Raw genomic sequence first — 115,343 nt, 5'->3', positions numbered from 1 at the left:
TAGCTTTAGCATTTAGCAGTGTAAAATTGGATTAACTATATGGGATTGGATGTGACGTGAATGAGTGTAGTCATTTCAACATTAACTCTTGAAGGCGCATTATTAGAAGGAGAGAATCCTCTTCCAATGTTCAGAAACAGAGATCATCATACAAAAGTGGGGGATAATGGTACACTTACGCCAGAATTGAGACAGCAGCTGGGTGAACATACAGGTGGGAGATATTTACCTTATCGCATGCAGGATCGATATACACGTGAAAGAAAACCGATGGTTATGAAGTCGATTGTATTGGAAAATGACATCTTAAAAGCAGTCTTTTTACCTGAGTATGGAGGTAGACTCTATTCGCTTAAAGATAAACGTACGAATAAAGATATACTGTATACAAATCCTGTCTTTCAACCGGCTAATTTAGCGATTCTTAACGCTTGGTTCTCTGGAGGGATTGAATGGAATGTGGGACAGGTAGGTCACACCTTTACGACCGCATCTCCCGTACATGCTGCCAAATTGATGGATGATAATGGCAATGAATTTCTAAGAATTTATGAATATGAGCGTTGTAAGAACATTTTTTGGCATATTGATTTTCATCTTCCTCAAGGGGCTAAGGAACTCTCTGTCTATGTAAGAATCATTAATGATAGCAAAGCGTCGGTTCCTATGTATTATTGGACAAATATTGCAGCACCGGAAACCTTGCAATCAAGAGTATTCTCATCCACTAGTAAGGTTATCTATATTGATCACCAAGTAAAGGGGTTTGGATTGGGAGATTTGCCAGTGCTTCCTTCAGTTCCAAATGAAGACTCGTCATATCCAATGAGAATTCCTTTCTCTAACGAGTATTTTTTTCAGACAGAAGCAGATTATAAATCCCCGTGGGAAGCGATTGCCTATGAGGATGGTAGTTTATTCTACGAACGTTCGACTAGCCTCTTAAGATATCGTAAGTTATTTTGCTGGGGCAACCATGCAGGTGGTAGAAGATGGTGCGATTTCTTAGCGAAGCCAGGCGAAGGTAATTATGTTGAGATACAAGCAGGGCTTGCTCCAACACAGATGCATGGACTAGATATGCCTGCGAATTCAATATGGGATTTCACGCAAATATTCGGTGTTACTCAGGTGGATGCACATAAGGCAAATCAAAGGGATTGGTCTGAGGCTCGGGATTTTATTGAAACGCAAGTCAATGAACAATTGCAAGAAGATGAAGTGTATATTCTTCATGAGAAGTTGCAAACTTATGCTAATTTAACACCATCAGAACTATTGCACTCAGGCTCAGGCTGGGGAGCACTCGAGGATATTCGCAGAAAAGCTCATGCTGAAAGGTCGATTCCGGATGGATTTTTATTCTTGGAATCCAGTATTGCAGCACCGCAACTTCCATGGTTAGCCCTGTTACAAGAAGGTGGTTTGCCAGAGGGAGATGTGCAAGATATTCCGGCCTCTTGGATGGTCCAAGAAGAATGGATGGAATTGCTTCGTACCAGTCTAGAGCATGCAGATAATCAAACGTGGGATTCCTACTTGCATTACGGCACTATGCTCTATGAGCATGGATTGGAAGATCAAGGTGTAACTGCATGGCATCAATCGCTTGAATTGAAGCCATCTGCTTGGGTTTATCGTAATCTGGCGATTACCTCTGAACAGAGAGGAGAGGCAGCTCAGGCTCTGGTCTATTATGAACTGGCGTATTCTTTATACAATGGCTTTCCAGACAGAGCATTTGCAGATGAGTATATTAGCATGTTGATTAGAAATAAACAATTTGCTAAGGCTTGGAGTGTGTACGAATCACTTCCTGAAGAGTTCAGGCAAAGTGATCGTCTCCAAATTATTATTGGAGCTGCAGCTCAGGAGTTGGATCATAATGAATTCCTATTAAACTTATTCCAGAAAGAATTTGCTGTGATTCGTGAAGGTGAAGTTACGATTGTGGAGCTGTGGTATAAATATCAAGCTAAGAAGCTAGCAGAGAGCCGAAACACTGTATTATCTGAAGAATTAATGAAGGAAGCTATAACCTTAAATCCACCGCCTAATAACATTGATTTTAGAATAGTTGGAGCTTAAACCAAGAGAGAGTTTCGATGATTTTAATCGAAGCTCTCTTTTTTTTAGGATGCTGAAGGTGATTAAAATTTAGATAAAATTGTGCATGCTTTGTTCAATATCGTCGATGTTAGACCTGAGTTGCTTCGTTATATACTTACTTGTGAAAGCACTTTCATATTTGAGGGGGATGCTACACACGTGAAAAAAAGACAAAAGAAGCTCACAGGTTTGTTGCTTGCTATGTCGATGGTTCTAACGTTATTGGCTGGTTGTGGATCAAGCAATACAACGAACAATGCTGCCCCGCCTGAAGCAACTAAGGAGAACACCCCTACAGCTACAACTGAGGCTACCACCGAAGTTAAAGATTCTGGACTAGAAGGTAAGGTAGTATTCTGGTCGATGTGGAGCAGCACAGAACCACAAGCGAAGGTTATTGAGTCTGCAGTTGCTGAATTCAAGGCAGCTAATCCAGAAGTTGAAGTGGATCTGAAGTTTACCGGTCGTGATATCTTAAAATTGATCAAGCCTGCTTTGGATGGAGGAGAGCAAATTGATATTTGGGAAGCCGATCCAGGTAGCCCAGCTGGTATTCAAGGGATGAAAGATTACGTTATGAAGCTTGATGATTTGCTTGCGGAGCCATCCATCGGAATGGAAGGCAAGTCAGTAAAGGATTCAATGATTCCAAGCTTGTTAAGCTGGATACAATCGCTTTCCATTAAGTACGGTTTAGAAGAAGGTATTTATTCGATTCCGCAGCAGCCGTATGCAGTACTCTTTTTCTATAACAAGGAAGTGTATGAGAAAGCTGGGATAACAAAAGCGCCTGCCACTTGGGACGAATTCCTTGCAGATGCTGAAAAAATCAAAGCAGCAGGTTCAGCACCGCTTACCTTTGATGATGCATATCGGGACTTATTTATTGGATCCTATCTGGCAAATGCGATGGGGGCAGATTGGGTAAGCCAGCTTGTGCAGGATAAGACAGGTGAGATGTGGAATGATCCAATCATTCTTCAATTCGCTAAAGATATGGCTAATTTAAACGTTAAAGGTTTTTTCTCTAATAAAATTGCCGGAAGTAAATATCCTGCGGCTCAGCAAGATCTCGTGCTTGGTGGTTCTGCCGCTTATCTAAATGGAACATGGCTTCCGAATGAAGTGCTTGCCACCTCAGGACCAGATTTCAAATGGGGCACGTTTCAATTCCCAGATGTTCCAAATGGAAACGGTAAAGGTGGAAAACAAGGGTTGATCTTTGGATCTCAAGGGATGTTCATTAATAAATCGAGCAAGAATGCAGAGGCTGCTTTTGAGCTTATCAAACATATCGTTAGTAAGCAGATACAAGAAAAAATGGCGAAGGATGCACTTGCGATCCCAGCAACTATTGATTCTGAATGGCCTGCGATGCTTGCTGAAGCAGAAGCTGCTTTTCTAAATGCAAAAGAAAATATGCCTTGGGGTGGAGGTATTGGTGATGGAGGAGACTTTACGCTTGCTACCATTGTGCCTACCTTCATGGAACTTATCACTGGCAAACTGAAGCCAGAAGAATTCGGGCCGAAGCTAAGTGCGGAAGCTAAGAAATTCTACGCCGGTAAATAAAACATAACAATTCCAAAATTACCCTCCGTCACTTCGTTCCCTTTTCTCGAGTCTTTTTGTTCAATCTAGATTTAATGTAAATCTATATGTGGCGGTCAATAGCGGCAGCTGCATATAGATTTTTTAAAGTATAAGGAAGAATAAGTTGTGATTATGATGCGGGGGATACAAAGATGAGAATTAGTAAACCGATTATGATGCTATTCCTTCTGCCTGCTACCCTGGTTTATATGTCGATCTTTTTTTATCCAACCTTGCGGGCAGTGTTTATGAGCTTTTACGAGATATCTAATATAAACAGTAGTATCAGTGAATGGAAATTTATTGGTTTAGACAATTACTGGGGGTTATTTCATAATTCCTATTTTTTAAATTCTTCATTAAATGTGCTTAAGATTTGGATTATTGGTGGACTCATTGTTTTCGTTATGGCTTTTTTCTTCTCCGTGCTTATTTCCTCCGGCGTTCGTTTCAAAGGCTTCTGGAGAGCCTTGATTTACCTGCCTAATACTGTATCTGTTGTTGTCATGTCAGTAATATGGCTTCAGTATGTGTATAATCCAACCTTTGGATTGTTGACACATGTATTTCGCCTTCTTGGACTTGAACAATTAGCCAATATTCAATGGACGGATGACCAGCATATATTTTTATCCATGCTGATCGCTTTTTGTTTTGGATCAATTGGTTATTTCTTATTAATTCTTGGTGCGGCCATGGATCGGATTCCTAATGATTACTACGAAGCAGCATTATTGGAAGGAGCAAACACAGTATATCAGTTCTTCCATATTACTCTTCCGTTACTCCGTGATGTGTTTAAGACCACGCTGGTGTTATGGACGGTTACAGCCATTAACTTCTTTGTATGGTCTTCCATTTTCGGGAGAAATGATCCACATACGATGACTCCTGGCTATTATATGTACTTGAAGGTATTTGGTGGGGAGAGAATTTCTGATACGCAAGCTTTCAATGTTGGAGCAGGGGCTGCGATTGGTGTGTTGATTACTGTTGCAATTATTGGCTTTTCCTTCTTGATTGGTCTGTTGTTTAGGAAGGATCGTTTAGAATACTAGGAAGGAGGAGACAATATGCGTCTTCACTCAATCACTCGAATCATACGATATGTTCCATTAGTAGTCTGGCTTATCTTTACAATTATTATTTTTGGATACGCATTCCTTGCTTCACTCAGCACAACAAGAGAGATATTTACGAACAAACTACTGGCGAGCGGATTTCATTTCTCTAACTATACCCGATTATTCGAAGAAACGAAGATCGGCTTGTACTTTTTGAACAGTCTAGTTTATACGGTAACCTCTTGCGTAGGTATTATTGTTGTTGCAGCTCCGGCTGCTTATATATTGGGACGAATTCAGTTTAGGGGAAAAAGGTTAGTTGATTTAATGTTTATCTCGGCATTATCAGTTCCGGGGCTACTGATCTCGATCCCGTTGTTTTCGTTATTTTATTCATTGAATTTAACAGGCTCAACATTTACGTTAATCTTTGTATACATTTTTACGAATGTCCCTTTTGCTGTATTTTTGCTTACAGGGTTCTTTGCATCCATTCCGAAAGAATTGGAGGAATCAGCAGCGATCGATGGATGTGGGCCGATTAAAGCTTTTATCAAAATCATCTTACCTATGGCACAGGCTGGTATTTTGACGTTAACGATTTTTAATGTGATGGGGATCTGGAATGAATATTTTTATGCTCTGATCTTTGCTAATAATCCGGATCGACATCCAATAGCATTAGCTCTTCAATCCATCGTAGTAGGATATACGAATACTGGTAATTACTCGGGTATTTTTGCTGCATCACTTCTGGTGTTTCTGCCCACGTTTATACTTTATCTTCTTGTGTCCAGAAAGATCGTTGCTGGAATTACAATCGGTTCTGTAAAAGGTTGAGGTAATAACCACCTAATAATATAGGTGGTTATTTGCGCACCCATAAGTATTCCTTCGGAAACTTAACTTGCGACAAGGAAACCCATACAGTACACTTTCTTTAACTAGTACAAACCTAAGATAGCTTGGGAAAGAACTTTGAAAAAGGAAGTGTTAAATAGTGGATTTAGAGATGGTCATGCAGGAGCTGGAAGCGCTTGGCAAGGAACGAGCCAAGAAAATATATATGTCTAATGGAGCAAAGGAACCGCTATTTGGCGTGGCTACCGGAGCAATGAAACCAATCTTCAAGAAAACCAAAATAAATCAGCCATTGGCTGAGGAACTTTACGCGACAGGGAACTATGATGCCATGTATTTTGCCGGCATCATTGCTGATCCCAATGCAATGACGGAAGCGGATTATGACCGATGGATGGATGCGGCTTATTTTTATATGCTGTCCGACTTTGTAGTGGCAGTAACCTTGGCAGAAGCGGATATTGCACAACAAGTTGCCGATAAATGGATCGCGAGTGGTGAAGAGCTGAGAATGTCAGCGGGCTGGAGCTGTTACTGCTGGCTGCTTGGCAGTCGGCCGGATGTTGAGTTTTCCGAAAGCAAGCTTGCTGGTATGCTTGAGATGGTGGAAAATACGATTCATGATTCTCCAGAACGTACCCAATACGCAATGAATAATTTCATGTACACAGTGGCCGTATCTTATTCGCCACTTCATGATAAGGCCAGTGAAACCGCAAGAACTGTAGGGCCAATTGAAGTTGATAAGAATAAGGCAAAGAGTAAATTGATTCACGCGTACGCAAATATTCAAAAAGCAGTCGACAAAGATCGGCTTGGTTTTAAACGCAAGCATGTAAGATGTTGATCTAGCAGAAGCTTCTAGAGAAGAAAAAGGAAAAAGGATTCCCTGAAACTTCACTCTGCGTTACTATATAGAAATGACTCCAAGTGGGAGAGAGAAGGGGGAAAAGCATACATGGGCAACTTATTGGAAATTTTGCACAAGGAAGTCGTACCGGCAGAAGGCTGCACAGAGCCGATCGCAGTTGCGTATGCCGTCTCCTTGGCGGCAGAGCTTCTCGAGGAAGAAATAACGGGGATTCAGCTGCATCTCAGTGGTAATATTATTAAAAATGCAATGGGAGTGGGTATCCCTGGGACGGGCCAGACAGGTCTGCCTATCGCAGCAGCCCTTGGTGCGGTGGTCGGACGTTCGCACAAGGAGCTGGAAATCCTATCAGGTCTGACTCAGGATGAGCTAAAGCTGGCAAATGACCTGCTTGATCGAAAGCTGCTAAAAGTGGAGATAATGGACACTCCTGAGAAATTATATATTGAAGCACAGGTGAAGACAGAGAATCATACAGCGACTGCCATCCTTGCTAAAGAACACACTAATATAGAATATCTGGCTCTGGACGGGAAAAAAGTGACACCTAAGAAGTCTAAAGCAGATTGTGGCAAGCCTGGACTTTCTGATACTGAAGCCTATGAAGGCTCTGTAGATCGGATATTCGAGTTTATAACTACAGCTCCATTTTCAGACCTTAGCTTCCTCTTGGAAGGCGCTCGGATGAACAAAGCGATTTCCGAAGAGGGACTCCGAGGCGATTATGGGTTGCAAGTAGGGAAGAAGATGAATCAGCAATCTGCTGTGAATTTGTTCGGCAATGATGTAGCGAACAAAATTATAGCGGCCACTGCTGCGGCTTCAGATGCTCGTATGGATGGCAGCGCAATGCCTGTGATGACAACAGCGGGCAGCGGTAATCAAGGCATCGCCTGTACGCTTCCTGTTATATCTTTGGCGGAATTACTTGGCAAGGATGAAGAGACGCTAGCTCGGGCGCTTGCACTAAGTAATCTGGTCACTGTGCATATCAAGCATTATATTGGGCGGTTGTCGCCTTTATGTGGTTCAGGAATTGCAGGTGGAGTTGGAGCGAATAGTGGGATCATTTATCTCATGGACGGCACTCTTGAGCAGATCAAGCACGGGATACAGAATACGATCGCCTCTTTATCAGGTATGATTTGCGACGGTGCAAATTCAACCTGTGCGTTGAAGATATCCACCTCCACTAATACAGCGATTCAGGCAGCCACACTGGCTATGAACAATATTGCTCCTACGACCAAGGATGGAGTTATTTTCGAAGAGGTGGAAGACACTATCCGCAACATGGAGCGGCTGGTTCAGGAAGGTCTGGCGGATACTGACAAGACCATCTTAAATATCATGCTCTCCAAAGGCGGAGCGAATTAGCTTTCTTTAAGGTAATAATAGGTTAGAACATCATAATTTAAGACCGTCCGGTTCCCTACATGAATGGCAGGAGACTGGGCGGTCTTTTTATCTATTCAGTAAGGGTATTTGTTATTGCGAAGATTTGCATTAAATTTTAACATAACTTATTCTGAGATCATAAAGGCATAGACTGATGGTATAAAAAGGAGATATTATGACGGAGAAGATAGATATAGGATGGAACTTTGAGAACAGTTATGCTCATCTGCCGGAATCCATGTTTACAAGGATCAAACCAACTCCTGTGCGTAAGCCGGAGTTAGTTATTTTAAATGAACCATTGGCTACTACCGTAGGGCTGAATAGTACAGCACTACATAGTAAGGAGGGGGTTCAGAATCTTGCAGGCAATGAAGTCCCTGAAGGTACTGTGTCCCTTGCTCAAGCGTATGCTGGACATCAATTCGGACATTTTACCATGTTAGGTGACGGCCGAGCTGCACTGATTGGTGAGCAGATCACACCCCAAGGTGAACGCATAGACATTCAGCTTAAGGGCGCGGGAAGAACACCATATTCTCGTGGTGGCGATGGCCGAGCCGGACTTGGACCTATGCTTCGTGAATATATCATCAGCGAAGCCATGCATGGTTTGGGTATTCCTACCACTCGCAGCTTGGCAGTGGTAACTACTGGAGAAACGATTATTCGAGAAACAGAGCAGCCTGGTGCTATTCTGACCCGAGTTGCTGCAAGTCATCTACGGGTGGGCACCTTTCAATATGTTGCAGCGTGGGGTACTGTTGAGGATGTCCGTACTCTGGCAGATTACACATTACAAAGACATTATCCGGAAGCTGTTTCTCAAGAGAATCGTTATCTTTTCCTGCTTCGAGAAGTGATTGGACGTCAGGCTGAATTAATTGCCAAGTGGCAGCTGGTAGGATTTATTCACGGAGTAATGAACACCGACAACATGGCGCTTAGCGGAGAAACGATTGATTATGGTCCTTGCGCCTTCATGGATGTGTATCATCCAGAAACGGTATTCAGTTCCATTGACCAGCAGGGTCGTTATGCTTATGGCAATCAACCGGGTATTGCCTCTTGGAATCTCGCGAGATTCGCGGAGACTCTCCTGCCATTGCTGGCTGATGATCAGGAAGAGGCGATTCAGCTCGCTGAAGAGGAAATTGCAGATTTTAAAGAGCGGTCTTACCATCACTGGCTGTCAGGTATGAGGGCGAAGCTCGGAATCTTCAACGAAGAGGTAGAGGATGTAGCGCTAATTGAGGATCTGCTAGATTTGATGCAGAAATATCAGGCAGACTATACCAATACCTTCCGTGCCCTAACTTTAGAGAAGCTGGAAGAAACCGCTCTGTTTGGTGCAGTGGAATTTACGAAGTGGCAAGAGTTATGGCAGGCTAGACTTAGCAGACAGCAACAATCGAAAGAGGTTTCGCTGCAGCTAATGCGCAATAGTAATCCTGCGATCATTCCGCGGAACCACAGGGTAGAAGAAGCGCTCCAAGCGGCAGTACAACAGGAAGATTACAGTGTGATGGAGCAATTGCTTAAAGCTCTTTCCAATCCTTACGCTTATTCCCCTGAACAGGATGAATACTCGGCACTACCTGAGGAATCAGCACGTCCATATCGAACCTTCTGCGGCACTTGATTTGCTGATAATGATCTAAATAATGAGGTGAAGTAAGAATGTTTCATGCATATGATGTTCTGGCTAACCAGTTGCTAGCTAATGCGAATGATCCAAGTTGGTACGTGCCCTTTGAGGTAGCCGTAAAAGACTTAAGCGAAGAAGAAGCATTTTGGAAAGTAACGGAAGAAAGCAATAGTATTGCTGAGGTAGTGCAGCATCTGCTCTACTGGAATGAAACTTGGCAAACAAGGTATAAAGAAAAGAGTGTCCATGTGGTTCCTTCAGTGGATAACAATAATACCTTTGTCGTTGCAGAAGGAGTAACGTTTCAAGAGCTTCAACAACAACTCTTAGAAGTTCTTTTACGTTGGCAGGAACTGATTACAAAGGAACAATTGGATGCCGATGTTCAAGAATTCCAAGGCAGTCAGTGGTGGGAAGTAATAGGCAATGTGACAACACATAACGCGTATCACGTGGGGCAAATCGTTTTTATTCGAAAAATCCAAAAGAGTTGGAATCGCACTATGAAGTGAATTGAAGGACGTTAACGGATGTACATTCATCTGGCTAACGTCTTTTTTGCGAATATAAATGAAGTTAAGTTGCCGAAAATACTTACATATACTTATAATTACGTATTTAATACTTGCAAATACTTACTTAATAACTTATGATGACTTTAGGAGGTGCATACATGATGTTTCAAGAGGAGAGATTGTTAAAAATACTCGAATATTTGAAACAACACCAATCGATGAGTGTTCAAGAGATCTGTACGCAATTTGATGTATCCAGAGATACCGCACGTAGGGATATTGTTAGATTAGTACAAGAAGGTGTTGTGATCCGAACGCATGGAGGGGTATCGTTACCTGAGTTACAAAAAGAATTGTTATCTTATCAGGATCGATTGATCGATGAATCTGAGAGTAAGCAGAGGATAGGGAAGGCTGCGGCGCAGCTTATCCAAGATCATGAGACTGTGATTTTAGATGTATCAACCACCGTGCAGTTTGTAGCAGAACAGATCAGCGCGAAGGATATTACGGTTGTCACACACTCGATTGATAACGTAGGGATCTTGTCACAGCGGGAGGATCTGCAAATTTATGTTCTTGGTGGTTACTTGAATGTGAAAAACCGCTTGTTATATGGCCCTTCTATTATCGATAAACTTAGTGAAATCCGTGCTGATAAAGCCTTTATTGGAGCATCCGCGATCCGTGCTGATGGACTCTATTATCCATATGAAGAAGATGTGCGGGTGAAGAGAGAAATGGCCCGAAGATCAGATCAAGTCATCTTAGTGGCTGATCACACCAAATTTATTGGCAAATCATTTTTCCGTCTAGACTTTGAGTTCGTTGACATTCTAATTACCGATCGGGAACTCCCCAGTGAGATCAGAGAAATTCTAGATCAGAAGAACATCACAGTAATTGAATGTCCAGAAGAAACTGAAGAGGCTCGAGAGCAAGACTGATAACAAAACAGAGGAGGATATTTATGTCTTATATTCTGCAAAATGTACAAGTGGCGCTTCAGAATCGTATTGTCCCAGCGGCTAATGTGTGGATTTCTGAAGGGAAAATCATAAAGATAGATACAGAGGATCTTTCGATTCCAGAGGGACAATATGAACGGATCGATGGTGGTGGCCATTTATTAGTACCCGGGATGATAGATGTTCATATTCATGGCGCCAATGGCTTCGATATGATGGACGGTACGGAAAAGAGTATTCAAGAGGTCTCAAGTGCTTGTGCTTCATCTGGCTGTACCTCATTTTTGGCTACCTCTGTGAGTTCTACGCTAGAAGATCTTTTAGAAATGATTCGTAGTGTCAAGCGTGTGATCGGACATGAAGTGGGCGCAAAGATCGCAGGTATTCATTTAGAAGGACCTTACTTGAACCCGAAGCGAAAAGGAATGCAGAACGAAAAGTATCTACGCCACCCCAACTTAGAGGAAATGAACTTGATTTTTGAAGAAGCGGGTTCACTCATTAAGATGGTTACAATTGCTCCGGAGTTACCGGGAGGGATGGAGCTCATTTCCTTTTTGAAAGAAAAGGGTGTAGTTATAGCCATCGCTCATTCGGATGCCACATATGAAGAAGCTAAACAAGCCTTTGCGTCGGGGGCAAGTCATGTTACGCATTGTTTTAATGGCATGCGGCCTATCCATCATCGAGATCCAGGGGTAATTGTGGCTGCTTTTGAAGAGAAGCATGTAAGTCTTCAAGCGATTGTGGACAACGTCCATCTGCACCCTGCAATTATTCGATTAATGCATACCTTGAAAGGACCAGAAGGAATGGTCTTGATTACAGATGCACTGCAAGCTATGGGATTAGGTGATGGGGATTATATGTTCGGAGGCCATCATGTTACAGTATCCGAGGGGGTAGCGAGACTGAAGGATGGAACGCTAGCTTCAAGCACAGTGACTATGAATGAAGCTTTACGTTATACTGTCGAAACTGGAATTCCATTGATAGACGCCGTAAAGATGGCTTCAACTACGCCGGCCAATATTCTTGGACTTCAACAAAAGGGGACAATAACATCCGGCTTTGATGCTGATCTGGTCCTCTTGGATGATGAATTTAAAGTGTGCTGGACAATGGTGAATGGTCAAATTTCATAAATCATGATGAATACAGGTTACTTCTGCTCAATGCAGTTGTAACCTGTATTCATGTGCGGTTATGCCAAACACGCTTTTAAAATGCCGGTTCAAATGAGTTAAATCCACAAATCCACAATCTACTACAGCGGCATAGATATCCTTAGTTTTCTCAATGGACTGCTTGGCATGCTCTACCTTGCAATTTAAGAAAAATTGATAAGGTGATATTCCTGTATGTGTCTTAAACTCTCGGATAAATTGATATTTGGAAAGTCCAAACTCTTTACAGAGATCATCTAGTTTCAGTACATGTTCTAAACTGCAGTACATCATTTCCTTTGCTTTTTTGACAAATTTATTATTTATCCTGTGTTCTGTAACTAGTTCAGTATTAGATACTAGATGAACCAGGCTTAACAACAGCTCATTGCACAAGGACTCCTCTTTGCCATTCTGGATGGCATGACTTAGCGCTAATATGCACTGTACCAATTTGTCATCGTATAGGATGGGAGAGGCGAAGCGAAGTTCCTTTTTTCCTAGGATCTCTTGTATCAAGGTTGGCTTGATATATAGCATGACATAATCAATACCTGCTTTATCATATGAATTGCCGTCATGCGTTTGCTCGGGATTAAATAGCATTACGCCATTTTTATGAGAGGATTGCAAGCTACCATCAAGGTTATATTGCTGAATGCCACGTAAGGTGACACCGATTGCGTATTCCTCATGGCAATGTTTTTTATAAGTGAAATCACTCATGCTAGCTGACAATGTTAGGATATCTGCTGACTTTTTATAGTTGAATTTCTCCACGCTCTTAACCTCCACGACTTATAGGATTCCCGATATCATAATGGCAGAGTATACTAAAAATAGTGCCATCAAAGTATTTAGAACTTTTTGGTGATTTTGCAGAAATGCTCTGAAGATTGCCCCAAATACAACCCATGTCGTAAAAGCAAAAAATCCGATCACAGTTATAATTATAACAAACATAAATAAGGTGAGAGAAGAAGTATAGAATGGCATTACATAGCTGGGAATGACTGTTAAAGTAAATAAGAGCACTTTAGGATTCACAAGTTGCATAAGTAAACCCGACCGAAAATTGGCATTTGGATTAGGCTTGTCTTCCATTGCACCCATTTTAAAGATTTTATAAGCAAGATAGAGCATATATATACTTCCGACGACTTGCATAATGATCAGGATATTTGGGATGACCTCCACCAGAACACGATTCATCAAGGTAGAAAGGATAAGCAATAGACCAAAAGCCATCGTAGCCCCGTATACATACCGCATGGTTTTCTTAGCCCCTGAATGTTGCACGGAAGAAAGAATAACAATATTGGCAGGACCGGGTGAACATGTAACTACAATGCAATAGAGAAGAAAGGAAATTATATTCATGATGACCTCCAGTAAAAGTTGTCTTATGAATATAAACCTCATAACTTGATTGTTTATAGTACATTATTGCAGAGGAGATCAACATAATGAATGAGACAAAGCATTTAACTATTAGTACACTCACCGAGGGCGATTATGTATCTACATGCCGGGTATTTGAAGAATCAATATCGGATGCCTTTAACAAAGAAGGATTAGGTCACTTACTAGAGGATTTACAAAGTGAAACCGATCATAAAAAGCAAAAGGCGCTATCTTCACTGGAACAGGAAAACTCGGATATTTATTTCTTTACCGCTAAAATCAATGGGAAGGTTGTGGGTACGATTTCCTATGGTCCCTGTGGTGAGACTATTCAAATCTGTGCAGAACATCAGTTGGATCATTTGGGGGAATTGGGGAGTTTATACGTGTTGCCAAGCTATCAGGGGCAAGGGATTGGTTCGGCATTAATTAAGAAAATGATGAAATTTCTAAACGAACAAGGGATCGAGCAATTTTGTTTGGACAGTGGCTATAAACGCGCACAAATTAAGTGGCAGCGTAAATTTGGGGAGCCTTATAAGGTAGTAAAAGATTATTGGGGACCCGATTCCGATCATATGGTTTGGTTGTGTAATGTAAGAAGTGATTAAATGGAAATTGTACATCATATGAAACGATAGCGTCGTAATATTATATATATAATGTCGCATTTTCCTACTAATAAAGGGTTTTGTTATGTGATATTTTATTAGTAGATGTCAGAATAACATATATACGGGAGGCACAAGCAAATGACGATTAGAATTGGTAAAATTAGCTATTGGCATGTACATGCTTGGGACTATACGAAGCAAGCTCAAGAACATGAGGATACTGTATTGGCTGCAGTTTGGGATGAAGATGCAGAGCGTGGGAAAAAAGCTGCCGAAAGCTTAAATGTTCCTTTTTTCGAATCACTGGATGACCTGCTTGCGCAAGAGGATATAGATGCCGTCATAGTGGATGCGCCGACCAATGTGCACAGAGATGTAATTGTTGCTGCGGCTAAAGCGGGCAAACATATTTTTACGGAAAAAGTAATTGCCCCCACACATAAAGAAGTTGAAGAGATCATAAGCGCAGTGGAAGAGAACGAGGTGAAGCTGACCGTATCCTTGCCACGTCTAAATGATGGATACGCATTAACGATTCAAGAAGTTCTAAGTCAAGAACTGCTCGGAGAGATTACTTACGTTAGAGTTCGCTTATCTCATAATGGGGCTACAGAAAACTGGCTTCCCGATCATTTCTATAGCTTGGAACAATGTGGTGGCGGAGCTTTGATTGATCTAGGCTGTCATCCTATGTATTTGACGAAGCTTTTCTTAGGTCAAGATGTGACCGGTGTAAATGCTAATTTTGGTTATGTAACGGGCAAGGAAGTAGAAGATAATGCAGTGGTAACATTATTTACGGATTCAGGAGCAATTGGTGTGGTCGAGGCTGGTTTCGTGAATAGTCATTCGCCGTTTACCATCGAGGTACATGGAACCGAAGGAACTCTTCTTTACGGAACACCAGAGGATAAGCTTCTTCTTAGAAGTAACAAATCCGCTGACAAAGAGGAAGGATGGAAAGAAGTAGCGCTACATGCTAATCGTGAAAGCGCATTCCATCAGTGGGTTAATCATATCCAAAAGGATACTTTCGCCACCGAGAATGTTCAAATTGCTGTGGAGCTTACGAGATTAATGGAGGCGGCGAATCGTTCTGCTAAAGAAGCTCGTATGATTCGGTTAGCAGATCTAGACGCTTAACCGGTCTCCACCTGTTAGGAGGATTTAACATTGAGTAACTTTCCCTATGAGATGATGTTTGAGAAGCATGATATGCTCGAAAGATTGGATATTTCAATCCAATGGGGACATTACGAGATAACAGTTCTTAGATTTCATTTGACCTCTTTTCCGCCGGGAAGAGTCATAGATTTCCATAATCATTCTGAATTCGAATTTCATTTTATTCCAAGAGGAAAGGGAGAAGTGACTCTTGGCGATTTAAAATACCCCTTGTCTGAGGGAATGTTTTATTTAACCGGACCGGGTGTCATGCACCGCCAAGAGGCGGATCCAGATGATTCTATGGAAGAACTGTGTCTACATGTGGACATCAAAGAGAAGATCAGAGAGGAGGTTGATCCTTGGGAGGTTGCGGAGGCTGAGACCTGTGTTCAGAAGCTAAAGCAGCTACCACTAGTTCCAGCGCAAGATTATCACAGCGCTATGAAATGTTTTCTTGAAGCCTATGAAGCTTGTGAAGGTAAACTAACGGGATATTACACTTCCATTAAACATCTCGTAATCAGCATTTTATTAAAGGCAGTAAGAGCGTATGATGCAGGTGGAATTCGAACAGAAGCACCTGTTAGAGATATGTCAACTTATCGGTACCAATATGCCATTCAATATATGGAAGCTAATTATTCAGGAGCTGTTACCTTGGAGAATGTTGCTGAAAAGCTGAATATTAGTTCAAGGCAGCTGCAGCGAGTGTTTAAACAAGTTAACGCCGATCAATCTTTCAGTAGGGCGCTTGAGGATATAAGGTTGAAAGCGGTCTGCCGTAAGCTTGAAGAAAGCAATTGTCCGATCGAACAAATCGCTCAAACGGAAGGATTTACGAATGCTACATATTTGCATATTGTCTTCCGCAAGCGGTTAGGCATGACTCCAGCAACTTATCGAAATACAAAACAAACTAATTAGAAGTGAGGGTGAAAGATATGAGTAAAGTGTTTCGCGTAGGAATTATTGGATGTGGTGGAATTGCGAATGGCAAGCATCTTCCAAGTTTGAGCAAGCAAAGTAAAGTGGAAATCGTAGCTTTTTGTGACATTATTAAAGAACGTGCTGATGAAGCAGCGGAGAAATACGGTACTAGCGAAGCTGCTGTATATACGGATTACACAGAACTATTAAAAGATCATTCGATTGATATTATTCATGTGCTTACGCCGAATGATGCTCATGCAGAAATTTCAATTGCAGCCCTTGAAGCAGGAAAACATGTTATGTGCGAAAAACCAATGGCCAAGACGGCAGCAGATGCCAAACGAATGGTGGAAGCAGCGAAACGTACAGGCAAGAAACTAACCATTGGATATGACAACCGCTACAGAGAAGACAGCTTATATTTGAAAAAAGCATGTGAGTCCGGGGAGCTTGGTCATATCTATTTTGCAAAAGCACATGCCATCAGACGGAGAGCGGTACCGACATGGGGAGTATTCCTCGATGAAGAGAAGCAAGGTGGAGGACCTCTGATCGATATCGGAACCCATGCGCTGGATCTAACGCTGTGGATGATGGATAACTATAAACCAAAAGTCGTGCTGGGCACCAAATATCACGAACTGTCTCAAAAAGAAGAGGCCGCCAACGCTTGGGGACCTTGGGACCCTAAAAAGTTCACCGTGGAGGACTCAGCCTTTGGGATGGTCGTAATGGAGAATGGCGCTACAATTATGCTGGAAGCGAGCTGGGCACTCAATTCTCTGGATGTGCATGAAGCGAAATGCAGCTTGAGCGGGACTGAAGCAGGTGCAGATATGAAGGATGGACTTAGAATTAACGGAGAGAAATTCAGCAAGCTGTACACTAATAAAATTGAGCTTGGGGCAGGCGGCGTGGCTTACTATGAAGGTAAAGCAGAAAGTGCACCTGACATCGAATTAAGAAAGTGGATCGAGGCTATTGAACAGGATAAAGACCCGGTTGTAACACCTGAACAGGCATATGTTGTTTCGCAAATATTAGAAGCGATTTATGAATCTGCACAAACGGGTAAGGCTGTGTATTTGGATTAGATTTTTGACAAGCATAGAGATATAGAGTAATATCCACTTGTGATTTAATTACAGGGATCTGAGACAAGACTCTCTCTTTACTGGGAGAGTTTTTTTGTTTTTTTTGCATGTTTGAATACTGGGTTATAGGGGTGAAGAGCATGAACACTGTAGAACGCAATCAAGTACTTATTGTGGAAGATGACGATAATATTAGAAGGTTTATAGCTATCAATTTAACGAATAGTGGGTTTGTGGTTAGTGAGGCTGCTTGTGGAGAAGCAGCATTGCAGAGCTTTGAGGCGAACCGGCCAGACGTTATTGTTCTGGACATCATGTTGCCGGATTTAAATGGGTTTGAGATCTGCCGGAAGCTAAGAGAGCAGGACCCTGGGGTCATTATCATTTTTTTAACAGCAAGAGGACAAGATCTGGATAAAATCAATGGCCTTGAAATGGGTGCCGACGATTACATTGTGAAACCTTTTAATCCATTAGAACTGGTGGCACGGATCAAAGCGATATTGCGTCGTACAGAAACAGCTTTAAAACCGCAAAAAACTATCCTTCAAGCTGGACCGATTCGTCTGGATTTGAACTCGAACAAGATGTTTAAGCACGATGACATTATTGAATTAACCCCGAAGGAATTCCAGTTGATGAAGACCTTTTTAGAGCATCCGGATACAGCACTATCTAGGAATGAATTAATGAACCTGGTCTGGGGTGAGGATTTTATTGGTGATCCAAAGACAGTAGATGTTCACGTGCGTAAGCTAAGAGAGAAGATTGAAGAGGACGCCTCTAACCCGCATTGGATTGAGACTGTATGGGGGCTCGGATACCGCTTTAGAAAGGATGGTTGAAGAATGGGTATTCAGAAAAGATTAGTAGGAAGCTATTTTGTAGTGATTTGTCTTACTGTGCTCATTCTTGAGATTATTCTTAATTTATCTGTACGTTATTATTATTTTCATAATATAGAGCAAACCCTGATGAATCAAGCAGAACTGTCGGCTTCTTTTTATCAGCAATATTTTAGCGACGAGGATTTAGAGGCACAATCGGATAGGCTGTTAAAGGGCTTTGCCAGCCATTCCGATGCACAGGTACAGATTATTAATGCTGAAGGTCGGCTGCTGCAGGATTCTAATGGAATCCAAGGCGATTTTACGATGACAGATAACATGGATGTGCAAGCAGCCATACAAGGGCAGCCTGACAGTTGGAAGGGTGAGGACCCTGTAACGGAGGAAGCTATTTTTACGGTGTCGTATCCTTTACAAGCCAAAGGTAACATCGTCGGGGAAGTGAGGTTTATTACCTCCTTAACGGAAACGATACATACAGTAAATCAAATTGCGGTTTTGCTGATCGGGGTAGGTTTGCTCGTGATTGGTATCGTCACCTTGCTTGGATTATTACTATCTTGGACCATAACCAGATCCATTAAAGATCTGAAACAGGCAGCAGACCAAATGTCTGAAGGAGATTTTAGCATAAGAGTACAAAAGCGCTATCAAGACGAGCTTGGTTCCTTGGCAGATACATTGAATATGATGGCCAGTCGAATCTCGAAAAGTGAACAGCTTAAGAATGATTTTATCGCATCCGTATCCCATGAACTGCGTACGCCATTGACCTCGATCAAAGGCTGGGTAATCACCTTGAAGGGGGGTGGGGAGAGTAACCAGGCTCTGTTTCATGATGGGCTAGATATCATTGAATCTGAAAGTGACAGGTTAACTCATATGGTGGATGAATTATTGGATTTCTCCAAATTGGATAACGGAAGAATCGCAATTCACCTCACAACTGTGGAGCTAACAGAGCTGTTGCAGCATATTGGCAGACAACTCACCCCTAGAGCAACCAGACAAGGCATCTTGCTCGAAGTGAAAATAGAAGAGAATCTGCCTGTCATTCAAGCTGACGAGAATCGTGTGAAGCAAGTCATGATTAATCTCATTGATAATTCGCTCAAATTTACTAGCTCCTCTGGTCGAATTCTTATTACTGCCCATACGGTTCCAGGGAAAGTTGTAATTACGGTTGAGGATACTGGGTCAGGCATCGCAGAAGCGGATTTAGAGAATGTGCGGCGAAAATTCTACAAAGGGGATCAACAGGCGTCAGGCAGCGGTTTGGGACTGTCCATCTCGGAACAGATTATTACGTTGCATCATGGCGAGCTGCGTATAAGCAGTACTTTAGGTAAGGGGACGATTGTCCAATTTGACTTGCCGATATAAATAGAGCTCAAATTTAACTATTTCATAACCACTTTCATCTCTTTCACAGATAAAATACTATATATGCGGACAAGCGAGGAGTCGATGATCCAAATGCCGAGCAAATTCATAAAGATAGGTGCTATGTTAACAACGATACTTTTGCTCGGAGGATGCGGAGTGCCGGCGACACCAGGAGAGCTGATTAAGCCTCCATCATCAGAAGCAAGCCTGCAGCGAGACAAAACGAGCCAGGAATTTATCAAATGGCTTCCCGACAAAGCTCAATTGATAACTCCGTTGGATGGACAAGAGGATAATGCTATCTCCTTTGGGGATATGGATGGAGACGGAATCGATGAAGCGGTAGTTGTATATGAATACAGCAAAAACAAAGGTTCTTCTATAAAAGCAATGCTGCTTAGGCAGGAAAATGAAGCGTGGCAAAAGATTTCGGAGGTTGAGGGGTTTGGGTATGGCTTGGATTATGCCGAATTCTATGATGTCGATGATGATGGCCATAACGAGCTCGCGCTGGGCTGGTCATTGGGCGAGGCAGGGAACGGGCTGGATATTTATACGCTGAGTGAAGATAAATTAAAGCTGTTATCGAAGAAGGCGTATCAGGACAAATTTGATCTGAGATAATCATACCACTTTATAATCCGCTGCACTTCAGCTTCATCTTGAAACAAGATGTATTAGTGCTCAGGCGGATTATTTATGATGCTCATTTTACAACAAGAAAAATACAGAAATTAAATAGAGGTTGTATCATGTTTCTCACCACCAAAATTGCAAAGCTGGACAGATCCGTACTGTTTCTCGTAACATGCCTAGTTGGTATTGGTACTGTTGCTATTTATGGCGCGACTACGGATACACGGTTAGATGGTCTTTACATCAGTTCGTTGTATTTATTTGCTTTATTTTGCATACCCATGTTATTCATCGCATTGGTAGATTATAAGATTCTATTAGGTTGGTTAGCATATCTCTTTTATAGCGTGGGTATTGGTCTACTTGTGCTAGTTAAGCTGGTTGGGGAGAACCTCAATGGTGCCGTGCGTTGGTTAAGTATTGGAAGCTTTCAGCTCCAGCCCTCCGAGCTGGCTAAAATATGTACGGTGCTGCTCATTGCTCATCTATTGGGTAAACGAGAAGGACAGCAGCTTCGCTTTTTTCAAGATTTAGTGCCGGTTTGTTTCGTTTTTTTAATTCCTTTTATTTTGATCATGGATCAACCCGATTTGGGTACAGCGCTCGTTTTTGCGGGCATATTGCTTAGTATGCTTTGGATAGGTAACATCCGTGCTCTATATATGATCTTGATCCTCGGTGTGGTGATTATTTCGATTGGCACGATATTATGGCTCTATTATGCCAACTTCGACTTGTTATCCAAGATTGTCGAACCCCATCAATTGTCACGAATTCAGGCTTTTTTGGACCCGCAGAGTGATCCCGATAAATCTTGGCATGTCAAAAACGCAATGATAGCCATTGGCTCCGGTGGATTATCGGGTAGTGAAGGTATTTTTTTGCGAAAAGGATATATTCCATACGCGTATTCCGATTCGATCTATGTAGTCATCGGTGCAAAATACGGTTTTATAGGTTCATCCATTTTGCTGATGCTATATTTATTGCTCGTCTATCGAATGATCTTTATCGCACTCGAAAGCAGGGACCGTGCAGGGGCATATGTTGTCACCGGGTTTATCGCCATGATTATCTTTCAAGTTTCTGTTAACCTTGGAATGCATCTTGGATTGCTGCCCCTGACGGGGATATCCTTGCCGTTTATTAGTTATGGAGGTAGCTCGTTACTTACTAATATGATTGCGATTGGCATAGTGCTAAGTGTGAAAGTCCATAAGGATGAAAGCACGGATTGAAAAAGCTACTGGAACTGAGTGGAGGGAATTATGACTAACAAACGCAAGTGGACAACAACTCGTAAAATTCTGACGAGCATTGGACTTGTCTTAGGCGCAACGATTATCGGAATTGGAGTATATGCAGGGTATTTATACAAAAAGACGGATAACGCGATAGAGCGCATGGCTGCTCCAGTCAACGTCCAGCCAACCGCTGCCCCAGAGGAAAAAAAGGCGACGGTATCGGTTGAACCTATGATTTTTCTGCTTGCCGGGGTAGATAGTCGGGACGGTGGTGGTGGGGTAATGAATACCGATGTGCTAATGCTTGTCAGCTTCAATCCTGACACGAAGTCGACGAGTTTCTTATCTATACCGAGGGATTTGTTGCTAAAACCTAAATCGTTGCCCTCTCGCAAAGCTAATTATTATTATGCTTACCATTACATAAAAGATAAAACTGAAGCTATCCCTAATACAAAAGAGTTTTTCAGCAATTTACTAGGTCTGCCAATTGATCACATGGTTGTGGTGAATTTTGATGTGCTGAAGGAGACGGTGGACTTGCTTGGCGGGCTAACCATTGATGTCGATATGGATATGAAATATATCGATTCGGCAGATGGAACGAACATCAACTTAAAGAAGGGCTTGCAGAAGCTGGATGGCAAACATGTGCTTGACTTTGTGCGTTACCGCAAATCGAATCAAGGAACGGCTGAATCCTCCGATTTTCAGCGCAATGATCGACAGCAGCAAGTAATTAAGCAGATTCTGGATAAGCTAGGGAATTTCCAAGGCGTGTCCCAATGGGGGAATGTATTGGACATCATCGGTGAAAATGTGAAGACTGATATTCCACAAGCAGATCTCCAGCAATGGTTGTTGAACTTCCCTAAACTCAAACCAGATCATATCAATTCCTTACATGTGGAATCTCTTTGGAAGAGTCCATACGTGTATGTGAATAAAGAGGATCTTAAACAAGCACTTACTACTCTGAGTACGGAAGCGGGTGTTAGCTCCGAAAGTTCATTGCACTTGGAGAATATTGGGACGGTAGATTGACAGACTATCACTTAAACTGCTCTTAGGAGCAGTTTTTTTGTGTACCACTAATAATCCCGATAACCAGTAAAGTAATCCGCCAACGGGTAGAGGCCTGACTTCCAAGCATAGTACCATGAACACAGCGATTATGAATCGTACATTGTTTTGGTTTACTTGAGAGGAGAAGGGAATTTCATGAAATACAGATTGGGTATTATGTTTCTAATTGTACTGACAGGGATGATATCGATAGCTGCATTTAATCCGATTATTGGCCCGCTTGCTCGAAATTTGGGACTTAGTGATTTTCAATCAGGATGTTTGGTATCGGTAGCGGGACTTTGCTGGCTGCTCGGAGGATATTTCTGGGAAAAACAAACGTTCATGAGCCGAAAATGGCTGCTTGCTTCGATCATGTTCGTCTATATGGCAACACTAGTCATTTTTGCACTGCTGGCTGATTATGCAGTACATGCTGCGAGCAAAACTAGCCTGTTTTGGAGTTTCTTTATACTTCGCGCAATCGCCGGTTTTTTCTTTGGAGGTATTCCAGCATTAGCACAAGCTTATGTTATGGGCTGGAGTACAAAAGAGACCCGTACTCAGGGAATGGCATTATTCGGTGCAGCCAATGGACTTGGCTTCGTAGTAGGACCTGCAATGAGCGGAGGAATGGCTTCGCTGGGACTCACCTCACCAATGTACGCCGCAGCCATATTATTATTCACCTTGGCTATTTTATTTCTAGTGTTTATTCCTAAAGAAAAGAATATCGAGATCGAACGGCAGGCGATTTCACTTTCACCCAACGACAAACGGATACGCCTCTATTTATGGATTGGACTATTGCTATCGTTTGCTCTGAATATCGTGCAGGTTACTATCGGATTTTTTGTGCAAGACAGCCTTGGATACAGTACCCAGCAAGCCACACAGCTAATTGGAACAGGTCTGGCTATCTCGGGAATAATGGTGGTGCTCTCGCAAATTGTGATCAGCAAATATCTCAAATGGCATCCTAAAAAGGTGCTGCTCGTAGGGCTATTATTTGTGGCTTTGGGTCTGCTAGGCTTGTTATTGTTTATCAGATTTGCTTATGTGGACTTTACATTCTTGGGAATTGGCATCGGCTTTACATTGCTTGGCTACAGTGCGGGTGCTTCAATGGCGGTTCAAGACCATGAGCAAAGAAGCGTTGCTTCCTTTATTGCGGCCCTTCAAGGTGGAGGATCATTCATAGGTCCAGTTATAGGCACAGCTTTATACACCGCTAATATGGCACTTCCTTATTCTTTCTGCGTGCTGTTGATTGGTATTGTAGGTATCGCGAATTTGAAAAAAAGATCAGCGGATCGTGTGGAGAGTTGTTAAATAGAAATGCTGCTCATAGAGTAGATTCTAAGCTGTCGAGGGAGTCTCGACAGCTTTTTTATGATTACTACGCAAAATAAATTAGCAGATTCGGAATTCATGGTCTTATTTACGTTACTCCATAGTTTTACAAAACCTCCTTTTTCTCAATAAGTTATTTATGGAAACGATAGTATAATATTCCTAAAGGGAGAGTGATGAAGTTTAATACAGCAAGAGGGTTCATGGATTTGGGATTCGTAAGAAACATTGCGTTTATTAAGGATGCGAAGGAGTTTAGAGAACATACTATGAATTTATTTAAGAGAGTAGTCCCAAGAGATATAACATTGATAGTTTTAATACTACTGCTAATTACCGGAACATTTATTACCGCAGTTCCTTCTGCTAAAGCCTTAGAAGTAGGGAATCAGGATGCTAATACCGGTGTGAAAGTGCAAAAGATTGTTGCCAGCAATCTTCAATCCTATGCTTTAGATACCCAAGGAAATCTGTGGGCTTGGGGTCAATATAATAACTTTGGGGAGATAGGGAACGCAGCTCCTCAAGAAGTTTCTTTCTTTAAAGATAAGCCAATTAAAGATATTCAAGGTGGTAACCAATTTCTACAGGTGCTTCTAAAAGACGGTACGGTATGGGGACGGTTTAACTATTCAAAAGATACTGCATCATTTAGTCAGATTAAGGGGCTTAAGCAGATCGTACAGATCAGCGATGCCGAGGCATATGTTTATGCCACACAGAGTGATGGTACCGTCTGGATGTATGTGCCTTCTGAACCCGGCAAAGCAGCGGTAAAAAGACCTGAGCTTTCAAATGCTGACTTTAAGGCATTCTTTGATACATACGCTATTAAAAACGACGGAACAGTGTGGAGTATAGGCAATAAATCATCGGTTCCTATCCAGGTTGAAGGTCTTTCTAGTATCAAGAAGATTATTAATGGACAAACGAACCAGCCCAATTATGCCTTGTCAGAGGATGGACAGGTATGGGGCTGGGGTGTCTCAACCATTTATACTTCAAGTCCAAACACAGGTGTAATTAATCTCAAGCTTCTGCAGGGAGAAGAAGGTGCAGTTGAACGGATTGAAGGGTTAGAGGGCATTCAGGATATTACTTCTGGAGAGAACTTTTACACCGTTCTGAAAGAGGATAGGACAGTCTGGGCCTGGGGTTTCAACGATCGAAACCAACTGGGAGATGGGACCACCAAGTATTCTGTGCAACCGGTCAAGGTTTCAAATCTGAACAATGCCGTTGGATTGAGCAGCGGATGTATGGCGGCTCATTCTTTTGCGCTTCTAGCGGACGGAAGTGCTGTAACTTGGGGAGATAACTCCAAGCAGCAGTCTGGTACTGTTTCAGATCAAAAGACTATTGCTACTCCGCAAAAGGTTCCCTTTTCCGCGTTAACAGGGGACGCAGAGAGACAGTTCACATTTACTTTTGATGGTGTTAAGGGAAACGAGCTAGGGCAAGCTGCAAGCAATGGTAAGGGTCTGATTATTATTCCTAAGCTGACGGGTTTCCTTGTATCTAAAGATGGAGGTGCAACCTGGAGTACAAGGCCTTTACCGATCAATTCAAGCAAAATAAGAATCACTTATCAACATGATCGCTTCTTTTTAAGTGATCAGAATTTAAGCGTATCTCATCTGTATTATTCTCTGGATGGAGAAAAGTGGATCGAAACAGCAGTTGAACTACAGTCATCGGTTTTGAAATCTTACACGATCACTTGGCAGAATAATCAATTCATTCTGTTGTCTTATCCGGATCAGACCATGAAGACGGAAGTTTACACTTCCACGGACGGAATCATGTGGAACTTGCAAGGAACGGTTGGTGAACGTCTGGATCAGATTTACTGGAACGGTAAGCGTTATTTGATGACTTACGGGGGATATACGTACTATGGCTCCGTGGGTACTCGGAATCAATTCATTTATATTCCGAGTGATAAACGAAATGTTGAGCTAATTGTATATACATCCGATAATTTAAACCAGTGGACCCAACAGTCTGGTAAAGTAAATAACAATCTAAAATATAAAGCAACAATAAATGGAAAACCGATTCGTAACTATTGGTTGACTTTTGATGAGCTTCAGTCTGATGGCACACTTGTATTTTATGATACCGAAGGCAATAACCTCAGTACTAAGGATGGGATTAATTTCAAGCTTGTGAGAACTTCAGATATGTTCTCCGGTCTGTACAGCCGTAGCGAAATATTCTGGAATGGCAAGCAATACCTAATCTACGCTACTCGATTTCGCGAAGAAGGTGTAGTGTTTGTGTCCACTGATAAAGTGAATTGGCAGCAGCAGAAAATTCCTAATATGCCTCTGGGGATGATGGTGACCTATACCGGGAAATATTTTGTTGGTTATTCGGGTACCCGTCTGGCCGTATCCAAAGACGGTTTAAAGTGGGATTTAAAGCAGAGTGGGAAGCCAGATGCTTCCTTCAATCAGGTTGTAAAAGGGAATGGAACATATGTCTCCGTTGGATCACTCTATACGTATGCAGTTCCAACTGTTGCAACTAGTAAGGACGGAAAGAATTGGCAGCAGATTCTGCTGGGTAACAGGGAGGATACTACAGTAAACGGTCTGACCTCCGTGGCTTGGAACGGTAACGTTTTTGTAGCGGTAGGATTGCAATATGCCTGGACATCCAAAGATGGTATTGCTTGGAATAGAAACAATAAGCCTCTGGATGCCGAAATGAAACATGTGATTTGGACTGGCAAACAGTATGTAGCTATCGGGCATGCTAAAGGCAATGATAAGAAGTCGATGATTTACTCTTCAGAGAACGGAACAGCCTGGAAAAAAGTCTATGACTGGTCTGGTAAGCTGACGGACATTGCGACTCATAACGGAACCACTGTTGTAGTCGGAACTAATGGCAGTAAAGCCATCGTTGTGCAGAGTACTAATTTAACCAAATGGAATCTGCAGACCTTTACGCTGGGGAATGATCTTCCTAATTGGAAGCAACAGCAGAACGACTATGAAGAAACTTACACTTTCTTGAATGTACAATGGGCGAAGGATAAATTCATCATTGTATCGGATCATATTTATAGCTCAACTAATGGTCTGCAATGGACAGCAGTAAAGGGACAATATGATGAATATATAAAAACCCATGCCGCAAGCAGTAACGCTAGTAGATTGGTCTGGACAGGAAAAGATTACCGGTTCATAAGCAGCAACAGAATTGGAGTCTCGAAGGATTTAAAGAGCTGGAACTTCTATGAGCATAATGAATTTTATAATTTTAATGAAATGCTTTGGACAGGAACTGATATGTTGGTGACCGGGGCTGGTGGATTGCTAGTGCATTTACGCGAAAACTAATAGATTAAGTAGCGGTCGATCCTCACAAGTGATTGAAGCTATTAGAAACCTTATGAAAAGACGAAACGTATTACATCAGTAACTATGCGTTTCGTCTTTCTGTATGCATGGAGCAAATGTCCAGCTAACGAAATTTTGGAGCAGAAAGTTTATTTTATCAAGTTTTTTACCTCGTAACAGCCTTCCAATTAATAGTATAATAAGAACTCGTAGGAGTTATTTGAATAAAGTTGTATACATACTCTATTTGAGGAAGAAGGAGCTGAGAACATGACTGTTAAGACTACAGCGGAACAAATCCGCATTATAGAATATGATCCTTCTTACGCTAAGGCGGTTGCAGAAATGTGGAACCGTAGCAACGAAAGCTGGGGTGGAGGCACCAATCAGAGAACAGAGGATACAGTGCGCCGCGAGATGGAAATCTCGTCCAATCTGAATGTGTTTCTCGCCGTTGATGGTGAGGAAGTGGTCGGCTTCTGCAGTTTTGCCCATTACCGTCAAGACGAAGGAGCTTTGTATGTTCCGCTGTTGAATGTACGACCTGATTATCACGGATACAAGGTAGGTCGTAATCTGATTTTGAACGCTGTTCGCACAACAATTGAAGCGGGCTGGCCACGTCTTGATCTGTTTACTTGGGCAGGCAATACGAAGGCCGTACCGATGTATAAGAAATGTGGATTCTTTTGGGAAAAAAATGAGGATTACGTTCATCTGATGAACTTTATTCCGACGGTTCTGCAAACGGAAGCACTCGCTCCTTATTTTGAACAGCTGGATTGGTATGCAGATAGTACCCGTGAACTGCCTATTCAGCCGGATGGCCGCCGGGAGCGTGGTTTTGATTTCTTCGATTACACTTGGCAAAAGGGAGAACTCTCCTTACGTGCAGAATTCGAGAAGACCGGTCGCGGCCTGACGGCTCTTGATACACCTGACTATGAAATCTCCACGGAGATTGACGATCACGATCTTGTATTCGGTTCCACCTACAAGATTCGCTATCACATCAAGAATCGTTCGGCGTCTGATCTGGCTATTGAGATCAAAGGCCAAAATGACAAAAATATTCGTTTTGTCTTGTCTGCTGCACCAACACTCGCGCCAGGAGAAACAGTTATCGTAGAAGGTGAGTTCGAGCTTGATCCGATTCGTGAAGAGCAAAACGACAAGAAGACTCACCCCGTGGTTATGAGCAAATGGATCATCGGTGGCAAGCGTGCTGAGTTTCGTATAGGTGTTGCTCCTAAATTCCCACTGAAAATGATAATGGAGTTGCCAAAGCGTGAGCTGTATCCGGGTCTTCCCGCTGAGCTATATTTGAATGTTGAGAATAATTTTGCAGCGGAAGCGGAATTTTCTTTTGATTTGCCTGAGGAAGAATTTTTGACGTGGGCGGATCGGACAGTAAGCTTCTCGGTTCCAGCTAAAAGTAAGGCTTCCATCCGAGTCCCCTTTACCCTAAATTCATATGGCCTTTATTCACGGGATATTGAGGTGACGGCCGTTCCGACTGGAGAGAAGGCAGTGTCCTTCATCAGCAAATTATCTGTGCTAATGAAAGGAACACATGGCCGCTTCGGTGGGGAAAACGGAGATCAGTGGGTGGCTGTAAACGGCGCCTACTCCGTACATCTTAATAATAACGACAATGGGATTTGGATTGAATATCCCGGATCGAGCCATAATTTCTGGTTAACCCATCCGAAGTTAGGTAAACCATTCGCCGAAGAATTCTCGAAGAAACAGGCTGAAGAAGTAAAGATCTATTCCGAAGGAGAGGGCCAAGTTCTAGAGACCCTTTATGAATCGGATGAATTCCCGGGTCTGGAGATAAAAAGAGTGGCTAAGCTCTTTGCAAACGGAATCGCTGAGTTTTATAGCGAGGTACGCAATACTAGTAACCAAACGTTGGAAGAGGATATGTATCTGCTAACGAATTTCGGATTTTTTGGCAAACGGCTCATCCTGCCTTATCAGGGGCATTACGTAGATATGGGCGATGCTTATTCGGGAGATCCGAGTTATTGGGACAGCGCTCAAATTACGGAAAATTGGTTGTTTAGCAAGGAAGAAAATGTCACATGCGGCGTTTGCTGGGACCCTTCGCTGAAGCTACTTCGTCCGGAGTATCCACTTGGACTGGAGCATAATCTTGGTCAAATCTCTGCTGGAGATGTCGTACGAACAAAGACGCTGGTGTTCGCTTTAAACACTTTCCTGAAGTGGTCGGATTTCCGCACCTTTGCACGGAAGCAGCTGGATCCGATCACACCGGTGTTGGATGATCATCTTGAATTAACGCTCGGCGGTGGAAATCCGTTTGCGGCGGGGGCGCTTCATGCGGAGTTCATCGAACGAAAGATGACTCCGCTTAATGGAAGCCTCGAGTTATATGTACAAACGGATAGAGGAGAGGAGCAGAAAGTCGCTGAGATGGATCTGCAAAGAGAGCAGAATCTGCACTCCGCGGGCTTTGAGCTCTCGCCTGAGGAAGCGGAATCATCTTCAGAACACAGCCAATCAGGACAGAAGGTTCGAGTCGTCTATCGTGGAGAGGATCGTATTCAAGAGCGAGCAGGCCTCTGGTTCCCTCAAACGGAAACAGCAGCCGTTATCTGTGACACAGAAGAGGGACCAGCGGGTCCTATTTACACTGTGAGTAACGGAGTACTTTCTATTGCAGCTGCTCCTGATTTCGGCAGTGTTGTGCATTCCCTGAAGCACCATGGAGAAGAATGGCTGGATAGCTCCTACCCGGAAGCAGCACCACGTTCCTGGTGGAATCCTTGGCATGGTGGACTCGGTGTAGGTATTTCAGGCATAGGTGGATTTAGTCGTTTGGAGGAGCCAAGAAGCGCAGCTTGGACCGAGCAAATGGATGTCCAGGGCAATGTATGGAAAGGATTACGTATCACTACTTCGATCGAGAAGCAGGAAAAGAACCGAGGGATTGTTGTTAATCAGCATTACCTTATGCTCCCCGGCGTCCCTGTGCTCTGTGTGTTGCATTCGGTGACCAATGACAGCGGAATGACCCTGCCGAATTATTCGTTGTCGGAGGAGAATTATATCAAACCTTCGCCAGTCTATGCCGAAGGATGGATGGAATTCTCCAAGGAGGGCAAGTTCTTATTAGGAACGGTTGAAACCTATCTTGAGGCCAAGGGACTATTGCGAATTGGGGCATCTTCGCGTAAGGATATGCTGCATATGGTGAGCAGTCACCCGAATCAGAGTGCCTCAGCGTATGTGAACAATAAGGTATTTAATCACGGGGTGCATCATCATCTTCCGCTTCTCAATGGAGAAACCGTTTGGACACAGCCGTCCTTCCTGATCATGGGAGAACTCGCTCTGAATTCAGAGGATGTCCGCAGTCTTTTGAAGCTGACCTTTGCTAGACCTACTGACGAAAAGGAGATCTTAAATGCCGATCATTGATATTCACATTCATCTGTCGGACATCGACAGCTTTCATCAAACAGCACTGGATCTCTCTAAAGTTGATTACACTGCTGCCGGGCTCAAAGCGGAGTTTGATAAGAACGACGTTATTCTGGGCATTGGAATGGGGGTATCGGAGCAGACGAAGGGAGCTTTCCCTGACTCTACTTCCCCTAATCCGATGGGCCTTGACTTGGAAGACACTGTGCCGCCTTTCTTAATGGAATGCGTGGGGATCAATCCGAATATGCTCGGAGGCAAGGATGCTCAGGAGGAGCTCGACCGAATTGAGGCACGGCTGCAAGCGCCCGAGGTGGCTGGTATTAAGCTCTACGCCGGGTACTATCATCATTACGTTTATGACAAAATCTATTCACCGATCTATGAGTTGGCAGCCAAGTACGGCACGCCTGTCGTCATTCATACCGGTGATACGTACTCGATGAATGGATTGCTTAAGTATGCACATCCTCTTACGGTGGACGAATTAGCATTCCAACGACGTGATGTGAATTTTATGATTTGCCATCTTGGCGATCCGTGGGTGATGGATGCCGCCGAAGTGGTGGCCAAAAATCCAAACGTCTATGCCGATTTGTCCGGTCTTGTAGTCGGTGATCGGCCTCATTTTGAACGGTTCATGAATGAACCTCTGTTCATGGATCATTTTCGCCGGGCGCTGGTGTATTCCGACCACTATGAGAAAATGTTGTTCGGCACGGATTGGCCACTTGCTCCTATTGACCTGTATGCGGAATTTGTCCGTCGACTTGTCCCTGAGCAGCACCACGAAAAAGTATTTTACGAGAATGCCTTCGCCTTATTTCCACGCATCCAGCAGCGGATTGCGGCGCTCTAAGCATTACGAACAAGCCATCCTTTAGTTCTTTCTAAAGGATGGCTTGTTTTTTGTAAAAGGATATTAACTCATCTAGCAACCCTATCATAGAGAACGTAGTCCCAAGGCTCAAGTGCCTTGGGATTTTTTTGCTAAGAGGGGTAGTATAAAATCATGCTTAACCGGGTTATTGTTTGTCCTGGATTATAATATACATGGGGTTTGTCTGCGAGGAATGTGATAGAATCACCTGATTTCAAGAGGTATTCATTGTTATTGACACGGAAAGACAATTCTCCGTCAAACACGGTGATTAATTCTTCGGTACCTTCCATATGAGAATTGGCATCAAGGTATCCACCCTTGTCTATCTCCACGGTATAACCTTCAAACCGTTTACTTTCTTCAAATGGAAAAGATAGATACACTCGATATTTTCCGTTATCTTCAAGCAGTGGCTGAATGTCACTTCTTAAGATTACTCTTGTGTCAGGTTTTGGATAATCTATCAGCGCAGAAAATGAAATTTTTAAGCCATTGGCGATTTTCCAAAGGGTTGTAATGGTTGGTGTCGATTCGCCTCTTTCGATTTGACCAATCATTGTTTTGCTGACTCCTGTTAATTCCGCAACCTTTTCCAGGCTTAACTCTTTACTTTTTCTTATCTTTTTTATATTTTCCGCAATAATTAGATTTATTTCTTCCACTGTAATTACTCCTGTCTCCATTTACTTTATAACGATCGTGATATACAATAAAACGCACAAATGTACGTTATAACGTCTGATGAATACATTATAGCATACAAGCTGGAAGGGGAGATATAATTTAGTGTTTGTTTCTTTGTTTTTATATGCATTTGTTGCAAGTTTTACTCCGGGACCCAATAATATTATGGCAATGGGTTTTGCAAACCAAGTTGGGCTGAAAAAATCAATGAAATTTTGTTTAGGAGTGGGTACAGGATTTTTTATAATCATATTGTTATGTTCCTACTTTAATCTACTTTTGAATAATCTTCTTCCACAAATTAAATCTATTATGGCTGTAATAGGCGGAGTCTACATGCTGTATTTAGCATTTAAAATGATTACAAGTAAACAACCAGAAAGTGATGCAGCTGGAGATAAACACAATAGCTTTATTGCGGGAATGCTTTTACAATTTATCAATCCGAAAGGGATATTATATGGGATCACAGTTACATCAACATTTATCCTTACCTCTCCTTCTTCCTCTTTTAGATTATTGAGTTATTCTTTAATTCTTGCTTTCATCGGTTATATGGGCACTTTTTGTTGGTGTTTGTGTGGTTCTCTTTTCAAAAAAATGATATCTAAATATAGAAGTCAATTTAATGTACTGATGGGACTGTTGTTAGTGTATTGTGCAGTTTCGATAGTGTTGGGATGAAGGATTATTAAGGGAAAATCAATATTCGACCAATACTTTTTTATCTAGTTATCTTTTCCTTCTAAAGCTTATGATATTGATGTATTGTGGATAGATACGAGGACAAAGGAGATGCAATATGCTACCATCACTCACATTTCTTAAACTTCAATTGGAAGGCGTTCTGCGTAATAAATTCGAGCAGGGGCATCAAACCTCCGGTTATTTAGCTAAGTTGGAAAAGCTCCCAGCAAGCTATGATGCCTATCTAGAATTCGCTCATAGCTTGGCTGTCATTCCAATGAGGGACAACTGGCCTTACTATGAGCCGAACGATTTAGATGAGATATGGCGGGAATGTGATCCGGCTCGACCTCTAGGTCAGGTCGGGATTTTGAATCTGAAGGATAGCTCCAAGCGTGTAGAAGCAGGTTTCCTCGCTTCAGTCTGTGGCTCAATGCTGGGCAAACCGATAGAGGTAAATCCCAACTTGTCGGAATTACGTCAAGCCTTAACTTCTGTAGGGGAATGGCCACTGAATGATTACATTTCTGAAGAAATTCTCCATGCGCTGGATCGTCGACATTGGTCTTGGTTTGAGACGACACGAGGGCGAATTCGTTATGTAGCACCTGATGATGATATCAATTACACATTAATGGGAATGATGGTGCTAGAACAATTCGGTGATGGTTTTACGAAAAGAAATTTAAGGGATTTATGGTTAAATCACCTTCCGATAAGTACAACTTGGGGGCCGGAAAGGGCTATTTTGATGCGATCAGGGATTAGCTATTTGGAACATGATAAGGAGCTATTCAATCATTCTGAAATAGAGGCTTGGCCTGATTTTATGGTGCAGGGTACGGAACTATGCGGTGCGGCGATTCGTGCAGATGCTTACGGATATGCCTGTCCTGGTCAACCTGCTCTGGCTGCCGAGCTAGCTTGGCGGGATGCAAGCTTTACTCATCGTCGGACCGGCATTTACGCCACGATGTTCATTGCTGCTGCGATTGCTGTTGCTCACGTGCAGCGCGATCCCATTGAAATAATCAATACGGCTCTGCAATTCGTACCTAAAAGAAGCCGATTCTACGAGATTACTAAAGATTGCCTTGAGATGGTAGCGAATGCAGATGACTGGCTGGAAGCGTATCAGAGCATTAACCATAAGTATGCGAATTATTGTCATTGTGATGTTTATCAGGAAATAGGCACCTTAATTAATACCCTGCGATTTGCAGACAATGTTGGTGATGGAATATGCAAGCAGGTGATGCAAGGCAACGATACGGATAGCTTTGGAGCAACGGCTGGCTCTCTGCTTGGGGTTTATTTAGGTCCTGATGGCTTAGAATCAAGGTGGCTTAAACCTTTTCAAGATCGGATTCATACGGGGCTTTCTAATTTTCATGAGCAAAGTCTTTCTTGTTTAGCGGAACGGATGGGGCGTTTACCAGAGCTGCTGCAAACCGGACGATTTCAAGTTCAGCCTAGTGAGCTCTACGTGAGCAAGAATACGGATCTCGATACATAATAAGTTTACAAAGAATCCACAGCAACGAATGTTGCTGTGGATTCTTTTGCTTTTTATTTTTTGAATTAGCGATGAATAATTCAATCGTGCTTTACAAAAACTTTATTCGATTAAGTCACAACTTTGCCAAATCAGGAGGGGTCGTTATTAAACCATTTATCGTAATAGTAGCGCTATTGCTCGTTACAGCTTGTTCGGGTAATCAATCGGCCAACAACCAAATGACTACTCAACAAACGAAGGTTGGACATCATGCTGGCAAAACAGCTACAACAACAACCTTAACTCAAGCGTCTTCTATTTCCACAGAGAATGCTGGTAAATCAACGATTAAGGCTAAACAAGTACCCGGCGATGTAACGAAATGGCTGGATGGGTTTATCCGCACTACTCCACCTACAGGTGGTACAACAGGGGATCAAACCACTTATCCGCAAACATCCGCTAAGCCACATTATTCTGCTAATCCGCAACAATCGGCCAATCCACAATATTCTGCTAATCCGCAAACCTCCACCAATGCATCGGCATCTGTGCAGAAAGTATTGGAACTGGTAAACAAAGAAAGAACAAACGCAGGCTTGAAACCCCTTAGTTTGAATAGTGAGCTGTCGAAAATGGCTTTGGCTAAAGCGCAGGATATGTCCGACAACAATTATTTTGACCATCAGTCACCAACCTACGGATCTCCGTTCGACATGATGAAGGCATTTGGGATCTCCTATAATACAGCAGGGGAAAATATCGCCAAAGGCCAGTCGAGCCCGGAAGAAGTAATGAATCAATGGATGAATAGCCCTGGTCACCGTGCCAACATCCTGAATAGTTCCTTTACTGAAATTGGAATAGGTTACTATAACAGCGAGTGGGTTCAAGAATTTATTGGTTAGTGTGATCAGCAATCTAAACGTCACATATTAAAAGCTAATTTTTAAACCCCATGTCATCAGACATGGGGTTTATTTTTATAAAGGAGGGTAGTTAATTTCACAGATGGCTGGAAGATCGAAATCGATGTAGATGATTACTATTTCGTCTGGGTCTTGTCGACATGCTCGGATGGTTGACCTTGCGATGATGGAGATTGCTGTGGCAGCCATTTTTGTACCAGTGGCCACATTAAATAAGTTATTGTGCCTACAATCAAGAAATTAAAGATAATGAGTTCTGAGGTACTCATGACGCGAAAAGAAGCCATTAGATTACGAAATGTTTCTTGTATGCTAAAGAGTGAAATGAAGTCAAGCAGAAAGGTCAGTGCTATTACTAAGATTAATAAGAGTATAGTTACGACGAATATTTTCATACCACTTCCCTGCTTTCATTGTTAATCTTCCAATAATATTTGCTGTTAATGGGTAGAATAATCACGCAAAGAGCAGCAAATAATGGAGAGAAAGGTGAAGGGCATGGCAAAGGATGGCAATGCAAATGGCAAAAGTGCTGGAAGCAATCCACAATGGACCGTCCCTTCAATTCCGATTGATTCAACAGAATTAAGAGTCAATTTAGAGCAGATTCGACAAAAGACAGGGAATAGTGGAGATATAATTATTCGTGAATTTACGATAGGGGGCTCGGAGGAGGAGCTTCAAGCCGCAATTATTTATGTGGATGGCATTGTTAACAATACAACCATTAATCAATTTGTCATGGAAGTCTTGCTGAACGTCATGCTGAGTAATGAACAAAGGACATTAAATGATCTGGTTCAAGTAATCACAGATAAAATTGTTCCAATCGGTGGTCTGAAGACACTTGTTCAATGGGATGAACTCTATGATGCTTTGTTGTGGGGGCAGACTATTTTATTAATTGATGGATCGAAAGAAGCCCTAGCGATTGCTACATCGGGCGGTGAAGTCCGCGCCATAGATGAGCCTGGTACAGATACTTCTATTCGAGGATCTCGTGAAGGGTTTGTTGAAAGCTTAACGACAAATATTTCGATGGTTCGGCGTCGCATAAGAAATCCTAATTTATGGCTGGAATCGATGACGTTAGGACAAGTTACACATACCAGGATAGGGATCATGTACATAAATGGGATCGCGGATGATAGCATTGTTGAAGAGGCGAAGCGACGTCTCCGCAAGATCAAATTGGATAGCATTCTGGAATCAGGATACATTGAGAAAATGATAGAAGATCAGAATTTTACTCCGTTTCCAACGATCCTACCTACAGAACGCCCAGATACCGTCGCTGCTAATCTTTTAGAAGGAAAAATTGCAATTATGGTGGATGGAACCCCTTTTATGCTAATCATCCCAGCCATTTTTAATCAATTCTTTCAAATTACAGAGGATTCTTATCATCGGTATGATATCAGTGTTGCATTGCGGCTGTTACGCATCGTAATGTTTATCATTTCGATGATTGGACCTTCTTTCTATATTGCAGCAACAACCTTTCACCAAGAAATGATACCAACGCAGTTAGTGATTTCGCTTGTTTCACAGCTAGAAGCAACGCCATTTACCGCGTTTGTTGAGGCGCTATTAATGGAGGTTATTTTTGAAATTCTGCGTGAAGCGGGTGTTCGTATGCCAAAAGCAATTGGATCAGCAGTATCCATCGTTGGAGCACTTGTCATTGGGCAGGCAGCTGTACAAGCAGGTTTAGTGTCAACAGCAATGGTTATTGTTGTTTCACTTACAGCTATCTCTAGTCTAGCGACACCTGTTTTCTCGATTGCTGTATCCGCGAGATTGTTACGTTTTCTCCTCATGATCAGTGCAGCAACGTTCGGTTTCTTTGGAATGATTCTTACCTTGATTATGATCATTGCACATATGTGTAGTTTACGTTCATTTGGTGTACCTTACATGGCTCCTTATAGTCCAATGATGCATGTAAAGAATAGTCAGATTCATGCACCTTTACCGATTTGGATGAGACATTTGATTCCAAAATTAATGAAGAAGCCTACAACAGAGCAAGTGGGTGATCAAGATGGGACGTAGAATGGCACGGCTTTGTTTGTCGATGGTTATGATTGCTCTCCTTACGGGTTGCTGGGATAGTCGAGAGTTAACGGATATCGGTTTTGTGGTCGCGATGGCGATTGATAAAGGAGAAAAAAAGAACATTAGGGTTACGGTTCAGATCGTGAATCCAATAAATGTCTCAAGTACACAAGGAGGAGGTAGCCCAATGCCTTTACCTCCAACCACATATTCAGCAGAAGGAAATAATGTATTTGATGCCACTCGCGTTCTCTCACAAAAACTTTCTAGGCAATTGCATTATGGTCATGCGATAGTTCTCTTGGTAGGTGAAGATTTAGCTACAACACAAGGGATAAAGAAGCTTTTTGACGGCATTGAGCGGGATAGTGAGTTTCGTCCTTCCGCTACAATGGTTATCGCGAGGGGAACGACGGGAGAAGAAATCATTAAACAACGAACGAGTCTCGATAATTCACCGGCCATTAAAATTAAGAAAATGGTAGCTGAAACCGAGAAAGCCTTTGGTGAAAATATTGATGAGAAAATATACCAAGTCATTCAAGCCATCGTCTCATCTGGTAAAGAACCTACGATTACTGGCATTCAACTCGATTCTACAAATAAAGAAGATAAATTAATGGCTAATGGGATTGCTACTTTTAAAGATGGAAAATTAATGAGGTGGTTAGACGGAAATGAAAGCCGTGGATTCTTATGGGTGTTAGGCAGAGTTAATTCGACATTGTTAACCATGGATTGGAATGGTCAGCCACATACAATCGGGATCGAGAATATACGAACCAAATCATCATTTCATTCAAGCTTTGATAAATCCGGTAAACCAATTATTGAGGTGAAGATTGGTGCGGATGCAAATATTGGTGAGGTTGATGTCCCAATTGATGTAACTAACCCGAGATTGTTTTTGCAAATTGAGCGCCTGTACATGCAAGCCGTTCATGATGAAGCGGTAGCCACGATTAAATTAATGCAACAGCAAAAGTCGGACATTTTTGGATTTGGAGAAGTGGTGCATCGTGATCACCCTAAGCAATGGAGAACGTTAAAGCGGGATTGGAACGATGTGACCTTTCCCACGATTGAAGTAAAAGTGAAAGTGGAGGCTTATTTGCGTAATACTGGGTTGCGTAATAGAACCATAATGGAAAGTATCGATAATAGCTGATAAATGAATTGTTCATAGAGAGAAGGAGTGACATTGGAAAAAGCAAAGATCAGTCCCCGTCAATTGCTTATCCTTGTATTGATGTTTGAAATCGTGAGCGCGATTATCTCCGGATTTGGTGCGGAAGCCAAGCAAGATGCATGGATCACCGCAATCCTCGGAATGCTCGGGGGAATTTGTTTATTTCTAATCTATCATCGATTGTCTTTATTTTATCCGGATCTTCCGCTCACGGAATATGCGAAAAAAATATTAGGGCCCGTTGTGGGTCGTATCGTCGCCTTGTTATATGTTGTCTATTTCTTGTTTAATGGGAGTTTTGTAGTCCGTGAATTCGCCTCAATGGCTGTATCCTTTGTTTTTACACAGACTCCCTTTCTCGTTATTATTGCTTTGATGCTACTTTCGGTTATGTATGTCATTGGAAAAGGTATTGAGGTGTTGTCGAGGACAGCAGAGCTCTTTTTTTCTGTGTTACTTCTTGTTACTGTCACCGGTCTAAGCTCGATCCTTACGTCTGGGAATGTAAATCTTCAAAATTTAAGACCTGTACTCGAAGAGGGATGGTTAACCGTGCTGAAGCAATCGATTCCAAGTACCGTTGTATTTCCTTTTGGAGAGATTATAGTGTTCTTGATGTTGTTTCCCTATGTGAATAAACCGCAACAAGTGAAGAAAACAGTGATTACAGGATTATTGATCAGCGGATCTTTTATCGCGTTTGTTACGATGCTAAATGTGTCTGTCCTCGGTGCGGATCTATTTACAAGAACACAATACCCATTGCTGACAACCTCGGAGTTGATTGAGGGAAGAGCTTTACTAGAACGATTGGATGTATTGTTTCTCGTCACAGCTATTGTCGGTGGTTTTTTCCGGATCGGCATTTATTTATATGCGACACTAATCGGTGCGGCAACATTGTTCGGTATTCCCTCCTATCGTAAATTAATGATCCCCGTGACTATGGTCATGTTTATTTGTTCCATTGCGATGGCAGGAAACTATGTAGAATTTATCTATACAGGATTACGTGTCGTCCGGTTCTATGTCCAGATTCCGATGCTGTTTATCATTCCACTAATACTTCTAGTGATGGGCTGGTTTCAAGAGAAGAAGAAGCTGAAATCTGCGAAATAAGGAGCTTATATTCTAGAGTTGCATTTATTAGCCTTTACAATTATACTCGTCATAGCAACTATGATCATATCAATTATCTGGAGGCTATACCATTGGAATTAGAAAAATACATAGGCGTAATTGTACACCGGGCAGATTTGAAGCTGAATAACTATTATCAAAAAGTGGTAAATCCCTTTGATATTACGGTGGACCAATGGGAGATCCTCGTTATTCTTTGGGAGAGTGAAGGGATTACTCAAAAGGATATTGCTGAAAGACTATATAAAGATCAGACGAACATTGCGCGTATGCTCTTCAAGCTTGAAAAGAAAGGCTTTGTTCATCGTGTAACCCATGAGACGGATAGAAGATCTTTACGTGTTTATCTAACCTCTAAAGGGCGTGAAATAAAAGATGAGATTCTTGCTCCCTCTCTTGAAGCGTATAGAAAGACCATTGAAGGGTTAACTGAGGAAGAGGTTGAAACCTTTAGAAGGCTACTTTCTGTCATTCATAATAATGTAAAGGATTTATAGTAGATTTTGTTTGTAAAAGAATAGATCGTCTCAACCCAATTAGTTGCTATGACTATTATCGTCAAGACCATTTGTTTTGAATCGTTTGTTTATTATCCAATACTTGCTATGGCAACTAATGCTTCGACAATTATAAGGAGGATTCAAAGATGAGAATAAGCAATAATAAAATCGGGATTTTTGATGCCCAGTACAGAGCGTTGACTATCGGTATTATTCTGGCAGTCACAACAGTAGCATTTGAAGGATTGGGGGTTACGACGATTGCACCAAAGGTGGCGCAAAGTTTGAATGCGATCCATTATTATGGTTGGATTTTTAGTGCATTTCTTTTATCCCAAATCATTGGCACAATGGTCATTGGACAGCAGATTGATAAGAATGGTGTATATAAATCATTTGTAGTTTCTATTCTAATCTTTGTTACGGGTATCATCATTGCAGCAACTTCCTTCAATATTTACATGTTGATCGGCGGAAGAGCTTTTCAAGGTTTCGGAGCAGGTGCACTTTTAACTTGTGTATACTCCAGCATTACTTTAAGTTACCCTGACAGTCTAAGAACAAAAATACTTGCAGCTTTCTCTAGTGCTTATATTCTTCCAGCATTAATTGGTCCTTATATCGCAGGGTTTTTAGCCGAAAATCTTTCGTGGAAGTTTGTGTTCTGGCTTGTTCTGCCGTTCATTGTTCTATCTGTATGCTTAACGCTCCCATTATTTCGTAAGTTACAAGCTGAAAATAATAATGCTTCATCGACGAAAAGAGGGACGTATAAAGAAATATACGCAATTTTATTAACATTAGGAACAGGGCTGCTATTAGCAGGATTAGGATTTTTACCTTCTTGGAAGGGGATTGTGATTTCAATTGCAGGGGGCTTTATTATGATTCAACCTTTACGGAAACTGCTGCCAGAGGGTGCTTTAGTAGTTAAAAAAGGTTTGTCGGCAACCATTGTTACTAGAGGGCTGTTTGTTGCATGCTACTATGCTGTTGAAACCTACGTTGTTCTAGCTCTAACAAATGTTAAAGGGTTATCGGCAGATGTTGCGGGCTTAATCGTTGCTGCTGGGGCTATAAGTTGGTCAATAGCAGCGTGGCTGCAATCCAAGCTTGATGAACAAGACCATGGGAGGGGCCGTAGACAACGGGTGATGATTGGCGTTGCATTTATGATTGTCGGAGTTGCACTGGTCATAACCGTGATAGGCATTTCAGGTAATGGAATCGTGCTCGCAGTGTTCTCACAAATACTTACCGGTTTTGGAATAGGGCTGGCACATCCAACCACGGGAGCCATTGCACTACAGCATGCCGAAGATGGCGATGCAGGTTCAATTTCAGCGAATATTCAATTTATTGATGCGTTTAGTCCTGCACTTAGCATCGGATTAGGCGGTGCCCTAATTACCGTTAGTGAATCCTTTGGATGGGGCGTAATGACAGGAATTCTCTTGGCCTTATCGATCCAGCTTTTTTTCGTAATTTTAAGCTTTTTAGCTACTTTCCGAATTGCGAAGAAGGCAAGCTTAGGCAGATAATATATAACTGTAATCTAAAATTGGATCAGAACTGTTGATTCTTATGCTTTTTCATGTGGAATCGAATAAAAGTGACCAACAGAATCAGAAGAAAAGGCAGGATGTATGCCAAATTAGTGATCAACGGCCAAGTAGTGTTTACGATTTCTGTGAGCTCAGATTCTTGTGTGTAAGTCGTTACTGACAGCAGAAGGCAAATAAAAGCAAGCGGGAAGACAATCAGTCTTTCATTTTCCAATCTGAGAAGCTCCTTCATGACTTTAATAAGAATAAGCAGCAGGATTGAAGCCTTGAAATAAAAGCCAATAATTAATGAAAAACCGATCACGGACTCGACCCGTTCTATAGTTTCCTGAAAATAAATTAACCTCGCCAACTGGTACAATGAATATTTTAAGCTTCCGGACAGGGGTCCCAGTACCATAATACTGCTAATGACAGAAGCAATTAACGTCAGAGCATTTATAAGGAGTGCCAGATACATTTGTTTTCCTAGCTTTGATTTATCTTCTTTATGCACAAACGGTAAAATTATTGAAAAAACGATTAGCTCGGAATAGGGAAAACCATAGACTACATATGCAGCACTCAGGATAGGTCTAACTCCATCAGGCATGATGGGCAGCAGGTATTCGGGATGATACAAACCTGCTACAAGAATCCAGACCAAGATAATAAATCCGAACATTAGAGACATTAAGACTGCGGCCATACGGGCAATTACTTCGATGCCAGCGAGCGCTGTCATAGCAATCGTTATAAAAAACATCGTATTTACCGCATAAGTAGGCGTTTCTTTTAACATCGTACTTTTGAAAAAGGTACCGATCTCAATGACAATTCCTGCGATATTCCAAAACAAAACACATGTGAAAGGAAGTAATAGAACGAGAGTCAGCCCATTTCCAAGCACAGCGCGACTTTGTTCCACAAGTGATAGCTCTGGGGCTCGTCTATTTAAATATAGAATACCGGATAGCAGAAGCATTCCTGTGGCCGAGGCAATAATGAGAGAAATCCAGGCTCCATTGCCAGCAAAGTTAGTTAGTGAAGCAGGGACGATGACGATTGAAGAGCCTGTCATAAAGAAGAGAAACAGCATGGACATTTGGATAGAGCTAACACGTTCTTGCTTATTCATACGTTCCTCCTCTTTCTATACACTTATGAAATAGCCGGGTTGATCCAATGGACGATGTGTTCAGCTGGACCCGTAAGTAGATTGAAGAGCGAGTCCAAATTAGGCCATGGCTTTGCTGCTATGAAGATAAACCCGAGATAAAGAACCGGCAGCAGAAGGACTCCATAGACCACTCGATCACGAACGGAGGCCTGTCTAAACTTTGGGAGGTCATGGGCTAGCATAGCGGAAGCTAATAGCAGTACACAGATAATTTGTCCCAGCATAGCTACTACTCCTTTGTCCCGAATATTGTACCTGAGTTCATACCAGTGCTTAACACTTTGACTTCAACATTGATATCGAATTCAGTCTGAGCAATCTTTTCCTTCCATACCGGCTCTAATTGTTTCCACTGTTGCGGATTTCTTTGATAGATCTGATTACCAATTCCAAGTGCATCTACTTTTTTTGTTTTAAAAAAATCGGTAGTATGTTTCACCTGCTGTTCTACCTGAGCTACAATTCGCTGTTCAAATTGTTTCATGTCTTTAGATGTTTTTAAATGTGAACAGCGTAATTCTCCGATTGTACCTTCAATTGCAATTTTTACACCGACGGAAACAGAACCATTGTTCACAGTTGGAGTAAGTTTACTGTTGAAGGTGAGCACTTCAAGAGATTCCTTTTTTCGCAGCGCATTTTCGGTCTCATTGGTGCAAGGGAATTCTAAGGCTCCATAGATATATCTGTCCATCAGCATCATGAACGCCTCAGTATCTTTCTCCTTCAGAAGTTCTACCATTTTCCCGTCTTGTATTAGCGCTAGTCCTGATATTATTGCTTTATTATCTACACTGGTCTTATGCAGGTAAGGTAGAACAGAAGTGTTGGAGGGACTGCACATTTGAATAGCCAGCTCATAGAGAGGGATTTTGGAAGTTTTTGCGGCATAAAGAGCACCACTCGTTTCCATTCTCTTATACTGTTGACCAATGGTTTGTTCAATAAACGGACTTACATCTAAAAAAGGCGCCGCCGCTTGTTCAGCAATGAGGGGAAGAACGGTACCACGTGGCTCTTGATCCCTAGAGAAAAAATCAAGCACTTCCCTTATGTTCAAGTTTCTAGCTAATTGTTCACCGATTAAAATGACACGCATATGATCCCATTTGGCTTTTCGGCCGAATTTTGCAGGGATCTCTCGTATGGCTTCAAAAAAGGTCTCTCCACTCGTTGAAATATTAATCCCCTTGGACGCTGGATTCCCTGACTGCCCCATTTCAATTTTGGTGGAAGGATTATAGAAATGAGTCGTTATCATAAAACGGTCATCTTCACCTTGGTCAATGGCTACTGCTTGTACATACCCATACTCGTCAAGTTCTTTATTATCCCAGCATCCGCTAGTTAGGCTGAGAACAAGAAGGCAGATTAGCATGGTAGTAAGTCGTTTCACTATATCTACTTCCTTCCTGAAGTCTTTTTATATAAATGACGACTACGAGGTGAATGAAGCAGTAGCTTTCTCGGCAGAACGAAAATTGAAAAACGTACTTTTTTAAGGTCAAGTGGAGCCAACGAGTCTAAATACGGCTCGCCTAATGAACGCAAGGTAGTCAGATGAAGATAAATCAGTATAAAACCAACCATGATCCCAAGCCCTCCGAACGTTGCCGCAAGAATCATTAATGGAAACCGCAAGATCCGTAGTGCAATGGCCATATTGTATTGAGGGAGCGCAAAAGAGGCAATCCCCGTTAAGGCGACGACAATAACCATAACCGGAGAGGCAATTTGCGATTGTATAGCTGCTTGTCCTATGACCAATGCACCAACGATGCTGACGGCTGACCCGATCGGTCTAGGCAAGCGTATGCCCGCCTCTCTTAATAGCTCAAAGAAAAATTCCATGATTAATGCCTCGATCAAGGCAGGAAAGGGAATGCCTTCGCGCGTGTTAAGAATGGCAAGTAGCAAAACAGTGGGAATTAGTTCGGAATGGAAATTAGATAACGCAATATAGGTGCTAGGCAATAACAGCGCGATAATGAAGGCAGCCACTCTAATCAACCGTATTAAAGATGAAAAAATGGTTCGGTAGTAATAATCCTCGCTATTCGTAAAAAATTCCATGAAATTTCCAGGACATATCAATATGGAAGGACTTCCGTTTACCATAGCAATAATTTTCCCGTCAAGTAGAGCGGTTATAGCTGTATCTGGTCGTTCTGTGTAGCGGACTTGTGGAAAGGGAGAGTAGAGAGAATCCCCGATCCACTCTTCGAGATAGGATACGTCAATAATCTCTTCCTTTTCGATATCAGCTATGCGTTGCTTGAACTGTTGTAATGTTTCTGGTTTCACTACTCCATCCAGGTAACCAAAGGACAACGTTCTTTGAACCTGCTTACCGGAAGTGAAGAATTCAAACTTAAGATTAGTAGTCTTTAATAAGCTACGAATAACACCAATATTACGCTCCAAGCTTTCTATAAAGCTGATGTGTGGGCCCTGTACGGTTGGCTCAGTAATAGGCTCAGAGGTTTGACGCTGCTCAACATCAAGGGCATAATATGCGACTGCTTTCTGCCAGCCATCAAAGAGAATTACAACCTTTCCGTCAAGAATTCCCTTAACGGCCTGATTGATATTGTCCATCAATTCAAGGAGTGGGGAAGTAACCCCATTTTGTTCAAAGAAAGAGATGACATCTTTAACATTTACATCTGAGGTGGGACCTAGCTCATGCGGAACTAGATTTTGCAAAGTATCTTTAAAATGATTTGTAGGGTCAGACTTGGTAAGTGTATTGAAGTAGATTGCCAAGGCTTGATAGCTAAGATCAGGGCCATAATTCCAAGGGATAATCTTTAGATCTGAACAATTGGCAAAACAATCGCTAATCATCTGCAAATTGTCCTCGAGAGATTCAGAGATGGCATGGGACAAAGGATCCTTGTTTGAAAGCTCATTTTTGGTTTCTGTTTGTGGATGCAGCTTAGGATTTGCCGGAGGTATCTTGGGGCTGAAAAATTTCCGCATGCAGTTCTCCTTAATAAATTAGATGTTAAGTGATTTTTATCTTCTCCCTGATTTAGGAATTTATTCTAGGTAGGTGTGTGCTTTAATCTGAATGCAAATTTAGATTGATCAGATTGCTTTTTCACTAATGGAGCTTGATTCTCATATCCCATCTTTATGGGATTGGTCCTGGCAATGGATCTACTTATAATTGTTAGTAATTCTTAGACAAATATGAGTGGGGACGGGATCGGTATGATTGTTGCAAAAAATACAGAGCTAGCGGGCACCCGCAGGCGGCGGTTGGGTATGATGGCGGCTATTTGTATGGGAGCTTTTATTTCCCATTTTACAGCCGGAATTATGAATGTATCGCTTCCTTTTTTTGTAAATCATTTTCAGACGGAGCTTGCAAAGGGTTTGTGGATCACAACAGGGTACCTACTAGTGATTACTGCGCTTCTCCCTGTGATGGGAAAACTGGGTGATCGTTATGGGTTTCGCCGCATTCATAATCTCGGATATGTGATTTTTACAGTTGGTTCGATCTTGGTCGCTTTTTCACCTAATCTGCCAATATTGCTTACGCTTAGAGTTGTGCAGGGCATAGGTGCTGCGATGTTCCAAGCAACGAATATTGCGCTCATCACCATCCATATGCCGAAAGAGAAAAGAGGACATGCACTCGGAATTCTGAGTACGGCTGTCGCACTGGGCGGGATGACAGGCCCTATTGCGGGAGGGTTGATTGCGGAGTGGCTCAGCTGGCAGTGGCTATTTTTGATCCATGTTCCTGTGGCAATTGTGGCTACAGTTATGGCTTACCGGTACATTCCGAGCCGTGTGCAAGATCGTAAGCTGGGAACAGTCAGCATCGTGGGGGCTAGCTTGTTCATGGTATGGATCACCTTGCTTCTTCTCGTGATAACAAATGGGAGCAAGTGGGGCTGGGTGTCTACGCAGACGATGGCGAGTTTGATGGGGTTTATCCTGCTGTTGGTCACGTTTCTATTATGGGAACGGAGGCAAAAGACACCTTTTTTACCTCTTCGGGCGCTGAGAATTCCTTCTGTGGCGGGTGGCTTGATCGTTAGCTGTGCCTCTTTTATTCTTTCTAATACCTTGCTTGTCCTTATTCCATTTTATTTGATGGGAGCAGCGGTTCAGTTTTCGTCCTCCACGACCGGTTACATTATGGCGGCTTATCCCATTGCATTGGCTTTTGCAGGTCCTCTTGCAGGCTACTGGTCCGATCGTTATGGTTCTCGTCGGCTGATGCTTATGGGGCTGAGTGCTATGGGAGGCGGGTTCGTCCTGTTGCTAGTATTTTTAGAGAATATCCCAGTCTATGGAGTCGCTGCGATTCTATGTCTTATTGGACTTGGGATGGGGCTCATTGCTTCTCCGAATAATAGCTATATTATGCAGCAGACGCCTAAGGAACACGTAGGTTCAATTGGAGGAATAATTGCCTTAACACGAAATGCGGGGATGGTGTTTGGCTCAGCACTTGGACTTGGAATGGTGAGTGGAGAGTTAGGACAGGAGAGTCCGCTTCAGGCGTTCAAAATGGTTTTTGGGATTAATCTTTTCATTTGTATAGGCGTTAGTATAATGATGGTTGTTATCAATAGACGGCCATTTAAATCTGCTTGATCTAAAAAAAATGTGTGTGTAATCACAACTCAAGGTTTGGTGTTCTGTTACGTTGAGAGTAACGAAAGATTATCTAAATATGGAGGATAACGATATGTTTTGTTACCAGTGTGAACAGACACCGACTGGCGGTTGCACCGTTGTTGGAGTATGCGGAAAAAATGAAACCATTGCGAGTTTACAGGATACGATGATTTTTGCCTTAAAAGGAATTGCAGCTTATGCAACACATGCTCGGCAGCTAGGATATAGCGATCCTGAAGTGGATCGTATTACCCACGAAGCTTTGTACATGACCTTGACCAATTCCAACTTTAATACGCAGGAGCATTTGGAAATGGTGATAAAGGTTGGAGATGCGGCGGTTCGCGTCATGGATCTGCTGGATCGTGCGCATACGGACCGCTTCGGGATTCCACAACCAATCACAGTCAGCCAGAATAAAATTGAAGGTCAATGTATTGTGGTGACAGGGCATAACCTGTATGCACTCGAGGAATTGCTGCAGCAGACGGAAGGAAAGGGCATCAACATCTATACCCACTCGGAAATGCTACCTGCCCATGGCTATCCTGCGCTCAAGAAGTATAAACATCTGAAAGGCAACATCGGCAAAGCTTGGTACGATCAACGCAGACTTTTCGAGCAGTTTCCTGGTGCGATTCTTGCAACTACAAACTGTGTGATGCCGATTAAGGGTACGTATGCAGACCGCTTTTTCTCATATGAAGTAGCAGGGCTGGAAGGTGTAGCGAAAATCACGAATGACGATTTCTCCCCACTGATTAATCGTGCGTTGTCATTACCTGCGGCTGATGTAGAGTCAGATCTGGTACTTACGACAGGATATCATCATGAAACAGTAATCGGGCTGGCACCAGAGATCATTCAAGCTGTCAAAGATGGGCATATCCGCCGGTTTTTCGTCATTGCAGGCTGTGACGCGCCAGGTAAAGGTGGGAATTATTACCGCGAGTTGGCGACCTCCTTACCGAACGATACCGTCATTTTAACCACTTCTTGCGGAAAATTCCGCTTTAATGACGTAGATTATGGAACTGTTGGAGACACAGGCATTCCGCGTTATATTGACCTTGGGCAATGTAATAATTCTGGTTCTACGGTGAAGATTGCTTTAGCTCTGGCTGAGGCATTTGATTGTACGGTGAACGAGCTACCTGTCAGTATCGTGCTGTCTTGGTTTGAGCAGAAAGCAGTAGCCATTCTGCTTGGTTTGTTCAGTCTTGGCATTCAGGATATTCGCATCGGACCGAAACCGCCTGAGTTTATCTCGGATGGGGTGTTGGATGTGTTGGTAGAGCTCTTTGGATTGAAGCTGATTACAACTGCCGAGGAAGATATGAATGCGATGTTGGCGTTGTCGTAGGTTAATATGGGTGCTTAACACTTGAGACATATGGAGTGCTGTGTGTCATTGGTTAGGGCACAACATTTAATATTGTAAGACTAAGCTCAAGCTGAGAAAAAAGCTTGGGCTTTTCTTGCGTTTTGAAGATAAGCTAACATACAAACACACGTTACGACTGGGGGGATCGCTTTTTCAGGGTTATTGTCTACAGTTATGAATTGTATATTTTTATATTGTTTCGTAGCTGAGCTAAAAATTTATTTGCTGCATTAGAAAACACTTGATGTTTTTTCCAGATAATATTTAAATTAGCCTCTAATTTGGGGTTTAAAGGTTTAAAGCAAAGCTTGCTATCTCCTGATGTATTAATAAGTTTATCCAAGCACAATGCATATCCAATATTTTCTTCTACCATTCGGGCAGCATTGTAAAGTAGATTATAAGTTGCGACAATATTGAGATCCTCGATATTCGCTCCAAACCATCCTGTGAATTCGTTACTGACAGCAGTTTGACGTGAAATTAACAGTGGTTTATTTATTAAATCTATTGGCTGGATGAACTGCTTGTACGCTAGAGGACTATCTTTGCGCATTAAAACACCCCAAACATCAGTAGCAGGTAATTTTATATAATCATATTTTTGTTTATCTGTGGGTTCTATGACAATGCCAAAGTCTAATAATCCACTGTCTAACCTACTAGTAATATCGTCAGCATTACCACTGTATAAATCAAATCGAATACTTGGATAATGTTCAAGTAATTCTTTTGATGCTTTGGCAATGAAATTCATAGCTTCTGTTTCACCACCACCAATGTGAATTTCTCCGCTAATCAGTTCTTTCGATTCTTTAAAACTGGCTTCGGTTTTATCTACTAGCTCAACGATTTCCTTCGCTTTTTTAAATAAGTACTTCCCTTCATCTGTTAAAGTAATTTTCCGATTACCTCTTTCAAATAAAGTTGCTCCTAATTCCATTTCAAGGTCTTTTAATTGTCTTGATAATGTAGGTTGGGACAAATGCAGCTGTTTTGAAGCAGCCGATATATTCTCTTCATTCGCTACAGCAATAAAATAGCGTAATACACGAATTTCCATAACAGTCTCCTTATTATATCTATGCTTAAAAGGCATAAGAGTGTATTTGGTATAAGTATTAGTCATTTGAATCATATCAACTTATGATGTGAATGAAAAGGGATGTGAACAAGGTCGCTAACATATGAATCGAATTATCAGAAGTATAATTAAATTGGGCTGGTGATTTTTAAAAATGGAGATGAAAGAATTTATTGATTTTTGTAAGAAGGGAAATTCAATTTCGGGTGAGGATAAAGAATTGTATGGATTATTAACTCAATGCAGTTATCAAGCTCAAAAGATCACCATGGAATTGAATACATCCTATCATTCAAAAGAAGAAATAGTGGAGATTTTTAGTGAACTTACAGGCAATAAAGTTGATTCGTCGTTTATGTGTTTTCCGCCGTTTTATACAGATTTTGGGAAAAATATCACTGTAGGGAAGAATGTGTTTTTCAACATAGGCTGTTCCTTCCAAGATAGAGGTGGAATTAATATAGGGGACGGTACAATGATTGGTATGAATGTCACGATTGCTACTCTTAATCATGGGTTACCTTTAGAAACGAGAAATGTAACCTATCCCTCTCCAGTTATCATTGGAGACAATGTATGGATTGGGTCAAACGCTACCATACTGCCCGGGGTGACGATTGGAGATAACTCTGTTGTTGCGGCAGGAGCAGTTGTCACTAAAGATGTTCCAGCGAATACTGTCGTTGCAGGAGTACCGGCAAAAGAGCTTAAAAAAATTATTAACAATTTGTAATACATCTTAAAAACTCAAGCGTAATGCCGCTTGAGTTTTTTCATGCAAGTATATTGCATTTCGTTGGTAGGTAATCCAGGCACACAAGCCAAATCGATCATAAAAAAGATTCCCATCAGTGATTATTGGCGGGATATTGTTATATAATCAACCCCATTTCACGGAGTCTATCTTTAATTTTCTTTATACGAGCTTCTTTTTCGGTAGCTTCAGTTAATACCACCACAGATGTTTCGTTATACTTTTTTATAATCCTCTTTAAAGTTAATTCTTTCATATCCTTTTTACTCTGCATTGTAACACGAGGGACAATGGTATGGTTTTCTATGGTCTTGGGATCTGCAGAAATTCGTTCTAGTAAACGAAGTAGAAGCATCAGTCTTTTGTGTCCCAACCTCGGAACTTGGTATAGTTTTTTCCATGTGGAATTTAGTAGGTGATCAAGGTTTATATATCCCTTGCAGTATAGAGCATTTATGAGGCCCGTTAAATTTGGTCCCTGCTCTTCTGCATAAGCAACAGTTGCAATACAAGCAATATCCTTACTATAAAGATGCGCTGGAAGTGGGAAAAATTGTATTAATGCCGCATTTCCATCGATGATGTCATTCATGATGATTTACCTCCATTAAAAATTTTTAGTTATTATTCACGTATAGAATTCTGGTGAAGGTTGTGCAAAATATTATTACACTCTGCATTATTAAAACCCAAGCTACTGATCATTTTCTGAACATCACCAAAGCCCATTGTATGAGCATGTAGTATATTCAGAAGATTTTACTATTTAATAAGTAACAATCGACTCCAATATTCGCTGCTGCGCTTCGTAATCAACGCTAAGTAATGGTATGATGTAGGCATCAATTTTATGGGGTGCACTATGATGGATATTCGAATCAAAGAACTGCTTGATGCTACACAGCAAAAATATGGATTGGACAACTACTACTTACACTCTCATGAAATTTATCGCGACGTTACGATACTGGGAGAGACCAACTATTTTCTTAGTATGGAATGGTTTCCTGCACATATGAAGGAATGGAAGGGCGATTACAATCCGGAAGGAACTGCCGTCATCACGATTGACCTACAATCCCGCAACTATAAAAGTGTGATTTTTGTTGGCGGGATATCTTATGCGAATGGGACACCATTCCAAGATATAGATTTTAACGGAGTCATCCGGTGGATTGAAGATGAGGCAAGGATTGTATACGGTAAACAATTTCACTTAGAGAAGGAACAGATTGGAGAATATCATTTTATTGAAAAAATAGGTAGCATACCAGTCACTCCTGGTGGACGGATCGAGCTTCGCTTCGATGCGGAAGGCAGGCTTGTTTTTTACAGTGTATATGGCCAGTTTCCTTCCAGCTCCCTTGTGCATAAAGAGAACTATACTCTCACACTTCAAACGATAGAGCCACAGGCGAGGAAACAACTACAGCTTATAGAATATCCGGTGTACGAGACGAAGCAACTCCTGTCGATCTATGGGATAGAAGAAATCTACATTACAAATGACGGAACAACCACCATCCCATTTGAGTTTATATCAGGTACGAGAGCACGACTGAATATTGATCAAGTAATCCATTGGGAGCAACAGAATACGGAGCTGGAGCCGTTCGAAAGGACGGAGATACGTCTACTTGAGGTTGTTACCATTGAGCAGGCAATAGCTAGTGAGCCGCATCCGGACTCATTTCCTATCACAGACGCAGAACAAGCCGAATGTATAGCCGCAGTCGAAGCTGGTTTAAGCCAGCTCTATCCAGATGAATCCGGACAATGGATACTGAAGACTTTACAACGGGAAAGAGGACATATTCAGGCAACACTGAGGATGAAGGCGCCAAGTAATCGTATATTCCAGCGTAAGATCCTCCTGTTCATCGATGTGCAGAATTATAAGGTTATAAATTATATGGATAACAAGCCAATGCTCGATATGTTTGATGAGTTCAAGAGCGAAGGGGAAATTGCTGTGAGCCATGACGAAGCTTATGACAAGCTCAAGGGATGGTTCGAATTAACACCCGTCTATGTGTATGATCCTGAGCAGAAGAAGTATGTGCTGTGCGGGAAGTTAGATTGTAATTATGCTTTGAAGGCTACTAGCGGAGATGTGGTGGAGTTGAATAGCTTGGAATAATAGTGCCAGCTTCCTTATACGAGTAGGATGAATAAAGGGAATGAAGTATAGTAAGGTGATGCAAATATAATAATATGATTAGAACTTACTAATTTTGTGAGTTACTTTGGGAGTTGAAAATATGTCGACAGCTACAGGAACCAAGGAAAATCCTTGGAAATTAAAGACACCACCGCAAACATCCGAGTATGAAATGTACAAGGTCCAAAAAGACGGTAAAGAAATTATAGTTTGCACTGTAGGGAAAACGGTTTTGCATTATGACTATCGCTGTATTGAAGATCTGCACGCCATGCTTGTACAAAATGGTGATTGGATGGAGTTAGGAAGTGCTGATGAGCAAAAACCAGCAAAAGAAGGTACCGTTGAAGCATGGGGGCGTTCACCTGAAAACCCTGTTGGCGGTTGGTATGGATTAAAGAAGGGACTTCGGGGGCGATTCGGAATGTATATCCCACCGTTGCTCGAAGAATTGGGTCTTGCGGAAGTAGAGCATAATCCAAGAAACAATCGGATGAAAGCGATCTTGTAAACGAAGGAGAGCCTAAAGGCTCTTCTTTTTTTGAGCCATGCCCCTAACCGGTGGTCTTTCGTACACATTGCAGTGATTAATTTAGTTACAAAACGTTTTTTTTTAGTTACATAAACTTTCAAGAGCAGGGCCTTTGCCGTTAAGCTGATTGTAAAAATATTCACAAGGGGGCAAAGCTATAACATGAATAAAAAAGTAACCACTGCTCTTATTCTCGTTCTCTCAGTCATGCTTGTTATCACAGGATGTGGCAACAGCAACAGCAGCAATGGAAACGGGAACAAGAACACCAGCAAGATCAACGAGACAAAGGAAACTGAAGCCGTTTCGGGAGCATCCAAAGCTAGCTATACACCGTACGATCAACTAAAAGATAAATATGACATCATCATTATTGGTGCAGGCGGTGCCGGAATGTCTGCTGCACTTGAGGCGAGAGCAAAAGGTATGAACCCGGTTATTTTTGAAAAAATGCCGGTTGCCGGCGGAAATACAACAAAATCATCTTCGGGAATGAATGCTTCTGAAACGAAATTTCAAAAAGAGCAAGGCATTGAAGACAGCAATGATCTGTTTTATGAAGAGTCCTTAAAAGGTGGCCATGATACGAACGATAAAGAGATGCTTCGTTTCTTCGTAGACAATTCCGCAAGTGCGATTGATTGGCTGGATTCTATCGGGATTAGATTGAATAATATCACGATTACAGGCGGGATGAAAGAAAAACGCACACACCGTCCTGAAGATGGCTCTGCAGTAGGACAATACCTTGTCAAAGGCTTGGTGAAAAACGTACAAGAACAAGGCATTCCCCTTTTTGTGAACGCCAATGTCAAGGAAATTACCGAAAAAGACGGTAAGGTCAATGGCGTCAAAGTTATCTTTGACCAAACGGAAGAGAAAACGATTACAGCGTCTGCTGTCGTGGTGACAACCGGCGGTTTCGGCGCCAATTTAGACATGATTTCAGGAGTCAGATCTGATTTGGAGGGGTACGTTACCACCAACCAGCCGGGCAGCACCGGTGACGGTATCAAGATGATTGAGAAGCTCGGCGGTACCACAGTCGATATGGATCAAATCCAAGTTCACCCGACTGTGCAGCAGGAAAAATCCTATCTCATTGGGGAGGCTGTTCGTGGGGAAGGAGCGATCCTGGTTTCAAGTGTAGGCAAACGTTTCACAAACGAACTGGATACAAGAGATAATGTCACCGCTGCAATCAATAAGCTTCCTGAGAAGTCTGCGTTTCTTGTATTTGATTCCGGCGTAAAATCTCGCGCTAAAGCGATTGAACAATATGAAAAAATGGGCTTCGTTATCGAAGGAGATTCGATCGAGGCTTTGGCAACAAAAATGGACGTACCGGCAGATCAGTTGAAAACTGCACTAGAGACCTGGAACAGCGCGGTGACGAATAAACAGGATGCCGACTTCGGCAGAACAACCGGAATGGACAATGACTTGTCCGGTGCGCCATATTATGCAATTAAAATCGGCCCGGGAATTCACTACACGATGGGAGGCGTGAAAATCAACACCAACACAGAAGTTTTAAATAAAGACGGACAACCGATTCCAGGCCTTTTTGCAGCAGGCGAAGTTACCGGAGGCTTGCATGGTCAAAACCGGATCGGCGGTAACTCTGTTGCGGAAATCATTATTTTCGGCCGCCAAACGGGTATAAAATCCGCTGAATTCGTAAAAGCACAATAAGTTATCCCCCTGCCTCTTTTCGGCTAGGCAAACAAACGCTTGGGCTCATCTTAGCCATGCGTTTGTTGTTTTATTATAAAGGTGTAGCGTATAAGGTCATAGCCAGCCTTGCACGTATACGTTAGAATGAAGAAAAATTTCCGGAGGGACAGCTGATGAAAATTGGCAAACATACACTTCGGCTGCAAACAACAATTACTTTGATGATTGGTGCAGTTCTTATCATAATGCTGCTAGTGGTCTATGTGCTATTTAGTATAAAGGTTTCCTCACAAACAAAATCCTCGTTGGAACAAAAGGCTGTGATCATTTCCCGTACGTTATCGCGTAACCCTCTAATTATTGAAGCGTTAAACAAATCACGCAGCTCGTCTGAATTGCAAAGCTACACTGAGGAAATCCGATTGTTGAACAATGTGGAATTTGTTGTGGTCATGGATATGAATGCGATCCGATATTCCCATCCGGACAAGGACAAAATTGGTAAGCATTTTATCGGTGGCGACGAAGCCGCAGTCTTGCAGGGGCAGGAAAGCATTTCGGAAGCCGAGGGTTCTTTGGGCCCATCTGTAAGAGCGTTTTCACCTGTCTTCTCTGCAAGTGGGAAACAATTAGGAGCGGTGGCAGTAGGGATATCACTGGGAAACATCAGACTTGCCATAAGAGAGAACGTGGGAATCCTTTATTGGGGATTGCTTATAGGCAGTCTAATAGGGGCTGCGGGAGCATTTCTGCTGGCACGTGTTATCAAAAAAATGATGTTTGGCATGGAACCGGCCGCTATTGCTAAGCTTTTGGAAGAGCGTAACTCCATGCTACAGTCAGTTAGGGAGGGAGTCATTGCCGTTGATAAAGAGTCACGTATTACTTTGATTAATACAGAAGCCAGGCGTTTGCTTGCAGCCATTGGCATGCAGGATGATCCCTTGAACCAGTCGGTAGAGAGCTTTTGGCCATCACTGCGGATGAATACAGTGCTCAAAACCGGTGAAGCCAGCCAGGACTTGGAGGTGGAGCATAGCGGTGTTACGTTACTGGCAAACGTGGTTCCCATTCATGTAAAGGGAGCTGTAGAAGGTGCAATTGCCACATTCCGTGATAAGACGGAGATCAGCATACTTATGGAAAGGTTATCTGGCATCTCCTTATATGCTGAGGCATTGCGTGCCCAGGCGCATGAGTTTATGAACAAGCTGCATGTAATATTAGGATTAACACATATGAAAAGGTATGATCGGTTGGAGGCGTATATAACAAGTACTGTCACAACAACACAGGCAGAGATGGGAACGGTGGTGAGACAAGTGAAGGACCCTGTGATGGCGGGATTTCTATTGGGTAAGCTGAGCCGGGCCAGAGAAGCCGGAGTTCGACTGGTGCTTCTGGAGGATGGGGTTCTGCCGGAGCCTAGCGATCCGGAACGCTCCTGCCAACTCATTACGATAGTCGGTAATCTTTTGGATAATGCAATGGAAGCGCCGGAAGGTAGAGGCAGCAAATATATTCATTTCAGCTTTCAATATCAGGATAAGACGCTGATAGTTACGGTTAGCGATAATGGAAGCGGTATCCCAGATGAGAAATTGCCGTATATTTTTCAACAGGGGTATTCGACAAAAGGACATGACCGAGGCATAGGCTTGTATCTGGTTGAGCGGAGCCTTAAAGCTATGGGAGGTAAGATTGTTTGTGAAACAGGAAAGGGAGAAGGGACCCGATTTACGGTTAGTTTACCCTATCGAGCAAAGAGTGATGGTCAATGATTAGTGTATTGATTGTAGAAGATGATCCGATGGTAGCCGAGATGAATAAATTCTATCTGGAGCAAGTGGAAGGTTTTCAGTGTAAAGGCTGGGCAAAATCAGTGGGTGAAGCTCTGATCAAATTGGCAGATGAGTCTTTCGAGCTGATTCTGCTGGATATTTACATGAAAGAGAGCAATGGATTGGAGCTGCTGTCCGCTCTCCGTCGAGGCAGCAAACGAATAGATGTGATTATCATTTCGGCTGCGAGCGATAAGGACAGTATCCGAGACGCGCTTCAGAACGGTGCAGTCGATTACCTTATCAAACCGTTTGAGTTTGAACGGTTTCTCGCAGCCCTTTCCGCCTACAAGGAGCAGCATTTCCTGTTCCGTAATCAGGATTCCCTGGATCAGTCTGAACTAGATAAGCTAACCGGGTATAGGAAAGAGCCCTCGGTCGTTCAGGATTTATCTAAGGGCTTTACCCGGCATACACTTCGGACGGTCTGGAAAGCGGTGGAGACCCATAATGCAAATTCCTTTAGCACTGAAGAGATTGCAGTTAGTTCCGGAATTTCGCGGGTTTCGGTCGGGAAATATCTTGCCGTCCTCGCGGATATGGGAGCGCTGAACAGTGAATTGACCTATGGCACCATTGGAAGGCCTGTACAGCGATATCGCATGTCTTCCCGCGGTAGTTCTGTGATTTCTAAATTCATATAGCCTTTTGGAGTGGGCCGCCGGTTCCGAGTTTTATAAGGAATCGGCGGTTTTTGATTGCTTATTTTTGATAGCGCTTACTTTAATAATTTTTATAATTCAATCAATAATTACGTAAAAACAAAAGCGCTTTCATTTCCGCTACTATAAGGCTAGAAAAGAGTTTAGGAGGAAATGAAAAATGCAAAATACGATTCCATCACCTGTTTCCAAAGGAAAGGAAGGTCCCCTGCCAGAAAAGGCTGCCTTCATTCAAAAATGTAAGCAATTTAAGGTCGGTGTCTTTCCGCTCCCTGTGTATCTAGCTCTGGCAGTGGTCATTCTTCTTGCAAGTGTGGCCGGGAAGCTACCGAATGACATGATTGGAGGGTTCGCTGTCATTATGGTTCTGGGTATTCTGCTGAGTGATATCGGTATGAAACTTCCCTTGTTGAAAAATATAGGCGGCCCCGCAATCATGGCCCTTATGATCCCATCCCTGCTGATTTACTTGAATTTGTTCAACTCTACTGTGACAGACGCTGTCACTACATTGATGAAAGAGGCAAACTTCCTGTACTTGTACATCTCCATCCTGGTGAGTGGCAGTATGCTCGGCATGCACCGCAAAACATTGGTAGCGGGTATTACGCGGATCTTCATCCCGCTGATCGTCGGGACGATTGCAGCGGTTCTCGGCGGACTACTGGTAGGAATGCTCACAGGTTATAGCATGTATCATACTTTCTTCTTTATTATCGTACCGATCCTTGGCGGTGGAATCGGTGAAGGCATTCTTCCTCTCTCGATTGCATACTCAAGCATTCTGGGTGGACACGAAGCGGGTTATTACGTATCGCAGATGATCCCGTCGGCAATTATCGGCAACGTATTCGCCATCATTGTGGCGGGCTTCCTGAAACGTCTGGGCGAGAAAAAGCCCCATCTAAGCGGTAACGGTACATTAGTCAAATCCGGTGACGATCTACAGCATGACAATCCGGATAGCAAACCCAAAGATTTCATGATGATGGGTGCGGGACTTCTGATCGCATGCAGTTTCTTCATTGTTGGGGCATTGCTTGCAGATTATGTAGGGATACCCGGACCGATTGTCATGATTCTGATGGCCGTACTGATCAAATGTGTCAAGGCGCTTCCCGAAAGATTCGAAAATGGGGCTTACCAGTTGTATAAGTTCGTTGCTGGTAACTTGACATGGCCGCTCATGGTAGGTTTGGGCATGCTATACGTTCCTCTGAAGGATGTAGCTGCCATTATCTCTCTACCTTATGTGCTGACCTGCCTCGCCATCGTCTTCAGCATGGTGGTTTCCGGCTATTTTGTGGGAAGAAAAATCAATATGTACCCTGTCGATGCGGCAATTGTAACCGTTTGCCATAGCGGCTTGGGTGGAACCGGAGATGTAGCCATTCTCTCTGCCTCCAATCGTATGCAGCTCATGCCATTTGCCCAGATCTCCACCCGGATCGGTGGCGTCAGCACTGTTATTGTGGCAACTATTCTATTGCGGTTTTGGAGCTGATTAGGATGTCAAGCATACATCCAGAAAGCTTATAGAGAAAAATATATTGCAATTAACAGGAGGAACAGTAATGAAAATAATGGATGAAGTAATGAAGATGCATGTTGGCGGCAAGCTGGAGACCGGCTTGAAGAACCCTATTCGAAGCATGGAGGATTTATCCAAGGTATATACACCCGGAGTAGCTAAAGTGTGTCAGGCTATCGCCGCAGACCAAGATAAAGCATACGAATATACGATTAAGAAAAATTCGGTGGCTGTCGTTAGTGATGGAACAGCTGTACTCGGACTTGGCGATATCGGTCCCAAAGCAGCCATGCCGGTCATGGAAGGCAAAGCAGCGTTGTTCAAACAGTTTGCAGATGTGGACGCTTTCCCAATCTGTCTGGATACAAAAGATACCGAAGAAATTATCGCGATTGTCAAAGCAATTGCCCCTACCTTCGGAGGCATTAATCTCGAAGATATTTCTTCGCCTCGTTGCTTTGAAATTGAAGCGAGACTGAAGCAGGAGCTCGATATTCCAGTCTTCCACGACGATCAGCATGGAACGGCGATTGTGGTACTGGCTGGAATTTTGAATGCGTTAAGAGTATGCAACAAGGACATTAAGAATGTAAAGATAGTGGTGAACGGTATTGGAGCTGCCGGTATCGCCGTATCCAAGATGCTCCTGCATGCCGGTGCTGTAAATTTGATCGGTGTGGACCGCCAGGGCGCAATTAACCGTGCTGTCCATTACGATAAATCGCATTGGAGCGAGTTTGCACTAATTACAAATCCACATCTGGAGATAGGTTCCTTATCTGAAGTTATTCAGGGTGCCGATGTATTTATCGGACTATCCGCCCCTGGTGCCTTAAAGCTAGGTGATGTAAAAAGAATGGCTGCTGATCCGATTGTATTTGCCATGGCCAATCCTACTCCGGAGATTGATCCTGAAATTGCCGCGCCTTACGTCAAGGTTATGGCGACAGGGCGCTCCGATTTTCCTAACCAAATCAATAATGTTCTCTGTTTTCCCGGTATTTTTCGTGGAGCCCTTGACTGTGGCGCCACTGAAATCAATGAAGATATGAAACTGGCTGCTGCAGAGGCGATATCTTCAGTAATTGACGCCAGTGATCTTCATGAAACTTATATTATGCCGAATGCGTTTGATCCACGGGTAGTGGAACGTATCCGGGAAGCGGTTATTCGAGCGGCGCTCAAGAGTGGTGTGGCAAGAATAGGTACGTTAATGGAAAGCAATAATACATGATGTTAGGTAACTCTGCCTTATGCTTGTTTCTCCATTGGCTGGAAGAATATCCAAGCATGTCGGCGTAGGTATAACGCTTCGCGGTGGATTGCTGCTAGCGATCATTGGTTTGGCGTCTATGGGGATGATTTCTAATCTGCCGCTGCTTATTGTGATGAGCATCCTTTTTGTGGGGGGATCGCACTAGCCGTTCCTTCACTTGTTTCGCTTGTTGGGCAAGTGGGCGGCAAGATGCGCGGGATAGCTGTATCTGTATATACTTTTATATTGTTTACAGGCACAAGCTTTGGTCCGATTATCTCGCTTCAATTGATGAATCATGCAAGTTATTTAATTACATTTCTTCTATTGGAATGTATTCTGTGCATTGGGTTGATAGTAGCATGTCTTATTCATCATGAGGAAGCAGGGGAGTTAAACAGCTAGTAAATTTGTGATCAATAAACAAAAAACGATGAAATGACATCATAACGATTGTTTATTCAAGGTAACTTCATTTGAAGTTACCTTTTTACTTTGAAGTCACATGGGACCCGCAATGTGGTCTGGAGAAGCTTATGTCCTAATGAAAATAGTTGTATAAAAATTTGATATACGCGCAGAGAATTCCCGGTGAATAACGTCAAATAGAAGTAGATGTTAAAAAAGATTAAATGTGATTCATTATGTTCCTTGTTGCAGTCGAACAGTCTTAAGATTTTTGTAAGAATCGGATAAGAAAAAAGAAAGTTCCGTTATGTACAATGTATGAAATGAGAGACTATAACCGTATTAAGGATGGTGGATGAGTTGGGTTTCAAAATACGTAAAACCACAGTGCAATCCGTCTGGATGATGTGGGAAAAAGCTTTTGCGTTGCTTTCACATTTTCGCGGATCGCATAAGTCGAGTTTTGGTATATGTACCGTGATGCTAAAAAAACACCGGGGACAGCCAATTGTATGCCAGGACGCCACGGTCATCAACCAGGGGGAGTGGGTGGGAGAGCTCCACCTCGATAATGGAAGCATCCTGAAGTTGATCCAGTCCGAAGGATCGGATCGTGCTGCACTCCAAACGGCTCGCATGCTGCGTAAATCAATGCAGCAAATCAATGAAGCCTTCGAATCGCAGTCCGAGTTCAGGCAGGTCAAGGCTTTATTGGGGATTACACTGCTCCATCGGGGATTAACACACGGTCTTGGTTTTGAACAACAAAATATAAAGTCCGGTGTTTTTGAACGCATCACCACCATTTATCTTCGATTGCTGCTGTCTGCCATGCATCCGGAAGGGAGACAAAGAATCAGTCGGCGAACCGAACAACTGGTCCCGATGCTACTGATTCATTCACGGGCCTCACTGAAGAGTCGGTTCTCACCCGGACAGAACTACTCTGGATAAGTCTTAAGCTTGTTATATGGAGGTGTAATTATTCTTACATATTTAATAGGAGGGATACTATGTACCGCCACTCTTTACATGTTTATTCCGAGTTTGATTACGCGAGTGAGCGGCTTTGGTGTCTTTCGCAAAGGAACGGTAAAAAAACAGGTGGCATTCACTTTTGACGATGGGCCACATCCGAAATATACGCCGATATTGCTGGATTTATTGAAGTTGCATGAAGTGAAGGCTACTTTTTTCGTGCTAGGATCTAGAGCGGAGCAGTATCCAGACCTGATCAGAAGAATGGATCGGGAAGGCCATCAGATTGGCATCCATAATTATTGTCATACCTCTAACTGGCTGATGCTGCCCCGTACGATTAGGCGAGAACATCTGGACCGCTCTGCTGATATTATAGAGTCTATAGTCGGAACCCGACCCAATCATTACCGTCCACCCTGGGGATTAATCAATCTATTTGATTTCTTTCGATACAAACAGTATCGAATTGTTCTATGGTCGCTGAAGGCAGGCGACTGGAACACCCGGGTCTGTCAAACCCGGATGCAGGCCACTCTGTTAGGTGGAATCACCGATGGCTCCGTTGTCCTACTTCACGACAGTGGTGAGACTGTGGGCGCGGACCGGCATGCTCCTTATTTTATGCTGCAAGCTTTAGAGGAAGTGCTAAACCAACTGCAGGCAAGAAACCTGCAATTTGTTCGTCTTGACGAAATGTCTTGATGTATTCCAGTGTTTTTGCTGTTAAGACTTAAATTGTTTGCGGAAGCAGAGCGGCGAGATGCCCATCAATAATTTGAAGGTTCGTCCAAAATGGGAGGTGTTATCAAACCCAACCATTCCCGCAATTTCAGTAACATTAAAAGAAGAGCCAACCAGCAAATCACGCGCTTCTTTAATGCGGATGTTATTGATATATTCAATGAAGCTGAACCCGGTGGCTTCTTTAAAAGTTCGGCATAAGTAGGAAGAGCTTATGTCGAATTTCTGTGAAATCTCACAGAGCTTAAGCGGTTCCATATAATGTTGATTTACATAATTAACGATGTCCAGGACTTTCTTGTGTGTACGATTGGATTCCACCATTGGAGCAACACGGCTGTCGAATAGTTTACGATTAAGATAGAGGAGCAACTCCACCAATAATAGTTGTTGGTACTGTTCATATCCGCGGGCTTGCTTCTTCCCCTCCTGAATCATCTTCTGAAAAAGCTGTTCGATGAAATACTGATCTATACCGGTCATCTTCAAAGCGCGGTAATCACTTTTGAACAATTCGAACAGTTCCTCACTTTGACCACCGATACAAAAATGCTGCAGGAATTCTTTTTTAAACAGTAGTGTAACCCGTTCATACATATTGCAGCCGGAATTAACCAGTTTGTGCATTTCGTGAATATCCATAAATAGCAACGTACCGCCCGCAACCTGGTAGGTTCTGTCCCCTATAAAATAATAAAAATCCCCGGATATTAAATACAGAATCTCATATGCATCATGATAGTGTCTTGAAGGCATGCTGGTGTATACCTGTTTCTTGCGGCTGATCTCAAAAAGAGTAGACTCATAAAATACCGGTTTCATTCAGCACCTCCTAAGAGGATTGTAGACTTAATCTAGGGGTTATAGCAATATATGTATAAAAATTAATAATTACAAGAAAATACGTGCTGTTTGGACAAACTTTTTGAGATAAGCTTAAATTGAATTACCAAGTGTTGGAAAAAGGGGGGCTGTCATGCTCAGCTAGGTTGGGGATAAGGTTCGCTGCCATTAAAAGTTAAAGCGCTTAAACTATTTAATCAAAGGAGAGATTGCGGTGCTTAATTCAACGAATAGTAAGGTTTCCAAGAAGATGAAATTTTCATTGTTGATCCTGCTCAGTTTTTCAATGATTTTTTCTTATGGCTATCTGTCCAGTGCATCTCAACAGAAAAGTTATGCGGCAGGGAACCCTGATTCTAATTTCTCACCGGCAACACTTCAATTCTTGCGCGACAACACAGGTCTGGATGGTGAGCAGTGGAACAATATTATGATGCTTGTCAACAAACCGGAGCAGGACGATCTGAACTGGATCAATTTTTACGGATATTGTGAAGATATTGATGATGACCGCGGGTATACGATTGGAATATTCGGTGCGACTACAGGTGGCTCAAATGATACCGGTCCCGACGGTCCGGATCTGTTCAAGGCATATGATGCTGCCAAAGGCGCGAGTAATCCTTCGGTTAAAGGCGCATTGGCCCGGATAGGTGTCAAGGGTGCGATGAAAGGGAAGATCCTCGAAATCAATGAAAGCGAAGAGAGCTTCTGCAGAAAAATTGGCAATTTGCAAAATGATCCCGAGTGGAGAGAGGCTATGTGGAAAACGTTCTACAATATCTACATTAAATACAGTGTGGAGCAGGCCCGAAATCGCGGCTTTAACTCGGCATTAACTATTGGTTCCTTCGTGGATGCTGCGCTGAACCATGGAGCAACCGGCGGCTCCGAGACTCTTCAAGGACTTTTGGGTAAATCAGGAAGCAGCACCGATGAGAAGACTTTCATGACCAAATTCTATAAAGAACGGACCAAGATTGTGGATACTAATGAGTACAACTCTCCGCCTAACGGCAAGAACCGTGTGAAGCAGTGGAGCAATTTGCTCAACATGGGAGAGACAGACCTGAAGGGTGCAGATTCGGCAGTCCTTCAAGTCACCGACTGGGAACTCCAATAACAGGAATGTGAGAGTAGACAAAACCGCCGTTCTTCTTGGAGACGGCGGTTCGATGATAAGTGAGATTAATGAAGAGGGAGATGGGTCGAATGGATAACCACCAATCTTATCTCAAAAACAGATTTCCCAAGGTAATCAGTCTAATGGTTATAGGTTTGCTGCTTGCCATGGAGTTGACCGGTTTTGTTTCAGCAGGAAGGGAGGGAAATGAGGAAGATCTTGCAAGCGAAGTAACTGCAGCTCAGGAAACGATTGCCCAGTGGATTTTTAAAGACAAAGGCGAGAACGGAGTATTTCCGGCTACAGGCGGAGTATATCAAACGGCTTCATCCATTCGTGATATAGGAACAAATACGGATGCATACACCTATGAGCCCAGTGAGAACAGCGTACGCAACCAAGGCTGGCATGAAGGAACGGGCACTAAATACTGGCTTGCTACGCTTTCTACCCAAGGCTTCGAAGGTATCCTCCTCTCTTCACAGCAAACTTCTTCAAGTACAGGACCTAGGGATTTTAAGGTGCAATACAGTATAGATCAGCAGGAATGGACAGATGTTGCGGGCGGCAACCTTGTTCTAGCCCAGAACAATTTTAATTGTTCCAATAATTCCTGCAAATTAACGAACCTCGTTTTGCCTGCGGGAACAAACAATCAAGATGTACTCTATATCCGTTGGGTGGTTAACTCTACGAAAAGCGTAAGTGGGGGAACGGTATCCAGCTCAGGCTCAAGCAGAATCAAAGATGTGGTAATTAAAGGAACACGCAGCAGCGGCGAACCAGGAGACACTCCCACACTTGAGGTAAGCAAAACTCCCGCTTCAGGGGCTGCAGATGTTTCCCTTAATGCAGAGATCACTGTGAAGTTTAATAAAGTCATCAGTCTCGATAGTGGCTATCAAGTTGTAATCACAGAAAACAATGTTCCTCTTAACAACATCTCTACTTCGCTCCTCGGTCAAGACTCGGTTAAAGTCAGCCACCCTAATTTTATTGCCGGTAAAACTTATAAAGTGACCATCCCAAAAGAGCTTGTTAAGGGGACTACGGATGGCCGGACACCGGAAAACGATATTACCTGGAGCTTTAAGACGAAGTCTCCGGATATCGGCAACAAAACACCAACTCTGCTGAACATGACTTTTAATGGGGACCCAAAGACAAGTATCGCCTTTGACTGGTATACAGCCGAAACTGTCAGAGGTACAGTAGTGCAAGTGGTGGAGGCCTCCAATGCGGGAGGAAGCGAGTTCCCGGAACAACTGGCAACCTCTTATGAGGGCAGCTCAACAGTTATTGAAACCTTAATGATATCAGGAGACAGAAGTTCCAAGAAGTATAAAAAGTTCGCCAGCCATAAGCTTATTGCAAGCGGTCTTATGCCTGGAACTAAGTATATCTACCGGGCCGGTAACGGTGATGCAGACGGCTGGAGCGAGGCGGGTTCTTTTACCACGGACAAGGCGGATAATCAGGATTTCCATTTCCTCTATGTAACCGACACCCAAGGCTCAAGTAAATCGAATTTCGATCTGTGGCAGGATACTTTTAAGCGAGCTATTGAGAAAACGGTAGATCCCAAGTTTGTTCTTCTTACAGGGGATCTAACGGATGATGGTGATCTGGAGCAGCTGTGGCAGTGGTTCTTGGGTGTGCCGAAAAAAGAATTTGCCAATGTGCCATTTGCACCGATTATCGGCAACCATGAGATAGAGGATTATCCGAATAATAACTTCTATAACCATTTTAATCTTCCAAAAGATGTCGGGACGGGTGCTCATGACGGGTCGGTATATGCTTTCGAATACGGCGATGCACTGTTTATGCAGATCAATTCCCAGTACGAAGGAGAGGTCAAGCCGTACAAAGCAGATATTCAGTTCACGAAGCAATTGGAATGGATGCGGAATCAGGTGGCAAAGACCGATAAGAAGTGGAAATTCGTCTCTATGCATAAGGGAGCTTATTCCTCAGGGGATAATGCTTCGGCAGAAAGCGACCGGGTAGAATTTTACCGCAAATATCTGATTCCTGTATTTGATGAGCTGGGTGTGGATATGGTGTTTGAGGGACATGACCATATGTATATGAGGTCTTTTCAAATGCTGAACAACGTTCCGATTAAGAATGTCATTACCGATGAGCAAGGAAATGTGCTGAATCCCAAAGGGACTGTGTATCTAATGGGCAACTCGGCCGCTTCGAAATTCTATGCTATTAATCCAGACGCAGACACTTTTTTTGCAGCAAAAAACGATCAGCCCAACAAGAAAATGTTCGTGGATGTTTCCATTACAAACGATGTGCTGAAATTTACATCCTACACAGCAGTTAAAGATAAACCCCTTGCCGTCTATGATGCTTACAGTATCAAGCGGACTGACGTCAAACCCGGCATCGTCGAAAATCCAAGCGCAGTAAGACAATCAGGGAACCGTGCAGTTCTTTCGTGGAAAGCACCAACAAATAGCCCTGAGCCGGTGCGAGGTTACCGGATTTATGAGAAAAATGATAAAGTCAGCACAAATTGGAGCGTGTATGTGCCGACGGTAAGCGGTCAGACGAGTTACAGCTATACATTAAACGGCATAGATTCTGCTAAAGCCTACAATTTCGTGATTAAAGCAGTGGGGACAAGAAATAATTCGCTTCCAGCAGAGGTAGGAATGCAATGAATCCTCGAAAAACAAAATTACTAACCGAATGTACCCTGGTTAAAAGACACTAGCTCACGCTAGTGTCTTTTTCCTTCCAAGGGCAAAGACCTATAAATATTGCACCTTATGTATATTTTATCTGTGTTTCGGAATTTTAATCCCCTTTATAATAAGGTTTGTAACAGGGTTGGTAGGCCGGCCGAGCTTTACAAAACGAAAAAGAAGAGGAAGCTACAATGTCAAATGAAGCAGGGAAAAAAATAAAGCTTTCACGAATCGGAAATTCGCTAAGGCAACAGAAATATCTTCAACTTATGGTGCTACCTGGTCTTATATGGCTAATTGTTTTTTGCTATATCCCTATGGTCGGACTTTTTGCAGCATTTTTTGATTATAATCCTTTTCTGGGAATTCTAAAGAGTCCATTTGTAGGCTTCGCGCACTTTAAAGAACTGTTTCACGATGAGTTGTTCTGGAATTCGGTAAGAAACATGTTCGGGTTAAGTTTAACGAAGACGGTTTTTGCCATCATCATGCCGATTTTGTTTGCCTTAATGCTTAACGAAATCAAGAATATGACCCTGAAAAAAATCGTTCAGACGGCGAGTTATCTTCCGCACTTTATCTCGTGGGTAGTTGTTGCAGGACTGTTTATTATGTGGCTCAACACCGATGGCATTGTCAATCATGTACTGATGTCGCTTGGTTTCACCAATGAGCCCCAAGCTCATCTGAATTCTCCCGGAGGCTTCTGGATCTGGATGGCAATTATTGACACCTGGAAAGAGACCGGGTGGTGGGCGATTATATATCTCGCTGCCATTGCTGCGATTCCTGTAGAACAATATGAATCTGCTGTGGTGGATGGAGCAAGTCGCATCAGAAGAATGATTAGCATCACTATTCCGTCCATTAAATCCACAATTATGATGGTAGTTATCCTTAGTATTGGAAGCATGATTTACGGAGGACTCTCCGGATCAAATCTGCAGCAATCTCTACTCTTTGGGAATTCGCTCAATTATGACAATTCCATGATTTTGGAAACCTATATCGTAAATATGGGGCTTTCCCAAGGTCGCTTCTCTTATGCTATTGCTGCAGGGTTAATCTTATCATTGTTATCGTTTGTGCTGTTCAGTGGAGCAAATGCAGTCAGCCGTAATTTAACAAACACCAGTTTATATTAACAAGCAAATTCCCGTATAAAGTGAACCGTCAGGAGCGAAGGAAATGAAGGGAAATACAGAAGACAAAGTCATCAACATAGTTCTGTTTATTCTTATGTCGATTGTCACCCTGGTAACGTTGTATCCATTGTACTACTCATTCATCATATCCTTGAATGATGCCAATGACATCGCCGAAAAAGGCTTCATCTATTTATCTCCAAGAAAATTCACACTTGAGAATTTCAAGATTGTTTTTACAGAGAGCAAGTTAGCTCATTCATTCCTAATTACAGGGGCGAGAACGATTTTGGGTACAATTGCAAGCGTATTGTTTACTGCTTGCGTGTCTTACCCCTTATCTAAAAAAAACTTGGCCCTTAGAAGCTTCTATATCCGGACGGGTGTAATCACCATGTATTTTTTTGGTGGAATCATTCCAACCTATCTGCTGCTCAACTCACTTGGATTAATTGATACCTTCTTGGTGTATATCATACCTTCCCTGTATTCATTTTTTAATGCCATTTTGTTTATTAACTTTTTTTCCTCCATTCCCGATGCGTTAGAGGAATCAGCCAAGATAGACGGTGCAAATGATTGGCGTGTTTTCTGGAAAATATTCCTTCCGTTGTCTGCGCCGATTCTGGCCACCGTGTCGTTGTTCTATGGAGTACAGCAATGGAATTCATGGTTTGATGCAGCCTACTACACCAATTCACCAGACCTGGCCACCCTGCAACTGGTTCTTTATCAGATCATCAGTCAATCGGAAGGAGCCGCGATTGCTGCAAATTATCTCGGAGCCGGTAAGCAGAATATTAACATTATTGATTCCATGAAGTATGCAACTATGGTTGTGTCCGTCGTTCCGGTAGCTCTCGCGTATCCATTCCTGCAGAAATATTTTGTCCAGGGCATGATGGTGGGCTCTGTAAAAGGATAATGCTCGATATCTAGGTCACTTGCCTTGATATACACACAAAAAAAGGGGGAAAGAAGATGAGTAAGGGAAAAAGGATTGTGTCAATCTTTATGGCAGTAATGATGGCTGTTGTTTTTAGCGGGTGTCAATCGAATAAGGATGCGGAGAGTTCAAGTCAGCCAGCAACGGGTACAGAAGCAACTGCGGGTTCGGAAGAATTGACGCAGGAACCTCTAGTTATCAAGCATTTCTATAATTATGACTGGTTCAATGTCGATTGGACAAGTTCGCCCTCCGGTCAGGAAATTCAAAAGCAGGCCAATGTAAAGATTGAATTAAGCAAAGCAACTTCTGGTGATAATACCAAGCTAAATATGATGGTTGCTTCCGGTGACATTCCTGATTTGATTACAACCAACAAGGATGATCCCGCCATCGATTTAATGATCAAGAATGGCATGGTTTTGCCGATTTCTGATTTTATTGATCAATATGCGCCTGAGATTAGGGAGCAGAGTGAACCAGAGGTCTTTAAATACTACAACTATAAGGATGGAAAGCAATATTTCTTCCCGTCGTTTCTCGTTACCCCATATGACCTTCAACAATCAGATTATAATACGGTTAGCGGAGGTGATGGAGTAAGCGCTATCAGAAGTGATGTTTATGAGGCAATCGGAAAACCAGATATGTCAACGCCTGACGGATTCTTTAATGCAGTGAAAGCAGCAAAGGAAAAGTTTCCTAAGCTTACCGGCTGGTATTTCGGGGCTTTCAACAAAGATCTGACCTTCTTTAAAGCAGGTGAATTTCAAGGTTATATGTTCCCTGCTACCCAATTCGGCATCCATGTATATGATGTAAACGCGGATGGAAAGCTCACATCGGGTGTGCGTAATCCGAAATTCACTGAATTCGTAAAGTTCATGAATAAAATGTACACGAATGGATTAATGTCCTCTGAATCATTCGTAGATGCGCAGGATATTAAAGAAGCTAAGAAACAAAAAGGGGATACGATCGTATTCTCCGGGATCGTGAATGATTTTAACGAAACGATCAAAACTCAGGATAATCCGGAAGTGGGCTGGGAGCCTCTACCGTATTTCCCGGATGGTAAGTATTTCAAAGATGGCTCTGGTTGGACAGCTACGCTGATCTCCAAGAAAGTCGCTGACCCTGAACGGCTGGCTAAATTCATCTCTTTTATGACTTCTCAAACAGGTAGAGAGCTTGATGCTTATGGGGTAAAGGGCGTTCATTGGGAGATGAAGGAGATCGATGGGAAGCAAGTACCAAGACGGACTCCGGAATTCCAGACCTTATACGAAACCGACGGAAGCAAATATCAGAAGGAAACAGGGGTATCCACCTACTTTGCTTTCTCGGATGACTATATCCATGGCAGAATGGCTGCACTTACCGATTCCGAGAAGACAGATTACAGAAAGAACTTGGAGAGCATTGTCAAGCCGCACAAAGAAGCGGATATCGCATTGGGACTTATTCATCCATTGTCCACTTCTGAAGAAGGGATTATCCAAAATAAGCTCAATGAGCTCTCCAAAGCGTACTACCCTAAAATGGTTATGGCCAAGAACGAGGGTGCCGCTTTAGATACCTATAATGAGTTTGTGAAGAAGGCGGAAGACACCGGTTTGGCAAAACTGGAGGCTGCTTGGACCGCTAAGTATGCGGAGTTTAAATAAGTCAGCTTAGCAATAAAATAATGTTAATCAAAGAAGTGGATGAGTGTGACGAGAATCAGGCTCATCCTTCTTCTTTTCGCAAGGAAAACTCTTAAATCCACTACAAATCCGCGTTATACGTTTATTCGGGGGATACAATGAAGGAAACCATTAAAATCTGCAAAAAAGGGTATGACATTGTCATCGAGAAAGGTTCTGGCTGCATCAGGGAATTGTATGACAATAAAGATGCTAACCGGGTGAACCTTGTTGACCGCAACAGGCGATTCGGGAGCTTGGCCGCAACCTTTAAAGACAAGAAATCATACCATACAGAAATAAGCCATGTCGCAGAGTCCAAGAAACACATCGTTATAGATGACCAACTCATCACCCATTCTTTTTCTTATCTGAGAGGTTCCTGTGCCGTTTTTACCAATATCGAATATAACTCCACCTTAAAATACGAATTTATGGACGAGTTTTTTATCCTTTCCATTGAAGCTGCAGACACGAATATCAGCCAATTCGGCATGAACCTTGACTTCAATTTTTTAGGGAAGTTAGGCACAGGATATGAGGATCAGGTGATCCCGACATCCCCCTATACCTCAGCAGACGGCAAAGCCTCCTATTATCTAATGACAAGGCCTAACGGCAGATGGGTTCTGGTTACCTCACCTCAACCCCTGGCTGGGTGGCGACTGGAGTATTCTCCCAATAATTTTGGACATTTTATTCTCGGATTGAAGATGTTTGAGAGCTTTGATGATGTTTTTGTTTCAGATTCAGGCACGAAACAAAAACATACGATAGCCCTTAGGATCGACTTTCCCGACACGTACAGGGAGGCCATGTCGCTTGCGAGCTCCGCCTTGGGATCCCCTGTTCCCTATTTTCCGGTTGCAGGGGGAACATTGGGGACAGAGCTTCCCATGACTATTGAAGGAGTATATAACAAAATTATCCTTCATTCACCATCAGGTAACAGCACGGATATTACAGAGCATGTAGTAGAAGATAGCGGAGTATATCAGGTTTCAATTAGGCTTTGTGAAGAGGGATTCTACAGGGTTGAAGCATTTGGAAATTCCCTGAACAGCCTGGACTGTGTATTATTCAGCTTCAGCGGTTGGAACGAGCTGTTCCGCAAGGCGAGCAGTACTATCGAACAACCCTATCACTGTGATGAGAATCTTGCTGAGGGAGGGGTGTGGTGCTGGGCTCTGTGTGAACATATCAAGCGGTTTGGGGTGGACCCGCAATTGGCGGACAGGGTTTTAGAACATATTGATCATAAAATATTGAATCTGTCCGGAGTCTCCCCTACGCCAGGATGCTCCATCGTACCTTATCCGCACAGGTTTGAGGGTCGGGAATATGGGCCTTACCATATCTTCGAGTCAACCCGAATACAAGAGCAGTTTTTTGGGGTGTCTATTCTTCTATCTGCTTATCAAGCATTTGGCAATTCAAGCTATCTGGAGTATGCGATTGATACCTTGCTGAACCTGCTCCATGAGCATATTGCCGAGAATGGGGCCATCCTGTGTTATGAGAAAGGAAGAGAGATCGATTATACCACCGTATGCGCCCCTGTAATTGCAGTGGTGGATATGGCGAAGGTGCTTGGGGAGAGGAGAGATCCCAGAGAGGCTGTCTTTCAAGCAGCAGCCGTGAAAATTGCGGATTATCTGCTGCAACGGGGATTTCATTTCCCTACGGAGGGGGATCAGGAATACTCACAGTCGGAGATGGAGGACGGCTCGATCTCCTGCACGGCATTATCCGTTCTGTATGTTTGCTTTCACATTGAATTCAAGCATGAATACATTCGATTTGCCGAAAGTATTCTACGGCTTCATGATGCCTGGAAGATGTACACGCCTGATGCCCGGATGTACCAGTCATCCTTCAGATGGTGGGAGACCATCTGGGAAGGCGATCAGGACGGCCCGTGCATCAATGCAGGACATGCCTGGACGATCTGGCGGGGAGAAGCCGATTTCTATTACTCACTCCTCACAGGGGATATGAACAGGCTCCTCTCTTCCTACAATGCTTATCTAACCAATCTCAGCAAGATTCAACAGGATGGCACTGTATATGCCTGTTATATTCCGGATTATATTCCTTATAGCACGGAACCTGGGGTGCTGGTCCACCGATACCCGCTGAAGCCAGACCATTCTCTCTCCAGGTATGTGTGGCCGCGGGCAGTGGACACCTGGTTTAAATCGAGCGGCATTCACAGCCAGAAGGGTAAGCCGATTGCTTTGAATGGTGAAGTTACGTTTCATGAAAATTGCCTGGTTTTTATGAGCACGGCTCCCGAGTTTAGTTATTTTTTTGTTGGTGATATAAGGGGAAGAATCAGGCTTGCTACAGAGAAAAGAATCACAATCATATCTCAAACAGAGTATTTGTCAGTATACCAGGGTCGTATTGAGGCTGCTCAGGGAATCCGTTGCGAGATTACACCGGAGAACAAATGGATTGAAATTGAATTAGGGTAATCTCCCATGCAAGAGGGCAGTAAAGCTCAAAAAATGTTCATTTTTTGTCGATTTCAGTAAGTATTGATATAATAAATACGGTCGCGGCAGTGGATATTGAGGGACAGAGAGGGACGAGTTATGTTAAGAATGCTTCGGGGACCCGTAAACACCAGCTATACTTGGAAGATCATGATTTCCTTTGTGCTTGTCCTTCTCATACCCGTAACCTTGTCGGCTGTTTTTATCTACATTCGGTCTGTCCAATATGTGGAGGATCAGTCTAAGACCGCCCTCAAGGAAGCCTTGGCAAAAGAAAAAGAGAATGTGCATCAAATTTTTAACGATTACCGAAAACTCGGGAGCCAAATTGCGCAATACCCTTTGCTGATTTCATATTTTGATGATTTATATATGTCCGATACCAACAAGATTGATTTTTCCTATCATTACCTCAATTCTTTTATGGATTGGGTCCGCAGCCTGGAGACTACGGAGTATCACTTCCGGTTCTTTACTGCGAATGACAACACCTTTCAGAATGAATGGATTTACCATTCTAAGCCTTATGGTAACGAAGCATGGTTTGAAGAAGCGATCCAGGCGACTTACAGCGCTCCATACTGGGAGAATCTCCACAAAGCCCGTATTTTGGATTATGACAAAGTCAAAAACCCAGCGATTCGCGATCAGGAAATCTCCTTGTTCGTGCCTATGTTATCCTATACAACCAACGATAGAAACACGCTGCTGGAAATTTTTATTGCACCTGACGCTATTTTTGGTGGTCTCGGCAAGATGGAGGAGTTCAAACAGGGAGCCGTGTTCGTATATGATAGCGTAGGTCAACTGGTCTATGAATCCAATCATCACCCGGCAGGTGTTCTCTCACAGCTATCCTCCCAATTAAACAAGGCTGAACAAAGTACATCCAATTTCGTTACGAAGGTGGGAAGCCAGTCCTTTCTGACGGAAATCCAGACTTTAGAGAATCCTAACTACAGAATTATTGGAATGTTTCCTCAGAATCTAGTTATCCAAGAAACCACGAAAGCGCGAAACACCTTCGTAGTTTGTCTCGTAGCCGCACTTATCTTGATGATTCTCATCTCCTATGTTTTTTCCAGAAAACTGATGAAGAAAATAAAAAGGCTCGTAAAGGTCATGAGGAGCGTCCAGAAGGGCAACCTGAATACCCAAGTGGTAATTGAAGGGAATGATGAAATTGACGAGCTCGGCAAGGATTTTAATAGAATGCTTAACAGGATAAATGAACTGATCGAGACGGTATACAAAACGGAAATTCTTCAGAAGGATGCGCTGTTGAAAGCGCTTGAGAACCAGGTGAATCCCCACTTTCTGTATAATACGCTGGAGACCATCAAGATGATGGCCGAGATCAACAGGGAAAGGGAAATCTCCGATGCGTTAACCTCATTGGGCGCTATGGTCCGCTACAATTTGACAAAAGACAACAGGCTGGTCCTGATAACGGAAGAAATCGAACAAATCAGGAGCTATTGCAGTTTGCAGAATTTGATGATGAACGGCCGATTGGAGCTGGTATGCTCGATTGCAGAGCAGATATATTCGTTAAAGATGCTGAAGCTGATCCTTCAGCCGATCGTAGAGAATGCAATCCTCCACGGGTTTCGCAACTTTGATGGTCAATGTGTCATCAAAATTTCGGCCGAGGTATACCAAAATAATATCCGATTCACAATTTGCGATAATGGGAACGGCATTGAGCCCGGGAAGCTCAGAGCCTTGAGAGAACGGTTGGAAAACAACCATAAAAACAGGTTATCCCCAGGTGAGAACGGAATCGGTCTGTCCAATGTCAATGACCGGCTTAAGCTGGCGTATGGAAGCTGCTATGGTATAGAGATTGAAAGTGAAATGAGGGAAGGAACCCGAATTTATATCAGCATTCCGGTTATTGATTAACCAAGGAGGGATGAACGTGTATTCATTATTGATCGTAGATGATGAGAACATCATTAGAAAAGGGTTGCGAGTGATTATCGACGATCTTGGGTTCTCGTTCAGGGAAGTGGTGGAAGCCGAAAATGGAGTCCAAGCTTTGGCAATATATGAGAAACACAAGCCGGATATTATTATAGTCGATATTCAAATGCCTCATATGGACGGTATTGAATTTCTTAAAAAAATAAGGGATATAGGTGCTGATAGCCGGGTTATTATTTTCAGCGGCTACAGTGAATTTGAATATGCCAGGGAAGCTATTCGTTTTAAGGTTACCGAGTATTTGCTCAAACCGATCAAGAGACAGGATCTGGAGGCTGCCCTGAAGAGGGCTTTGGACGATCTGGACCAGGAAAAGGGAACGGAAGAACTGCCTCCTGGGAGCCTCTCCGAGACAGATGGGAATATGCTTAAAGATATGCTGCTAAGCGCTGGTGGGAGCGATGAGGTCTTTCAAATGTTTTTATCCGAACGAAGGATTGAAATGCCTTGCCCGCATTTCATCATTTTATATGCACAGTTTACCCACCTGCAACTTTTTTCAGATGCCGGACAGGGAAGTATTCTCCCTGCAACTATGCTCGGCAGTAAGCTGGTGGCAATGTTTCCTCAGGTACTATCTGTTCCGCATGTGAAAAACAGTGTGATCTCTATCATCAACATAAAAAAAGGAGACGGTTTGAGAGAACTTCGAGCCTCCTTAAACGAAATGAATGAATATCTCCGGGAAAAAGGGCTTCGAGTAAACTGGGGAGTCAGCGGTATTAGCAGTAAATCTGTGCCTCTGTACACGCTGTTTAGGCAGGCCAAAGCCGCCTTCATGGAAAAATTGGTATACGGCGAAGGGAATATTTATTTTGCAGATGAACTGCCTAAACTCGCTGACAGGTTGCACTTTAACGAATCTGATATTACCCAAATGATATCCATGCTCAGAATGATGGACACCGGGAGGCTGGAAGTCTTCATCAATCAGAGGTGCAATGAGACAAGTATAAAAGGAATGGTAACGGTGAAGGAATACCAGGACAAGCTTTGCAGCTTGCTTATACAGGTGGGGTCCGGTATAAACGGTTCCGAAAAGGCCGCTGTTTTTATGGCTAATAACATCTATCAATTCGTGGAGGAACTGGAGGAATGTACTTCTTTACCGGCGGCCAATAAGCGCTTTATTGATACTTTAGTATTGATAAGTACCTATGACCATAAAGAAGGAACAAAATCAGGAGACAATAAATCAATTGCGCTTGTCAAACTATTCATCCAGAAGAATTTCCACAAGGTAATCAATCTCGATATGCTGGCAAATCAGGTTTCCATGAATCCTTCCTACTTCAGTGTATTGTTCAAAAAGGAGGAGGGCATATCCTTAACCGATTATATTGTGAATGTCAGAATAAACAAGGCAATGGAATACCTAATAGATCCCCAGTTCAAAGTGTACGAGGTCGCAACCAAAACCGGATTCAATGATGAGAAGTATTTCAGCAAGGTATTTAAGAAAAATGTGGGAATTACACCTAAGGAATATAAAGAAAAAAGCATATTCCACATGTAGGTTTATTTTTAACAACAATAAATGCGATTTCAATAAATATGGCACGCTTTCTTGAAATTTTCCATTCTTTTTTACAGGCAGTGTTGCTAATATTCAGATTGTAGTCCCCTACAACACAAGTTTAGAGGAGGAGAAAAAATGACTTGGGCTAAGAATAGGTTTTATTGGATGTTTTTTTTATCTTTTTTGGTAGCGTTTACAGTCGGTTATGTCCGGCAAGCCGAAGCAGCAGGAACTAGTACAGTCTATCCGTTTCCCGCAAGTCTCGCTTCAAACAGCGATTTTCAGGTGTGGGTCGAAAACACTTCATCACCCGTATGGACTGCACCGGGAATGGCCGCTACCCCCAAAGCAGTTACCAGCTTCGCATTCACGGGTACGGTGACTGTTAAGGTACAGTACAAGTCCAATTTCACATCAGCTAATATTATGCCTTCCCAATACGGAATAACGTATACTAAACCGGCGGCCAACCAGCTTCAGTTCACGTTAAACGATTATAAAAAAAGCAAAATTATTATTCGGATCGACAACGATCCGAATAAAGAGCTTTTCTTGTTCGGGGATCCGCCTGTAGCGACGCCTCCTGCCGGTGCAATCGTCTATCAAGCAGGGGCGCATTATCCCGCTAATAATGAACTCACGATGCAGGACAATCAGACGATTTTCCTCATGCCGGGAGCTGTTCTGCATGCCAGAATTGATACCGCTAACAATTCCAACCTAAAAATTCTGGGCCCAGGAATTGTTGTTGCCTATGATACAGGTGTGAATCCGAATGAATCAGAGTTTGAAAACAACATGGTATTCTATAAATCCAACAATGTTGAGTTGCGGGATTTCATCCTGGTACGAAATTTTAACGACAATCTGATCCATCAACTGGTTGTACGCAATACGGACAATGTGTCCATAGACAATGTTAAAGTTATTAGCGATGCTAGATGCTCTGACGGTTTATCGCTTGGTGGAAATAATGGGGTAGATGTTAAGAATTTCTTCAGTGTATCCGGTGATAATAATCTTGTCATTGGCTGGTGGGGCAAAACCGATAATGTAACGATCGATAATTACATTGCTTATTTCCCCGAACATGCCGGCATTGCTCAAACTTCAGCCATCTTCGCTCAGGGAATTGAGGGAACTAAGCCGGGCGAGGATACCAGCTCGATTGGAACTGTTCGCATTACTAACTTCTATGCCATAAAGCAAACAAATGTACTGGGAAGCATATGGGGTAAAATTCAGGACAATATCGATAATTTTACGATCGAAAATCTCTATACCGAGCCGGGTTCGACTAGGGACAACTTGCTGTATTTTGACCTGAATGTATCCTCCAATAAAAATTTCAACCTGAAGAATGTATACTTTGATAAAACCACTGGAGGCTATCTTAGTGATAAATATTATGTAAGATTTGACAACGTATATTATAAAGGCAATTTGGTCGCCAATACTTCCGCTGCTAATGTTACAGGCTCTGGGAAAGTTCAAGTGTTGAATGGGACATCCGGGAAGCACTATGAATTTGAAAATGGTCAATTGAATGGGCCAATTGCCGCCAATAAGAATTATGCATCCTTTGGAAAAGCTGTGGCCGTTATGAACAGTGTAGGGAGTTTCGCGGAAGTTACAATAGATGTGCCTGTAGCCGGAGACTATATACTGGATATTGCCTATGCGAACGGATCGGGGGCGGATGCCGCCCAAAGCGTCTATGTAAATGGAATTTATAAGTTCCAGGCATCATTCCCCAAGACAAATGCTGGATGGGACCAGTCTGCCTCCTCATGGAAGAAAGTATCTGGCGTCGGAACGGTAAACCTGCAAGCGGGGACCAACAAAATTAAAATCCAAAAGGATTCCAATGACCTCTACACAGCAGACCTTGACTATCTTGAGGTAACTTTAAAGCCTATCCATGTGGAGATGGAAAGCGGAACCGTTGAACCGTTGGTGGAGGCGCCCTGATTATAAACAAGTACTATGCCTCCGGATTGAAGGCTGTAGGGGTTATGGATGCTGTAGGAAGCTATATCAATCTCACCGTAACCGTTCCGAGTGTATTTGTTTTACCAGGCTCAATTGGTTCCATTTGAGTATAAATGTTTTCATGTATTCCCTCCGATTTTAATATGGAAATATTACTAAGCCCAGCCAGCAGTTGTAATGAGGTAAGTTAATATTTAACGTTAGTTTATCATGAAAATTGTCGGCCATGTACGAGTGCCAAAATTTGTGAAAAGGTAATTGAACGATATGATCGAAACAGTAAAAAACCACGAAGTACAGTTTCACTGTATCTCGTGGTTTTTTAAGATTTAGGTATTTAATGTTTTTATTACAACATTACTTTAACAACCATAGCGCCGGGGAATTAGCAGGCTCCCAACCGGTTAACGATGTATGGGCTTGACGACATTCATACACAGAACCATCGTAGGTTACCAATGTACCGACTGTGTAAGGGGTATTGGGTGCCCAAGCTGGGGCTGTAGAGGCTGTAGCGGTTGTGCCATTGATGGTGCTGGCCACTGATTGATTGCCTGCGGCGTCGAAGGCATGTACATTGAACGTATATGTTGCACCGGCGCTAAGACCTGTTACCGTATAATCCGTTGTGGAGCCAGGTACAGTGGTGATTAATGTCGTTCCTCTATAAATACGGTAGCCTGTAACACCAACATTATCCGTTGACGGATTCCACATTAACTGAATGCTGGAGGATGTTGGTGTCCCCATAACATGTAAGCCGCCGGGGGCTGTCGGTGCTTCCGTATCATTACCAACGGGTGCATTAGTAGTAACACTGACGGAATTGCTTCCATTTGAGACATTTCCAGCAGCGTCTCTTGCCTTGACACTAAAGGTATAGGCAGTATTCGCGGTTAATCCAGATACGGTGTAATTTAATGTAGTGCCGGATACGGTTGCAACCAATGAAGTTCCGTTAAATACTTGGTACCCTGTTACACCGGTATTATCCGTGGATGCGTTCCAGGCCAATGAAACGCTGGTGGATGTTTTTGCAGTTGCAGTCAAAGCTGCTGGTGCGGAAGGAGCTTGGGTATCGACAGGGTTGCTTCCGCTAAAGTTGACATCAATGACATTATAGAAGGCGTTCGGAGTATCTGCGACTTCCCACACAGCCAAGATGACGTGGTATCCACTACGTTCCGGAACGTTAAACGTGTCTGAGTAAGTGAAGGGTGGCTGTACACCTCCATAGTTCACCGAATAGAAAGGAGTAAGGTCGAATGAGTCCCGAGTAAGAGCGGCGTTAGGATTCCAGTCGGGCTTTGTAATATAGTATTTCCAGCTGGCCGTTGAATGAGCGGCAGTCAATTTCCAAGTGAATGTATTTTGTCCGGCAGAGATGTTGACTTTAGACCAGCGTGTAGCCGATTGTTCATCAAGCTTGGGAAAAGCTCCGTTAGCGCTTGCAATCTTCCCGTCTGCTGGCCCTGCAGCAGGGAACCCCTTAGGTGCCTCTAGACTTTGGGGCTCATAAACAATCGGGCCACAATCTGTATTTTGTCCTGATTTACAGAGTGCAGCCCGGCTAGCAGGTCCTTCAACATAACCGTGAGAAAAGGATCTTTCCGGGAATAACATTACAACCAATGAAAAAATCAAGATCATACTCCCATAAGCTAACAACTTTACCCTAGGTGAATGAGAAATACGGATAGATGACATTTTACTCCTCCTTTTTATATAAAAATATGCACTGCGAACAAATGATGCATTCAGTCCCGAACGTTTTGTCTCAATTACAACTCCTTTCTTTGTTGAACGTATTTATATAAACTCATAAAGAGCTCATATATCGACATGAAAGATAAGAGAAAAAGGTGCGTAGGGCTAAATTCATTGAATGATAACAATTTTTGTAACACCATAGTGATTATATGCAAATAAATGGTATTTGTCTACCAAATTTAGAAAGAATATGCTATTTTTAGTATGAAAATTCTCCCTCGGAACACGATCTATATTCCCCTTATCGTTCCATATAATTCTTGGAATTTGAAAGATTCATTTAGAATGATTAAACGACAAAATATATTATTTTCTTAATTTCTCTCTCTTTCTTTTCTTTTTTTTGTGATGAAAAATGAAAAATACTGTATGTAAAATAAAGCGGTAAATTATATATTATTCAGAAAATTACAATAACAACGCTTTCAAAGGTTGCTATTTTTGGTTTTATTTACTATTATTAGTTGGAATTACTTACAAAGGATGTAAGTAATTGATATTAGTGTGGGATTAACTGTCTGGAGAACAGTTCAATTCATAGAATTATAAGCTTTAAATAGATAGAAAGGAGTGAGGAGATGCAATACTTTTTTTATTTGTCAACCTTCATTTTTATTGGGTTTCAAATTCTTTACACAGTCATCCCTTTATTTTTCAGTAAAGTTAAGAAATTGAACAACGATTGTGCTGAAAAATCGATCTCCGTTTTAGTTCCTGCTTATAACGAGGAGCTCACCATTAAGAATTGCATAGATGCAATGGAGGGCCTAAATTACAGCAACTATGAAGTCATCATTATTAATGATGGTTCAAAGGATCAGACGTTTCAAAAATTAAATGAGCTTTTGAACTTATCGATAAGTGACAGAGAAGCAGAGGGTAAGCTTACATATGGCGCTATTAAAGGAATTTATTATTCGGAGAAATATGAAAACATATTTGTAATTGATAAATCCAATGGCGGAAAGGCAGATTCTCTCAACGCCGGCATCGATTGTGCGAGTTCTGATATTGTTATTACGCTGGATGCGGATAGCATGCTGGAAATAAACTCGCTTAAATATGTAAGTCAATATTTTCAAGATGATAAGATCATCGCTTTAGGTGGTACGGTGAAGATCGTACAGGGCGCTGAGAAAAGGAACGGAGTTATCCAAGATAAATTTACTGGTAAAGGTATTATAAAAAGCCAAGTTATCAGCTACATCCATGGATTTTATGTTAGAAAACTAACACAATCGGTTTTTAATTCAATTGTCGTTATTTCAGGCGCATTTGGTGCTTTTTATAAGAGTATATTGGTGGACGTTAACGGGTTTAGAAGTACTGTAGGCGAAGATATTGATATTACCTTAAAAATTCACGAGTTCATTAAAGCGAATAACTTGAATAAGAAGCTCGTCTACGCGCCAGAAGCCGTATGCTACACGGAATGCCCAGAAAACTTAAGTAACTTTTATAAACAAAGAATACGCTGGCAAAAAGCTTTTGTAGATTGCATATTAATCTATTGGTCTAAATTATCGCGAAAGTTTAGCGTTGGCGTCAGTCTCTTTTTTGCTATTGATGGTTTTGTTCTAGGTACATTAACAGCATTTACAAGCGTTTTTTATCTTATACAATCGCTCTTTCTAGGTACAAATTTATTTAAGGCTTTTATTCTCATGTTTTTTGTAATTGTCATTAATGCGCTGCAAATCGGGATTTCTCTCTATTTATGCAAAAAATATGGCAGCAATTATTCAGTTAAAGATTATTTTAGGATGTTTTTGTTTAGCCAAGTTGAATTACTAACCTATCGAAATCTGCTGCTTTATATGAATATCGTAGGCACATTTAAATACTTTGATAATGACGAGGGCTGGGGATTCGTTGAGAGAAAAGGTGTTTCAAGTATCAGCTAGTCTCCTATTGTAACTATCAGCAAACTATTCATCGGGAGGTATTTATGAATCATATATTGAAAGATAAACGAATTATATTTATAGATGTATTAAGAATAATATCCATCATAGCTGTCATCATTCTGCACTACACTGCAGACTTGCTTACAAGGACAAATGATTTCAATACAACCTCTTGGTGGATTAGCAACTTTTTTAATTCGATATCCAGATTTGCTGTACCAGTGTTTTTTATGATAAGTGGTGCGATGATCCTTAGAGTGGAAGTGAAATCATATCGGCAGTTTTATATTAAAAAAGTAATTCCTTTAATCATTTCCTTAGTTAGCTGGTCACTCATTTATGCCGTATACACCCAATATTTCATTCAAAAAAGCAGCATGGGCGTTTATGATTTTTTCATTCATTTTTCGTACGGTTTAATTTTTGATAAGAATTATATACATTTATGGTTTCTATACGCGATTATTGCGATCTATATAACAGTTCCATTAATTAGTAAGCTGGTAAAAGTGTGCAGTGAAAAAGATTTAAAATATTATCTGTTAATATGGTTTTTGGTTAGTGTGGTTTATAAATTCATCTCCGACCTCGTATTCAGATTGACCTCCGAATATATTAATATTCCCATAACCAACATCCCCTTGTTCATGGGTTATCTAGGATATTTTATCCTTGGATATTATCTCTTCAACTATACGATATCCATCAAAGCTAAAAATCTTTTCTTTAACTTAGGCATTATATCCTTTTTTGTAACGCCATTAGCGACCTACTTTTCTTCCTTATATAGTGGTGTGTTAGATGAAATGTTCTATGGCAACTATTCACTCTCAACATTTTTTATGGCTATTGGAACGTTTATCTATTTTAAAGAAAAAGAAACTGCCATTAGCGAGAAGTTGAATTACAAAGTCAAAAAAATAATCAGCTCCATTTCCAAGGCTAGCTTTAGTATCTACTTAATTCATTTGTTAGTTGAAATATTGGTATCCAGAAGAGCAGAAATACAAGCTACTCTACTCCAATCCATATTTAACCTTACTTTTAATGTCATTATTATATTCTTATTTAGCTATGTCACGGTTAAAGTTTTAAATCTAAATAAATATATTACACATGTATTATTTGGAGGAAGAAGTTAACATGATGAAAATAAGTATATATACAAAAATCTTCATAGCTATATTAGCTATAGGCATGGGAATTTATTATTACACTCTCAATGATTCAGACAAAAAAATAACCTCCGTATACATACCGTTATGGAAAGACTTTAAAGATCTTAATCTAAAAGACAAAAACATTGATATCGCTATTCTCGCCTTTGCCAAAATTGATAAAACCAATGTATATTTTGATCTAGACCCTGCTAAAAATGAGATTATTAAAGAAAATATAAAGAAGCTGCAAGCAAATAATAAAAAAACGAGTTTCATACTTGGTGTTGGTGGGTATAAAGCGGACGGATTCTCCGATGCTTCAATGGATGAAAACCGGTACTCCTTTACTGAGAGTATGATCGCAATGGTAAAGGAGTTAGATTTAGATGGGATTGATATAGACTGGGAATATCCAGCCTTTGATTCCTGGAATACAACTAAAGCCAGACCGGAGGATACCAAGAACTTTACTAGTCTTATGAAGGAACTTAATGAAAAACTGGATAGACTGCCGCGTAAAAATAAAAATTACTATTTAACCTTTGCTGCTGGAAATGAAGATTGGTTCTTCAAAAACGTTGAGGTTAAAAAAGTAGAAAAGTATGTGGATTTCATTAATGTCATGAGCTATGACTTGACTGGAGCTTGGTCAGATACAACAGGGTATAATTCGAATTTATTTATAGATAAGCATAAAAAGAGCAAAACCAGCGTGGATCGTATTATTCATTTATATTTAGATCGTGAAGTTGATCCGAGCAAGCTTCTCCTAGGTATTCCAGCTTATTCCTACGGATGGGAGAATGTTAAAAGTGATGTGAATAAGGAGGCCTCATTTTTACTGGGTAAACCTATCAATATCGACAAAGTAGATTTAAGCTACAAGACGATAAAAGAAAAATATATGATCCAAGATGGATTTAAACGATACTTTGACGATACAGCGAAGACGGCCTATTTATATGATGGTGATACTTTTATTACGTATGAAGATAAAGAAGCCTTGCAGGCAAAAGTTAAATATATCAAAGATAAAAAACTGGCTGGTGTCATGGTGTGGGAGTATTCTCAAGACTCCGAAGACGGCATAGTAAAGTATTTATCTGATAATCTGAACAAGTAGCTACTGTTAAATAGAAGATTATATGGACAATAATGTGTTTAGGCGTTAGGGATGCAGCCCACTATCAGTAGCACAGGTCAAGACAAAATATGCACAGAATTTAATATATAACAAGAGAATAGGTGCTGCTCCCGCAAACAATCCTCCTTTAAACTAGAAACGTACTTAACAAAATCTGCTAGAGGAGGATTCAAATGCGCAAAAAGGTTATCGGGAGAATTTGCAGTACAGTTATGGTTTGCAGTCTGCTTGCAGCAGGCAACGGAACGACCTACGCCAGTGGCGCCAATAACTCTGATGCTCCTACAAACAATTCAGTCAAGAACGTAATCCTGTTTATTACGGATGGGATGAGCTTATCCGATGTGAACTTGGCCAGATGGTATCAGGGAGGACAGGCGCTTGCAATGGATAAGTATTTCAGCGGGCTGGTCAGAACCTATTCTACGGATTCACTTACTACAGATTCCGCTGCGGGAGCTACGGCTTATGCCACAGGCCATAAGGTTAAGAGTGAGACGGTCTCCATACTGCCCGACCGAATCACGATGCCGTTCGTGGACGCAGTTAAGCCAGAGGACGTGAACAAACCTCTGCTTACGATTATGGATGCAGCGAGAATGGCAGGGAAAAGTACAGGAACGGTATTTACTTGTGAATTAACGGATGCGACGCCGGCTACATTTTTAAGTCATGCCTACACGCGTGACAATGCGCAGTCTATTGCAGAACAGATGGTCTACAGTGGTGTAGATGTTCTTCTCGGGGGTGGGTCCGGGTATTTGGTACCCGGCAAAGAAGACATTAACCGTAAGGACGGAGAAGATTTAACCAAAATCCTGAAATCAAATGGATATGAATACGTAACGGATAAAGCAGGTTTAATGAATTCTAAAACGAATAAAATCTGGGGGCTGTTCAACCCCGAAGCACTGGATGCTGATTTTGATCTGAACCCGCAAAAGCAACCGAGCCTTGTTGAAATGACCAAAGTAGCGATAGAGAAATTGTCACAGAACGAGAAAGGTTTTATTCTGATGGTCGAAGCAAGCCAGATTGACTGGTATGGTCATGATAACGATCCGGTGGGGATTATGAGTGAGACCTTAGCGTTTGATAAAGCTTTCAAAGCCGCTGTTGATTTTGCAGAAAAAGACGGAAATACAGCAGTCTTGTCCGTTTCGGATCATGCTACTGGCGGGCTCAATATGACGAACTATGATTCCACCAAAGACCTAGTCTCCGTGTTGAAGAAAGCGAAGCACACCAGTTATTACATTGAAGGCAGTATTAATGAGCACAACTTCAAAAAGGTCCTAGCGGATAATTATGGACTTAGTGATTTAACCAAAGAAGAAGCGGATCAAGTCAGATTAGGCATGAAAGATAACCTTTCGCCGGTCATCGGTAAAATCTTGGGGAATAAGATAGGCGTAACCTTCTCTACGGATGATCATACATCGGAAGAAGTTGGATTGTTCGCCTACCATCCGGCTAATTATAAACCGACCGATTTCGTGAACAGCGGTGTAATCCAGAATACGGATGTGAATAAGTATATTCAAGAAGTGACCGGACTAAATCTGGCGCAGCTTCAGGATACACTGTACGTATCCAGTGATAAATTCAAGGCCAAAGGAGCTACGATCACCCTAGACAAGACCGATAAGACTAATCCGGTGGTTGTAGTGAAAAAAGCAGGCCAAGTTCTCAAGCTACCTATAGATAAAAACATCGCCATTCTGGATGGCAAAACAACGAAACTCAATGTACTGACAGTAATGATTAAAGATAAAGTGTGGGTTTCACAGGATGCATTAGACTTGATTCTCTAATTATTAGAGTTCATGGCATGATTCTTCGACTAAAAGTTAAAACGCTTAAACCCGAAAACCCCTTTTTTATGAGGGGTTTTTTGTTGCAGGCTTTGTTCCATAGGTCATCAAGCGCCAAAGCTTTTCTAAAGGTCCCATGGAAAAGAACTTGAACCAGATGGTACTACAAATGATTTGAATAATATAAATCAGAACAGCGATGTAGAGAATATCTTTGGGTGAAACGACTTCGAGACCTATCATTGAAATGATTGCCGTCCCTATAATGCTTTGAGCTACATAATTATTTGTAAATGCCATTTGACCCACCCGTGATATGGGTGTCAGGAATTTCACCATTTGTTTGTTTTCTAATAGTAGAAATAATGTTGTTAAGTAAAACAAAGTGGTTGGAAGTGATCCTAAGCCCGTAACTGAATCTACATTGCTGCTCCCGCTTTGAGAAGCGTTCCAAATCCATAATGAGATCCCACCGACCAAAAGAAATGATGCTATTTGAATCCATCTAATTGGTTTTGATAATTCTTGTATATGTATCAGCCAACCTGACTTTGCAGTTAAAAAACCAGCTAAAAACATAATAAAGATTTGCATAGCGTCATTAGAAAAAATATCAAGGATAGATGAGATTGCCCCTTGAGAGGGTAAAAATATTTTTACCATCAAGGAAATGATGTAAATGGATGTCATACCCATAAGCCACTTTTTAAGTGTAGAAACCGTTGTGTGATAAAAAGGGATCAGAAACAATCCGATAATGGCGTATACGGGTAGAATGGTTCCCCAAAAGATAAATACATGAAGGAATGAAAAAATAGAAAAGAACTTTTTTTGTACGAAGATGATTATCAAAGTATTGATGATTCCATTAATGCCGCTATAGTCTGGTAAAGGATCTCCTTCAATAATAACTTTAAAGGCTCCAACATTTATCAGCAGAATGCCAAAAAGAGCAAGTCCGCGAATGATGTCGAGTGAAACGATTCTTTCTTTTTGTGAAATCGAGGGATTCATTAAAAGTTCTCCTTTGAAAAAGGTTTCATTTGCTTAGAAGTCAGTATAAGTTGCGAACCTTACATTAAATTGATGCCAACATTACAGGATCCTTAAATATGATAAAATGTTCCAACTTCAGTTGAATTAGAATCAGTTTTATGGTTAATATGAATACTAAATAATTATGGGGTGTGAACTAGAAATGTCAGCATATACTCAACCAATCTTTGTGGCAGCGATCTTTTTTGTGGTTTTAGCATTCGCCTTATTTATCCCATGGCTCATTTATACATATAGAAAGTATAACTATCTCCCATTTTCTACCACGTTAATTTCATTTTCGTTTATTTTTTACTTTCTAGCAGCGTTATTTTTAGTCTTGTTGCCGTTGCCAGAGATACGCGATACTTGTTCACTACAAAAACCGGGCACACAACATTATTCATTGATGCCATTTCAATTTATAGTGAGCACCTTAGGGAATAGTGGTATCGTGTTATCACAGCCTGCAACTTATAGACTGTTATTTAGCCAACCCTCATTCTATCAAGCTTTTTTTAATTTCTTGCTATTATTACCTTTTGGTGTTTATTTGCGATACTTTTTTCAAGACAAGAAACATTGGAAAAAAGCGCTAGCAATCACGTTCTTATTAACATTATTTTATGAGATAACACAGGTAACCGGCATTTACGGGATTTATAATTGCCCTTATCGTATTTTTGATGTGGATGATTTATTGTTGAATACTACTGGCGGGGTACTGGGCTTCTTTATTGCTCCAGCCGTGTTGGCGTTATTCCCATCAAAAAAGAAAATTAATGTGAAAGCAGAAAGATTATTGGCTCTTGATGAAGTAAGAGGGATGTCTGTGTTGCTGGCTGTTATTATTGATCTATTTATCAGCGACATAGTAGTTAAAGTTGTGCTGAGTATGACCAACGTTAATATGGTTAGTGAATTTATTGTGAGCACAATTACACTTTCTGTAACCTTGTTTATTATTCCATGGATTTGGAATGGATCGACACTCGGTACGAAAATAATGCGTTATCGCTATGACAGTAAAATAAGTCGAGTGGAAACGAACAAGCGATTATTTAAACGCTTTGGTGCCATTTATGCGATGTACTTCATAACAGTCATTGCGAATACTTTGAATAACGTGGAACTATCAATGGATTCTCCATTTTATAAGGCATCTATATTCTTAACATTAGGTGCAGCATTGACCTCTATCATCTTAACGATCGTGTTGTTCATTCATGTTATATTAGTCGTGTTTGGCAAACAAAAACGCCGCTTTTACTTTGATGAAGCTTCTGATTTATATACAACGAGAAAAAAATGAATTTTTTTCAAGCGTAAAGGGGTACTCCGTAGTCTTAAATGGCTACTGGGTACCCCTTTTTTTTGGATTTAAGCTTATTGTAAGGTTGGCATGAATTTGCTGTAAGGTTCACAGCCTATAGTATAAGTATCAGCAAATTATGAGGTGAAATGAATGGAACCATTATTAAAAGTAGAAAACATAAAAAAAGTATACGGGAAGTTAAGTGCTGCTTACACAGCATTAGAAAACGTGTCTTTTGACATTCATGAAGGTGAGTTTGTAGGGATTATGGGACCTTCAGGAGCGGGGAAATCAACCTTGCTAAATTTGTTAGCAACTATTGATTCTCCAACTGAAGGGAAGATTTATATGAAGAACAAGAGTATTCATGACATGAAGGAAGCAGCTTTGTCAGACTTTCGTCGTGATCATCTCGGTTTCATCTTCCAAGATTACAATTTACTCGATTCCTTGACTGTAAAGGAGAACATATTACTTCCTCTGGCGATTGCTAAAATTCCAGCGAAGAAAATCAATCACCTTGTGACTCAGATCTCTAAAGTATTTGGGATTGAAGATTTACTGGCAAAATATCCTTACCAAATCTCTGGTGGTCAAAAGCAAAGAACCGCTGCGGCTAGAGCGCTCGTGACAGAGCCTGCACTTATTTTGGCTGATGAACCAACAGGTGCGCTTGACTCTAAATCAGCAACAGATTTATTAGAAAGCTTAAGCACTTTAAATGAAAATAACAACTCGACCATTATGATGGTGACTCATGATGCCTTTGCCGCAAGCTTCTGCCGCCGGATCATTTTCATCAAGGATGGTTCTTTTTCAACAGAAATCTATCGTCGTGACCAGACACGCAAAGCTTTCTTCCAAGAGATCTTAGATGTTCATGCGGCCATTGGGGGTGAGGTAGATGACGTTATTTAGTCTAGCAAGAAAAAATATAGCCCGAAACTTTTCACAATATTTTTTATATATTGCATCGATGGTGTTTAGTATCATCATTTACTTTACATTTGTGACTTTGAAATATAGCGATACGATAGCAGAACAGACGGCTTCATCCCAAAAACTAGGCTCACTAATGAGTGGGGCGGCAGTCATTCTCATCTTTTTCGTGTTCATATTTATAGCCTATTCCAATTCATTTTTTATGAAAAAACGTAAAAAAGAAGTCGCATTGTATGCGTTGCTAGGGGTACGTAATCGTCAAATAGGCTTTATGCTCTTTTTCGAAAATTTATTGTTAGGATTGTTCTCTTTAGTAGTAGGAATTGTACTTGGGTTCCTATGTTCAAAAGGATTTATGACGATTTTAATTCATTTAATGGGTTATGACGTTGTAGCACCCTTTACATTTTCAGCGGCGGCAGCGATGAACACGGCTATCGTATTTCTGGTTATTTTCTTAGTAACATCGTTTCAAGGCTATCGCTTAATCTATCAATTTAAGCTGATTGATTTATTTCATGCTTCCAAAAAGGGAGAAGTGGCGCCTAAACCATCTATGATAGTAGCTGTTCTTGGAGTGTTACTCATTGTCTTGGGCTATTGGCTTGCAATGCAGGACCTTTTCACTTCGAAGGTATGGGGAAAAATTGGATTCCCCTTGACTGTATTAATTATTTTAACAACGGTTATTTTGGGTACATTTTTATTGTTCCACAGTGTGACTGGCTTTGTGTTAGCAATGATTAAGAAAAATGAAAAGTGGCTTTGGAAAGGCCTTCATGTCATTACTATTTCGCAGCTGCTCTATCGTATTCGTGGGAACGCACGTACATTAACTGTGATTGCCGTGTTGAGTGCTACGACAGTAACTGCCGGTGGAGCGGTCTATGGCCTTTATTACAATACGAATGACTCGGCGAAAACGATTAATCCGAATACCTTTATGTATCAATCCACAGATGCAGAAATGGACAAGCAAGTGAGTGCTGTAGTATCAGATACAAAATACGATAAAAATATTGAAGCACTATCCATTACGTTTCATACGAAAGAGTTAAACTCGCCATCAACATTCGATAGCTCTGATAAAAGAGAATATACAGTTATCGATGAAAAAACATACAACCAATTAGCAAGTCTACAACATAAAGAAAAATTAGATGTAAAGGACAGCTACGCGGTTATTTTAGATATCGGATATGACAAAAGATTCTCACCAATATATACAGGGAAAACTATAACAACAGGCAACGGCCATCCTCTCACATTCCAAAGCTTTAAAACGCAAAGCGTATTGAATGTAGGTACAGCAGGTATAACCGTGGTAGTCTCGGAGGATCAGTATAAAGTGTTGCAAAATGATGGGGAAGTGCTGCACTATCGTGTTCTTGGGGTAGATGATGCTTCTGTGGATTTATCTAAAAAAATAGCAAACCAATTACCTGAAGAAGCGTTATTTTCAAGTGGTCCACAAGATTACCAAACAAGTTTGGAAGGTGTGGGGTCTCTACTGTTTATCGGAAGTTTCCTTGGTCTAGTATTTCTGGCTGCTACAGGCAGTATCATTTATTTTAAGGTTTTAACAGAGGCAGAAGAGGATAAATCACAGTACAATATGCTGCATAAAATGGGTGTCAGTGCAAAAGAAATGCGAAAATCAATTGCGTCACAGGTATTCGTTATCTTTGTTGTACCGCTTGTAGTAGGGTTATTGCATAGTGTAGTGGCTTTAAAAGCATTCTCTAGTCTACTGATGATGGATTTGGCAAAACCTGTGTTGCTCTGGATGATTGCTTATACCGTAATTTACGGGTTGTATTATTTATTAACCGTAGCTTCTTACAATCGAATTATCACACTAAATAATAAAACAGAAGGATGATTGAGATGAAAAAATTTCTAATTACTATGGGTATTTTGTTTGTTATTGGAGTTGTAGGGGTCTTTGCTATAGCCAAGATTGATTTCAATCGCTTCAATGCCGAAAATTACTACTTACAAATCACAGAGGATGGGGAACCTCATGAATATAAACTGAGCGATGGTTCAGTCATGACCTCTTATTCTTATACACTAGAGGCTACAAATGCCAAAGGTAATACAATTCCACTGGAATTTAATGCACAAAAAAATCTTCGTAAAGGCGCCTACTTGAAAATGTATGTAAAAAAAGGTGATCAAGTCTCCTCATACGATGAAGTGAAATTAGAGGATATTCCGCTAAAGGCACTAAAAAACTAATAGATTGAAGAAGGGCTGTCTCCAATAAAGTAAGTGGAGAACAGCCCTTTTCTCTACCTAATGAGTAGGTAAGTCATTTGTATTATAAAAGTATAGTAATGGTGGTACCGGTATTTTCATCGCTTGTCAAATCGAGTTTCCCCTCATGAGCCCAAATAATGTCTCTGGCGATGGCCATTCCTAACCCAGTTCCATGCTTACTCGTTGTGTTTGTACCCCGATAGTAGCGTTCGAAAACCTGTTCCAGATCTTTAGCCGGAATACCCTGGCCATTATCAGAAATTGTAATTTGGGTATGCGGACTAATGGTTTCCACTCGAATCTTCACCACGACATTTTCATCGTTATGCACCAGCGCGTTGTAGATAAAGTTAAGGATCGCTCGTTTTAGTAATTTTTTATCTACTTTATGTACGGCTTTAACCACATTTGTCTCAAACTCTATCTGCCGTTCACCAAAGGTCGGGTCATTTAAAAGTTCAATCGTCATTTCTCGTAGAAACTGAACGAGATTCACATCTTCAAATTGCAGGGATAGCTGGTGATTACGCAAACGCGTCGTTAAATTGAGGTCATCTAACAAATCTTTCATATACATCGATTTACTCTTGATAATTGACGTGTATTCCTGTAATTCCTGGGCTGTTAAATCTGTGGCACTGTCGTTTATAAATTCTGCATAACCTTGAATAGAAGCAAGTGGTGTTTTCATGTCATGTGAAACATTACTAATCCATTCCTCACGCATTTGGTCGAGATGCTTACGTTCTTCTTCATGTCGATCGAGCTTTTCTGATAGTTCATTCATGTTTCGGAAAACTTCTTCATAAACGCCTTTAGGAGTAGGCATTTTCTTAAAACGTCGCTCCCTAAGCTGTTGAATACCCTCTATTAATGTATGAAGGGGTGCAGTTAACTTTTTCCCAAATAAAAATCCAATGATGATTACAATAAGCACATCTACGACTATAAAAATGGAGAGAAAAACATTAACATCTTTAAAAATTTTAGCGTAGTCATAGGTCATTACGTAGCGGCCTATTTTCGGATTTTGAATCCCTAAAAAGTAGCTAAAATTTTGAGCTGTGCTGACAAAAACAGTCGTGCTTGCATCTAATTCTTTATATTTGTACATTTGTACAATTTCAATAGGAGAATAATCTGTTTGCAATTCTTCAGGGGTATAAAAGGCTGCTACTTGCTCCCCTTGGTCATTCAAGAATTGTACCCAGGCGCTCATTTCTTGTAGTTTTTTGAGGCCATCCTCGTTCACAACAGGTCTGCCGGATTGTAGTTCTACATATTGTGAAAAGGTCCGGCTAAAGGTTTCTGCAGAGACTTCTTCAGTGCCGAAATTATTGTTTTTTAGCTGTAAAAAGAAAAGAAAAAGAAATAAAATCGCATTTACAATACCAACGATCACAACAATAGTCATAACCGATCTTAAAAAACGGAGTGTCAATTTCCATTTCAACTTGTCTCACCCCTTGGTATGTAATTTATAACCTAACCCTTTAACCGTTAATAAAAAGGTTGGCTTTGAAGGGTCTACCTCAATTTTTTCGCGTAAGCGCCGAATATGTACCATCACTGTATTATCGGAGCCAAAAAAATCTTCACCCCATACCTGTTCAAACAAGGTTTCTTTGCTTATGATCTGATTCGGATGATGCATGAAACAGCTCATTAAACCGACTTCTTTGGCGGTAAGCACAAGGGGTTCGCCATTCTTTTTTAATTCTGTCTCATTGGCACTGAGCTCAAAGGGGCCCACTTGCAAACTTTTCGGAGCCTTTTTTTCCTCTGTAAAGCCAGCTCTTCTCAGTTGTGCCTTTACCCGATAAGCAACTTCTTTGGGACTGAACGGTTTAGTAATATAATCATCGCCACCTATCGCCAGTCCTAACAGCTTATTAATTTCCTCATCCTTTGCAGACATAAATAAGATCGGTGCATTTGATGTTTCCCGAATTTTTCTGCATAAGTCATATCCTTCTCCATCTGGTAGCATTATATCTAGCAAGATAAGTTCAGGATTATACTCCTGAAACTTGTCCCAGCCCTCTGCAACTGTCCCGGCAGTTACAACGTCTGCAATACCTTCTTTATGTAAAACTGCCTTCATCAGACGAGCTAAATCATCTTCATCGTCTATGATTAATACCCATTTATGACTTGCCATTTGTTTTCCTCCAAATCCGTCTTTATGTACATTATTACATTATAAAGGACTCTTTATTTCTTGCGCAAAAAAATCGCAAAAGAAAGGCTTGCATGAAGATGGGTATTACTTAGACGAACATAGCAAAGCAATATTCGGTGATTTACTAAAATTCATTCTAGATATAGCCAAATCAGGTAAGGAGGAGAAATTGTTACGCCCCCTGCCTTCCATGGCATTGATCTGCACTGTATATGGCCCTTTGAAGATGTTCGCTAAAATGATGGAAGAAGTTGAGTTACTGTATTCGCTTGAGCTCGAAGAAGAACTTGCAGATAGCTTTTGGAATGCCATTAGATGGCTTGATTGCAGCCCTGGGCGTTGATTACAGCATATTCCTGATGATGCGGTATAACGAGCTTGAAGGGGATGTTGGATCAAGTATTGAGTGGCATCACGTTATATGGTTGGTGTAGTATTGTCTGCTGCCTTTATTCTAGGAGGCACCTGCGCCGCGTTGATTCCTTCGGGCGTAATGACACTTATACAGGTAGCATTCGTATTAATCATTGCACTATTATTACTAAGAGTAGCGGCCATGCCGGTGTTCTTGACTGCATTAAAGCAGCTTGCTAGCAAATTAAATGGTTCAAGCAACGGTGCTACATCAAAGAATGTAGTTGACAAATCGAGTCATATTTAGACGGCAGTAAAATTAAAAAATACATGCGTTATACGTATGCTGAGAACAATAGAAAGAATCTTCGGGGACCTTTGTGGTCCCTTGTTTCACCATATCAGAAGGTATATAATTATCGACTATACCTTACAACTTTATTACGCTATAATCAACGTAAAGTCACCAGGTGATCTAAGAGTAGGATGATTTTAATAGATTAATTAATATTTGCTTTTGATATGCCAAAACGTATTTTGTTATTGAAATAGGTTGTTTATATTGTTTATGATATTATTAAAGGTGTTAATTAAATCTAGAGTAGGTAGATTATGAGTCTAAATGACAACGTATTAATTAAAATTCGTGATATGCGAGAGAGTTTTACACCAGTTGAACGATTGGTCGGAGATTACATTTTAGAAAATACGGAAGAGATCCCTCATTTGTCGATTAAGGAATTGGCTCAATCGAGTAAGACAAGCGATGCATCTGTCCTTCGTTTCTGTAAGACGATGGGTTACAGCGGATACCGCAATTTTATTGTGAGTATATCGGCATCTTTGGGTTCTCGTGATGAGGATTCAAAGGCTCAATATACAGATATTCAGCCAGGTGACGATCTCTCGACAATTATATCAAATATTTCATTGAATAATTGCAAGTCCATTGAGGATACCCTTAGTGTTATTGATCGAAAAGAAATTACAAGAGCTGTAGAATTACTATGTCATAGTAAGCGAATTGTTTTCTTTGGAATAGGTGCTTCGGGACTCGTTTGTATGGACGGGGAACAGAAGTTCTCGCGAATTAATAAGATGTGTCATGCCTATACAGATGGTCATAGTCAGCTCACGGCAGCAACTTTACTTGAGAAAGATGATGTTGCCATTTTCATTTCTAACTCTGGAGCAACTAGTGATATTATTGATGCACTGGAAATTGCCCAAAAGAATAGAGCGAAATGTATTGCGATTACGAAGTACAATAAAAGTGAGCTTGCGGAGCGGGCGGATATTGTACTGAGCATATCCACACCTGAAATAACAATCCGCAGTGGGGCTATGGGCTCGCGTATTGCGATGCTTACGATCATCGACATATTATTTGCTGGTGTCGCAAGTGCAGAATATGAAGAAGTAAAAACCTACTTAACAAAAACGCATAATATATTAAAGAAAAAACTTAGAAATTAGGTTCTGATAGAATGAATGTGGAGGAAAGCATTGATCATGGATCAATGCTTTCTTTTTTTTTGTATTTCATTCACTTCGTATACTTAAATATACTATTTATCAATCCATGTCAGATTATCTACATGATGAATACGTTGATCTAATGAATATAATAATTAGTTTAATTCAATAATTAATAGCTTGGCACACAATTATGAGGAAGAAAATGAATGGAATCGAAGACGAAACATCATCCGGTTGAACACGGATGATGTAACTTTATGTTTCGTTTGGAGCGATAATCAGCAAATAATACATTTTTTTAAATCGCTTTAACCTTAGAGCCATAGCGATCAAAGCAATTGTTAAAAATTTAAATTGCATCTTGTAAGCGCTTTATAAATGTGGTATAACATAGTGTGTAAGGAATGAAATAAAACATCAGAATTTATTTTCTTTATGAAATTATATTTCAAAATCTATTGACGAAGCGATGGTGTTGTATTAGTATAAGGACATAATAATTGTAAGTTAATCTAACTCGTTTTGTTAATTACATGACAGATTAAGACTGGGAAGAAGGAGGATGGCTATGAATGACTACCTTGCGGGATTGACAACAGAGGCTGTGAATCCAGACACATTAATGATTGATGAATGTACTACGGAAGAAATGATCCAGTTAATGAATCAACAAGATGCACTGGTCCCCAGAGCTATAGCTGAGGAGATTCCGCAGATTGCAAAGGCGGTAGATATTCTACATCATAGGTTGTCTAATGGTGGAAGAATGTTTTACATAGGAGCTGGCTCATCAGGAAGATTAGGTGTTCTGGATGCTTCCGAATGTCCTCCTACCTTTGGTACAGATCCTTCCTTGGTGCAGGGCTATATTGCTGGTGGTGATATTGCTTTGCGTACTGCGGTTGAAGGCTGTGAAGACGATATGGATGAAGGGATCGCATTAATCGAAAGCATTGGTGTAACAAACAAAGATGTACTTATTGGGATTTCGGCAAGCGGTAGTGCAAACTACGTAATTGCAGCTTTAGCGAAAGCAAAGGAACTTGGAGCAGCCACTATCGGTGTTTGTAACAACAGAGGCTCAAAGTTCGAACCCATTGTAGATGTTTGTATAACACCTGTTGTAGGACCTGAGGTCATTAGCGGTTCGACTCGATTAAAGGCAGGAACTGCTCAGAAGTTGGTGCTTAATATGCTGACAACATGCACAATGGTCAAGTTAGGAAAAACGTACAACAACTTGATGGTTGATCTGAAGGCTAGTAATTTTAAGCTCGTAGATCGCTCGATTCGTATCATCATGAACACGACTGGTGTAGATACATCAACCGCCGCAGAAACACTTGAAAAAGCATCTATGAACTGTAAGTTGGCAATTATGATGATTAAATCGGGGTTAGATGCAAAAGAAGCAGAACAAGTACTTAACGCAAACGGAGGACGCTTGAAACAGGCAATCTCATCATTGGTTTAGGTGTGAAAAGTGGAATAACAGGATGGATGCTATTAATAATTGAGGAGGCTGTTTTCGATGAAAAAAAGATCACGTGGATTAACTCTGTTTTTGTCAGGAATCATGATGGTATCACTATTATCGGCTTGCGGAGGAAACGGAAATAACGCTCCAGCTTCTACAGATTCCGGTAACACAGGAACTAGTAACGGTGGTTCTGAGCCTAAAAAGGATACGATTACAGCACTTTTACCTCCGATATCAGCGAACTATCAAACACGTTTTGCTGATATGGAAAAAGAATTTAATACACTACATCCTAACTTGACTTTGAAAATCGAGCCAGCGAGCTGGGAAGATATGACGCAAAAACTTGATACTCAAGTAAATGCAGGTTCTCCTCCAGATATTGCTTTTATCGGTGCTTCAGGAATTTCGAAATATGCAGCACTTAATGTACTAATCGACCTTAACGGTGCCCTTTCTGATGAAGCGAAGGCAGATTATGACGAAGTTCCATTGAAATATTTCCAACTAGGTGACGCTCAATACGGCCTACCAGCGTATATGGAAATCCACACTATCGGTGGTAACAAACAATTCCTTGAAGAAGCCGGAATTGATTGGAAAAGCATTCAACAAAACGGTTGGACTTATGAAGAGTTCCGTAATGCAATTTCTAAAGGCGTAGTGAAAAATGATAAAGGTGAAACTACTCGTTATGGTTTCGTGTTCGCAACATCTGGTGTAGCATCTAAAGACTATCTAGCTATTCTTGCTAAAACTGCTGGTTTACCAGATTACTTCGATAAAGATCTTAAATATACGTATACAAGCAAAAACTTCTTGGGGCTACTTACATCTATTCGCGAAATGATCAACGATGGTTCTATGCCTAAAGAGCTAAGCTCTATCGATGCTGGTAAACGGTGGAACATGTTCCTAACGGGTCAAACGATGATCACAGGTAAAGGTTTATCTGCATTTGAAAACTCTGCTCGTCTAAACAATGAGAAGATTAAAGCGAACGATGGTTCAGCTGTTGCAGATTCTATTGAAGTTGATTATATTTCACTTCCAGTCCCAACATTCAACGGTGCCGATTATGTCCCTACTTCAATCGTTGATGGTTATATCGCACTTCGTGGTAAAAAAGCTCCATCTGAAGAGCACATCAAAAATATTGCCCTAGCAACGAATTTCTTGTCTTCTGGTTCAATTGCTGCTAACTACAGTAATGAGCTGTTCTTATCACCAATTACTGAATCTGCACGTAATGCAGAAGTACTTGAAAAATTCCCTCGTAACGAAGATAACGTTGCTGCAGGTAAAGCTATGATGGCAAAAGCGCTTCCGGCTCGTACAGATATTCCTACTGATCTGGCTGCTGAAGCATTAAAAATTGAAACAGAAGTTATTATTCCTAAACTACAAGCCTTACTTGCAAATGAGATTGCTCCACAAGAAATGTATGATGCAGTTAAAGCAGCTGCAATTAAATCTTTCGGTAAAGATGGTATTGTAGTTGACTAGTCTGTCGTAGGCTGACATGTGAAAGCTGTGCGTAGCTAGAACGTACAGCTTTCCTTCTAAATTAGCTAGAGCTTGTACTGTTTTTAGAAGAGAGGTGCGACCCAATGAATCAAACGTTGACTAAAAGAAAAAAATTGAAACTCGAAAGTGACTCAGGTTGGGGATACGCGTTTATCGCAGTAGCACTTATTGCGTTTTCTTTATTTACCGCATATCCAGTCATCAATGCTTTTATTATCAGCTTACAAAAATATGGTCCATTAGGATCCACTTTTGTCGGCATGGATAACTTCGTTAACTCGTTTTCAGATGAACTTTTCTGGAAAGCACTGAAAAACACGTTAGTATATACGCTATTAACTGTTCCGTTTAATATTCTTCTATCATTTTTAATTTCAATTTTGATTATTCCTTTCAAGAAAAAAACACAAACGATCTTTAAAGCACTATATTACTTGCCAGCCGTAGCATCTGGTGTAGCGCTTTCTGTTGTGTGGCTGTGGATCTTCGATCCGTTAAAATCAGGTATTGCTAATAAGCTCGTGAGTTTTTTAGGTATTGAAAATCAAAACTGGCTTGGTTCCAGTGCAACTGCAATGTTCTCACTTGTGTTAATGTCATGGTTATCAAGTCATGGTACAGCAATTATTATTTATATAGCCGCATTACTCGCTATTGATAACAGCTATTATGAAGCAGCTGAAATTGATGGCGCGTCTTTCCTGCAAAAGCTTTGGTTTATCGTTGTCCCTTTCCTTAAGCCAACAACGCTATTCCTACTTGTTACTGGTGTTATCGGTTCCTTCCAAGTATTCCAAAACGCTTATCTTATGACAGGCGGTGGACCAGACCATGCAACAACAATGGTAGGTTTGTTAATCTTTAACAATGCGTTCACATATTTTGAGTTTGGTGAGGCAGCGGCACAATCATTAGTTCTAGCAGCGATTATCGGATTTATATCATTCCTTCAATTCAAGTTTTTAGGTAAAGATGTAGAATACTAGGAAAAGGAGCAGAATACTATGGGTTTGTACAACAACAGCTTAAGAAGCAAAGGGTATCTGTTCATACGTAATGGCGCAAACATTACGTTCCTTATCCTATTTGCCGCAGCTACCATATTCCCGATATACTTTATGGTCATCTCCTCGTTCGGTGATCCGGTAGAAGCTGGTGCAATGAGCTATTCTATCTTACCATCGAAGATTTCATTTGATTCCTATAAATTCTTCTTTAACTTCAGCCCACATACATGGGACTGGTTATTGAATTCATTTATAGTGGCAGCGTGTATTACGGTATCTAACGTATTTTTTGCTACACTCGCTGGATATGCTTTTGCAAAAATGAAATTTAAAGGAAAAAACATTTTGTTCGCTATTTTGCTGGGATCTATGATGATTCCTGTTCAAGTCACACAGGTTCCACTATATATTTTGATCGTAAATATTTTTGAATTACAAAATACGTACATGGCGTTGATTATGCCGAGCATAGTAACGGTATACAACATCTTCTTGGTTAAGCAGTTCATGTCCTCCATTCCAGTTGAAATTATTGAATCTGCTAAAATCGAAGGTTGTTCACAGCCTAAAATCTTCTGGTATATCATTATGCCTTTATCTAAAACAATTATGGCAGTACTAGCAATCCTAACGTTTATGGCGGCATGGAATGACTTTTTCTGGCCGTTCCTAGTAACGAATACGATGGATATGCAAACCATTCAGGTCGGCTTGAAAAACTTTCGCTTTGCGAATACAACTTACTTTGCACCGATGATGGCGGGGGCAACCATTTCAGCAGTTCCAATGTTTATTTTGTTCTTCAGTTTACAAAAATACTTCCTTGAAGGGGTAACAGTTGGAGCGGTGAAAGGTTAATGGACAAACAATCAAAAGTGGATGCAACATACTTAGTTGGCTTGATGTCCGGTACATCAGTAGATGGTATTGATGCAGCAGTAGTTAAGCTTTTCCCATCAGCCGAAATAGAGCATGGAGTAGAGATTGAATTACTGGCTTTTGAAAACACACCTTTTGAGATGCAAGTTAGAAACTCCATATTTGAGCTTTTTGATCCCGCTAGCGCTACGATTGATAAGGTTGGCGCAATGAATATGTGGCTTGGCGAATTATACGCCCAAGCCACATTATCCGTTATAGGGAAATGCGGCCTTTCGCCTTCGCAAATATTCGCAGTAGGATCGCATGGTCAAACAATCTATCATGCTCCGGATGAGAATGTTATGGGCGGTTATAATCTGCATTGTACCGTTCAGATTGGGGATGGTGCAGTTATCGCCAATCGCACAGGAATTCCTTGCGTATCAGACTTTCGAGTTGCTGACATGGCAATGGGTGGACAAGGAGCTCCGTTAGTACCATTTACCGAATACTTATTGTTTAACAATCCAAAGAAAACACTTCTGATGCAAAATATTGGCGGAATAGGCAATGTGACTGTTTTGCCTGTAAATGCCTCACCGGATGAGGTATTTGCTTTTGATACGGGTCCTGGAAATATGATTATCGATGGCCTTGTATCGCAATTATTTGTACCAATGACAATGGATGTTAATGGCGAAATTGGTGCGGGCGGTCAAGTGATTGATGAGCTATTGAAATGGATGCAGCAGGATAAATATTATACGATGCCGTTACCAAAATCGACAGGCAGAGAACGGTTTGGCCAACAATACGTGGCACAAATTATTGAAATGATGAAGGTTAATAACTGGAAAGCAGAAGATGTTGTTGCAACAGCTACGTACTTAACTGCCTGGAGCATCGTCGATAGCTATGAACGGTATATTGCACCGCAGCACCAGGCTGAGCAATTGTTAATTGGCGGCGGTGGAAGCTATAACAAGACGCTTTTGCGTGATTTACAGCACTTATTTGCACCGCATAACGTGCAGGTGCTGACGCAGGAGGATATCGGTGGTAATAGTGATGCTAAGGAAGCAATTGCTTTTGCTCTGCTAGCGTATTACACGATGGAGCGCTTACCAAACAATATCCCGCTAGTAACTGGAGCTTCACAGCCAGTAGTAATGGGCAAAATTTCCTGGCCCTATATTGGACGTTCACAGGAGGCTTAAATGTTGCAAATCAGACCCTTTTCAATTGAAGATCACTCTGCAGTTGTAGAGCTTTGGAATCGTGAGGCTACAAAATATGATTATAAGCCATTTACAGAGCGAGAGTTTCAAGATACATTCATCGACCATCCTTATTTTGACGCTGACTGTATATGGGTAGGCTGTGACGAAAAAGGGATTGTTGGTTTTGCAGCTGGCTGCTGCGGCTCTGATCTCCCTCTTGGAGATGTGGCGGGTTATATTACGAGTGTTATTATAGATACCCATGTGGCTTCTCTGGAGCTTTACGATGCTTTTCTATTGCGTTTAGAAAAAAGATTCCAAGAACTTGGGAAAAGACAAGCTGATGTATTGTTTTTCAACCCTGTTAAGCTGAAGTGGAGTATTCCAAGTGCACCTCAGCATGAGCATAATAATGCCCCGGGTATCAGTAAGGACCAGCCATTATATGAAGCTTTAATGGCTAGAGGCTACGAAGATCGAGCGACGCAATGCGGCATGTATTTAAAACTCGGAAGCTTTATAGTTCCCGAAGATATTTTAGATAAGGAAACCAATGCAAATAGCAAGGACTATTACATTACGTCCTATGTCCCTGATTTACATACTGGGCTTGAAGCAACGCTTGCTGCCCTGCAAAATCCGCAGTGGAAGAAGGATGTTGTTACTTATGTGAAGGTTGGCGCACCGCTTGTAGTAGCTGTGTACGGAAACGAGGTTGTGGGCTTTGCAGGTCCAATTATTTCGCAGCCTGATGGAAGAGCATTTTTTTGCGGTATCGGAGTGCACCCAGAGCATGAGGGGCATGGCCTTGGCAGTGTATTATTTTTCCGAATGGTTGAAGCTTTTCAAAATGTGAGCTGTCAATATATCTCTCTATTCACTGGAAATAATAATCCGGCTCTTCGAATCTATCAAAAAGCGGGCTTTACTATTGAAAAACAATTTTCTATATTGCGGAGGGAACTTTAAAGATGAGCGAAAAATTCACAGTATTAGCAATTGGAGCACATGTTGGTGATGTGGAGCTAGCTTCTGGTGGTGTACTCGCAAGTCATAGTTTAAAGGGAGATCGCATTGTGACACTAGCGTTAACTGCGGGTGAACGAGGGGTCCCGGCAGGACAGGATATAAAGGAATATCGTCAGCAAAAAGTGAAAGAGGCACAGGTTTTTGCGGATATGCTAGGCGGTGAAGCCATTGTATTCGATGATTATTGTGACGGAGAGTTGCCTGACAATCAGGAAGTTCGTATGAAGGTTTGTGATGTAATTCGTCGCGTGAAGCCTAACATTATTATTACACACTGGAAAAACAGTATGCATAAGGACCATGCGCTAACGCATCATATCGTAAATGATGCCCGTTTCTTCGCAAGTCTATCATCCTTTGAACGAGCGCTCCCCGCGCACTTTGCAGCAAGATTATATTACTCCGAAAACTGGGAGGATGCGGTTGATTATGTCCCTTACGTATATGTGGATTTCGATCAAGCGGCATTTGATCTATGGATAGATGCTATAAGCAAGCATTGGTTTGTGACGAATAGCAAATCTTTCAAATACATGGATTACTATAAAGCACTAGCAGTTGTTCGCGGCTGTGAAGCAAGAAAGACATATGCAGAAGCATTTATGGTGCCTGCTGAAACGGTGAAGGTTAGGCAGTCTAGTCTTTGGTAACTATTCAACTAGCTAAGAGGGAGTGTTTCTATGTATAGCAGGAAACATTCCCTTGTTCTATCCATTTATGCGAAAAAGCAGCTAGGAGGCAGCTTCATATGGTGTTAAATGGGATTGATTCTATAACGAATTATCGTTATTTGTTCGAAGGTAAGCGCGTAGGATTGATTACAGCGCCGACAGGTCTTACGAAGGATTTTGCATCAACGATTACTATATTACATGAAAATTTTAATCTTGCTGCGATGTTTTCACCTGAGCATGGCGTTCGCGGAGATTTGGATGCAGGGGCAGTAGTAGACACTTACACGGATCCTTTTACGAATGTTCCAGTCTATAGCTTGTACCGTAAAGACTCCAAGCGTTTAACAAAAGAAATGCTGAATGAAGTAGACATCATTGTATACGATATTCAAGATGTTGGTGTACGCTATTACACATTTATTTATACGATGCTGTATGCACTTGAAGATTGTGCAAATGCAGGTGTAGAATTTGTTGTTCTTGATCGTGTTAATCCGCTTAACGGGGTAACGGTAGAAGGGAATGTCTTGAAGCCCGGCTTCAAATCATTTGTTGGAAATTACGAGCTAGCCGTGCGATACGGATTAACAGCAGGTGAGGTAGCAACGATGGCAAATGATCAAATGAATTGGAATGCATCGCTGCATGTCGTTCGTTTGGAAGGCTGGGAACGGAGCATGTCCTTCCCGGATACAGGATTAACTTGGGTTCATCCTTCACTTGGAATGCCACGATATGAAACAGCTTTATTATATACAGGAACATGTTTATTTGAAGGCACGAACTGCTCGGAAGGACGAGGCACAACGTTCCCGTTTGAAATGATTGGTGCTCCGTTCATTCAAGCGCAGCAATTGGCAGATGAGATGAATGCAAAAGTTATCCCGGGTGTGCTTTTTCGTCCAGTTCATTTCAAGCCAACGTCATCTAAACATTGTGGCGAGCTATGCGGCGGGGTACAAATTTACATTACAGATCTCCAAGTGCTGAGGCCTTTAGAAGTTGGGGTAACCTTATTATTTACGATAAGAGATTTGTACGAGCAATTTTCATTCCTGCCTCCTGTGAAGGAGGGCTCTCGTCCATTTATCGATTTGCTGGGGGGAGACAACATGTATCGTACGGAAAATATGCAAGCCAAGCAGCTGCTTGAACAGTTTGCAGCGGAAAGCAAGCAATTTGCAGAAATAACACAGCAGTATCATTTATATCGCTAGAGGAAGGTGAATAATTGATGAGAACAATAGAACATATGAGCTTGCGCGAAAAGATTGGACAAATGTTCGTAACAGGCTTCCCTTCAACCGAGATCACTCCTGAGCTGAAGGAAGTTATTGAGCATTATAAAGTCGGCAATATTATTTTATTCTCACATAATGTCGACAATAAATATCAATTAGGCGAGCTTGTTACTGAGCTGCAGCAATGGTACACGACACATACTGGTATCCCGGGTTTTATTACGATCGACCAAGAAGGCGGTCGAGTCACTCGTATGCCTAAAGACGCGACCAATGTTGCTGGAGCCATGGCAATTGCTTCTTCAGGACGACCTGAAAATGCGTATGCAGCAGGCAGAATGACTGCCAGAGAATTGAAAGCATTAGGTATTAATTTTAATCTAGCTCCAGTTATGGACGTTAACAATAATGCATTGAATCCAGTCATAAATGTTCGTTCATATGGTGATTCTGTTGCAACAGTATCCCAGTATGGAATTCAAATGATGAAGGGATTGCTCGATGGAGGCGTCATGTCCTCACTTAAGCATTTTCCAGGTCATGGTGATACAAATGTCGATTCACATATTGGCTTGCCTACCATTGAAAAAACACTTGAGGAATTAGAGCAGCTTGAGCTGCTGCCGTTTAAGGCCGCAATTGAGCAAGGCGCTCAAGCGATTATGAGTGCACATATTTTATTTCCGAAAATTGAAAAATCCGGTGTGCCCGGAACTATGTCTCATACCATTATTACAGAGATATTAAAAGGAAAATTAGGATATAAAGGGTTAGTTGTATCGGATTGTTTAGAAATGGACGCGATCAAACGATACTATGGTACGGCAAAAGGAGCGTTAGGAGCTGTTAAAGCAGGTATTGATTTGGTATTCATTAGTCATACTCCTGAGACAGTGAAGGAAGCGACTCATTTGATCGAAGAAGCTGTAGCCACCGGTGATTTGGATGAAGCGCTAATTGATGCAGCTGTTACAAAAATTTTAGCTTATAAAGCACAATATGCGACGATTGAGGAGCTAGATTATGAACTAGTTGGCTGCGATGTACATCGCCGAGCAAATGAGCTAATGCGTACGGAAACGATCTGCCTCATTAAAGGTGAGCTCCAGCCCATTCATACCGGTGACGAGCAAATGTTATTTATGGGTTCCTATTCATACCGCACCGATCTTGCGTCCAGCAGCTTGAATCAAGCTCTTAGCTTTCCGCAATATATGGGGGAGCATTTTAATACAGCTTATGAGATTATCGACATTGACCCGAGCGAGGAGCAAATCAACGCTGTGCTGCCAAAGGTACAAGGCTACAAGCATATTGTTATCGGCTTGTTCAATGCGCGTGAAAACAAAGGTCAGCTTGCGCTTGTTCAGAAGCTGCTGGCAGCAGGCTGCAAAGTAACGGCCATTACATTAGGTCGCCCGTATGATTTACCGTTAATCGAAGGCGAGTTCTGCGGAATTGCGGCATTTGAGTATACACTTGATGCATTCAAATCACTCCTTCCAATCCTAAATGGTGAGGTTGTACCCACCGCCAATATTACGATACAGATGTAGATAAAAAGTACAACAAGGGGACATAGGTATGGCATTTATCGTTGGAATTGATGGGGGTGGCACGAAAACAGCTGTCACCATTACGCATGACCAGGAAGACGCTTTATTCACCTTTACTGTAGGGCCTATTAATTATAACGGTGGTGATGCTGATGCTATTGCCGCCTCCTTTGAGGAAATTTTTAGTCAAACGAAGCTCTACTGCGGTAATTTACAAGAAGTTGCTCATATATGTATAGGTGCGGCAGGAATAAGTAATCCGCTGGTCATCAATTTTTTGGAGCAGCATGTGAGAAATAACGGTTATATCGGGCCATTAACGATTACAGGCGATCAAGAAACCGCATTATACGGGGCACAAAATGCGATGCAAGGCATCATTCTCATTGCCGGTACAGGATCGATTTGCTTTGGGGTCAATGAAAAAGGAGAGCAGCATCGCACAGGAGGCTTTGGTCATCTGATTGATGACGAGGGAAGCGGTTATAGCATTGGGCGCGATCTATTATCCGTATTAGTTCAAGTGGAGGACGGAAGAATAACCGATACGGTCATCCCAGCGATGGTATATGAGCAGCTTGGATTAAGCACTGTGAAAGAGATTATTGGCTTTGTTTATGATAAAAATACGACGAAAAAAGATATTGCGCAGCTTGCACCGATTATGACGACGGCATGCGAGAAGGGCGATGCACATGCAATAGCGTTAGCGGAGAAATGTGCAGCCAATCTATATGAGCTTGTTGTGCCTGTTATTGAACGGCTTAAGCTATATGAAAGTCCGATTGCGATTGCAGGAAGTGTGCTGCAAAAGTCTCGCTTTGTGAAAGAAGCCTTGGAGCGAAAGCTCGCACAGAGCTACGCGCAAACAAAGCTAACTTTGCCGATTAAGGATGCAGCCTACGGTGCTGTCCTGTTAGGAAGATCAAAAATGAACAACGACTAGTCTTTGTCGCTATGGAAAAATAAGGGTGTGTCATAAGTCCGAGCAGTTGGACTTGCGACACACCCTTATTTTAAAATGGTAGGAATCAAAAATGGCTTAAAATTTATCGGTCAAATAAAAAACGGCTTGTTGTTTCGGAAATAGAGCTTGAAGGATGTTAGCGTGCTCAGTACTGTCCTTTGCTGCGCCTGCTTCATTATAGCCGAACATGATATAAGTCATTAGCTCGCGTTCATCTACTTCTATTGAAGTATAGGAATTGGTATGATTACTAGCATCGGAAACAGAAAGCTGCTTTTGCTTATAATCCAAGTAGATACAGTCCTCATTGCTGCGAAGTGCAATATGCAGCTCCTGGTCTGCAATTATGTTGCTACGGTTTAGGCGATCTTCTAATTCAGGCTGAAGCTTATGGAAAGTTGAACTGAGATTGATCATTTTCCACATCGCCATATTGATTTGAATTGAATTTGCTTGATGCTGTTGGTAATAGGACCATAGCTTATGGTCCTCTGGGAGCATCGCTAATATTTGCTTTGCATTTTGGCGCAGCTGACATAAGGCATGAAACAAAGCTTCAACGCCGTTTTCGGCTTCGTTCAAATACAATAATTCATTAATAAATACTTGTTCAGTATCTTTCTTTTCAATGATGCCATAAGCGACGATTTTTCCATTTCTGCGAAGGAGCAAGCAGTCAACTTTCTTCCATTCCGGCCAGGTCAATAAATCATTCCAATACGTTCTACTTCGGATCACGGTGTAGGTACGATTCTTATTGAATTGTTCATAGATGAAACGGATATCATCGAGATAACAGGCTTCAAAAGGAATGATTTCATCACTGTTTTGCTGCTGCTCCAAACTTGCTGGTTTTTCAATTGCGAAAGCAGTCTCCGGAATAAGTCTCCAGCCAGCTTTTTCATAAAACGCATGCTTGCTAGCCAAAAGCAAGCTTATATCATAATCGGTTTCTTTCATATAGTTGGTCTGCGCATGAAGAATTTTGTGTGCAAGCCCCAGCCCGCGGTAATTTAGATCTGTACCGACACTCCCCATTGCACCCGTTTTCAAGATCGCTTGACCGACTCTAATATGAAACGGAAAAATTTGTACATTAGATGCAATCTTATCGTCAACCATCGCAAACCATGTTGTATCTGGATCATATGTGGTGTCTAGGTCTAATCTTTCTTGGAAATAAGCTCGGCCTACGGAAAAGCATTCATCTAAAATATCGTAAATCTTGTCAAGCTGCTCTCTAGTTGGATGGTTCATTACGATGATGTTTGGTGTCGTCGTCATCTTTCATTTCCTCCTGCGACGTAATGTTGGGATAAATTTAATAAATGAAAAAAACGGTTTTTTGGAATTTAATTTCTTATTTATAGTTTAATATTGAAATAAAAATTCGTCAATAATGGAACGTGTGGAATCGTAGAAGTGATACAAAATTTAGATTGCTCAATATAGTCTAAATGAGTATTGGGAAAATAGCGACTTCGGCTGAGCAATTACAAGCACAAAGCGCACAAATGAAGGCGAAGCTTAAAAAGAAGAATGATAAACCGTTCAAGAACTTTTTGCGAAAAATCGGAAGTATTTTCATACCAATGATTCCTGCATTTGTTGGAGCGGGTTTAATTGCGGGGAAGTATGATTTCGCAAATTGAGCTAGACTTAAATGAATTGCCAGAATCAGAGAAAAAAGTAGCGGAGTACATTCTTGCAAATGCTAAAGAAGTGCTGCATATGACCATACATGAGTTAGCGACAAAAGCGGAGGCAAGCAGTGCCGCGGTTGTTCGTCGGTCGCTTGGAATAGAGGGCTTTCCAGCGCTGAAAATCCGTTTATCCGCGGAGGTAGAGTACACGCCGCATGTTAGATACTTTGATGTTGAATCGAATGAAACGTTGATTCCATCATTGATAAATTGCTGTCGAACACCATACTGACCTTTCAGAATACGGCCAGTTAACTCGACGCGCAGTCTATTGAGCACGCAGAGGTTATTTATGTTTATGGGGTAAGGCAAAAATGTATATGCGATTTCAGATCGTCATTTATTGGCGGGAGCCATGGCTACGAAATCAGAAAATGCCGTCTTCTGGGGAATTTCGTATAGCGGTGAAACGAGAGAAGTTATTCAATTAATAAAACGAGCTAAGGAACAGGGAATAAAAACAATTAGCCTCACTCGTCCTGGTAATAACAAGCTTTCTCAGCTTGCTGATGTTTCTTTATTTACATCACGTGCGCCGGAAGCACAGCTTCGTAGTGCGGCAACAAGCTCCAGATTTGCTCAATTGTTTGTGCTCGATATTGTTTTTAGCGCTTATGCTTCTGCTCAGCATGATTTTACTGTGGAGCAGCTAGCGAAGGAAAGAAAAATGATTGGAATTTTGAATGATTAAATTGCGATAAGAAGCTTCTACCAGAGTATGGTGGAAGTTTTTTTATTGTAAAGTGCTTTAAGCAGATCGAATAGACATTTTGAATGGAGGAGATTTTCTGGAAGCTAAAGTAATAACACTTATTTGAAAGAAAAGACGAAATTCAAAGCAAGAAGAATGAGAATGTTATTTTATTGCAGATTTATCCTGCGAGGCCCGATTTTAATCCTCAGCTGGATAGTTTTACACATATTCTTTGTTATGAAGCGAGTAAACCAGGTGATGTTCCGTTAGATATGATAAGTCATGCTGTCGCTAAGAGTAAGTATGTTACTTACCTGATTTTGAACAGACGTATCCCTTGTGTCGTAATTTGCTTTTTTTAGGGGGAGTTCAACTTTCTTACCCCGCCAACGGCAACGAGATTTGCTCCACTTGAATCTCTTGAAGCTTTTTGAGGGTCGTCACATGATTTGGAGGCAGGATTGTGGCTCGCAAGTGCTCAATCATCCGCTCAATTAATCGAAACGCATTCCGCAAGATAAACCAATTCTCGACGCGCTTTGTTGTACGAACCGTTACTTTTTTATACTTCATAACGGAAGTTAGTTGATTCGATTCTTGTGCAAACGCTAGTTCCACTTGCTTACGGAGATTCAGCATGTGCTCTTGTAGCATACTGCCCTGTGAAACAGGTCCGTAGAAAAACGGGTTTTCCTTGAAGGAATAGCCAAACTGCTTCTCACAAAGGCCTTGTAGCGGACAGGCGGCGCATTTGTCATCGTCTCCGCGAAAACAAGAGGTATATGTTTTTTTATCGAATCCGTCGAAAACAAGGGCATGTCCTTGCTCACATTCCGGTTTTCCTTCATGGGAACAGAGTTCAGGAAATATCGTGTTTTCTGATTTCCGTTACGACCGCTACATCATGCTTAAGGCGCGCTTCTTTTTGATCATCGGCATCGAAATAACCCAAATCGGCCACCAAATAATCGACCTTGAGTCCTTCGATTTTCTTCATTATTTCAATTGGCGGCAGCATTAATTTGACATCCGCCGTATCATTGGGCGGGATGACCGATCCTTTCGGGCTGGGGCAAACAATGGAATGCTTGCGATAACCAATGAAAAACTTGTTCTGGTTCGCCTTCGCTCGTTGAACGCCGCTGATGGCGTCGTGATCGGAATACGTCTTCTCGCAAAGTCTGCAGCTCAAACTGTAAGTCCATGAAAATGCATCTCGCGTATGGTTTGATGTTGGTAGGGGTACCTTCATTTTACCGTTCCTCGTAAAGGTGCATTTTTTTAATACAACTTTATGAGCTTTTTGAACAGGCTCTTTAAAGATACAGTGTTTTTCATTTTAATGATTTAAAGATTAATTCTCCAAGTTATTGGAGCTATTTTTGCACATAAATCAATTAATTTAATTCAATTGAATTAATCAAATGAATGAATTATACTTGCAATGTAACAGGTTCATTCATGACATCTATTGGAGGGGGGCCATTCGCATGTATACGGTTGGACGATGACAAAAGGCAACGATCAGCAATGAACTCTGGAAAGAAATAAACGTTAGGAGGAGAAAGAGGTATGAACAATCAAGATACTAGAATCCCTACCTACTCACTTGCGGAAAGAGATCGTAGATGGAACATTGCAAATCAGCTAATGGAAGAAGAGCATGTGGATGTATTGATTGTGTATGGAGATCGAGAAGGTGCGTTCCCTGCTGTATTTAACCCGGACACCTACTTTACGAATGAGCGTCCAGGTTCTATTGTCATTTTCCCTAAGAATGAAGAGCCGATCTCAGTTGTCTTTTTAGCCACTGCTGTGGAAGATCATATTCAAGCTGGATATACGAATACGCAAGGCTGGATACGCCCGGAAAATATGTATGTCGGAAAAATGGGTGCGCACATTGTCAAGATTATGGAAGAGAGAGGACTTACAAATAAAGCATTTGGTGTGATTGGCTTAGAGCCTTATCCTCCCTATTACTTTGATGGAGCCATGCCCTATAATACTTGGCAAACGATCCTAAAAGGATTACCGAATGGGACCTTTAAGCCTGTGGGACACAAATTTTTCGCACTGTCTTCTGTGAAAAGTCAGGAGGAGATCGCGGTATTAAAATGGTCAGCGAACGTTGGGGAAAAAATGTGCCAGGCGATGCTTGAGGTAACGAAGCCAGGCGTGAGAGAAAATGAGATCTATGCGGCAGCGATGAATGCTTGTGCGACCCATGTCGGGTTCACGACAACGATATTAATGGGATCAGGACCAGAGTTCGTAGGATGGGGATTGCCCGCATGGACATATCGACCAGAGGAGCCGCGGGTGATCCAAGAAGGAGATATTATTTTGGCCGAGGTATTTTCATCATTCGGAATGCTAGAGACGCAGCATCAGCCTTCAATCGCTGTAGGAGCTGTGCATCCGGATTTTGAGCGGGCGGCAGCGGCAGCGAGACAATCGTATGAGAACGGAGTAAAAGAGCTGCGGCATGGGGCTACTTTCGGAGACGTGGTTAAAGCGATGAATGAGCCGATGCGTGAAGCAGGAGGTTGGCACGTTCATCCGCTTATTCATTCCATTAGTCCATTTGGTCTTATTGGGGTTGGCGATGAGATTGCACGGTTGCCTGAGGCGAGAGAGTACGGGAAAGTACTGCCGATCCCATCCATAGGGTTAGAGACCGAACTCAAGACAGGAATGGTGTTTGCATTTGAGCCGAATTGTGCGATTGGTAAGAAGGTCATTAATCTTGGCGGAACGGTGATCGTGGGTGAAGCTGGGGGGATTGAACTAAATAAAAATTCTACTCAGCTGATGAGGGCAACTTGGTAAAATAGCAAAAGGGTACGTATAGAAGAATGTTTATGTCTTCGTTACGTACCCTCTTTTTAATGAGAATAGCCGCTGCATGTACGAATTGACATTTCGCCAAGCTCCTTGGCGATCAAAGCAATGTGTACTTCATCCAAGTCTTGAATCCCTTGGCGTCTCAAATAGGTTTCCTTCGCCACAGAGAACGCAACCGATTGTCCAACAATTGCATGTGCGATTAATATCGTTTTTGAATCTTTTGCGTCTAGATCCATTAATTTACTCACCAAGACGGCAATCATCTGATGTAGTGGCTGGAAGAATTGTTCATACAAAATGTCATAAGCCTCTGTAGGCTGCATCTGCTCTCTTGCGATAAATACACTTCTTGCATTGGCTTCATGATTACCAATCATCGTCTTGGAAAATTGCGTCATGACTTTTTTAAGAGCTTCTGCGGCTTCTTCTTTTGACCGTTTCTCAATCTCTTCTGTCTCAATTAAAGCCTGCTTCAAAAAATCATCTTGAACGGCTGCTGTCAAGCGACGGGCAACCGCTAAGTACAATCCTTTTTTTCCACCGAAATAATACGGAATCGCCGATTGGTTCACACCAGCTTCATCTGCAAGGGTCCGCGTACGTACGCCTTCATAGCCATTTAATCCAAAGATCCGCAGCCCTGCTTCTAATAAACGAGTTTGGGTGGAGTCTTCATTTCCTTTATTCATATCGTTACTTAGGTTTGTATTCAATGTCCATTCCTCCATACTGTTGAGTATAATTAATTCAAATGAATTAATCAAACTAACTTCCTTTATGAAGTGACGGATTGTACCGAGCAGCACGGCACATATGCTTCCTCTCCATGACCAACAGCGAAAAAAGAAGAAATATTGAGCCGCTCTAGAAGAAAAAGAGTGAATAGCAGTCTCCAAGCTACTCTGACTGGCCCTTTATCGCTCAATTCATGTCCGCGCAAATCATAGCGAAGAATATGCTAGTGTTGCTGCAAATAAGAAACAATCAAATCCCAGGAACGTAAATTCATACCCGCTCCGTGGATAATCAGGATAGCGTCTATTTGTTGGTTAAGAGAGTTAGGGTGAAGATATTCATAATAAATGTACATACCATTTCGATCAATATAAGGCATTTGCTGTTCAGTTTCCTCTCTTCATTAAATCGTGAGATTAATCGCATTCAGCACCGAGTGTCACTTTAGCGTTCATAGGAATCACTCGACAAGCGTTGGATAATGTTTATTTATTATCCACACAAGTCATCCAAATTGCAGAATATTTAAAGTAAGTGTCCGAAATCCTATCCTTTACCTACATAGAATTTCAAACAGATGTACTTGCCATAATTCAGTTGTCAGATGAGTAGCTCTATGTAGCAAAAAAACTGGATAAATTGTTAATTTCATCCCAATAGTCACTAAAATCGATTATAATAAAATTTATGTTCAAGTCGATTCCTTATCCTAAGTTAATAGGATATGCTATAGAGTTTTCAAATAAACACTTATGTATAAGAGGAGGCGAATGATATGACGATAATGCCTGTTATAGTAATGATCCTTGTATTTGTACCTGCCATTGTACTCATGGTAAGCATGCCTTATTTAACAAGAGAGACGATTAGTTTTGGGGTCAACGTCAGCCCTGTACAATTCCAAAGTGAGCCTCTGCACCAGATGCGGAAGTCATATGCTAGGATCAGTGCTACCTTGCATACCATCTTGTTCATTGTTTGTATCATCTGTCTACTATACGGTGATGAACATTCCAAGCAACAAAGTTGGATCATTGTCACTTATTCACTCGCCATGGTCGGAATCTCCCTAGTCATAAACATTAGCTATCATTTCAAAATGAAAAGTTTACTACCTATGCTGCCTATTGCTCTGGAACCATCGATCATGGCAGTGGACACTGGATTTCGGAAAAGAAACATTGGCTTGTCTAATTATTGGTTCCTCATTCATGTTTTAATTACTGTTGTTAGTATTGTAACTGTGCTACGCAACTACGATCTGATTCCTGATCAGATTCCGATCCATTACAACAGCAGTTGGAACGTAGACCGC

94 protein-coding genes and 4 pseudogenes (1 of these 98 cut by a window edge) are annotated in these 115,343 nt (G+C 41.7%); 79 read left to right on the top strand and 19 right to left on the bottom strand.

Translation table 11 applies throughout. The features are described from left to right. Positions 1–60 precede the first annotated feature (60 nt). The 10 genes from NSS87_RS20285 (at position 61) to nagA (ending at position 12,172) form a co-directional block, all read left to right on the top strand. Positions 61–2,088 (top strand): DUF5107 domain-containing protein, encoded by a 2,028-nt coding sequence (locus tag NSS87_RS20285; protein ID WP_339242347.1) that lies wholly within the window; start codon positions 61–63, stop codon positions 2,086–2,088. A 180-nt stretch (positions 2,089–2,268) separates the two neighbouring features. Next, a complete protein-coding gene (locus NSS87_RS20280) occupies positions 2,269–3,681 on the top strand; it encodes an ABC transporter substrate-binding protein (RefSeq protein WP_339242344.1) in 1,413 nt (470 codons plus the stop codon). 173 nt (positions 3,682–3,854) lie between these two features. Then, the gene (locus NSS87_RS20275; RefSeq protein WP_339242342.1) at positions 3,855–4,760 is read left to right on the top strand and encodes a sugar ABC transporter permease; all 906 of its coding nucleotides are present in this window, start codon (positions 3,855–3,857) and stop codon (positions 4,758–4,760) included. Positions 4,761–4,775: 15 nt separating this feature from the next. Then, a complete protein-coding gene (locus tag NSS87_RS20270; protein ID WP_076286546.1) occupies positions 4,776–5,606 on the top strand; it encodes a carbohydrate ABC transporter permease in 831 nt (276 codons plus the stop codon). A gap of 160 nt (positions 5,607–5,766) precedes the next feature. Continuing rightward, on the top strand, positions 5,767–6,474 hold the full coding sequence (locus NSS87_RS20265; protein WP_339242340.1) for a DNA alkylation repair protein: 708 nt from the start codon (positions 5,767–5,769) through the stop codon (positions 6,472–6,474). A gap of 111 nt (positions 6,475–6,585) precedes the next feature. After that, positions 6,586–7,875 (top strand): L-serine ammonia-lyase, iron-sulfur-dependent, subunit alpha, encoded by a 1,290-nt coding sequence (locus tag NSS87_RS20260; protein ID WP_076299336.1) that lies wholly within the window; start codon positions 6,586–6,588, stop codon positions 7,873–7,875. Between the two features lie 196 nt (positions 7,876–8,071). Then, the gene (locus NSS87_RS20255; protein WP_339242338.1) at positions 8,072–9,538 is read left to right on the top strand and encodes a YdiU family protein; all 1,467 of its coding nucleotides are present in this window, start codon (positions 8,072–8,074) and stop codon (positions 9,536–9,538) included. 38 nt (positions 9,539–9,576) lie between these two features. Further along, positions 9,577–10,056, top strand: coding sequence for a DinB family protein (locus NSS87_RS20250; protein ID WP_339242336.1), 480 nt, complete (start codon positions 9,577–9,579; stop codon positions 10,054–10,056). Between the two features lie 164 nt (positions 10,057–10,220). Next, entirely contained in the window at positions 10,221–11,006 is a 786-nt protein-coding gene (locus tag NSS87_RS20245; RefSeq protein ID WP_081382852.1) for a DeoR/GlpR family DNA-binding transcription regulator, read from the top strand. A 23-nt stretch (positions 11,007–11,029) separates the two neighbouring features. Further along, complete coding sequence (gene nagA / locus NSS87_RS20240; RefSeq protein WP_042189726.1) at positions 11,030–12,172, top strand: N-acetylglucosamine-6-phosphate deacetylase; 1,143 nt, start codon at positions 11,030–11,032, stop codon at positions 12,170–12,172. A gap of 27 nt (positions 12,173–12,199) precedes the next feature. Here the strand turns inward: nagA and NSS87_RS20235 are convergent, their stop codons facing one another. Both NSS87_RS20235 and NSS87_RS20230 read right to left on the bottom strand, forming a co-directional pair. After that, positions 12,200–12,973, bottom strand: a complete 774-nt coding sequence (locus tag NSS87_RS20235) for an AraC family transcriptional regulator (protein ID WP_339242333.1) — start codon at positions 12,971–12,973, stop codon at positions 12,200–12,202. An 18-nt stretch (positions 12,974–12,991) separates the two neighbouring features. Then, positions 12,992–13,573, bottom strand: coding sequence for a LysE family transporter (locus NSS87_RS20230; RefSeq protein WP_076299331.1), 582 nt, complete (start codon positions 13,571–13,573; stop codon positions 12,992–12,994). A gap of 86 nt (positions 13,574–13,659) precedes the next feature. Between NSS87_RS20230 and NSS87_RS20225 the strand changes: the two genes are divergently transcribed. The 13 genes from NSS87_RS20225 (at position 13,660) to NSS87_RS20165 (ending at position 31,593) form a co-directional block, all read left to right on the top strand. Next, positions 13,660–14,208 (top strand): GNAT family N-acetyltransferase, encoded by a 549-nt coding sequence (locus tag NSS87_RS20225; RefSeq protein WP_339242330.1) that lies wholly within the window; start codon positions 13,660–13,662, stop codon positions 14,206–14,208. Positions 14,209–14,349: 141 nt separating this feature from the next. Further along, positions 14,350–15,354, top strand: a complete 1,005-nt coding sequence (locus NSS87_RS20220) for a Gfo/Idh/MocA family oxidoreductase (RefSeq protein ID WP_339242327.1) — start codon at positions 14,350–14,352, stop codon at positions 15,352–15,354. Positions 15,355–15,384: 30 nt separating this feature from the next. Further along, the gene (locus NSS87_RS20215; protein WP_231573306.1) at positions 15,385–16,302 is read left to right on the top strand and encodes a helix-turn-helix domain-containing protein; all 918 of its coding nucleotides are present in this window, start codon (positions 15,385–15,387) and stop codon (positions 16,300–16,302) included. Positions 16,303–16,319: 17 nt separating this feature from the next. Further along, complete coding sequence (locus NSS87_RS20210) at positions 16,320–17,402, top strand: Gfo/Idh/MocA family oxidoreductase (protein ID WP_042189716.1); 1,083 nt, start codon at positions 16,320–16,322, stop codon at positions 17,400–17,402. Between the two features lie 140 nt (positions 17,403–17,542). Continuing rightward, positions 17,543–18,247 (top strand): response regulator transcription factor, encoded by a 705-nt coding sequence (locus NSS87_RS20205; RefSeq protein ID WP_042189714.1) that lies wholly within the window; start codon positions 17,543–17,545, stop codon positions 18,245–18,247. Positions 18,248–18,250: 3 nt separating this feature from the next. Beyond that, on the top strand, positions 18,251–19,633 hold the full coding sequence (locus NSS87_RS20200) for a HAMP domain-containing sensor histidine kinase (protein ID WP_339242323.1): 1,383 nt from the start codon (positions 18,251–18,253) through the stop codon (positions 19,631–19,633). 93 nt (positions 19,634–19,726) lie between these two features. Next, positions 19,727–20,260 (top strand): hypothetical protein, encoded by a 534-nt coding sequence (locus NSS87_RS20195; protein WP_042189710.1) that lies wholly within the window; start codon positions 19,727–19,729, stop codon positions 20,258–20,260. A 128-nt stretch (positions 20,261–20,388) separates the two neighbouring features. Then, positions 20,389–21,510, top strand: a complete 1,122-nt coding sequence (locus NSS87_RS20190; RefSeq protein ID WP_042189707.1) for an FtsW/RodA/SpoVE family cell cycle protein — start codon at positions 20,389–20,391, stop codon at positions 21,508–21,510. A 30-nt stretch (positions 21,511–21,540) separates the two neighbouring features. Next, on the top strand, positions 21,541–22,560 hold the full coding sequence (locus tag NSS87_RS20185; protein ID WP_042189704.1) for an LCP family protein: 1,020 nt from the start codon (positions 21,541–21,543) through the stop codon (positions 22,558–22,560). 177 nt (positions 22,561–22,737) lie between these two features. Beyond that, positions 22,738–23,913: an MFS transporter gene (locus NSS87_RS20180; protein ID WP_339242320.1), complete on the top strand. Its 1,176-nt coding sequence runs from the start codon at positions 22,738–22,740 to the stop codon at positions 23,911–23,913. A gap of 329 nt (positions 23,914–24,242) precedes the next feature. Further along, positions 24,243–27,284 carry a hypothetical protein gene (locus NSS87_RS20175; RefSeq protein ID WP_339242318.1) on the top strand — a complete coding sequence of 1,014 codons (3,042 nt, stop codon included), beginning with the start codon at positions 24,243–24,245 and terminating at the stop codon, positions 27,282–27,284. 270 nt (positions 27,285–27,554) lie between these two features. Next, complete coding sequence (locus tag NSS87_RS20170) at positions 27,555–30,731, top strand: GNAT family N-acetyltransferase (RefSeq protein WP_339242316.1); 3,177 nt, start codon at positions 27,555–27,557, stop codon at positions 30,729–30,731. Then, a complete protein-coding gene (locus NSS87_RS20165; RefSeq protein WP_042189698.1) occupies positions 30,718–31,593 on the top strand; it encodes a TatD family hydrolase in 876 nt (291 codons plus the stop codon). Before NSS87_RS20170 ends, NSS87_RS20165 begins: the two co-directional genes overlap by 14 nt. Positions 31,594–31,724: 131 nt before the next feature. On the opposite strand, the gene NSS87_RS20160 is transcribed toward NSS87_RS20165, so the two are convergent. After that, positions 31,725–32,279: a helix-turn-helix domain-containing protein gene (locus NSS87_RS20160; RefSeq protein WP_042189696.1), complete on the bottom strand. Its 555-nt coding sequence runs from the start codon at positions 32,277–32,279 to the stop codon at positions 31,725–31,727. 124 nt (positions 32,280–32,403) lie between these two features. Between NSS87_RS20160 and NSS87_RS20155 the strand changes: the two genes are divergently transcribed. The 3 genes from NSS87_RS20155 to NSS87_RS20145 all read left to right on the top strand — a co-directional run bounded on the left by NSS87_RS20155 (position 32,404) and on the right by NSS87_RS20145 (position 35,394). After that, a complete protein-coding gene (locus NSS87_RS20155) occupies positions 32,404–32,985 on the top strand; it encodes a LysE family transporter (RefSeq protein WP_339242314.1) in 582 nt (193 codons plus the stop codon). Positions 32,986–33,103: 118 nt separating this feature from the next. After that, positions 33,104–34,504 (top strand): ADP-ribosylglycohydrolase family protein, encoded by a 1,401-nt coding sequence (locus NSS87_RS20150; protein WP_339242313.1) that lies wholly within the window; start codon positions 33,104–33,106, stop codon positions 34,502–34,504. An 86-nt stretch (positions 34,505–34,590) separates the two neighbouring features. Then, positions 34,591–35,394 carry a CAP domain-containing protein gene (locus NSS87_RS20145; protein ID WP_339242312.1) on the top strand — a complete coding sequence of 268 codons (804 nt, stop codon included), beginning with the start codon at positions 34,591–34,593 and terminating at the stop codon, positions 35,392–35,394. 137 nt (positions 35,395–35,531) lie between these two features. On the opposite strand, the gene NSS87_RS20140 is transcribed toward NSS87_RS20145, so the two are convergent. Further along, complete coding sequence (locus NSS87_RS20140; protein ID WP_042189690.1) at positions 35,532–35,810, bottom strand: hypothetical protein; 279 nt, start codon at positions 35,808–35,810, stop codon at positions 35,532–35,534. An 82-nt stretch (positions 35,811–35,892) separates the two neighbouring features. On the opposite strand from NSS87_RS20140, the gene NSS87_RS20135 reads away from it, so the two are divergent. From NSS87_RS20135 to NSS87_RS20115, 5 genes are all read left to right on the top strand, one after another. Then, positions 35,893–37,470: a spore germination protein gene (locus NSS87_RS20135; RefSeq protein WP_339242309.1), complete on the top strand. Its 1,578-nt coding sequence runs from the start codon at positions 35,893–35,895 to the stop codon at positions 37,468–37,470. Further along, positions 37,460–38,641: a Ger(x)C family spore germination protein gene (locus NSS87_RS20130; protein ID WP_339242307.1), complete on the top strand. Its 1,182-nt coding sequence runs from the start codon at positions 37,460–37,462 to the stop codon at positions 38,639–38,641. Before NSS87_RS20135 ends, NSS87_RS20130 begins: the two co-directional genes overlap by 11 nt. Positions 38,642–38,674: 33 nt before the next feature. Beyond that, on the top strand, positions 38,675–39,781 hold the full coding sequence (locus tag NSS87_RS20125; RefSeq protein WP_339242306.1) for an endospore germination permease: 1,107 nt from the start codon (positions 38,675–38,677) through the stop codon (positions 39,779–39,781). Positions 39,782–39,873: 92 nt separating this feature from the next. Beyond that, the gene (locus tag NSS87_RS20120; protein WP_042189684.1) at positions 39,874–40,299 is read left to right on the top strand and encodes a MarR family transcriptional regulator; all 426 of its coding nucleotides are present in this window, start codon (positions 39,874–39,876) and stop codon (positions 40,297–40,299) included. Positions 40,300–40,448: 149 nt separating this feature from the next. Then, positions 40,449–41,843, top strand: a complete 1,395-nt coding sequence (locus NSS87_RS20115) for an MFS transporter (RefSeq protein ID WP_042189682.1) — start codon at positions 40,449–40,451, stop codon at positions 41,841–41,843. Between the two features lie 25 nt (positions 41,844–41,868). On the opposite strand, the gene NSS87_RS20110 is transcribed toward NSS87_RS20115, so the two are convergent. Genes NSS87_RS20110 through NSS87_RS20095 form a run of 4 tightly spaced genes read right to left on the bottom strand, consistent with a single transcriptional unit; the run spans position 41,869 to position 46,008 of the window. After that, positions 41,869–42,984 carry an endospore germination permease gene (locus NSS87_RS20110; protein WP_339242302.1) on the bottom strand — a complete coding sequence of 372 codons (1,116 nt, stop codon included), beginning with the start codon at positions 42,982–42,984 and terminating at the stop codon, positions 41,869–41,871. A 23-nt stretch (positions 42,985–43,007) separates the two neighbouring features. Next, on the bottom strand, positions 43,008–43,250 hold the full coding sequence (locus NSS87_RS20105; protein WP_042189679.1) for a hypothetical protein: 243 nt from the start codon (positions 43,248–43,250) through the stop codon (positions 43,008–43,010). A 5-nt stretch (positions 43,251–43,255) separates the two neighbouring features. Next, positions 43,256–44,422 carry a Ger(x)C family spore germination protein gene (locus NSS87_RS20100; protein ID WP_339242300.1) on the bottom strand — a complete coding sequence of 389 codons (1,167 nt, stop codon included), beginning with the start codon at positions 44,420–44,422 and terminating at the stop codon, positions 43,256–43,258. 5 nt (positions 44,423–44,427) lie between these two features. Next, on the bottom strand, positions 44,428–46,008 hold the full coding sequence (locus tag NSS87_RS20095) for a spore germination protein (protein WP_081951163.1): 1,581 nt from the start codon (positions 46,006–46,008) through the stop codon (positions 44,428–44,430). Between the two features lie 234 nt (positions 46,009–46,242). Here NSS87_RS20095 and NSS87_RS20090 point away from each other — a divergent pair, with 234 nt between their 5' ends. After that, complete coding sequence (locus NSS87_RS20090) at positions 46,243–47,643, top strand: MFS transporter (protein WP_339242298.1); 1,401 nt, start codon at positions 46,243–46,245, stop codon at positions 47,641–47,643. 94 nt (positions 47,644–47,737) lie between these two features. After that, a complete protein-coding gene (hcp, locus tag NSS87_RS20085) occupies positions 47,738–49,030 on the top strand; it encodes a hydroxylamine reductase (RefSeq protein ID WP_339242296.1) in 1,293 nt (430 codons plus the stop codon). 193 nt (positions 49,031–49,223) lie between these two features. Here hcp and NSS87_RS20080 read toward each other — a convergent pair whose 3' ends face one another. Further along, complete coding sequence (locus NSS87_RS20080; protein ID WP_339242294.1) at positions 49,224–50,114, bottom strand: LysR family transcriptional regulator; 891 nt, start codon at positions 50,112–50,114, stop codon at positions 49,224–49,226. 175 nt (positions 50,115–50,289) lie between these two features. Here NSS87_RS20080 and NSS87_RS20075 point away from each other — a divergent pair, with 175 nt between their 5' ends. After that, positions 50,290–50,868, top strand: a complete 579-nt coding sequence (locus NSS87_RS20075) for a sugar O-acetyltransferase (protein WP_339242292.1) — start codon at positions 50,290–50,292, stop codon at positions 50,866–50,868. A gap of 139 nt (positions 50,869–51,007) precedes the next feature. Here NSS87_RS20075 and NSS87_RS20070 read toward each other — a convergent pair whose 3' ends face one another. Next, complete coding sequence (locus NSS87_RS20070) at positions 51,008–51,481, bottom strand: hypothetical protein (RefSeq protein ID WP_042189671.1); 474 nt, start codon at positions 51,479–51,481, stop codon at positions 51,008–51,010. A gap of 270 nt (positions 51,482–51,751) precedes the next feature. Here NSS87_RS20070 and NSS87_RS20065 point away from each other — a divergent pair, with 270 nt between their 5' ends. The 10 genes and pseudogenes from NSS87_RS20065 to NSS87_RS20020 all read left to right on the top strand — a co-directional run bounded on the left by NSS87_RS20065 (position 51,752) and on the right by NSS87_RS20020 (position 62,639). Continuing rightward, complete coding sequence (locus NSS87_RS20065; RefSeq protein WP_339242289.1) at positions 51,752–53,029, top strand: hypothetical protein; 1,278 nt, start codon at positions 51,752–51,754, stop codon at positions 53,027–53,029. A 121-nt stretch (positions 53,030–53,150) separates the two neighbouring features. Beyond that, a complete protein-coding gene (locus tag NSS87_RS20060; RefSeq protein ID WP_339242287.1) occupies positions 53,151–53,561 on the top strand; it encodes a DUF6855 family protein in 411 nt (136 codons plus the stop codon). Positions 53,562–53,744: 183 nt separating this feature from the next. Continuing rightward, a complete protein-coding gene (locus tag NSS87_RS20055; RefSeq protein WP_339242286.1) occupies positions 53,745–55,277 on the top strand; it encodes a flavocytochrome c in 1,533 nt (510 codons plus the stop codon). A gap of 155 nt (positions 55,278–55,432) precedes the next feature. Further along, positions 55,433–57,040, top strand: a complete 1,608-nt coding sequence (dcuS, locus tag NSS87_RS20050; protein ID WP_042189665.1) for a DcuS/MalK family sensor histidine kinase — start codon at positions 55,433–55,435, stop codon at positions 57,038–57,040. Beyond that, positions 57,037–57,744, top strand: coding sequence for a response regulator (locus NSS87_RS20045; RefSeq protein ID WP_042189663.1), 708 nt, complete (start codon positions 57,037–57,039; stop codon positions 57,742–57,744). The genes dcuS and NSS87_RS20045 overlap by 4 nt, the downstream gene beginning before the upstream one ends. A 178-nt stretch (positions 57,745–57,922) precedes the next feature. After that, entirely contained in the window at positions 57,923–59,266 is a 1,344-nt protein-coding gene (locus NSS87_RS20040; protein ID WP_339242283.1) for a 2-hydroxycarboxylate transporter family protein, read from the top strand. 70 nt (positions 59,267–59,336) lie between these two features. Continuing rightward, positions 59,337–60,527, top strand: a complete 1,191-nt coding sequence (locus tag NSS87_RS20035; protein ID WP_042189661.1) for an NADP-dependent malic enzyme — start codon at positions 59,337–59,339, stop codon at positions 60,525–60,527. Positions 60,528–60,546: 19 nt separating this feature from the next. Further along, positions 60,547–60,953, top strand: a pseudogene (locus tag NSS87_RS20030) (MFS transporter); the annotation flags it as partial. A gap of 405 nt (positions 60,954–61,358) precedes the next feature. Further along, positions 61,359–61,910 (top strand): hypothetical protein, encoded by a 552-nt coding sequence (locus NSS87_RS20025; protein ID WP_052404503.1) that lies wholly within the window; start codon positions 61,359–61,361, stop codon positions 61,908–61,910. A 27-nt stretch (positions 61,911–61,937) separates the two neighbouring features. Continuing rightward, positions 61,938–62,639 carry a polysaccharide deacetylase family protein gene (locus NSS87_RS20020; RefSeq protein WP_339248623.1) on the top strand — a complete coding sequence of 234 codons (702 nt, stop codon included), beginning with the start codon at positions 61,938–61,940 and terminating at the stop codon, positions 62,637–62,639. Between the two features lie 21 nt (positions 62,640–62,660). Here NSS87_RS20020 and NSS87_RS20015 read toward each other — a convergent pair whose 3' ends face one another. Next, positions 62,661–63,500: an AraC family transcriptional regulator gene (locus tag NSS87_RS20015; protein WP_339242279.1), complete on the bottom strand. Its 840-nt coding sequence runs from the start codon at positions 63,498–63,500 to the stop codon at positions 62,661–62,663. A 235-nt stretch (positions 63,501–63,735) separates the two neighbouring features. Here NSS87_RS20015 and NSS87_RS20010 point away from each other — a divergent pair, with 235 nt between their 5' ends. The 9 genes from NSS87_RS20010 (at position 63,736) to NSS87_RS19970 (ending at position 79,099) form a co-directional block, all read left to right on the top strand. Continuing rightward, the gene (locus NSS87_RS20010) at positions 63,736–64,644 is read left to right on the top strand and encodes a chitosanase (protein ID WP_231573302.1); all 909 of its coding nucleotides are present in this window, start codon (positions 63,736–63,738) and stop codon (positions 64,642–64,644) included. 89 nt (positions 64,645–64,733) lie between these two features. Continuing rightward, a complete protein-coding gene (locus NSS87_RS20005) occupies positions 64,734–67,322 on the top strand; it encodes a metallophosphoesterase (RefSeq protein ID WP_339242276.1) in 2,589 nt (862 codons plus the stop codon). A gap of 218 nt (positions 67,323–67,540) precedes the next feature. Continuing rightward, a complete protein-coding gene (locus NSS87_RS20000) occupies positions 67,541–68,494 on the top strand; it encodes an ABC transporter permease subunit (RefSeq protein WP_042189653.1) in 954 nt (317 codons plus the stop codon). A 43-nt stretch (positions 68,495–68,537) separates the two neighbouring features. Beyond that, positions 68,538–69,419: a carbohydrate ABC transporter permease gene (locus NSS87_RS19995; protein ID WP_042189651.1), complete on the top strand. Its 882-nt coding sequence runs from the start codon at positions 68,538–68,540 to the stop codon at positions 69,417–69,419. A gap of 56 nt (positions 69,420–69,475) precedes the next feature. Next, a complete protein-coding gene (locus tag NSS87_RS19990; RefSeq protein WP_042189649.1) occupies positions 69,476–71,107 on the top strand; it encodes an extracellular solute-binding protein in 1,632 nt (543 codons plus the stop codon). Between the two features lie 137 nt (positions 71,108–71,244). After that, a complete protein-coding gene (locus tag NSS87_RS19985; protein WP_339242274.1) occupies positions 71,245–73,602 on the top strand; it encodes a hypothetical protein in 2,358 nt (785 codons plus the stop codon). 120 nt (positions 73,603–73,722) lie between these two features. Continuing rightward, entirely contained in the window at positions 73,723–75,528 is a 1,806-nt protein-coding gene (locus NSS87_RS19980) for a sensor histidine kinase (protein ID WP_042189645.1), read from the top strand. Between the two features lie 10 nt (positions 75,529–75,538). Next, positions 75,539–77,125 carry a response regulator gene (locus NSS87_RS19975; protein WP_081951162.1) on the top strand — a complete coding sequence of 529 codons (1,587 nt, stop codon included), beginning with the start codon at positions 75,539–75,541 and terminating at the stop codon, positions 77,123–77,125. Between the two features lie 138 nt (positions 77,126–77,263). Further along, complete coding sequence (locus NSS87_RS19970; RefSeq protein WP_042189640.1) at positions 77,264–79,099, top strand: hypothetical protein; 1,836 nt, start codon at positions 77,264–77,266, stop codon at positions 79,097–79,099. 378 nt (positions 79,100–79,477) lie between these two features. Here the strand turns inward: NSS87_RS19970 and NSS87_RS19965 are convergent, their stop codons facing one another. Then, entirely contained in the window at positions 79,478–80,827 is a 1,350-nt protein-coding gene (locus tag NSS87_RS19965) for a lytic polysaccharide monooxygenase (RefSeq protein WP_339242271.1), read from the bottom strand. A gap of 641 nt (positions 80,828–81,468) precedes the next feature. Here NSS87_RS19965 and NSS87_RS19960 point away from each other — a divergent pair. The 4 genes from NSS87_RS19960 to NSS87_RS19945 all read left to right on the top strand — a co-directional run bounded on the left by NSS87_RS19960 (position 81,469) and on the right by NSS87_RS19945 (position 86,915). Continuing rightward, positions 81,469–82,794 (top strand): glycosyltransferase family 2 protein, encoded by a 1,326-nt coding sequence (locus NSS87_RS19960; protein ID WP_339242269.1) that lies wholly within the window; start codon positions 81,469–81,471, stop codon positions 82,792–82,794. Positions 82,795–82,838: 44 nt separating this feature from the next. Then, positions 82,839–83,939, top strand: coding sequence for an acyltransferase family protein (locus tag NSS87_RS19955; RefSeq protein WP_339242268.1), 1,101 nt, complete (start codon positions 82,839–82,841; stop codon positions 83,937–83,939). 4 nt (positions 83,940–83,943) lie between these two features. Next, entirely contained in the window at positions 83,944–85,080 is a 1,137-nt protein-coding gene (locus NSS87_RS19950) for a glycosyl hydrolase family 18 protein (RefSeq protein WP_339248622.1), read from the top strand. Positions 85,081–85,274: 194 nt separating this feature from the next. Then, positions 85,275–86,915, top strand: coding sequence for an alkaline phosphatase (locus NSS87_RS19945; RefSeq protein WP_339242267.1), 1,641 nt, complete (start codon positions 85,275–85,277; stop codon positions 86,913–86,915). A gap of 66 nt (positions 86,916–86,981) precedes the next feature. Here NSS87_RS19945 and NSS87_RS19940 read toward each other — a convergent pair whose 3' ends face one another. Then, positions 86,982–87,929 carry a DUF418 domain-containing protein gene (locus tag NSS87_RS19940; RefSeq protein ID WP_339242265.1) on the bottom strand — a complete coding sequence of 316 codons (948 nt, stop codon included), beginning with the start codon at positions 87,927–87,929 and terminating at the stop codon, positions 86,982–86,984. A 184-nt stretch (positions 87,930–88,113) separates the two neighbouring features. Between NSS87_RS19940 and NSS87_RS19935 the strand changes: the two genes are divergently transcribed. The 4 genes from NSS87_RS19935 (at position 88,114) to NSS87_RS19920 (ending at position 92,448) form a co-directional block, all read left to right on the top strand. After that, the gene (locus NSS87_RS19935; RefSeq protein WP_339242263.1) at positions 88,114–89,262 is read left to right on the top strand and encodes a VanZ family protein; all 1,149 of its coding nucleotides are present in this window, start codon (positions 88,114–88,116) and stop codon (positions 89,260–89,262) included. A 153-nt stretch (positions 89,263–89,415) separates the two neighbouring features. Then, positions 89,416–90,183, top strand: a complete 768-nt coding sequence (locus NSS87_RS19930; RefSeq protein ID WP_339242261.1) for an ABC transporter ATP-binding protein — start codon at positions 89,416–89,418, stop codon at positions 90,181–90,183. Then, positions 90,170–92,089, top strand: a complete 1,920-nt coding sequence (locus NSS87_RS19925; RefSeq protein WP_339242259.1) for an ABC transporter permease — start codon at positions 90,170–90,172, stop codon at positions 92,087–92,089. Before NSS87_RS19930 ends, NSS87_RS19925 begins: the two co-directional genes overlap by 14 nt. Before the next feature lie 5 nt (positions 92,090–92,094). Beyond that, positions 92,095–92,448, top strand: coding sequence for a YxeA family protein (locus NSS87_RS19920; protein ID WP_042194171.1), 354 nt, complete (start codon positions 92,095–92,097; stop codon positions 92,446–92,448). An 82-nt stretch (positions 92,449–92,530) separates the two neighbouring features. On the opposite strand, the gene NSS87_RS19915 is transcribed toward NSS87_RS19920, so the two are convergent. Continuing rightward, positions 92,531–93,922, bottom strand: a complete 1,392-nt coding sequence (locus tag NSS87_RS19915; protein WP_339242257.1) for a HAMP domain-containing sensor histidine kinase — start codon at positions 93,920–93,922, stop codon at positions 92,531–92,533. 6 nt (positions 93,923–93,928) lie between these two features. Next, positions 93,929–94,630 (bottom strand): response regulator transcription factor, encoded by a 702-nt coding sequence (locus tag NSS87_RS19910; RefSeq protein ID WP_149647020.1) that lies wholly within the window; start codon positions 94,628–94,630, stop codon positions 93,929–93,931. 88 nt (positions 94,631–94,718) lie between these two features. Between NSS87_RS19910 and NSS87_RS19905 the strand changes: the two genes are divergently transcribed. The 13 genes and pseudogenes from NSS87_RS19905 (at position 94,719) to NSS87_RS19845 (ending at position 108,025) form a co-directional block, all read left to right on the top strand. Then, positions 94,719–94,994 (top strand): hypothetical protein, encoded by a 276-nt coding sequence (locus NSS87_RS19905; protein ID WP_339242253.1) that lies wholly within the window; start codon positions 94,719–94,721, stop codon positions 94,992–94,994. Continuing rightward, a pseudogene (locus NSS87_RS19900) lies at positions 94,972–95,312 on the top strand (MMPL family transporter); the annotation flags it as partial. The gene NSS87_RS19905 and the pseudogene NSS87_RS19900, both read left to right, overlap by 23 nt. A gap of 305 nt (positions 95,313–95,617) precedes the next feature. Then, positions 95,618–96,481, top strand: a complete 864-nt coding sequence (locus tag NSS87_RS19895) for a MurR/RpiR family transcriptional regulator (RefSeq protein WP_042129113.1) — start codon at positions 95,618–95,620, stop codon at positions 96,479–96,481. Between the two features lie 571 nt (positions 96,482–97,052). After that, entirely contained in the window at positions 97,053–97,958 is a 906-nt protein-coding gene (gene murQ, locus NSS87_RS19890; protein WP_042189612.1) for an N-acetylmuramic acid 6-phosphate etherase, read from the top strand. Positions 97,959–98,015: 57 nt separating this feature from the next. Continuing rightward, positions 98,016–99,470 carry an extracellular solute-binding protein gene (locus tag NSS87_RS19885; protein ID WP_036688723.1) on the top strand — a complete coding sequence of 485 codons (1,455 nt, stop codon included), beginning with the start codon at positions 98,016–98,018 and terminating at the stop codon, positions 99,468–99,470. A gap of 104 nt (positions 99,471–99,574) precedes the next feature. Beyond that, on the top strand, positions 99,575–100,477 hold the full coding sequence (locus NSS87_RS19880) for a sugar ABC transporter permease (RefSeq protein WP_042189608.1): 903 nt from the start codon (positions 99,575–99,577) through the stop codon (positions 100,475–100,477). A gap of 18 nt (positions 100,478–100,495) precedes the next feature. Continuing rightward, positions 100,496–101,356, top strand: a complete 861-nt coding sequence (locus NSS87_RS19875; RefSeq protein WP_339242249.1) for a carbohydrate ABC transporter permease — start codon at positions 100,496–100,498, stop codon at positions 101,354–101,356. Next, on the top strand, positions 101,356–102,576 hold the full coding sequence (locus tag NSS87_RS19870) for an anhydro-N-acetylmuramic acid kinase (RefSeq protein ID WP_339242247.1): 1,221 nt from the start codon (positions 101,356–101,358) through the stop codon (positions 102,574–102,576). Before NSS87_RS19875 ends, NSS87_RS19870 begins: the two co-directional genes overlap by 1 nt. Beyond that, positions 102,577–103,548 (top strand): GNAT family N-acetyltransferase, encoded by a 972-nt coding sequence (locus NSS87_RS19865; RefSeq protein WP_339242245.1) that lies wholly within the window; start codon positions 102,577–102,579, stop codon positions 103,546–103,548. A gap of 2 nt (positions 103,549–103,550) precedes the next feature. Next, the gene (locus NSS87_RS19860) at positions 103,551–104,258 is read left to right on the top strand and encodes a PIG-L family deacetylase (protein WP_339242243.1); all 708 of its coding nucleotides are present in this window, start codon (positions 103,551–103,553) and stop codon (positions 104,256–104,258) included. Between the two features lie 98 nt (positions 104,259–104,356). Further along, positions 104,357–105,499, top strand: coding sequence for a DUF1343 domain-containing protein (locus NSS87_RS19855; RefSeq protein WP_339242241.1), 1,143 nt, complete (start codon positions 104,357–104,359; stop codon positions 105,497–105,499). A gap of 17 nt (positions 105,500–105,516) precedes the next feature. Next, positions 105,517–107,079 carry a glycoside hydrolase family 3 protein gene (locus NSS87_RS19850; RefSeq protein ID WP_339242239.1) on the top strand — a complete coding sequence of 521 codons (1,563 nt, stop codon included), beginning with the start codon at positions 105,517–105,519 and terminating at the stop codon, positions 107,077–107,079. Positions 107,080–107,107: 28 nt separating this feature from the next. Continuing rightward, complete coding sequence (locus NSS87_RS19845; protein WP_339242237.1) at positions 107,108–108,025, top strand: BadF/BadG/BcrA/BcrD ATPase family protein; 918 nt, start codon at positions 107,108–107,110, stop codon at positions 108,023–108,025. A 96-nt stretch (positions 108,026–108,121) separates the two neighbouring features. On the opposite strand, the gene NSS87_RS19840 is transcribed toward NSS87_RS19845, so the two are convergent. After that, positions 108,122–109,330, bottom strand: coding sequence for a GNAT family N-acetyltransferase (locus NSS87_RS19840; protein WP_339242235.1), 1,209 nt, complete (start codon positions 109,328–109,330; stop codon positions 108,122–108,124). Between the two features lie 227 nt (positions 109,331–109,557). On the opposite strand from NSS87_RS19840, the pseudogene NSS87_RS19835 reads away from it, so the two are divergent. From NSS87_RS19835 to NSS87_RS19825, 3 genes and pseudogenes are all read left to right on the top strand, one after another. Then, a pseudogene (locus tag NSS87_RS19835) lies at positions 109,558–109,692 on the top strand (PTS sugar transporter subunit IIC); the annotation flags it as partial. Continuing rightward, positions 109,682–109,981 (top strand): hypothetical protein, encoded by a 300-nt coding sequence (locus NSS87_RS19830; RefSeq protein ID WP_339248621.1) that lies wholly within the window; start codon positions 109,682–109,684, stop codon positions 109,979–109,981. The pseudogene NSS87_RS19835 and the gene NSS87_RS19830, both read left to right, overlap by 11 nt. A 90-nt stretch (positions 109,982–110,071) precedes the next feature. Further along, positions 110,072–110,440, top strand: a pseudogene (locus NSS87_RS19825) (SIS domain-containing protein); the annotation flags it as partial. A 381-nt stretch (positions 110,441–110,821) separates the two neighbouring features. Here the strand turns inward: NSS87_RS19825 and NSS87_RS19820 are convergent. Together NSS87_RS19820 and NSS87_RS19815 are read right to left on the bottom strand one after the other, a co-directional pair. Next, positions 110,822–111,082 (bottom strand): hypothetical protein, encoded by a 261-nt coding sequence (locus NSS87_RS19820; protein WP_197071227.1) that lies wholly within the window; start codon positions 111,080–111,082, stop codon positions 110,822–110,824. Positions 111,083–111,302: 220 nt separating this feature from the next. Then, positions 111,303–111,695, bottom strand: a complete 393-nt coding sequence (locus NSS87_RS19815) for a transposase (RefSeq protein WP_339242233.1) — start codon at positions 111,693–111,695, stop codon at positions 111,303–111,305. Between the two features lie 320 nt (positions 111,696–112,015). Here NSS87_RS19815 and NSS87_RS19810 point away from each other — a divergent pair, with 320 nt between their 5' ends. After that, entirely contained in the window at positions 112,016–113,275 is a 1,260-nt protein-coding gene (locus NSS87_RS19810; protein WP_339242231.1) for a M24 family metallopeptidase, read from the top strand. A gap of 56 nt (positions 113,276–113,331) precedes the next feature. On the opposite strand, the gene NSS87_RS19805 is transcribed toward NSS87_RS19810, so the two are convergent. Further along, a complete protein-coding gene (locus NSS87_RS19805; RefSeq protein ID WP_197071226.1) occupies positions 113,332–114,006 on the bottom strand; it encodes a CerR family C-terminal domain-containing protein in 675 nt (224 codons plus the stop codon). 797 nt (positions 114,007–114,803) lie between these two features. Here NSS87_RS19805 and NSS87_RS19800 point away from each other — a divergent pair. Further along, positions 114,804–115,343 carry the 5' end (the start) of a DUF1648 domain-containing protein gene (locus tag NSS87_RS19800; protein WP_339242229.1) on the top strand. 549 nt of this gene lie beyond the right edge of the window, so 540 of the gene's 1,089 nt are visible here — the first part of the coding sequence; the start codon lies at positions 114,804–114,806; its stop codon lies off the right edge, out of view.

It is taken from the genome of Paenibacillus sp. FSL F4-0243 (assembly GCF_037963295.1).
Classification (GTDB): Bacteria; Bacillota; Bacilli; order Paenibacillales; family Paenibacillaceae; genus Paenibacillus_AQ.
Note: the sequence above shows the minus strand (reverse complement) of the source record. Positions and strands in the feature narration are given on the sequence as shown.

What these genes read in the sequence shown, in the direction of transcription:
- NSS87_RS20285 (WP_339242347.1), top strand. Translation starts at nt 61, where the DNA reads ATGAGTGTAGTCATTTCAACATTAACTCTTGAAGGCGCATTATTAGAA.
- NSS87_RS20275 (WP_339242342.1), top strand. Translation starts at nt 3,855, where the DNA reads ATGAGAATTAGTAAACCGATTATGATGCTATTCCTTCTGCCTGCTACC.
- NSS87_RS20270 (WP_076286546.1), top strand. Translation starts at nt 4,776, where the DNA reads ATGCGTCTTCACTCAATCACTCGAATCATACGATATGTTCCATTAGTA.
- NSS87_RS20260 (WP_076299336.1), top strand. Translation starts at nt 6,586, where the DNA reads ATGGGCAACTTATTGGAAATTTTGCACAAGGAAGTCGTACCGGCAGAA.
- NSS87_RS20255 (WP_339242338.1), top strand. Translation starts at nt 8,072, where the DNA reads ATGACGGAGAAGATAGATATAGGATGGAACTTTGAGAACAGTTATGCT.
- NSS87_RS20250 (WP_339242336.1), top strand. Translation starts at nt 9,577, where the DNA reads ATGTTTCATGCATATGATGTTCTGGCTAACCAGTTGCTAGCTAATGCG.
- NSS87_RS20245 (WP_081382852.1), top strand. Translation starts at nt 10,221, where the DNA reads ATGTTTCAAGAGGAGAGATTGTTAAAAATACTCGAATATTTGAAACAA.
- nagA (WP_042189726.1), top strand. Translation starts at nt 11,030, where the DNA reads ATGTCTTATATTCTGCAAAATGTACAAGTGGCGCTTCAGAATCGTATT.
- NSS87_RS20230 (WP_076299331.1), bottom strand. Translation starts at nt 13,573, where the DNA reads ATGAATATAATTTCCTTTCTTCTCTATTGCATTGTAGTTACATGTTCA.
- NSS87_RS20225 (WP_339242330.1), top strand. Translation starts at nt 13,660, where the DNA reads ATGAATGAGACAAAGCATTTAACTATTAGTACACTCACCGAGGGCGAT.
- NSS87_RS20220 (WP_339242327.1), top strand. Translation starts at nt 14,350, where the DNA reads ATGACGATTAGAATTGGTAAAATTAGCTATTGGCATGTACATGCTTGG.
- NSS87_RS20210 (WP_042189716.1), top strand. Translation starts at nt 16,320, where the DNA reads ATGAGTAAAGTGTTTCGCGTAGGAATTATTGGATGTGGTGGAATTGCG.
- NSS87_RS20205 (WP_042189714.1), top strand. Translation starts at nt 17,543, where the DNA reads ATGAACACTGTAGAACGCAATCAAGTACTTATTGTGGAAGATGACGAT.
- NSS87_RS20200 (WP_339242323.1), top strand. Translation starts at nt 18,251, where the DNA reads ATGGGTATTCAGAAAAGATTAGTAGGAAGCTATTTTGTAGTGATTTGT.
- NSS87_RS20195 (WP_042189710.1), top strand. Translation starts at nt 19,727, where the DNA reads ATGCCGAGCAAATTCATAAAGATAGGTGCTATGTTAACAACGATACTT.
- NSS87_RS20190 (WP_042189707.1), top strand. Translation starts at nt 20,389, where the DNA reads ATGTTTCTCACCACCAAAATTGCAAAGCTGGACAGATCCGTACTGTTT.
- NSS87_RS20185 (WP_042189704.1), top strand. Translation starts at nt 21,541, where the DNA reads ATGACTAACAAACGCAAGTGGACAACAACTCGTAAAATTCTGACGAGC.
- NSS87_RS20180 (WP_339242320.1), top strand. Translation starts at nt 22,738, where the DNA reads ATGAAATACAGATTGGGTATTATGTTTCTAATTGTACTGACAGGGATG.
- NSS87_RS20170 (WP_339242316.1), top strand. Translation starts at nt 27,555, where the DNA reads ATGACTGTTAAGACTACAGCGGAACAAATCCGCATTATAGAATATGAT.
- NSS87_RS20165 (WP_042189698.1), top strand. Translation starts at nt 30,718, where the DNA reads ATGCCGATCATTGATATTCACATTCATCTGTCGGACATCGACAGCTTT.
- NSS87_RS20150 (WP_339242313.1), top strand. Translation starts at nt 33,104, where the DNA reads ATGCTACCATCACTCACATTTCTTAAACTTCAATTGGAAGGCGTTCTG.
- NSS87_RS20140 (WP_042189690.1), bottom strand. Translation starts at nt 35,810, where the DNA reads ATGAAAATATTCGTCGTAACTATACTCTTATTAATCTTAGTAATAGCA.
- NSS87_RS20135 (WP_339242309.1), top strand. Translation starts at nt 35,893, where the DNA reads ATGGAGAGAAAGGTGAAGGGCATGGCAAAGGATGGCAATGCAAATGGC.
- NSS87_RS20130 (WP_339242307.1), top strand. Translation starts at nt 37,460, where the DNA reads ATGGGACGTAGAATGGCACGGCTTTGTTTGTCGATGGTTATGATTGCT.
- NSS87_RS20115 (WP_042189682.1), top strand. Translation starts at nt 40,449, where the DNA reads ATGAGAATAAGCAATAATAAAATCGGGATTTTTGATGCCCAGTACAGA.
- NSS87_RS20110 (WP_339242302.1), bottom strand. Translation starts at nt 42,984, where the DNA reads ATGAATAAGCAAGAACGTGTTAGCTCTATCCAAATGTCCATGCTGTTT.
- NSS87_RS20105 (WP_042189679.1), bottom strand. Translation starts at nt 43,250, where the DNA reads ATGCTGGGACAAATTATCTGTGTACTGCTATTAGCTTCCGCTATGCTA.
- NSS87_RS20095 (WP_081951163.1), bottom strand. Translation starts at nt 46,008, where the DNA reads ATGCGGAAATTTTTCAGCCCCAAGATACCTCCGGCAAATCCTAAGCTG.
- NSS87_RS20090 (WP_339242298.1), top strand. Translation starts at nt 46,243, where the DNA reads ATGATTGTTGCAAAAAATACAGAGCTAGCGGGCACCCGCAGGCGGCGG.
- hcp (WP_339242296.1), top strand. Translation starts at nt 47,738, where the DNA reads ATGTTTTGTTACCAGTGTGAACAGACACCGACTGGCGGTTGCACCGTT.
- NSS87_RS20080 (WP_339242294.1), bottom strand. Translation starts at nt 50,114, where the DNA reads ATGGAAATTCGTGTATTACGCTATTTTATTGCTGTAGCGAATGAAGAG.
- NSS87_RS20075 (WP_339242292.1), top strand. Translation starts at nt 50,290, where the DNA reads ATGGAGATGAAAGAATTTATTGATTTTTGTAAGAAGGGAAATTCAATT.
- NSS87_RS20070 (WP_042189671.1), bottom strand. Translation starts at nt 51,481, where the DNA reads ATGAATGACATCATCGATGGAAATGCGGCATTAATACAATTTTTCCCA.
- NSS87_RS20065 (WP_339242289.1), top strand. Translation starts at nt 51,752, where the DNA reads ATGATGGATATTCGAATCAAAGAACTGCTTGATGCTACACAGCAAAAA.
- NSS87_RS20060 (WP_339242287.1), top strand. Translation starts at nt 53,151, where the DNA reads ATGTCGACAGCTACAGGAACCAAGGAAAATCCTTGGAAATTAAAGACA.
- NSS87_RS20055 (WP_339242286.1), top strand. Translation starts at nt 53,745, where the DNA reads ATGAATAAAAAAGTAACCACTGCTCTTATTCTCGTTCTCTCAGTCATG.
- dcuS (WP_042189665.1), top strand. Translation starts at nt 55,433, where the DNA reads ATGAAAATTGGCAAACATACACTTCGGCTGCAAACAACAATTACTTTG.
- NSS87_RS20045 (WP_042189663.1), top strand. Translation starts at nt 57,037, where the DNA reads ATGATTAGTGTATTGATTGTAGAAGATGATCCGATGGTAGCCGAGATG.
- NSS87_RS20040 (WP_339242283.1), top strand. Translation starts at nt 57,923, where the DNA reads ATGCAAAATACGATTCCATCACCTGTTTCCAAAGGAAAGGAAGGTCCC.
- NSS87_RS20035 (WP_042189661.1), top strand. Translation starts at nt 59,337, where the DNA reads ATGAAAATAATGGATGAAGTAATGAAGATGCATGTTGGCGGCAAGCTG.
- NSS87_RS20025 (WP_052404503.1), top strand. Translation starts at nt 61,359, where the DNA reads ATGATGTGGGAAAAAGCTTTTGCGTTGCTTTCACATTTTCGCGGATCG.
- NSS87_RS20015 (WP_339242279.1), bottom strand. Translation starts at nt 63,500, where the DNA reads ATGAAACCGGTATTTTATGAGTCTACTCTTTTTGAGATCAGCCGCAAG.
- NSS87_RS20005 (WP_339242276.1), top strand. Translation starts at nt 64,734, where the DNA reads ATGGATAACCACCAATCTTATCTCAAAAACAGATTTCCCAAGGTAATC.
- NSS87_RS20000 (WP_042189653.1), top strand. Translation starts at nt 67,541, where the DNA reads ATGTCAAATGAAGCAGGGAAAAAAATAAAGCTTTCACGAATCGGAAAT.
- NSS87_RS19995 (WP_042189651.1), top strand. Translation starts at nt 68,538, where the DNA reads ATGAAGGGAAATACAGAAGACAAAGTCATCAACATAGTTCTGTTTATT.
- NSS87_RS19990 (WP_042189649.1), top strand. Translation starts at nt 69,476, where the DNA reads ATGAGTAAGGGAAAAAGGATTGTGTCAATCTTTATGGCAGTAATGATG.
- NSS87_RS19985 (WP_339242274.1), top strand. Translation starts at nt 71,245, where the DNA reads ATGAAGGAAACCATTAAAATCTGCAAAAAAGGGTATGACATTGTCATC.
- NSS87_RS19980 (WP_042189645.1), top strand. Translation starts at nt 73,723, where the DNA reads ATGTTAAGAATGCTTCGGGGACCCGTAAACACCAGCTATACTTGGAAG.
- NSS87_RS19975 (WP_081951162.1), top strand. Translation starts at nt 75,539, where the DNA reads ATGAACGTGTATTCATTATTGATCGTAGATGATGAGAACATCATTAGA.
- NSS87_RS19970 (WP_042189640.1), top strand. Translation starts at nt 77,264, where the DNA reads ATGACTTGGGCTAAGAATAGGTTTTATTGGATGTTTTTTTTATCTTTT.
- NSS87_RS19965 (WP_339242271.1), bottom strand. Translation starts at nt 80,827, where the DNA reads ATGTCATCTATCCGTATTTCTCATTCACCTAGGGTAAAGTTGTTAGCT.
- NSS87_RS19960 (WP_339242269.1), top strand. Translation starts at nt 81,469, where the DNA reads ATGCAATACTTTTTTTATTTGTCAACCTTCATTTTTATTGGGTTTCAA.
- NSS87_RS19955 (WP_339242268.1), top strand. Translation starts at nt 82,839, where the DNA reads ATGAATCATATATTGAAAGATAAACGAATTATATTTATAGATGTATTA.
- NSS87_RS19950 (WP_339248622.1), top strand. Translation starts at nt 83,944, where the DNA reads ATGAAAATAAGTATATATACAAAAATCTTCATAGCTATATTAGCTATA.
- NSS87_RS19945 (WP_339242267.1), top strand. Translation starts at nt 85,275, where the DNA reads ATGCGCAAAAAGGTTATCGGGAGAATTTGCAGTACAGTTATGGTTTGC.
- NSS87_RS19940 (WP_339242265.1), bottom strand. Translation starts at nt 87,929, where the DNA reads ATGAATCCCTCGATTTCACAAAAAGAAAGAATCGTTTCACTCGACATC.
- NSS87_RS19935 (WP_339242263.1), top strand. Translation starts at nt 88,114, where the DNA reads ATGTCAGCATATACTCAACCAATCTTTGTGGCAGCGATCTTTTTTGTG.
- NSS87_RS19930 (WP_339242261.1), top strand. Translation starts at nt 89,416, where the DNA reads ATGGAACCATTATTAAAAGTAGAAAACATAAAAAAAGTATACGGGAAG.
- NSS87_RS19925 (WP_339242259.1), top strand. Translation starts at nt 90,170, where the DNA reads ATGACGTTATTTAGTCTAGCAAGAAAAAATATAGCCCGAAACTTTTCA.
- NSS87_RS19920 (WP_042194171.1), top strand. Translation starts at nt 92,095, where the DNA reads ATGAAAAAATTTCTAATTACTATGGGTATTTTGTTTGTTATTGGAGTT.
- NSS87_RS19910 (WP_149647020.1), bottom strand. Translation starts at nt 94,630, where the DNA reads ATGGCAAGTCATAAATGGGTATTAATCATAGACGATGAAGATGATTTA.
- NSS87_RS19895 (WP_042129113.1), top strand. Translation starts at nt 95,618, where the DNA reads ATGAGTCTAAATGACAACGTATTAATTAAAATTCGTGATATGCGAGAG.
- murQ (WP_042189612.1), top strand. Translation starts at nt 97,053, where the DNA reads ATGAATGACTACCTTGCGGGATTGACAACAGAGGCTGTGAATCCAGAC.
- NSS87_RS19885 (WP_036688723.1), top strand. Translation starts at nt 98,016, where the DNA reads ATGAAAAAAAGATCACGTGGATTAACTCTGTTTTTGTCAGGAATCATG.
- NSS87_RS19880 (WP_042189608.1), top strand. Translation starts at nt 99,575, where the DNA reads ATGAATCAAACGTTGACTAAAAGAAAAAAATTGAAACTCGAAAGTGAC.
- NSS87_RS19875 (WP_339242249.1), top strand. Translation starts at nt 100,496, where the DNA reads ATGGGTTTGTACAACAACAGCTTAAGAAGCAAAGGGTATCTGTTCATA.
- NSS87_RS19870 (WP_339242247.1), top strand. Translation starts at nt 101,356, where the DNA reads ATGGACAAACAATCAAAAGTGGATGCAACATACTTAGTTGGCTTGATG.
- NSS87_RS19865 (WP_339242245.1), top strand. Translation starts at nt 102,577, where the DNA reads ATGTTGCAAATCAGACCCTTTTCAATTGAAGATCACTCTGCAGTTGTA.
- NSS87_RS19860 (WP_339242243.1), top strand. Translation starts at nt 103,551, where the DNA reads ATGAGCGAAAAATTCACAGTATTAGCAATTGGAGCACATGTTGGTGAT.
- NSS87_RS19855 (WP_339242241.1), top strand. Translation starts at nt 104,357, where the DNA reads ATGGTGTTAAATGGGATTGATTCTATAACGAATTATCGTTATTTGTTC.
- NSS87_RS19850 (WP_339242239.1), top strand. Translation starts at nt 105,517, where the DNA reads ATGAGAACAATAGAACATATGAGCTTGCGCGAAAAGATTGGACAAATG.
- NSS87_RS19845 (WP_339242237.1), top strand. Translation starts at nt 107,108, where the DNA reads ATGGCATTTATCGTTGGAATTGATGGGGGTGGCACGAAAACAGCTGTC.
- NSS87_RS19840 (WP_339242235.1), bottom strand. Translation starts at nt 109,330, where the DNA reads ATGACGACGACACCAAACATCATCGTAATGAACCATCCAACTAGAGAG.
- NSS87_RS19830 (WP_339248621.1), top strand. Translation starts at nt 109,682, where the DNA reads ATGATTTCGCAAATTGAGCTAGACTTAAATGAATTGCCAGAATCAGAG.
- NSS87_RS19820 (WP_197071227.1), bottom strand. Translation starts at nt 111,082, where the DNA reads ATGCTGAATCTCCGTAAGCAAGTGGAACTAGCGTTTGCACAAGAATCG.
- NSS87_RS19815 (WP_339242233.1), bottom strand. Translation starts at nt 111,695, where the DNA reads ATGAAGGTACCCCTACCAACATCAAACCATACGCGAGATGCATTTTCA.
- NSS87_RS19810 (WP_339242231.1), top strand. Translation starts at nt 112,016, where the DNA reads ATGAACAATCAAGATACTAGAATCCCTACCTACTCACTTGCGGAAAGA.